Below are 115,343 nucleotides of genomic sequence, written 5' to 3'. Positions count from 1 at the left end.
TATGTGCAGAACTTGGAATATTCTATATATTTAAAAGTAGCTTTGATAAGGCAAATCGTTCTTCCGTGAAATCGTACCGGGGTTGTGGACTGAGCGAGGGAATTAAGAATCTTGAATATATCAAGGCAAAATATAAGGTTCCTGTGCTGACTGATGTGCATGAGACGGCTCAGGTGCAGCCTCTTCAGGATGTATTAGATATTTATCAAATTCCGGCTTTTCTATGCAGACAGACGGACCTGATAGTTGAAGCGGCCCGTACGGGGAAGTGGGTGAATGTGAAAAAGGGGCAGTTTTTAGCCCCGGCAGATGCAAGGCATATTGTGACAAAAATTCAGGAATGTGATTCTGAAAAATATTTAATTACAGAAAGAGGAAGTAGCTTTGGTTATGGAAACCTTGTCTTTGACACAAGAACTATGCCTATATTACATAATATGAATATACCAGTTATCTTTGATGCCACTCATTCCGCACAGCTTCCGGGGGCTGCCGGTAATATAACAGGAGGACAGAGAGAGTTTATTCCTGATTTGATGCGTTCGGCTGTAGCCGCAGGAATAGAAGGAATTTTTATGGAAGTACATCCGGAACCAGAAAAAGCTCTATCCGATTCTACTACACAGTATGAGCTTTCTAAAATAAAGGATTTACTAAAAAAGATAAAGGCACTCGATACTTTTGTAAAGGAAACGTTTGTTGTAGGCTAGAAATGTAGTGAGTAATTCTTGAAAAAGAAGTTCCTTTGTTATAATATATTTGCTTTACTTAGACAAAGGTTTCGAATTATATTGTATCACTTTTCCGTTGTTATTTGGTTCATTTTTTATTCCCGGATGATATTCATACAGCCTTTAATAATTGGTTTAAGCCCCCGTTGCTAAAAGCTGTTCCCATTCATAATTCGTAATATTCTTCTGTTCTTTTGAAAACTCCACTCCAACGAGATAAATTTCCCTGTTTTCTGGGCTTAAGTGTTTTTCGTAGTATTTTTTTTTCTTGATTTGTTCCAGTGCAGATCCTTTTTCTGTGAGTTCAATTACCTTGAACTCAAACACATAAACTTTTTTCTCGATGAAGACTGTCATATCTACCTGACCGTTATTATTCGGTTCTTCGGCACGCACGTCCAAACCGAGGGCGGTGAAATAACAGTAAAAGATGGAGGCATAATAGCCTTCGTAGTTTGCCATCGTATTCTTGCGATACCAGTTATGGGGGATAGATGCAAAGAAGGAGTAGAATAAATCTTTTAATCCGGGTAGATCGGGTATAGTTAAAATCTTATGTAATTCAATCAGGTTCTTGTTTGTTTTATTGCCATCAGATAGATAATTCAGGATCACTTCTGTAAAGCTCATTTTTACTTCGAGGTTTGGATAGGTAAGAGAATAAAATGTTTTTGCACCGACAGTAAATTTTTCTTTGATAGTCAAGTATCCCGTTTGAAAGAGAATAGTTTCCAGGCGGATTTGTTCAACATCAAAAGCTCCCAGTTCCTGTTCGGATAGTTCTACATGCTCGATCTGAATGGGGTTGTATTGGTTTTCCTGTATTAACTTGATCAAAAAGGAAGGGCTTCCTGTTTCGAACCAATAGTTTTTAAATTCCCCTTTATCAAAAAAAAGTAATATATCAAAAGGATTATATACCTTATCACCCAAAAAGTTATAGCCGTTGTACCAAAGTTTTAGTTTTTCTCTGTCTACACCTTCGAGACGATCCTCAAACAAAGGAAGTTCACTTTCTGTGTAACCGCAGATCGTCGCATAACGTCTATCCAGGCTTATATCGGTTAGGTTATTGAGACCGCTGAAGAGATTGACCTTGGAGAATTTAGATACCCCTGTTATAAAAGCAAATTTGATATATCTATCAGAGTCTTTAATCACCGAGTAGAAACCTTTCAGGATTTCTCTTATCTCTAAGGCCGTTTCTTTCTTTACGATATTATCCAGGATTGGTTTGTCATATTCATCAATCAGGATAATTACTCTTTCATTATATTTTTCTGTACTATGAATGATTAGTTCTTTGAGACAACTACCCGGTTCAGGTAAGTTACAGGTAACTCCCAATTTTTGTTGATTAAAATGAAGTAATTCTTTAATTTTATTTTCAACATTCAAGGGAGTTTGCATAATCCCACCACCAAAGCTAATCATAATAACCGGATGTTTTTTTGTCCAATCCCAGTTCTTTTCCAGATACAGTCCCTTGAATAGCTTCTCATTCCCTTCAAAGGCTTCTTTTAGCGTATCTAAAAAGGAACTTTTGCCAAAGCGTCGCGGACGGGATAGAAAATAGTACGTTCCATTATCCACAAGTTGTTTGATGAATTGCGTTTTGTCCACATAATATAGATCATCATGAATCATTTTGGAAAATGTCTGTACGCCGAGCGGAAGCTTTTTCATAAAACCAGATTCGCTTTTATAAAAGGTTTTTGTCAAGAGCTTAAAATGGAATAATTAAGAGAAGTATTATGTCTCTAATCGCAATGGAGAGTGACTCATTTCATTCGCTCAGGAGCCGCGACCGAAGGGAGCCGGAGCCAAGCCTATTTTTGTCATATTTTCCGTGGAGAGTGAAATTTTCCTTGATGTTTATTCTGACATATCTGCAAGATGGCAATACCCCCTTATGGGATTTTTGCCATGTTTATGAGAGTAATCATTAAAATTTTACTGAGACTTCCTCTTTTATCAGTCCTTCTTTTTTCTCAGTGTACGAAAGCTCTCTATGATGTTCTGCAAATGTCTCCCGAAGGTCTGAGTCCCGTGCCCATGGCTCTTTTTGTTACGGCTGAGAACCTGATTTCTACAATAACTATCCAGAACCCGGTTTCTGTGATGCAGGAGGGAACGAAAGTTCAGCTTTTACTGAAAATAGAAAACTCTCATTTACCCACCCGAATGTATCTTGAGTCCGAAGACCCGGCACTCGTATGTCAAAAAGAGAATGGAGAGTATTCTCAAAAACTGGAACTATTAGCCGACGCAAAGGAAGAAAGGATTTCTCTTTTCGCAGTAGAGGATGCGAATTCAGTGAACGAGCGTGTTGTTCTGCATTTTCGCACATCCGAAGGTACAGAAAAAGAGCTATCGGTTCAAATTTGGGATAACGATACGGACATTCGTCTCTCATATAATCTACCCGAATCTTTGTTGGAAGGAAGCGGTGGGAATTTTCGTCTGAAACTGAATACCGAACCCAGAGAAGCTGTAAAACTCAAGTTTTCTCTCTCGCACCCGGAGAGCCTTTCTCTTTCCCCGGAAGAAGTCGAATTCACAAAGGAGAACTATAGCACAGAAAAAGAGATCCAAGTTTTTGCAAAAGAAGATTCTAACTCTGTGTCGGAAAATGTATCGATACGGTTTTCTACAGGAGAAGTAAAAACCCTGCAAATTGTGGATAATGACATTTCTGCTGTATTCTCCGTAAGCTCTCTGACTCTGCTCGAAAACAGTACTGCAAGAATCAAAGTTCGGCTGAGTTCCAATCCAGCGAGCACACAAACTCTTAAACTTACGATTCAGAACAATTTGAACCTGAGTGCTTCACCTTCAGAGCTTCAATTTACTGCTGAGAATTGGAATATAGAGCAGGAGATAAGCCTTACTGCCCCGGCAGATTCGGACTATTTGAACCATTCGGTTACCCTTGTGGCGTCTTCTGCTTCCTTAGTCAGTGCAACTTTACCTGTCTTTGTTCAGGATGCAGAAGCCCAGAATATCTTTATTACAGGCGGAGAAAATGTTCTGGAGGGAGAGACGATTCAGTATAAGGTAAAGCTGAATAAGAAGCCGGTTCTTCCGGCAAAAGTGAGCTTTACATCTTCTAATCTGGTAAAAATTTACCCTGAGTCCATCTACTTCACCGCTGAGGATTATAATACAGAAAAAACTCTGACGATTACCGCTATTTCTAACGATGGAAATGAAACCTCCGAAACAGTGCAAATTCAGGCGAGCTATGAGGGCTTTGCCAGTACTACCAAAGACCTTTTGATTATCGATAAGGACACGAAGATAGTATTTAAAGAAATCGGCCTGCCATTCAAAGAGGGAGAAAACAGCTTTTTTCGACTGACGCTTTCCGGTAATCCGGGAATAGCGAGAACCATAGTTCTGTCTGATAATCAGGAAGATTTAGCATTATCTCCTATGAGTATAACCTTTGATAGTACAAACTGGGAGACTGGCATCAGCATCACCACAACACAGGCAGAAGATGATGATTTCTTAGCAGATGCCTACATGATAAGTGTGAGTAATGATTTTCTCCCGGATATAAGTTATGAAGGATATATACAGGATAATGATAGTATGCTGGATGGTTCGATTGCCTACTACCCCTTCAATGGCAATTCTGACGATGAAAGCGGGAATAATAATCATGGTACACCCAACGGAGCAACTTTAACGACAAATCGGTATAATTATAAAGATAGAGCTTATAGTTTTGATGGTGTGAATGATTTTATATTTGTTCCTAGTTCACCTTCTTTATCAACATTATCTAATGGAATTACTATTTCGAGTTGGGTAAATGTTGCAACAGATTCAGAAATTGGTTCAATTATATCAAAGGGGAATAATAACTTATTTCAATACAGACTTTACTTACACTGGGGAGATATATATTTTTTTCAATTTGTAAATTCAACAGGAGAACTTATAAATTATTATATACCTTATGTTTTAAATTTAGATAAATGGAATATGGTTACTGTATCATATGATAATGAATACATTTCTCTATACTTTAATGGGAGTTTAATTTCTCAATCAATAAAAATTGCAAATATAGGATATGTTGAAGCAAATATAGAAATAGGTAGAGATCCTGTTGTTTCTACAGAATATACTAAGGGGAAAATCGACGATATAATAATATTCAATAAAGCCTTAACTGATTCAGAAGTATTAGCTATTTACAACGACACAACGGAAGTCAGAAAAAGCTGTAAGGCAGTATTGGATGACGGTCTATCTGTAGGTGATGGAGTTTACACTATCGACCCCGATGGAGTGGGAGGTGACGCTCCATTCTGGGCTTACTGTGATATGACAACAGATGGTGGTGGCTGGACACTGGCATTAAAGGCTGATGGTACCCAGCCTACATTTAATTATTATGCAAGCTATTGGACAACAGATGATTTATTTCCTACCAATGCTCTGGATATTATACCTTCTTTAACTAAAGAAGAATACAAAAGTCCTGCTTTTAATAATTTAGATTATTCTGAAATAAGGCTAGTTATGGATACATCAGGAGATGTTCGAGAGCTAAAAATATCATTATCTCAGGATTCACTTAAAACTATGTTTCAGGGAGGATATATTCCAACAAATTTTGGCCGTGCTGCATGGAAAGCAATGGTGCCGGATAGTAGTTTGCAGTATAATTGTAATAGAGAGGGGATTAATAATGTTATTCCGGGTTGGTCTTTATTAGATGGTGTGCGAATTGGTATAATTGGTAATCAAGAAAATGATTGTGCTTCTCCAGATAGTGGAATTGGTATTGGTTTATCTGATTATGTAAATGTAGGAAATTTTGCTATCTGGTGGTGTGATAATTGTTATCCGGATAAAGGTGGGCGGAATACTCCTTCTTTCGCTTATATATGGATAAGATAATGCTTCCCTTTGGCTCATCCGGTTACTGAGCAAGCGAAGCGCGTCGAAGTATCGGCTCAGGGGGCGCAGTAATCAGGAGCATCCGGTCGTTCGCCAGGGTGTGGAATACCCACTTCCTGAGAGTGCGCCGGCTGAGCGAGCAACGCGAGCCGAAGCCAAGCCAAGACATAAGGATATTATAATATGAAAGTAGAGTTGAATTCAGGCATACATATATTAAAGAAAGGCTTTATACTCCTTTGTATTTTACTCTATTCCTGTACTCAGGAAGCTCTCGAACAAATAAAAGCTCCTGAGCCTTCGGGTTGGACAGAAGAAGAAGTTGCTTCTTTATTAGCTTTTAAAGTAGGAAGGTTTGAGTATAATACAAATACAGGAAATAATTTTGACAATACTGCTATTGCTATACTAAATCATATCCCCTCTGATAAATCAACAGATGTAAATGTAGCTGAAAAAGTAACTGTGGAATTCAGTGAAGCTCTTGATGCCAACAGTATCAATGAAAATACAGTTATCCTGAGTCAGAATGGAACTCGTATTTCTGCAAATACTTCTGTAGAGGGCAAAATTTTAAGAATAACACCCACTTCGCCTTTGAGCTACGATACAAACTATACTCTACTCCTTACAACAGGTATTAAAGACGAAAAAGGAAACCAAATACAATCCGACTATTCTTTCCAATTTCATACTGCACAAAAAAAAGACAGCATACCTCCTGAGATTACAGCTACAGACCCTGTAAGTGGGCAAACGGGAATTTTATCCGGCCATACCATTCTTGTGACTTTTTCTGAAGAACTATCTGCTGATAGTGTAAGTGCAGATACAATTCAAATCACAACAGATACAGGAAATATTGACAAAAATTATACGGTATCCGGAAATGTATTACAAATAATAGCCAGTCCATATTTACCCACACAGAAAAAGATAAGCCTGAGTATAAAAAAAGAAATCAGCGATCTTGCCGGAAATCCAATGAGTTCTGATTATGAGTTTTTCTTTTATACCGCTGATGACATCCCACCGACCGTAAAAGCCACTAATCCAACAAACAATGCAAGTATGGTCAGTCCGAATAGTAAAATATCTATTCTCTTTTCTGAGGTTCTGGATTATAACACGGTAAATGCAGCAACTGTTCTTTTTCAAAAAGACGGAGTCCCGGTAGAAGCTACTATCGAATTGAAGGATGATACAATCTGGATAAGCCCGCTGTCAAGCTTAGAACTCACTGCAAACTATACGGTTACTCTGACAGGTGGATTGAAAGACCTTTACGGCAATGCTCTTGCAGAAAACTATACATTTAGCTTCCAGAGCTACAGTTTAAATTTACAGGTAGCAGCCGGCTATACGTCTACCTGTGCGATTATTCCTCCGGGTAATTTGAAATGCTGGGGAATGGGTTCCTTTGGTATTTTAGGAAATGGCGATACAGCTAATATCCTTTCTATTTCTGAGGCAGTGCGACTTAATTTTGGTTTTTTTATAACCGTAGAACAGGTATCGGTTGGAATATCTCATGCCTGTGCAGTTCTTTCCAATAAAAAAGTAAAATGCTGGGGAGATGGTGCTTACGGAAAATTAGGTGATCCAAATATATCTGAAATCATTGATATAAACGAGGCTCTCTATTTACCCTTCCCGGAAGATATTGTCCAGATACAAACCGGTTCCTTTTCCACCTGTGCTCTATCCGTGTCCGGGAAGGTCTATTGTTTCGGAATCAATTTCAACGGCCAATTAGGAAATTCTAATAATCTGGATATAACAGATGCCTCTAAAGCTATTCCTATAAGCTTTAATCCTAAGGCTATAAAAATTAGCTCCGGTAACAACCATACCTGTGCACTTTTAGAAGATAAGACCCTCCGATGCTGGGGAGCCAATTATGCCGGCCAGTTGGGTTATGGGGATAGACTGGATAGGAATGATGCGGCGACTTTATCAGCTGTAGATGTGGGTGGAGATGTGGCTGATATTATTGCGGGTTCGACTCATACCTGTGCTATTCTCAGCGATGAAAGTGCAAAATGTTGGGGGGATGGAGTGAACTACCAAAACGGTGACGGCAGCGGAGAAAGGTGGTTACTTTTGCCTAAAAAATTAAATATCACAGAGTCCGTAACAGAAATAGCAGCTGGAAATGCTCATACCTGTTTATTACTGCAAACCGGAAAACTTCGCTGCTTTGGAAAAGGAACTTTGCAGGCAGGTATACCACTGGGTTATGCTCAAGGCATTATTTATCAAACTCCTGAAACAGCACCGGATATAAGTTTTTCAAATAGTGTCATTCATGTGTACGCACGAGGAGAACATACCTGTGCCCTACTAAGTACCGGGGCTTTGAAATGCTGGGGTTGGGCTGCTTACGGTCAATTGGGTTATGGAAATACGGATAATATTTATCAAGCAACAGGTGCGGGGGATCTATATTTTGAATAAAATAATCTTATTATTACTAATATTCTACAATTGTTATGAAGCTACTTTTACTCACCCGGCAGAAGGAGCCGGTGGAATAATAATTGGGTTTGTTCAAACAGAAAAAATAAATATACTGGTATCCGGAAATCCTGAAAGTATGGATGAGGGAAACACGCAGAAAATCGGTATAAAATTTTCCGGACAGGCGGAAAAATACAGAAAAATAAAAGTTTCATCTAATAGTCCTGCACTGTTAGTCAATAACAGTCAGGAAGTGGAACTTGAGTTTTTATCCGGTACGGGTACTACAGAACAGCAGATCGAACTCTATGCAAAGCCGGATGGTAACTCCAGCTCGGAAGAAGTTTTATTAGAGTTCAGTTCTGAAGGAATCAGTTCCTTATCCATAAAAATTCTAATTCATGATAATCAAAAATATAATATTCTTGTAAGTAGTGATTCGAGTAATAGTTTGGTTGAAGAAGCAACTGGAAAGATCGGTTTTTCTTTGGGAATTAAACCGGAAGCGAATGTAGCTTTAAATCTTGCGAATAGTGATGCAAGTTCGGTGACTATGGATAAATCTGTTTTGAGCTTCACCCCGGAAAACTATAGTACAATTCAGTATATCAATATAAGTATCAATGATGATTATAACGAGACAAAAACCTATACGTTTACAGCTACGGTTGAAACAGAGTCTAAAACACATTCTGTGCAATTAACAGACAATGATTTTTCCTATTACCAGGTAAGTAGTTCACAGAGTAATCAGTACTACAGTCCTACAATTCTCCAGGCAGAAGGAAGTTTGTATATTGCTGCGAGAAATTATTCTTTAAATAATACACTAACTATTTATAAATGTGATAGCAATGGAGAAAATTGCATTTTTAAAAATGATTCTACAGGAGCCGGGAATCATTCAGCTTTACTTCCACAAATCGCTTATGATGCTACAAATCAGAAGATTGTCATAATAACATCAAATCGTTCTTCCGGAAGTATTGCTTTATCTTTATTTCACTGTTCTTTGGACTTGAGTAATTGCTCTCATTCGGTTATAGCAAATTCAAGTGACAGAGGGGGAGACCCAAAACTACTACTCAGTGCTGGCAAACTGTATGCTTCCGGAATCGATGGAAGTCGTTCCTATCTCTTTATATGCAATTTAGACGGAAGCGGATGTTCCACGGTGGAAATGTTTGAACAGGCCAATCCCGGTGCCGGATATCTCGCGAGAGGAATGTTTAGAGTCGGTGATAAAATCCACATCTTTTTTACAGGTGGATATTATACTGCAAATTTAGAGCCTATTTTTTATGTCCCGGTTGTAAAAATTTTTAATACTCTGGATAACAGCTATGAGACAAAGTATTTAAGTAACATACCGAGAACTGGCTTTGGACCTTCGGCTATTTATCGGAACAGTAATAATAAAATATTAGCTGTTAGTAATAATCGTAGTATCGACGGGAGACTCTGGCTTTATTCCTGTGATCCATCTATCTATGCCTGCGATACTTTTGATCTTAGTGCGAATAATCCTTTTGCGAGTTACTATCCTGAAATACTATTTAGTGAAGAAAAAAATTTGTTGTATGTTCTGGCGTATAATTCGGCTGACCTGAATCATTTATATATGAATCAATGTAGCCTGAGTGTTGATAATTGTAAATCAGTCAATATTTCAAAAGGCAAGACGGTTTATGCAGATCAGACTGAATACCATATAAAATCAATTATTGATAGCAGTAAGCGTCGTTTATTAACCGTTTTCACCGAAAAAGATACCGGAAAACTGGGCCTTGTCAGATTTGGCCTCGGAGGGTTTTAGATGCTTCGGCTCATCCGGTTGCTGTCCTTCGACTCATTTCATTCGCTCAGGAGCCGTAAACGAAGTGCATCGAAGCACGCTCAGGATCCGCGACCGAAGGGAGCCGAAGCCAAACCTATTTTTGCCATGTTTGTGAGAGTAATCATTAAAATTTTACTGAGACTTCCTCTTTTATCAGTCCTTCTTTTTTCTCAGTGTACGAAAGCTTTCTATGATGTTCTGCAAATGTCTCCTGAAGGTCTGAGTCCCGTGCCCATGGCTCTTTTTGTTACGGCTGAGAACCTGATTTCTACAATAACTATCCAGAACCCGGTTTCCGAGATGCAGGAGGGAACGAAAGTTCAGCTTTTACTGAAAATAGAAAACTCTCATTTACCCACCCGAATGTATCTTGAGTCCGAAGACCCGGCACTCGTATTTCAAAAAGAGAATGGGGAGTATTCTCAAAAACTGGAACTATTAGCCGACGCAAAGGAAGAAAGAATTTCTCTCTTCGCAGTAGAGGATGCGAATTCAGTGAACGAGCGTGTTGTTCTGCATTTTCGCACATCCGAAGGCACAGAAAAAGAGATGTCGGTTCAAATTTGGGATAACGATACGGACATTCGTCTCTCATATAATCTACCCGAAACTTTGCAGGAAGGGAGTAGTTGTAAATTCCGTCTGAAACTGAATACCGAACCCGGAGAAGCTGTAAAACTCAAGTTTTCTCTCTCGCACCCGGAGAGCCTTTCTCTTTCCCCGGAAGAAGTCGAATTCACAAAGGAGAACTATAGCACAGAAAAAGAGATCCAAGTTTTTGCAAAAGAAGATTCTAACTCTGTGTCGGAAAATGTATCGATACGGTTTTCTTCAGGAGAAGTAGAAACCCTGCAAATTGTGGATAATGACATTTCTGCTGTATTCTCCGTAAGCTCTTTAACTATGTCCGAAAATAGTACTGCAAAACTAAAAGTCCGCCTGAGTTCCAATCCTGCGAGTACGCAAACTCTTAAACTAACGATTCAGAACAATTTGAACCTCGGTGTTTCACCGGCTGAAATCCAATTTACTTCTGAGAATTGGAATATAGAGCAGGAGATAAGCCTTACTGCCCCGGCAGATTCAGACTATCTGAACCATTCGGCTACCCTTGTGGCGTCTTCTGCTTCTTTGGTCAGTGCAACTTTACCTGTCTTTGTTCAGGATGCAGACTCCCAGAATATCCTTATTACAGGCGGAGAAAATGTACTGGAAGGAGAGACGATTCAGTATAAGGTAAAGCTGAATAAGAAGCCGGTTCTTCCGGCAAAAGTGAGCTTTACATCTTCTAATCTGGTAAAAATTTACCCTGAGTCCATCTATTTCACAGCTGAAGATTATAATACAGAAAAAACTCTGACGATTACCGCTATTTCTAACGATGGAAATGAAACCTCCGAAACAGTGCAAATTCAGGCGAATTATGAGGGCTTTGCCACTGCAAGCAAAGACCTATTGATAATAGATAAGGACACGAAGATAGTATTTAAAGAAGTCGGCCTGCCCTTCAAAGAGGGAGAAAATAGCTTTTTTCGGCTTACTCTCTCCGGTAATCCGGGAATAGCGAGAACCATAACTTTATCTGATAATCAGGAAGATTTAGCCCTGTCTCCTGTGAGTATAACCTTTGATAGCACAAACTGGGAGACTGGTATCAGCATCACTACCACACAGGCAGAAGATGATGATTTCTTAGCAGATGCCTACATGATAAGTGTGAGTAATGATTTTCTCCCGGATATAAGTTATGAAGGATATATACAGGATAATGATAGTATGCTGGATGGCTCGATTGCCTACTACCCCTTCAATGGCAATTCTGACGATGAAAGCGGGAATAATAATCATGGAATACCCAACGGAGCAACTCTGACAACAAACCGGTATAATTATAAAGACAGGGCTTATAGTTTTGATGGTGTGGATGATTATATATTTGTAAATAGTACGTTTTCAGAGTTAAATGAGAATTTAACTCTATCATTTTATTTTAATCCCAAACCTTCTCAGTTAATGTTTGCTGGAATAATAGATAAGAGCCATGCTCAGATAGTTAATTCGAATTATGCTTATAACTGGGTCATTCAAAAAAATATTGATAATGATGAAGAATATTATTTTGGTTATGGTAATATTCACTCATATACCAATATCCCTGCATCACAAGCGATACCGGTAAAGCTCAATTTGTGGAATCATATTATGATTGTCAAAAATGGTTTTATTGTTAAAATTTACGTTGATGGTGTATTACTATCGGAAACATTAAATGCAATCAGTGAAATTGCCTATTCTGAACTACCACTATATATTGGAACAGTTAATGGTTTAAATCGTTATTTTAATGGGAAAATCGACGATATAATAATATTCAATAAAGCTTTAACTGATTCAGAAGTGTTAGCTATTTACAACGATACATCAGAAGTCAGAAAAAACTGTAAAGCAATACTTGATGATGGTTTGGCTCACGGTGATGATGTATACATGATCGACCCCGATGGAGTGGGAGGTGACGCTCCATTCTGGGCTTATTGTGATATGACAACAGATGGTGGTGGCTGGACTCTGGCATTGAAGGCAGATGGAAACAACGATACATTCAAATATGATGCTGTCTACTGGGAGAACAATGATTTATTTCCTGCAAATGCACTGGATATAACCCCTTCTTTAACTAAAGAAGAATACAAAAGCCCTGCTTTTAATACATTAGATTATTCTGAAATACGGTTAGTTATGGATACATCAGGAGATGTTCGAGAGCTAAAGATACCATTATCTCAGGACTCACTTAAAACTATGTTTCAGGGAGGATATATTCCAACAAATTTTGGCCGTGCTACTTGGAAGGCGATGGTGCCGGATAGTAGTTTACAGTATAATTGCAATAGGGAGGGGATTAATAATGTTATTATATCATCCTTTGCATATGCGTATAGTGTTCGATTAGGATTTATAACAAATCAAGAAAACGATTGTGGTTCCCCTGATGGAGTAATTGGTGTTGGTATTTTACCTGGATTATGGAATACAGTATATACTGGAAATTTTTCTTCTGGAATTTTTCCTTCCGATAATGGAGTAAAAGTTTTATATTCTTTCGCTTATGTATGGATAAGATAATGCTTCCCTTCGAACTCATCCGGTTACTGTCCTTCGACTCATTTCATTCGCTCAGGAGCCGTAAACGAAGTGCATCGAAGTATCGGCCTTAGGAGGCGCGTCGGCTGTCCTTCGGCTCATTTCATTCGCTCAGGATCCGCGACCGAAGGGAGCCGAAGCCAAGCCAAGCCAATTTTTGTCATATTTTTTATGAAAGATGAAATTTATCTTGCTGTTTTTTCTGACATATCTGCAAGATGGCAATATCCCCTTATGGGATTTTTGCCATGTTTGTGAGATATATCATAGTTATCCTTTTTTTCCTATTACAGTCTTGCACAAAAGAAGCGATTGACCGGATTAAGCCGGGCAAAACAGAGTATTCTCACTTTCTCTGGACGAATACTTCTCCACCTTCGAAACCGGAAGAACAGAAGCTTCCGGTCACTTCTTTTCAAATTTTAAACTTTAAAGACAGAATTAAGGAAGGAGAATCCTTTTCTTTTACGATTAAGCCTCTGTATTTCAAAGATGAGATTAGCTTCTCCCTGAAACCTTCTCATCCTGAGTCGCTTCGTCTCAGTGCTGAAACCATACATTTTACTTCGGAAACGGCTCTTTCGGGTATTTCTATACAGCTAGAAGCCCTCGAAGAGGAAAACTTTCTCTCTGAAAATGCAAATATTTCATTTACATCCGAGAAATACAATTTTTCCCGGTCTATTCTGGTCATAGATAACGATATCCGGATTATCTTTGATAAGTCTTCTCTGAGTATTCAGGAAGAAACTTCGGATAAGGTGTTCGTGTGTTTATCTTCCGACCCGGGAGAAACGAAAACCTTAAACTTTCAATCAAACCATGCTTCTCTGGAAGTCTATCCTTCTTCTTTAAGTTTTGATTCTTCGAATTGGAACCAGAAACAGGAACTCGGTCTGAAAGCCATCAAAGACAGTAATACAGTTTCGGAAACCGTAAGTGTAAGTGCTCGTGGAGATAATTTAATTTCTGCCTCCTTACAGGTTCAGGTGCAGGATAAGGATAGTAAACAGATACTATTTAGCGGGGATACTCAGGTGTTGGAGGGAAATGCAGCTTCTGTGAAGCTTAAACTTTCTCACAGACCCGCTGCACCGGTTACGGTTTCTGTACGAAATGACAACGGGCTTATCGATACTCTTACCTTTACACCGGCGAATTATTTTCAGGAACAAACCATAAATATACGCTATGCCAAAGACGGAGAGAGTTCGATTCGGATGAAACTCCTGGCTTCTGCGGATTCTTATGAGACGGTCGAACATGAGCTTCTCATTATAGATGTCGATACAAGAATTCTCTTATATTGTTCTCCTCCTGATATACACGAGGGAGATAGCATTACCTGCCTTACCAAACTTTCCGGTGACCCGGTAGTTTCGAGACCGGTTTCTTTAAGTCTCAGCAATGGAACAGAGAGAGAACTGCTTTTTGATTCTTCCAATTGGAATGAATTACAGACTTTTAGCTTTACGATTCCTTCGGATGCAGACCATGATTCTCAGCTAATTACTTTTACGGCAACGGGCGACTACCTGAAAACAGCGGAAGGAGATGTGATTGCTTTTGATAGGGATACGACTGTAATCTTTACCGGCCCGAATACGGTAGTTGAAGGTCAGACAGCAAAATTTTACCTGACACTTTCGGGTAAACCGGTTCTGGATAGAACGGTTTTTTTAAGTTCGAGTAAACCGGATATTAGTCTAAATAAAAGCAGTTTTACTTTTAGCGATAGTAATTGGAATGTGCCGCAGGAAGTAGAGTATACCGGAACTTTAGATGATCCCAATACGTTTATGGGTGCAAGTGACGTTACAGCTTCCGGTAATGAACTTCAGAGTTCTACGCTTCGTTTTTTTGTTCTGGATAGTAATGAAATTTATATAAATATGATTTCTAACCCGACTGCTTTTAATCTTGAGGAAGGAAACTCGGTAACCCTTAATTTTTCCATATCCATAATGCCTCCCTATGATGTTACCTTTCCGATTGTGTTGAGTGATACGAGTTCACTCAGCACAAATGTAAGTTCTGTCACGTTTACTCCGACAGATTATAACCAGCCTCACCCGGTAGTGGTAAAGGCTATAGATGATGCAGACAATGATAGCGAGACACCGACTCTCTGTATGTATTCGGGCTCTTCCTGTTCAACGGTCGATGGTATTATTAAATCTTTGCAATTTTCCATAACCGATAAGCATCCGACTATCAGTTCTCTGTCTGTGGATTCCTACACCGGTGCCAATGTGACTATCACCGGCACAAATTTTTATCCAAATCCAACGGATAATCTGGTGAAATTCAATGGATTGTCTGCGACAGTTGTTTCGGCAACGACAACAGAGCTTGTCGTAACACCACCGAATAACTCGACCACCGGCTACGTAACGGTAACAACAGCACGCGGAACCGGCACTTCACCTGCTGAATTTCGCTATGAGCTTTTAGTTATGGGTAGCAATCCATCCAACGGAGCGAGTAATGTGGCCTTAGATACATCTATTAGCCTTAGCTTTAATATAGACATAAACCCGGCAACGGTAAATGCAACTAATGTCCAATTGCTTACAGATGGCACAGCAGTAGCCACAACACTTTCGACTACAGGAAAAACCATCACCCTGATACCCACATCCAACCTGCAAAAGAACTCGGTCTATACCATAAGCCTGACAACAGACCTGCAATCCACAGGAGGACATGCTCTTGCTTCAACAGTCAACCAATACTTCTACACCCTAAGCGATGGCTGTAATACAATAGACCTCACAACCGGACTTGTAGCCCATTATCCCTTCAACGGCAATGCCAACGACGAAAGCGGCAATGGCAACCACGGCACAGCAATGGGCGGGGCGAGCCTTACTACCGACCGTTTCGGGAACGCAAATCGGGCTTATTCTGGATACGGACTCAATAGTCCGGGAAATATTTTTGTAGCTCGGAGTTCTTCCTTAACTTTTAATAATTCTATGAGTATTTCCTTGTTTTTCAAAATTGATGTATCGCGTGGTATGGATGGTTATGGAACTATTGTAGATAATGGTGCTCATAATCTCTTCACTAGAGGTGGGGACTTTTCTGGTTATGCATCAAACACTTCCTTTAACGATGGAATTATATATATAAATTTTTATGGAATCACCCCACCATATGGTTCTACTATTAGTTTAGAAAATTATAATCTATCAGAATGGTTACATATTGCATATGTTGTTTATACTGATAAATTTGATATTTATTTAAATGGTTCTTTTTTTGCTACATTTTTAGGAAATTTTGATTTTAACAAATGGAATTCTCATGATTTGTATTTCGGTATGTTTGGATATGGTGGCTGGTATCCAATCCATGGTGCAATCGACGACATTCGAATCTACAACCGTGCTTTGAATGCTACCGAAGTTCTTGCTCTTTACAAAGAGTCCGATGCCACGAAACGCTCCTGCAAGGAAATTCTTGACGCAGGACTTTCCTATGGTGATGGAGTTTACACCATCGACCCGGATGGCACAGGACCAACGGGGTCATTCCAGGTTTACTGTGATATGACAACAGATGGTGGGGGGTGGACGCTTATCTCAAGAGTGAATACTTCCAGTTTAGCTAATATTCCAGAACCCATGAATTGGTTTATAGCCGGACAAAACTCTAATGCGTTAAAATGCAATAAGATGGTACATAATGATCCTCCTGCGTCACTTGGAATAGATAAAGTATTACCAATGATTACAGATAATGTAACTAAAGCACGATTTAATCTGGTTGCAGAAGCTGATCCGAACCAGACTGCAAAATGGTTTAAAATTATGAATCAAGCGAATGCACAAAAATGGTTTGAAGATTCAGAAGTAAGTCCTACAAACACATGCACTGATTTGAATATGACTCTAAACTGTACAAATTCTGCTTTTATACGATATGTAACAACAGCAACAGCTGATCAGGGAGCATATAGTCTTGCAGGAATGAATTTGGCCTCTTATGGATACACAAGTGGAGGAGATATACACTTGAGGTTGGATGAAAATTTTGGTAGCGGTGCTAGTAGTGTTTGTTCCTGGACTGGTAATGCTAATGGAAATGCATGGAAGGATTCTTTCTATGAACACTGGGGAAATGGGTTGTTGATATGGCTGCGGTAGTGCTGCCCTTCGGCTCAGGCTTCGGCTCATTTCATTCGCTCAGGGGGCGCAGCAATCACATGTGCCGGCTGCCCGGTTACTGAGCAAGCGAAGCGCGTCGAAGTATCGGCTCATTTCATTCGCTCAGGGGGCACAGAATCACATGCGCCGGCTGAGCGAGCAAAGCGAGTCGAAGCCAAGCGAGCCCAAGCCAGGCTCAAGGCGCCCCCTGAGCGAGGCAATGCCGAGTCGAAGGGAAGCCAAATGTAAGGAGATAAAATGGAATTTAATGCAAGTTATATAGTCAATGAAAATGGGGAAAAGAAATATGCGATTATTCCTATAGATAAATGGTTGGAAATTCAAAAACTCATCAGGAAATATGAAATTCTGGAAGGAATTCAGAAAGGTTATCTCGAAGCAAAAGGCTCATTAAAAAATGGGGAAAATCTTTCAACGCTTGACGAGGTTTTAGATGAGTGTTGAGATCAGAGTAACCAGTGAATTCACAAAGAATGCAAAACGTTTAATTAAAAAATTTCCATCTCTAAAAAATGAATTGAAGGAATTACAGGAGGAATTGAAAGAAAATCCTAAAATGGGGATTCGGATAAGAGAAAATGTTTATAAGATTCGTTTAGCAGTGAAGAGTAAAGGCAAAGGAAAGAGTGGTGGGATGAGAGTCATCACCTATGTGGATTTAGAAATAAAAAATGAAAACAATATAACCATAGTGTTTCTCTTGACTATTTACGATAAATCTGAATCTGAAAATATAGATGATCATGAAATTGAAAAAGCAATTGAAGACTTGGATGAATGAAAGACTTTGTCTGCCGGCTGTCCGGTTACTGCCCTTCGGCTCATTTCATTCGCTAATCACATGCGCCGGCTGAGCGACCGAAGGGAGCCGAAGCCAAGTGATTTCGAAGCCAAGCTCAAGGCGCCCCCTGAGCGAGCCAGCGGCGAGCCGAAGGGAAGCCTGGAAAGTATATTATTTGACAAGTGAATGTATAAAAATACTATAAATATATGACATTAGATAGCTTAAAATATCAAAGAATTCTGGACGAGAGGCTAAAAAAGCACTTTTCCCACTACAGGGAAGTGTTAATCCTTTTAGGACCGAGGCAGGCGGGGAAAACAACTCTTCTGCAAAGAGTTTTTCCCGAGGCTCAGTATTACCTTGTCGACAACGAACCGGTTAGAAAGCTCCTCGAATCCTATGATGTGAAAACCTATTCTACCTTTATCCGACCCAATTCAAGTGTAATTATCGATGAAAGTCATCTATTGAATAATCCGGGAAGGATGGCGAAAATCATCCATGACCAAATTCCGGGTGTTAAGCTCATCCTCACAGGTTCTTCTTCTTTTCATTTGAAAAAAGGAACCCAGGAAAGTCTTGCAGGAAGAAAAATTGATTATAACTTATTCCCTCTAACATTGGAAGAATATCTTTTTCAAACAGGGATTGAACCGGAAATACAATTTAATCTATTTCATAATCTTTTCTCAAACGAAAAAGAAACCATTCCAAAACTATATGATCTCAAAGCTATATTAGAAAACCTGCTTATTTATGGACTCTTCCCAAATTCAATCAATCACCCGCAGGACAGGTTATACTTAAAAAACTTTGTCGATAGTATTATCTATAAAGACTTATTGGGAACAGGACTGATTGAAAATCAGAGAGTAGCTTCCGATTTATTAAAGCTATTAGCGTATCAGATAGGAAATCTTGTGAATTATTCTGAACTTGCTACGAAACTCGGGGTTGATCAACGAACAATAAAACGTTATATTCAAATATTTGAAGATAGCTTTTTAATTGTTCGTATTCCACCATTTATACCCAACCCCAGAGATGCTGTAGTCAAATCTGATAAAATCTATTTCTTAGATCTTGGCATACGGAATGCATTATTAGAGGATTATAATGATATTCGACTCAGACCCGATGCAGGAGCTTTATTTGAAAATTTTATTATTATAGAAGTATTGAAAGCTAATCTTTATATGAATGCAAACTATCATTTACACTTCTGGAGAAGCAGACAGGGTTCTGAAGTAGATCTAATTCTAACAAAAGGAAAAGAAATTTATGCTGTTGAAATTAAAATGTCCAAACAAAAAAAGAACCGGGCTTTTATGAATAAATTTCCTGAAGCAAAATTTACTTCTATTACTATGGAGAACTTGCTGTGAAAGTGCTTCCGGTTACTGAGCAAGCGAAGCGCGTCGAGGCACACGATCAGGGATCGCCGGCTGAGCGAAGGCGTGAGCCAGAGCCGAAGCCAAGGAAGCCCGACGAAGGAATAACATGAAAAGACAGGTATTTTATATTATTCTTATGTTCTTTACATTTAGCTGTACAGGTGGAGCTTATGAAGAAATCAGAAAATATTTAGAAGGAGAAAAGAAGACCTTGAGTCACCTTCTAAGTCTTTCTTCTCCTCCTTCTTCTGTAGTCTATAAAGAGCTGACGGTTGTTTTGACGAACCCTTATCATACAGAAACTAAAGTCTCTCTTACAAAAGAAATTTCTGTTTCCTTTTCAGAGAATATACTTTCCGAAACAGTAAGCGAAGAAAGCTTTAGTGTATATGATAATTCTAATACAATAATACAGGGAACGATTAGTGTTTTGGGTGCTAACCTCGGCTTTAAACCGGAAAAAGCATGGAATCCGGAAACACAGTATACAGTAAAACTCAAAACAGGTATAAAAAGTGTTAGCGGACAGGCACTATCCACCGAATATGTATTTAGCTTTACAAGCCTCAGCTCTGATAGGGAAGCTCCAATACTTGTAAGCACCGCACCCGAACACGATGCAGACAACATTCCTATAGATACTGTGATAACCCTTACATATAATGAGGCGATAATAGTTGATCCAGCCTGTTGTATTCTTTCAGTCAACGGAGATGTGATAGCGGGAACAGTAGAAGTGGAAGATAAAGTAATTCGTTTTATTCCTTCCATAAATCTTCTTGCAGAATACGAGCATACCTTTACCATACTTCCCGGTGTCCGGGATTCGGAAGGGAATCAAACAGAGTCTTCCTATAGTTTTACTTTTTTTACAAAAGATACTCTTCCTCCGAAACTTGTAAAGACCTATCCAAAACAAAATATGTACGGAGCTTCTATACGCAGAAAAGTCGAATTAGAGTATGATGAAGGCATAAACGCAAGTTCTGTCACAGGAAAAGTTCGGCTTAAGAAAGGAGATATAGCTATACCTGCGGAATTGGAAGTCAGGGGTTCTGTTATTTATTTAATACCTGCTGATATACTGGAAGAAAAAACCGTTTACAGTATAGAGATAGATGCGGGCATAGCCGATGTGTATGGAAATCAAACAACTGAAGCCATCCAATACTTATTTAAAACCGGAATTCCCATGCAGCTTTCGTCCTATGGGAATCATACCTGTGCACTATTACCGGATGGAAAAATTCGCTGCTGGGGACTTAATAACCACGGACAACTCGGTCATTTTGATTCGATTACGGTAAACGATGCCACGAAGTCCAAAGTCTTAAACCTTGAAGAACCTGCCATACAGATTTCCTGCGGCTATGAGCACACCTGTGCTCTTCTCGAAAGCGGTGGTGTCAAATGCTGGGGCAGAGGCAGTGAAGGACAACTGGGCTATGGAAATTATGATGATATAAAAGATGTAGAAAAGGCTTTATATCTTAATTTAAAAAAAGAAGTAAAAAAAATTGAAGCCGGCTATGATGTTACCTGTGCTCTTTACACCTCCGGAAGTTTTATTTGTTGGGGAAATTCAGAATCAGGTTTATTAGGTTGGGAAGATACATCCAATCTCTTTAATTTACCTGATGATGTAAATGATGTCTATCTTCGCGGAAAAGAAATTATCTTAAATAAAAAAGTGAGAGATATTTCAGTTAGTTATTTACACTCTTGTTTAATACTGGAAGATGGTTCTTTTCGTTGCTGGGGTTTAGATAAGTCTACAATTGGTTTTTTAGGTTATCCCGGCTATCCTCTTTATTTTACTCCGATTGGTTTGGATGATATAGTTTTGAATAAAGAAGTGATTCAGATAGAAACAGGTTATGATTTTAGTTGTTCCTTAAAAGATGATAAGCAAGTGCGATGTTGGGGAAAAAGTGATAAATATCAATCAGGAGTATTTGCCAATGATTTAAACGATGCAACAAATTTAAATGATCTAGAACTTTCTGGAAATATTTTACAAATAGCTACGGGATTTAAGCATTCCTGTGCACTTCTGGAGAATTATAAAATTACATGTTGGGGCTTGAATAACTCACATCAGGTCAGTCCTATGAGTCTTAATAGTATTTATCCTGTTTTATTAGAAAGTGAAAAGACTTGTGTTCAGGTAATTGCTGGAATATACCACTCTTGTGCTGTAATGTTAGATGATTCTATTACATGTTGGGGAAACAACACAGAAGGACAATTGGGGCATGTATATTCAGAAGGAAATGAAAATATTGATATAAATCATTCACAAATTTTTGATTTTAGGGGTATTGAATAATGCACTTCTTTTTACTGAATATACTTCTTATTCTATTTAGTTGTAATGATGGAAAGTTACATAAGGCAGAATATAATCATCCAATAGAAGATCCTGTAAAGGCTTATCTGGTTGGAGTATATAAAAAGGAAATTATACCGGAAAAAAATGAAATTATAATTCATAATTCAACAGAAACTATAGAAGAAAATTCAAGTTTAGATGTTGGAATTAGTTTTAAAAATACAAACGACATCTCAGATGAACAGGTCATTTATATATCATCAAATAATCCTATCATTAGAGTAGAGCCTAACATATTAGTTTTCAATAGAAATTCAGCTACAAACAATCAAATTATAAAAGTTAAAACTGAGTTATTGCCTACAATCGCACCGGAAAAAATTGAATTGAGTTTAAAATCCAGTGGAATTGATGAAAAAATAGTAATATTTTCTGTAGTAGATAGTATCGGGCAAAAAATACTTATAGAAGGAGATGGAGAATCAAACGAAGAGGAAGAAGATAGCATAAGAGTGAAGTTAAGAAAAAAACCAATTTCAGAAAACTACATAATATCTATAACTCCGAATGATAGTTTTGTATCTTTAGTAAATACTAAAGTAGAGTTTACTCAAACTGATTATAACGAATTTAAAACTGTAAAATATACAGTTAATGATAATTATAATGACTATCATTCTTATAAGATTACTCTGAATAATGAAAATATTACAGCTGATTATTTGTTCAATGTAAAAGACAATGACCATCAATATAGGTCATGTTCAGGAGAAAATAGTAATGATGGTTTCACTCCCGCATTAACAATAGTAAATAATGAAGTTATAACTGTATCTAAAAAATATCAACCGGAAACCAACACGGATTACTATCTTAATTTTTATAAGTGTGATTTGAATGGAGATAGTTGCAGTAATACAAGGTATAGGGATATTTCATTTATTGATTTGAATTTATTTTCGGCAATCCCTTTTCAACCAAAAATATCGCATGAGTCTTCGTATGATTATTTTCAGATACCAATTTCTTTAAGTACTGGGGAGTTAAATTTATTTAACTGCAATAATACCCTTACAGATTGTAGATTAGCCTATTCAGTTTCTTCAGGAATATTTCCCAAATATATAACAGCAGATAAAAAACTATATATCATGTCCGGTAACGAGCCGATTGTCTTGCTACATATTGACAACCAAAATAATATAATTGATGGAAACAATTATGGTGAAATTGTTTCAGAGGTATATCATAATTACGGTAGTCGTGGATTTGTATATGATAGTAAAAATGATACGTTTTTATCTGTTTATACAGGTGATACGGTCACTTCCTACTATCTACCGCTTGTTCTTAAAATACCAGGAAATTTATCAGCTAATCCAGAAATGGCAACAGTCTCCACAGAATACCAATCCGGGCTCACGCCCGACATGGTGATTGATACCATCAACAACAAAGTTTTGATAACTGCTATTCACTACGGTAAAGGTGGTAAGCTCTATTTATATCGCTGTGATCTGGATATAACAAACTGTGAAGCGAAAGACGTTTCCGGTGGTAAGCTGGCCACGGCTTTTTTTCCAAAAATCAATCTGGACTTAGAACATAAGAAAATTCTCATTGTCTCCTATGACGACGATGCTAAGTTATATTTGAGTCATTGTGACCTTGACGGTAGTAATTGTAAAGTTAGCGATATATCTTTGGGACACAGGCTGGTAAAAGCCTCTACAGAATACCATTTTGATTCTATAATAGATACACTAAACAATCGACTTATTGTTGTTTTCACCGAAAAAGATACCGGAAAACTGGGCCTTGTCAGATTTGGCCTCGGAGGGTTTTAGCTTATGAGACAACTTGCTTTTCTAATCTTTCTTTTTCTTATATCCTGTTCTTCTTCTAAATTTCAAAACTTGAATACGGAAGAATGGACTCGTGTAAAGTCTGCAAAGACATTTACGGTTTTTGTAAGGGGCATAGAGAAAAAGGACAGAGTCTATTTGAATTCCAGGCAGGCTGCTATCTATCACAAAGAAGAAAAACTTCCCGACCTGCAAACCTTTGAACTGAATGATATCTACGGACAATATTTTCAAAAATATTTTCAGGATAAATATAGGCAAGAGAACCTGCAATTCCGATACGTTTCTCCTTCGAGTCTCGGACTCATCATGCCTGATTCGGGAGAAAAAAAAGATGACTTTCAAAACTGGCTACAGCTTTCCGGGATTGATATGGTGATAACAATAGATCAAGAAAAATTGGAATTGGACTATTCTACGAGGGTTCCGGAACTTTCCTATTTTAATTTCATATACACACTTTTACTCTTAGACCTCTGGTATATAGATCTTGGCTCGCCCTGGTATTTTGAAAATCAATATTCTTATAATATTCTATTTTTATTCGATACACCAAAATATTCAAATCACAAGTCAAATAAAATACGTCTGTATTCTTCTAAATTCCTTTTAAGTCAGTTTACTAAAGCCAATTTGGAGCTATTTATCCGAGAAAGTATTGATACTTCCCTAAAGGAATCCTTTCATGAGATGTAAAATCTGTTTCTTATTCATTTTATTTTCATCCTGTGTATATACCAGGGTTAGTAAAGCTGCCTTAAATTTGAACAATGGGTACGAATATACCTGTCCTTTTCAGGTAGCCGGGCAGGAGTCCGCACATTTAATTTGTAAGAAAAATTATATATTAAAGAAAGTTCACTTACGAAGAATTAAGCTTACAAAACTAAAGGAAAATCTGTTTCCTCTACAAAAAGCTATAGAAAAGGCCGATGCAGAAGGAGACAGGACAAGGCAGGAGGAACTGAGTTCCTGTTATTTACTCTATGCTTTTGAAGAAGAAAAAGTATATGCTGATAATATTTGGTTAAGTCTTTATAAGGACAGAGATAGAGATTCTATCACTAAAAAAAATAAGCCCATTTGTGAAACAAGAGATTATATGCAAAAACGAATTTCTATTTATAAGCAGGAGAATTCGCTTATAAGGCTTGAGGATTATTATACATCTTCATTGTATCAAGAAAAAATAGAAGAGGCAAGGCTAAGAGATGAAAAAATCTATCTTAAAGATAAATAAGATATTTAGCTATATTCTTATATTCCTTATATCTTTACTATTCTCGACTTATCTATTGGCAACAGAAGAATATAAGGTCGGAGTTCTTAATCTTGACTACAATGGCATTGAAGAATTCAAGGCAAAGGACTTTTCTGATAAGTTTAGAAAGGAGTTAGGAAAAGCCAAAATATATGCAGAACTCATACCGGAGAACAAAGTAAATACGGTGATTGACCTGAACAGGGAACGATTAAAAGGTTGTAAAGGAATCTCATGTACGATACTGATAGGCAAACTATTAAAGCTGGACAAAATTGTAGATGGAAATATTAGTAAAAAAGAAGATGGAAGTTTTATTATACGCTTTTTTGTTATTAATATCAAAGAGAAGAGGGTGGAATTTTCTAAAAGCTTTATAGTCAAGGACTTAAAAGAAGTAGATGATAAAATACTCAGTTTTAATAAAGACTTAAAAAATCACAGTCTTGGTATTGATACGAGACAAAAAAGCAATATGAAATACCTCTGGCGTTCGGCTGTTTTCCCGGGCTGGGGACAACACTATGACAATAGGCATACTTCGGGTTATGTATATAATACTTTATTTGTGGGTAGTTTTTTGTATTACTATTTTAAGAGAAAAGATTTTTTAGACAAGAAATCAGCTTATGATAAGACTCCTTTTTTTATGGCCAGTGAAACCTTGAATACATACTACATTAATACAGCTTTATTGGAAAACAATAAAGCACCGTACAGGTTAGCTGAAAAAAATCTTAATAATGCAAGCATACTTTTAGGTCTGGTATATATTACTAACCTTGCAGATGCCTATTATCTTTCCGGGGAAAAGGAACTTAAACTTCCTTTTCAATTTCAATTATTCAGTCATACTTATAAAGTAGATCAAAAAGAACTCTACCGAGAACAGTATGCTATAGCGAAATTCACATTCTCTTTTTGAGGTTTATTATGAAGTTTTTGATTTTATTTATCAGTATTTTTACATATTTCTTATCCATATTTGCAGAAGAAAAGCCTGTAACAACTAGTAAGGGACTATATTTAAAAACAAAACAAGAAATCCAGGAGTGGAAAAACTCAGCCAGATATGCTCTTGTAATCGGGGTGAATGATTATCTGAATATGAATAGACTCAAGTTTGCTGCGGGTGATGCAAAGAAAATGTATCTTTCTTTAAAACAGGTAGGGGAGTTTCAGGAAGTTGTGCTTATGAATGACTTTCAAGAAAAGGACTCTCTGAAACCCTATTACAATAATATAATGAAACAATACAAAAGACTTATAGATAAGAATCCTTCCTTACTGCTCATTTACTTTTCCGGACACGGTTTTATGAATGTTAAAGGGGAAAATGTGGTAGCAACCTTAAATTCAGATGTAAAGCAAAATAAGGAAGTCCTGAACTTAACCAGTCTTATCAAACAGGCAAAAGATAAGGGGATCGGGCAGGTGGTATTCTTTGTAGATGCCTGTAGGGAGCAACTCGAAGAGGGCAAAAAAAATGTAAGGAAATCTCAAAGCTTTAGTAAAATACGGGAAGAAGCTGTGAATGCAAAAGGCTGGGCAATTATGGTAGGAACCAGTCCCGGTGATTATTCATATGAGGATAATGAATTAAATTCAGGAATATTTTCTCATTTTTTGGTAGAGGGTTTAAACGGAGGATTTCAAAAAGAAGGAGGTTTGTATGAGTATCTGACATTTCAGGATTTGAAAAACTATGTAGATAAAAAAATGAGAAAGTATATTAAAAAAAGTAATCGAGAAAAGCAAAAACCTTATATTGTAGGAGATTTTACGGGTGACTTTTTAATTTCTACGAGAGTTCCGGAAAATTCAATACGTTACGAAAAATATTTAATAGGTCAAGATCGAGATAATAAGTATATACGAATACTCTATGATACGAAACAACGGAAAATAGAAGAAGCTTTTTTTACAATAACCGATGCCAGAGAATACATAAAAGCAGATGTAAACGGAATTGCGAGGATCTCTTTTGATTACGGGAAAAGTTATTTCAAAGCTTCTCAATATAATCTGAAAGGAGAGTTTATATTTGAACATGGTCTTAGTATAGAGAAAAATAAAATAATATTAAAATATTCAGGTGGACAAAAGTTCTACAAGGAAGTCTACGATAAAAATCTACTGTTATTAAATAAGACGGAATATAAGGATAAAGCTGATAAAATCGGAACTACAATCTTTATAAAAAGAACTGGATCCTTACTCTATTCTATGGAAGAATCCTTTTATAAAGATGAGAAGTATACGCAAAAGATAGTAAATGAAGAAGGGATTTTTAAAATAAAGTATAAATTTCTAAATGGAAACCTGATTGAAAAATCCTATTACGATGATTCTGAAAACTTCAAAAAAGATAAGTGGGGAATCGCTAAATACGAATATAAATATAAAGGTGCGTACAGAATATTAGAAGCATACTACAATGAAAAAAACAAATTAACTCCCGGTCAGGAAGGTATTGCCAAATATACCTTTACATATCAAGAAGACAAATTATTGGAAACAAGGTTATATAATGAAGAGGATAAACTTCTACAGGATGAAGAAAGGATTGCAATTATAAAAAACACCTATAGAGATAAAAATTTAATAGATACACGGTATTTTAATGGAGATGGGAAACCGCTTGAAAATTCTTATGGTTATGCCCGGATTCGTTATAAATATGATTCAAAATCAAAACGAATCGAAGAAAAATTCTATAATAGGAATGATGAACTTATTAAAGAAGGAATTGCATTTAAGTTGTACAGCTACAGTTCTTCCGGAGAAAAACTCGGTGAAGCCTATTTTGATCATAAGAATAAACTTTATTCCGATAGATTTTTCCGAATCGCAAAGTATACGTATCTATACGATGAAAAAGGAAGAAAAATTAAAGAAGAATACTACGGAAGAGATGGAGCTTTCTTAGAAACAGAGGCCTGTAAAAAGGTATTTAACTATGATAGTGAGGGAAAACTTGTATCAGAAATTTATCTGGATAAGAATAATCAAAAATCTCAGAATGCAGGACAGGTAAGTGAAATTAAATATATGTATTATAAGCAAAAATCTAACAAACGTACACTGCTTAAAGAAAAAGTTTTTATAGATCTTGCCGGTAAACCTCTTTCTTCCGGAGTGTCCAGAATTCGATTTACCTATAATGAAAGAGGAATTTTACTCGGAGAAGAGAAGATATATGGTGATAAGCGAATATATTCAGGTGATTATAGACTTCTGTATACACTACCTAATAATAATCGAATAATTGAGCTAAATTTGGATTCCTATTATAGACCGTATAAATTGTCTTTTTTAGAATTAACCCATCATAATGAACGATAAATTCCAACGAAAGCTTGATGAAACCTCTCGGTTAGGATTTTGATATAGCGCCTGAGTATTATTCATCCGGGATAAAGAAGAAAGGAACCGAGTATAATCTTTCTTATACAAAGAGATTTTGAATTTTTTTAATTAAATGCAAGCAAAAATATACTAAAAATATATTAAGTTGTTGACAAGTGAAACCAGTCCTTGAAAATAGGATTCATGGAACTGCCGATTTTTTCTGTGAATCTTATCGAGGGAATGAATAGCCCGGTTGATGTAAAAACCGAGGAGAATATGGATATAAATTCCTATCTTGTAAAAGATAGACCCCATACTTTTCTGGTAAAAGTAATGGGCAATGCAATGTCCCGGGCAAGTGTATACAGCGGAGATCTCTTATTTGTCAATTGCAGCATTAAACCGCGTAGCAAAGACCTGGTTTTAGCGGTTGCCAATAGAGAGTTTATGTTGAAAAGGTTTATACGCAAGAAAAACCGTGTTTTTCTTGAAAAGCATCCGGAGGACATCTCACCTATAGAAGTTACTTCAGAACCCGGAATTAATATCTGGGGAGTAGTAACGCATATCGTTCATAAATTTCGAGATACCTGATATACTTCTTTTCGGGTACGTTTTTCGTGCCCGATTTCTTATTAAAAGTATTAAAGGAATTATACAAAATCACAGATATATAAAATACTAAAAAAATACTTGCATAAAAATGTATAGTAATAAAAATGTAAGTTATAGGGGGCTTGCATGTTAAAGCGTTTAACGGTTAAAGACTTTGCTCTTATCGAAAGTGCTGAATTGGATTTCTCCTCAGGTCTAATTTCTATCACGGGAGAATCAGGTTCAGGTAAGTCACTTTTCTTAGATTCCATTTCCTCAATTCTCGGTGGAAGGTGTCATACGGGAAATATACGTACAGGTGCTAAAAAATATATACTCGAAGCCATATTTGATGTTAGTAAGAATAATCCAGTCAGAAGCTGGCTCGCCGAAAAAGGTTTTGAGGAAGAAGATGGAGAAATTATTTTAAGAAAAGAGCTGAACTCCGAGGGTCGATCTCGGATACAAATTGGGGGTTCTCTCAGCCCTCTTTCCCTATTAAAAGAATTGGGAAGTATGCTTTCTGAAATCCATAGACAAAATGATCAGCTTGCATTATTTCAAAAAGAAGAGCAGTTAAATCTATTGGATGCATATGCCGATCTGGAGGGCTTAAGGGAAGACTTTAGCCTTTCTTATCGAGCCTATGTTTCTTTAAAACGTCATATTGAGCAATTTGAAAAAGCGGGAGAGGAGAGGCTAAAGCACATAGAAAATTTGCGCTTCCAATTAGAAGAATTATCTTCTGCTAAATTAGAACCGGAAGAAGAGAATACTCTTTCTATAGAAGAAAATAGACTGATTCATGCTGAAAAGCTTTCAGAGAATTACTCATTCCTATCCTATCATTTGCATGATTCAGATGATAATCTCATTCAGCTTATGTCAAAAATCGCAGCGACAGCCTCAAAGATAGAAAGTATCGATCCGGAGTTTGCAGCCTGCTATGAAGAAATACAGGGGATTTATTCTGGTTTAAAAGAAGTCTATGCCCAGGTTCAAGAAAAGAGTGAAGATATTTTTTATTCCCAGGAACAACTGGATGCTATTCAAAAGCGTTTGAATGAGATAAACAGGCTTAAAAAGAAATACAGGATGGATCTCACAGGACTTGTTCAATACCAGGATAAGTTAGAAGAAGATTTAGAAAAATTGAGTACAGAAGATTCTACAAATGGAAATTTGCAAAAGGAATTACAGGTTCAAATCAAAAAACTGGCAGAATTAGCTCTTGAATTGAGTGTAAAGAGAAAGAAAGCCATCACTCAATTAGAGAAAGAAATGAAAGAAGAACTGCTTGCACTCGGAATGAGAGACGCTTCTTTTACTGTCCGATTGCAATGGGAAGCTTCTGAGGAAGGGGAAGTTTCTGAACAGGGGAAAATGTATCGTTTGAAAGATACAGGACTGGATTCCATCGAATTTTTCTTCACTGCCAATAAGGGAGAAAAGCTTCAATCTTTAAAAAAAGTCGCTTCGGGTGGAGAAGCCTCTCGCTTAATGTTGGCTATCAAGTGTATTATGGAGAAGAAGCATAGTGGAAGATTATTAGTTTTTGATGAAATCGACGCGGGTATTGGGGGAGAAACAGCCAGAGTGTTGGCCTCAAGAGTAAAGAAACTGGCAAAGCATAATCAGGTTATTTTAATTACCCATCTTCAGCAGGTAGCAGCTGTTACGGAAGAACAGGTAAGAATTAAAAAAATAACACAGGGAGAGAGAACCATATCTGTATTAAAAAAACTGGATGAAAAGGAGCGCCCTGAAGAATTAGCAAAAATGATTTCTGGAGAGAAGTTTTCAAATAGTGCATTGGAACATGCAAAAGAATTATTATTCAGACCGGCAGTATAGAAGAGCATCGGAGAAAATATCAAAAACTATAAAATGACTTACTTGACATATAATAGTGATTGTAATTGATAGTATATACAATTACTATTATTTAACAGTTTAAATTATGAATATAGCTTTCGTTTATGTTCTAAAAAAAGTATAAACGTTTGAAATTCAAAGTTTGGGAGAATTAAAGTGAAATTTTAACTAAAAAACAGACCGAAAACTGAAAAAAAAATAGTAAATCATAAAAAAGAAATTGTTTTTTTCTCGTCAATATGTTATACTCTTAACATGCAGAAAAATAATGCGAACTGAAAAACAAGGAGAAAGACAATGCGAACAATCAACATGTTTAAAAAATTTAGTTTTTGGGGTTCTTTGATCCTCATTCTGGTTCTTGCTTTTACTTCCGGTTGTAGTAAGAAGAAGCAAGCCATTCCTCTTTTACCTCTGGCCCTAACCGGCTCAGAATCGGTAAGTTCGGGAGGAATCGATGATGGTGCAAAAGACTCCAATGGAATAACCCTTCCATCTTCTAATTCATCTACCGATTCAGGTACTTCTTCCGGTACTGGAACTGGTACAACAACAAATAATGATGGAAATACACAGACAAATACTGTTCCTTCATCAAAACAGGAAGTGGCTACCCATGGCCCGGCAAAAATCACCGGTAAAATTGTTCCTACTATCGGAGGTCTTCCGATTTGTGCAGAAGGACAAACACCCGGAGATCCTCCTCAATGCGTTCTTGAAACAGGAGCCCAACTTGATTTAACAAAGGTTGAAGTGAAACTGATTCAAAATGTGAATGGAGAAGAAGTTGTAGTGGCTACTACAAACTTAAATGCAGATGGTAGTTATACTTTCAATGTTGAAGATTTAAACAATGGTGTCTATCGGGTTTTAACTAATTCCGGTAACGGTTTAAATTTCGTAGAACAGGATTTTCAATTTACTTACGATCCAACTTCTCAAAACCCAACTGAAGTAGCTTTGAATGACATGAATGCAGAAAGACTTTATTATACTTCCGGTCCTGCTGTCATTTCAGGAAAAGTGACTACTCCGGGTTTCAGCGGAGATGGTGTAAATGTTCCTTCCGGAGCTCTTTCTGGTGTTACTGTAGAGTTAAAAAATGGTGAAGGGACTGTAGTTGCAACTACTACAACCGACTCGAATGGAAACTATAAGTTCTGCTTCAATGACACCAACAGCTGTACAAGTGGAGGAACAAATGTAGCTTCTAATCTGGATAATGGTAATTACACAATTACTGTGAAAGGAGACTCTGTTTCTAATCAGGGACAAACCTTTGCCAATCAGGATTCAGAAGTTCAATATTCCTTTTCCGGAAATGATCAGAACGTATCAACCAATGTGTCGGTTTCTGATAGTTCTTTAAGTTGGAATGCAGCAAGCTCTAGCTCGGCTACAGTAAGCCTGAGCATAAATAATGCTGCCATATACGGAGACGATTCAACTGTCTACACCATTAAAATAAAAGATTCAGCTGGTAATGTAATTGCCACTGCTACAAAAACAGGTTCCGGTAATGTAAGTTTATCTGGAAGTAATATGCCTCAGGGTGTTTATACAGTTGAAATAACCAGCAATAATTCTGTTACTCAGACAACTACTTTTAACTTCATTCCTCATCCAAGCGGAGGTAATAAAGAGGTTGCCCTGGGTACTGTTAATGTAGTTCCTAAAAAGTCAAATGTTATCGGTTCTATTCAGGGACCTGGTGGAAGTCCAAACCCGATTCCGGGTGCAGTGGTAAACTTCCGTCCTGCTACTGTTCAGCCCCCTTCCAGCTTAGCTTATTTAACTATGCTTCCAGGAGATGATACAGAAACCGTAAACTTAAGAAACGCAGCAAAAAACTGGATGATTCAGGCCTGTAATAACGTGGCAGCCGATGTCTGTAAAAATGCCTGTGCTGCCGATGGATACCAGGTTTCCTGTATAATCACTAATCAGGGAAATGGTCCGTGGACTTACGATAGCTATGCTAACAAAGTTTACGAAGTTAGTGGAACTAACCTGACTTTTGCAGCCGCTGCGGGTAAATGGGATTACTATATTTCAGCACCCGGTTATGAAAATACAGCTGTAAATACTATGATTCTCAATGGTCAGGATGTTACAGTTCCTGCTATTACCATGGTAACCAGTGATAAGCGTTCTCAGATTCAGGGCTCAGTGACTGTTTTGGATAAGCTTTCTGGAGCCAGCAACTATACTCCAAATGCCTCTGTAAGCGGTCTTTTTGCTGTAATGCTGGGTAATACCGATAGTTCCGGAAATCCTGTAGCTCATGTTGCGGTTACAGTCGGTGGTGCTTTTGCTTATGATGGAAATTCAAAAGTAGTTCCTCTTACTAATGTAACCGATCTGAATGGTGACGGAGTAGTAGATAGTACCGACAGGATTATGTATGCTGTTGGAGCTTATCAATCTGCCCCAAAACTGAGTGCAGCAAGTTTTGTTGCCGGTGCTGGAGTGAGTAACTCAGTGGATACAACCGGTGGAACCTATAACTTTAAACAGAGTTCCTACCAGATCATGATTGTAGACCCTATGGGACATATCCTGACAACTCCTGTTCAGGCAGATAACTCTCTTGTTGCTACCAACACCTATACTGATGGTAACGCGGTTCTTAACCTTTCCGGAATTAACGGAATCAATGTGCTTCACGAGTCCCGTCGTAAGATTTCCGGAACTGTTTCAGATGCGATTAGTACCGGTGCTGTGGATGGTGCTGTTATCACTCTGGGAACTATGGATTCTAATAATCAGTTCCAGGCCAATGTGAGAAGAGACTGTACCTTAGCTTCTGCTCCTTCCGGAGATTCTGCAAGCTGTACTTTACCTTCAAACAGACTGTCTGCAGGAAGCGATCAAATTGTTCCTACAGTGACTACAGATGCAAATGGAAACTACACCTTTACCAACGTGGATCCCGGTTCTTATGTCTTGAAGATTTCTAAAAACGGAATTGATACTTACATTCCGGTTACTGTAACTTCAACCGGTGATGCAGTGGTAAATGCCCAGATTGTAACCAGTAGCGGTAGAGGAAACTTAACCGGTTCTGTGAAAACAACCACCTCCGGTGGAAACCTGGTAAATTTTACAGGAACCTACAATCTGGAAATTATCCATCCTACCTTTGGAACGAGACCAACTGCGGGAGTTCAACCTGCATCTTTAACCTCAGGACCTACTACTTTCACAAATGTTCCAACATACAACGTATTCAGTGTGAATGCCGGAGCCTGGAAAGTTAGATTCGTATCTGCAGGTTATGTAACAGTTGAAGGAAATGTGAACATTCAGGCCAATGCAACTACCACTTTTGATATCATCACAATGGTACCCGGATATCAACCTCCGGCCAACGTGTCAGGAAGGGTGCTGAGTGCTATGACAAATCAGGGAGTAGCCGGCTTAACTGTAAGAATTCGTTCAGGAGTGAATAGCACTTCCGGTGATTATCTTTCCGGTATTTCTTCGGTTACAACATCTTCTGATGGTTCTTATGCTATTCCAAGTGTTCCTGCAGGGAATTATACTATGGAAGTAAGTGGTGCCGGTTATATTACTACTTACAGAACAGTGGTTTCAGCAGGACCGGATACACCTCCTAATCAGAACGTATTAATTTCACCCAGCCTTGGGGATAATGAAGTACGTATCGTTCTTTCCTGGGATGCAAGTCCAAAAGACCTTGACTCTCATATGGAATACGGTTCTGCTAAGCCGGAACAGGTAGTTTGGAACGATAAATCCAAATTAGGTGGTGACCTGACCCTGGATATTGACGTAGTTACCGGTTATGGTCCGGAAACTGTTACAGTGAAAGGATCCGCATGGTCTAAGGCAAGAAGGGGTTATAGTGTTTACAACTGGACTAAAGGTCAGAGAGATTCCAGTGCAACTGCGATTTCAAACTCAGGTGCTACTGTGCGGGTATTTAAGAAACAGGGTCTTGTAAGAACCTATACTGCAGGTTCCGGACAGGCCGGACTCTGGTGGCAAATATTCTGTCTGGATGCCAACAAAAACATTATTGATGTTGGACAAGCAGGATGCTCTGCTTCAGATTTCTTTAATGCTCCTAAAAACTGATAGATAGTTTCAAATTTATTAATTCAAAGGGAATGGGAAACCATTCCCTTTTTTATTTTTATCGAGAGCTAATCCTAAAAGCCGGAAAAGGAAAAAAGGTAGGTTTTAATTTTTCTCTGAGGGAAATGAAATAATTTAGAAACTTTCTAAATTATTTTTAACAAAATACAATTATGGAAGTCTAATTTAATACTAAGAGAATGAATCTGGTTTTATACTTTAGTTGTTCTCCTTACGAATATCTCCTAACTGCACCTCACTTCACTACCTCTGCTGTTTGCAGACAGCAGAGGTTTTTTGTTTACCCTGGTTAATTTATAAAGGTACTATGGACTTCTTGAAGGGCAGTAAGTGCGTCTTCTTCCTTAATTACGCAGGAAATTTTTATTTCAGATGTTGAAATCATTTCAATGTTTATAGACTTCTTTGCCAGAGTCTTAAACATACCGGCAGCAACCCCTACATGAGATTTCATACCTACACCTACTACAGAAAGAATGGCAATTTTTCCATCAATTTCAGGTGAGCCTGTATCGTGCGTATTGGAAAATTTTTCCAAAATCGCTCGAGCTGCTTCGCTGTCTTTTCTGGGAATTGTAAAGGCTATGGTGTTTCTTCCATTATAGGGAGAAGATTGGACAATTACATCTACAATTATATCAGAACTGGCCAGTTCTCCGAAAAGGTCAGCTGCGAGACCTGGTTTGTCCGGTACATTAGGTATGGTTACTCTGGCCTGATCATTTTTTACAGTTACTCCACTTACTCTAAGTTTTTCCACTATTTTATCCTCACTCAAGACTAAGGTTCCCGGCTTGTCGTTAAAGCTGGAACGCACATGTATTACAACATTGTAATTTTTTGCGAATTCTACACTTCTGGAATGTAGTACGCCGGCACCTAAACTGGCTAATTCTAACATTTCATCATAGGTGATCTGTGGATGCATACGGGTTCCCTGCACCTTATTCGGATCGGCAGTGAATACACCATCTACATCAGTGTAAATTTCACACTCATTGGCGTCAAGGGCTGCTGCCAGAGCTACGGCTGAAGTATCACTTCCTCCTCTCCCGAGAGTATTGATGTTGTCATCCTTGTCAACCCCCTGAAAACCAGCTACGACAACAACTTTCTTCTTTGCTATAGCCTCTTCTATCCTGTGACGGGAGATCATCTCGATTTTGGCATTTGAGTAATTTCCATCCGTAATAATCTTTACCTGGAAGCCGGTGAAGGATATAGCCGGTACACCTATAGCTTCAAGAGCCATAGCTAACATGGCTATGGAAACTTGTTCACCTGTGGACAGAAGAACATCCATTTCTCTTTTATTTGGACTTTGATTCACCTGCTTGGAGAGTTCAATTAGCTGATCGGTTGTTTTACCCATTGCAGATACAACAACTACTACGCTGTCGCCTTTTTCGTAATAAGATTTAATCCTTTTTGCGACATTTTGTATTCTCTCCGGGGTTCCTACAGATGTTCCACCGAATTTTTGAACTACTAATCTGGACATAATTTACGGCAGTGTAAAAAAACTGTATAGAAAAATCAAGCATAAATTATTGAGCTTTTTGTACGATAAAAGTTGGGTAATCGTAAGAAAACCAGTGTTTGTTCGTTTACTTAGGACTTACCTGCATGTTTGGTTCGGTTTTCTTCGGTTAAAAACTTTTCCCTTCCACGAACCAGTTCATGTAATTTGTTTGCATGGATTTCAAGAGTATGAGATAGTTCTTTTAATTTGGATGAAATATGCAGGGTTTCTTCGCCCATTTCTGTTTTCTTTTCATTTCTGGTTTTCCATTCTTCCATGGCACCCTTTTGACCTTTGGCAAGAGAAGCAATGTTTTCGGAAATGTCAGTTACATTTCCAATTTCATTTTTAATCTTAAAGTTTGCTTTTTCCTGTTCGGTAATCTTTTGTTGTAAACTACGAATGAAGCTTTCATTCTCGGAAGTGATTTCCCCTACCAGAACTAATTTATCAAATGTAGATTGAATCATCTTTGAGGCATTCTCAATATTTTTTACCGTTGCATTGATAATCGAGCTAATCTCTCTTGAAGAACCAAGACTCTGGTCAGCGAGTTTTTGGACTTCATAGGCTACGACAGAAAATCCTCTTCCGTGTTCTCCGGCTCTTGCTGCTTCAATAGAAGCATTCAGAGAAAGAAGATTTGTTCTATCTGAAATTTCATTGATAGTATTGGAAATATTGATTATCTTTTCAGATTGAGATTTCATCTCGTTAACAACTTGAACCGTTTTTTCTAAGAAATTTTTACTTTCCATTGTGCTACTCCAGGCTTTTTCGGCTTTTTTTAGGGCTTCAAAACTATTCTTTTGTATATCCTGAATAGAAGCTACCGAGTTTTCAACTCTATGGAGTATATTTGTGATAAGCTGTAACTGGGCAGAGGTAATTTCGGTTACTTCTTTTCCATCTTTATGAATTTTAAAAACTTCTACTTCATCCTGCTTGAGGTATTCCTCCTGTTCCAACACATTCATCTGTAGGGAGGCTGTGCTTTGTTCGAGGTTTAGTACCATAGCCCGAAGAGTTCCGGAAATATCTTCAACTTTTTCAAATATATCTTCCATTAATTGATTATTATGGTTGGCTCTGGATTCTGATTCAGAAAGCTTTCCCAGGTAACTTCGAGTATCGTTGGCCAGAATGGAAATAATATACGATCCAAAAAGCAGAAAGATAATTTTTGCAAATTCAGTAGGAAAACGAAGAGTATTATGAGTGAAAAACTCTTTAAAGCTGTTACTAAAATGCATATGTCCGCTTGCCAGGGATAAAGAAAGAAGAGTTATATAAAGTATGGCAGATAGTATCCCTGTGAAAAGGGAAAACTTTTTATCAAGTCTAAGTCCGGCAAGGATAATAAATAAGAAAAAAGCATCAAAAGAGGCCGGCTCTTTAATGGCAGTTCCCCAGCCCAGGAAGGGATCAAAGCTAAATCCGAATTTTGCAAAAAAAACTACCAGTAAATCGAGAGTAGTTGTAACATAACGTATCCAATTCCTGTAGGATATTTTGTTTAAAACGATATGCCAGGTAATTGTGTTTATTAAATATACGATAGCAGTTACGAAAAGCGAAGTGTATACAGCTTTTTGACTTCCGTTTTTATAGGCCGAAAAAGCTGTCACGAGAAAAATACCGCAAAAGAAGTAACGAATCTTATTAATTTTTCTCTCCATATTCATGGAGCGTTCTTCGTAATTTTTTCGAAAGATTTTTTCTGACTCTCTAACTTTAAAACCGGAGGCATGTCTTTCCTTACGGAAAAGCTTCAGGGGAATTTTTTTTTTCATAACTTTAAAAACCTTATTGTAAAGGCTTACAAAATACAAGTTCTTCTTTTCAGTAAGAGGAGATTTTTTATTCTGACCGAAATGAAAAAGCGGGTATTACTGGTAGTAGAATCTCCTTCTAAGGCAAAAACAATCCAATCTTATCTGGGGGAAGACTATCGAGTTTTAGCAACTTACGGTCATACTCAGGATCTTCCCTCCCATGTGATGGGAGTTGATATAAAGAATTCTTTTCATCCTGAATTTGAAATTATTCAGGGGAAGGAAAAGATTTTACGACAACTTCTTAAGGAAGCAAGAATTTCGTCTTCTGTTATTTTGGCTACCGATCCGGATAGGGAAGGAGAAGCTATTGCCTTTCACATAAAGAATTTTTTGCAGGAGAGTGGCGTTGCATTATTCCAGCGAATTACTTTAAAAGAGATCAGTAAGAAAGCATTAAAGAAAGAGTTACAAAATCCTGGAAAGCTAAATTTGGATCTGGTCGAAGCGCAATTAGCGAGAAGAATCATCGATAGACTTATGGGTTATTCAGTAAGTCCTCTGCTCTGGGATATACGTTCAGGTTTATCGGCAGGAAGGGTTCAATCTACTGTATTAAAGTGGATTTGTGATAGACAAAAGGAAATAGAGGAATTTGCTACCGAGGAATACTATGAGGTAAGTGCTGAACTTAGAGAGGGTCTGTTATTTCTATTAGTCGAACCTGTTGATACTTCTTTAAAAACATTACATTTATCTTCTCAGAAACAGGTGGAGGATATTATAAAAGATTTAAACAAATTAGAAAAAAATGAAACAGAAGTAAAATTAAAAGTTGTTGATATCCAATCAGAAAAGAAAACACGGTATCCACCTCCACCTTTTACTACATCTACCCTGCAACAAGAAGCCTATCGCAGGTTAAAATTTCCGGCCAACAAAACTATGTTACTCGCACAGAAACTATATGAAGGAGTTGATATAGCCGGAGAAGGAAGATTGGGTTTTATAACATATATGAGAACGGATTCTGTTCGAATTAGTGAAGAAGCGGCTTTAAAAAGGCGTATTTATATCGAAAAACAATTTGGTAAAGTGTTCATAGGTCTTATGCAAAGAAAATCCAAAAAAGGAAATATTCAGGATGCTCATGAAGCCATCCGTCCGGTAAGCATAAGCCGGGAGCCTAAGAATTATACAAATAAGTTACCTAAAGATTTATTAGATTTATATAAATTAATCTGGGAAAGATTTGTTGTATCAGGGATGGCCGCGGAGCAAAGTGTGGAATATAAATATCTTTCTAAAAGAAAAGATTATTATTTTTTAAATAAGCAAAAGGAAGTTGTTTTTGAGGGTTTCACTGTATTTACAGGAGAAAATAAGAAAAAAGAGAAACCACATCATTTAGAAAAGGGTAAGGAATATGTTGTGGAAAAGTTTTTTTGGGAGAAAAAAAATACTGAGGCCCCAATTCCTTTTACGGAAGCAACAATTATAAGGAAAATGGAATCAAGTGGAGTGGGTCGGCCTTCCACCTATGCTTCGAGTTTAAATGTTTTATTCAAACGTAAGTATATTCGAAAAGAGAAAAATTATCTATTGCCGGAAGAGTTAGGTTTACTTGTAAATACAAGATTATGTGAGAATTTTATAGAATTTATAGATGAAAAGTTTACAGCTTCTATCGAAAAAAAGTTGGATTTAGTTGAAATGAAAAAGCTTGAACGTTTGCAACTGATAAAAGACTTTTATTCATCTCTTCAGAAATGTTTAGTTCAGACAAAAAAAAAGCCATTTACAACAAAAAAGAATAATTTGGAATCAGAACCTGAAAAGAAAAACCTCTGTCCTTTATGTAATAAGGGAGAGATAAAAGTAAAAAACACAGGTCGGGGAAAGAAATATCAACAGTGTTCCCGCTTTCCTCATTGTGAATTTATGGAATATATATAGTTAAGAATTTTCTTCGGATTGTGAAGGTATATTGATAAGGGAAAGAAAATCAATGAATTCAATCACCTGTCTTTGATTTTCCTCCGGCAGCTTTTTTAATTTGTCTATGGCTCTTGTCAGTTCTGAATTAATTTCTTCTTGCATAAAGTAAGACGCTTATCCTCATCTATTACCAGAGCATAAGGATATGGTAAAATTGCAAATCGAAAATTTCAAAAGCTCAGGTTTACAGGGATTGGAATATATTTTGATAGACAAAAAACTTTTCTTGTAAAATCTGAAAGCAATGAGTGGAGTCGATGATAGTAATACAAAAAAAGGAAGCGATCTCAGGACAGTTCGCCTTTCCTCTGTCAGTGATCTTCCTGCCGATTTTAAAGTTCACACGGATGTTCATCGATGGAGTCCTTATAAATGGATTCCGGTATTAAATTTATACATCTTTACTGAAATTATTGGTCCTTTTGTGGTGGCACTTTCTTTTTTCACCATGATCTATATGGCGATGGCTCTCCAGAAGATGGTAGGGCTTATCGTCGGAAAGGGAGTAGATCCCATTCGTCTTTTGGACTACTTTTCTTATGTTGTAATAAATACTCTTCCCAATACGATACCTATGGCCTGCCTGATGAGTGGAATCATGGCTGCCGGTAGGTTATCCGGTGACTCCGAAATAACCGCCATGCGTTCTGCCGGTGTGAGCTTTGGAAAGATTTATTCTAATTTCCTATTTTTTGGGTTTATCATGGCTCTTTTAGTTGCTTATTTAAATTTTGAAGTTGTTCCCCGTAATACTATGAAAATGGATGAGTTTAATAACTGGATTGTAGCCTACAATCCCATGTTGGCCGTGACTCCGGGACAATTTAGTGGAGATAATCACCAGGAGACTTTTCAATCCAGAGCCAGAACTATGTATACAGAAGGTTTAAATCGTGAGACAGGCCAATTACGGGGGGTCCAAATTCGAGAGTGGGAAATTTTTTTAGAAGGAAATGAATATATAAGGCATAATAATCAAATGATTCCCATGGGAGGTTCGAGAATAACCCAGATTATTTCTGCAAAAAAAGGTTATACCATAGAGAAATTAAACTCAAATGGAAAGTATGAAAAATCTATCCGTCTTCAGGAAGGATTTCTTGTGGAATGGGATGAAAAACGAAACGGTTTTTCTATTGTAAATTTTTTAAACGGAGAGATGGATTATAATCTTCCCAGCAAAAGCAATGAAAGCCGTATAATGAATTTGAATGTAAAACCTGAAACCTTTTCTTTTCCTATGCTATTCCATATTCGAAATAGTATTCAGAGTGAGGGTCTGGAAAAAATTCCCGGTCTAGAAATTTTAAAAGAATACGGACTCAGTATTAAGGGCATCAAGGGTCTCAAGGATCTGATTCTCCAGATGAAGCTGGAAATTATCAAGGGTGCAGCTGAAAAAAGTCTCAGCCCGGAAGAGTTATCCAATCGATTTGCTGTCTATACACAACTTACTAAACTATTAAAAGATTCACAAAAAACCATTACCGCTTTCAATATTGAAATAAACCGTCGTGTGGCTATGCCAATTTCCTGTCAAATTTTCTTCTTTCTTTCCTTTCCTCTGGGACTTGTTGTAAAAAGATCCGGAAAAGGAATGAGTTTTACCCTTGCTGTGATTTTTCTGTTTATTTACTATGCACTTTTTATAGCCGGGGAAAATATTTCCTATAATCCCAAAGTTCCGGATTGGATAGGACCCTGGCTGGCCAATATTACCATTGCTATTTTGAGTATTTATATCATGCTCAGTCGAACTGATATAACCCTTAAAGATACCCTTTGGGGAAAAGCCTACCTGGCTTTACTAAAAAAGTTACAACCTGTTTCCCATTTTTTTAGCAAAATATTCTCACCAATTGGGCGAATTTTTACTTTCCTATGGAAATATATCCGACCTGTCTTTTTTCCTCTTATATTTCTTTTTCGCAACCTGTATTTTTACTATTTAAAGCTTCGCCATTTCATCCGGATGTTTTTTCGAAAGGATGAATCCTGAGGACTGAAAGAAAATAATGCTGGAATTATAATAAATTCTTGAAACTATATCCAGTAATTGCAAAACAGGGAAAGAGGTAAGAGTGAAAGTTTCTAACATCTGGCATATTTCCGAAAATAATAGCTTTCCTTTCGAGCTTTGGAGAAATGATAAAGTTGAAATAAGGTTACATGAGTGCAATCATAGTAACTATAAAGATGTTCATTATCCAATAGATGAAATAAACCTTGTTTATTTTGAAATTACACCTGATCAGTGGATACAAAAAAAAACAGAAGTTGTAAATTTCTTTAATTCTCATCCTGCTGTATCCACAACCATCATTATTTCAAGTTCCGAAGAAAATCCTCTGGAAGATGAAAGCATAGGTTACCGCTTTATTGTTCTGGGTTCTCCCTTGCGACCTGTGTTACTCAGAGGCTTGATTGATAGGTGTTTTCTTTTAGAATACTACAGGCAGGTAACCATTGAACTTGCCAATGGAAACCCCGGCTTAGACCAGTTAGAAGGTATATTTGAATTGGCTAAGCGGGAAAATAAGAATTCTGAAGAAACAATACATGCACTGGAGAAACTTTTAAATTATGAGGTAGGTTTAAGGGGTTTTAATCGCAAAATTAGCGATGCAGTAAAAAATTTAAATGACTACCGTGACCACGAAATCATGGAACTTCATAAGCGAATCCAGGCCAATGAGCAATTGGATCGTCTGAGGGAAGCTGAACTAAAAGACGCTTTAACAGATAAAGAAGCTACAGAGAAAGCCCTGCAGTTTTCCCGGCTCGAAGAAATCGAGATGAATAAAATCATCAATGCCCATGAAAAACTTTCCAGATATACTATTGAAGAAATAAAAGCTTTGTATAAAGAAAATATTGAATTAAAGAAACGTCTGGGGATTCCTGTAGAAGAAGAAAACCTGTGACTTCAATCACAGGCGTGGCGAGAAATTAATTACGACTGATTTTCTTTAAAACCCTGTCATACTGACTGGAGTCTTTTCCGTATGCCAGTTCGGTATACCTTAAAAGCTGTTCGTATTTTAAATTTTTATAGTGTTCATAAACAGATTTTTCCTTGTATTTGGCTGCATATTTTTGATTAAATTCATAGCACATGGCCAGCATTTTATGGGGATGAGGTTCTTTTTCATAATCTTCCCCTAATTTCAGATATTTTTCCAGGATTCCGGCTGTTTGCTGATAATTCTTGAGTGCGAATTGATGCTTAATATATTCCCGGTAGATACTGGCTTTCAGATCGAGGTATACATTATTTTTTTCGACACTGGGGTTCTGGATTTTATCCATGGTTTTCATAGCTTTTATCAAACTGGCGATGGCAGCCTTTCGACCCTGAATAATGATTTTTTCCGTTACCCTTTTTTCTTTCTCTTCATCCTCTCTTTTTCGCCATCCACCTTCTTCCGGACGATAGTATTTTTCTTCTTTTTCGAATTCTTCCTGTTTTTTACGAGCTACTTCTCTGGCTTTTTGAAAGCCTGAAAAAGATTCGTTGAAATTCTTAGCAGCATCCTTCAGAAGCTCTTTCGAATACTCTTCGCTGATTTCATCAAAAATCCTTACGTCTTTAAAGGCTTTTTTATCATCAGCTTCTTTGCCCCAGGGACCGCCCTCAGCCTCTTTTGTCCCTGAAATAATAACCTTAACACTGTTTAACTCATCTTCCGGTGCTTCAGAATAGATGGAAACTGATAATAAAACCAATAATAAGTTTAATTTTAGTATAAATTTCATTGAATAATCCTTCGGAGAATCCCCTATTTTTCTTTATGTTATTATTTTAAGGCTGTCAATCAACCATAAAATGCAAAATAGGAAAAATGATGATTTCAAATTTATTCATTTTATTTGGGGCATATTGACCAAGTAAAAAGAAAAAAAAATAAAAAAAATGTTTTATAGAAATTTCCTATAACGTCTTATAGCACAGAAGGTGAAGAAAACATGAAAAGACTCGTTTATATCTCAATAATTCTCATGGTGTTTTCTTCCTGTGTGAAGAAGAAGAAAATTCCCGTTCCTCTATTTTCAGGAATAGCCGGACAGGAAGAAGCTCAAACTTCCTCAGGGGAAGCAAAAGGAAGTGGTAGTACTGCAACAGGTACGGAAAGGAGTTCCGAAGCCCAGCTTGTCAATATAGTGATTGAGCCTGTTGAAGAATCTATTGCTAAAGGTACCAAGTTTAAGTTTAAAGCCACCGGTATTTATAGTGACAATTCAAGAGCTGACTTAAGTTCTCAAGTGACCTGGTCCAGTGATGCTACCGGCATTGCAAATGTAGATGCAAGCGGAATCGCCACAGGTGCTTCAGCGGGTTCATGCAATATTTCTGCAAGCCTGGGAGACCTTTCCGGAAAAGCAAAATTAACCGTTAGTACTGCAACTCTGACTGCTATCCAGGTTTCTCGTTCTGATTCTATTGCTGCGGGAACCTCCGTAGATTATACCGCTGTTGGAGTTTTTTCTGATGGAACCACTCAGGATTTAACCGAATTTGTAGATTGGGGAAGTGCAAATGCTTCAGTAGCCACTGTAAATAATTCTTCGGGTACAAAAGGAACTGTAACCGGTGCCGGTGCAGGAACTACTACTGTAACCGCCAGTTATACTGTAGATGGTAGCACTACTTCAGGTAGTTCCAGTGTCGAAGTTAAAACAGTAACAGTAACCGGAATTACCATTGTTGGTTCTGTAAATGTAGCAAAAGGAAGTATTATCGAGTATAAAGCTATTGCGACTTTCTCGGATGGTTCTACTCAAGATGTAACTTCTCTGGTGAATTGGTCCTCATCGAATGATTCTACTGTTAGCATTGTAAATTCCGGAATTACAAAAGGACAGGCCAGTGCTCTATCAGCAGGTTCAGCCTCTATTTCGGCCAGTTGGAATGGAGTGAATGCTTCAGCCAATTTAACCATCTCTGAAGCCAGCGTAACTTCTCTTATTATTCAGCCTTCTGGATCTTTATCTATTGCAGATGGAACTACTCAGCAATTTAAAGCCATTGCGACTTTCTCAGATGGAACTACCCAGGATGTAACCGACAGGGTAACCTGGACCAGCTCAACCGGTTCTGTTGCTTCTATCAGCAATCAGCTTGGAACTGAAGGTTTAGCTACAGGTTATGCAGTTGGTTCTACTACTATAACAGCTATGCTGGGTTCCAAAACTGCTTCTGCTACTTTGAATGTAAGTGCAGCTACTTTGCAATCTATAGCCATCAGCGGAAATGCAACAGTTGCAAAAGGTGGAAATACCCAGTTAACTGCAACAGGAACTTATTCCGATGGTTCTACTGTTGATATTACAAATCTTGTTACCTGGTCTTCTGACAATACAAATGTAAGTGTTAGTAATGCTTCTTCCGATAGGGGAAAAGCATACGGAGATAATTCAGGAACAAGTAATATTACTGCCAGTCTGGATGGAGTATCAGTCAGTAAGGTGATTACAGTTCCGGTTCCGACTTTGCAAAGTATTAGTATATCCGGAAGTTCTACTATTGCAAAAGGTGGAAGTACCCAGTTAACAGCCATTGGAACCTATTCGGATGGTTCTACAGTGGATTTAACTTCTTCTGTAGCCTGGACTTCTTCTGATACTTCCAAAGCTACTGTGGATGCGGTAACAAAAGGAAAAATAAATGCTGTGGATGCAGGTTCCAGCACAATTACAGCCAGCTTTGGTGGTGTAAGTGGAACTTTGAATATTAATGTTTCTCCTGCTACCTTATCCTCCATTTCTATTGGTAACGATGCTACTATTAATCAGGGTGGAACAAAACAATTTACAGCCATAGGAACTTACTCTGATAATAGCACTGCAGATATTACTTCACTGGTAAGCTGGTCTTCAGCAACAGGTTCAGTAGCAGCCATAACAAGTGATTCTACTTCAGCAGATCACGGTAAAGCTGTTGGTGTAGGAGCCGGAAGTTCTGTAATTACAGCTACTATGGGTTCTGTAAGCGGTTCAGCTACATTGACTGTAAACGCAGTTACACTTAGCTCCATCACTGTTAGTAGCGGTGGAACTATAGCGAAAGATGGAACCAAACAGTTTACAGCTACAGCTACTTACTCAGATGGTTCTACTGCTGATGTTACCTCACAGGTGAGTTGGTCTTCTTCCAATCAGTCTGTTGCCACTATAAGTGATGGTTCTTCGAACAAAGGTCTGGCTACGGGTGTTGCCGGTGGTTCTACTACTATCACGGCTACTATGAATGGAAAAACAGCAAATACAACTCTGAATGTAAATGCTACCGAAACGATTGGTGATTACACTGTAACTATGCCTTCAGGCTTGAATACAGGAAGCACTCCAACAGGTGATTTTACCGGTATCACTTATCAGGGAAATCCGGCTGAAGTATCCGGTTTTATCAGTACTTCAGATGATTCCTCTGTGAGCACCTGTGCACAGTTCGGAACAAAAATCTTGACTGCTATTTCCGGTGATACAAGCTATGTAGCTTCATCAAGTGTTATCTCTTCGAATGTTCCTACAGGAGTGAGCTGTACAGCTACTTATAACCTGGCAGTAACTACAAAAAGTTCTCAAACTGTAACCGAAGTTTCTAACGAGTTTATAAAAATAATCGGAACTTCTATCCCGAATGGTTCTGTAAGTAATTTACCCGTCAGTGGTGCTACTGAAACTGCTGATACATCTTTTCGTGTTGTTATCCAGGCCACTTATAATAGTACAGGAAATGAATTAGTGGGTGTGGGTGTAAGCCGTGCTTCTACTTATTCTTCTAATGAAGGTGTTCTGAATAGTCTTCTGGATGGAACCAACATCAGCACAACAGGAACTACAAGACTGAGTAAAGTAGACAACTTCTCGGGAAGTGCAGATCCTAAAGTTGACTTTGTTTGGGTTGTGGACAACTCCGGTTCTATGAGTCAGGAACAGGCCAGTGTGGTGAATAATTCTGTAACTTTCTTCGACAAACTGGATGGTAAACACCTCGATTTCAGACTCGGAGTGATTACAACAGGTAATAAAACCAGCACAACTGATGGACTTCCTACTTATAACGGTGAAGACCTTCTCGGAACAGGTTGGACTACTTCGTCTGATGGTGCACAGGCCTTCAAAGATAACGTAAATAAAGCCGGTATTAAAGGTAGTGGAACTGAATCCGGAGTTTACTATGCCGTAAAAGCACTGGGTGGATTTGGGGATACTGCAACCGTTTCTCCGAGAACAGGTGCTAAACTTATCTTCGTAATCCTTTCCGATGAAGGAGATCAGTACAGCTCTTATGCAGGCTCTGCTTTTGATACAAGCAGTAACATATTCGTAAGTAACCAGTATAAAGTTTACTCTATTATTGGTATCTATGATGGTTCTGTAACTGTAAGCGGTGCGACTATAGGACAACCGGGTAAATGTGATTCCAATACTTCTGAAAACTCGGTTTATCCTCAGGCTACTGACTCTAATAACTCAACCACAACTTACTTTAACTTAGCTGCAGCAACCGGTGGTTCTTCTTCTACTATATGTGCCACAGATTACTCAGCTATTCTTGACAACATTGCGACTCAAGCTGCTGCGACTTCTTCCAGCTACGTTCTAAGTCAAACTCCTGTTTCCAGCACAATTTCTGTGACTGTGAACGGAGCTACAGTTGCCAATGATGCAAGTAATGGATGGACTTACAATGCCAGCACAAATTCCATCGTGTTTGCCGGAACCGCCTGGCCAGCACAGGGAGCTACTATTGTAGTGACTTATGAATATAATCAATCTACTGCAATGGGATCTCAGTCTGACAATAAGCTTATGGCTTATCTGAAGGCTCATCCGGGACAGGCAGGAATTGCAGGCCTAATGGCTCTTGCAGCTCTTGGCTTACTGACTATCCTGAAACTTCAAAGAAGAAACGCATAAGAAAAATAGAACATACTAAATTTCTAAAACCGGGCTATAAAGGCCCGGTTTTTTTATGTCCAGACTATTCTTTTTGTAAAGCTCCAAAAACATATACACCAGCGAATATTCCGATTACTGTATATATCCCGGATAAGGTTCCAAATCCAATTTGTGCAAGGGCAGGGCCCGGACAGGCTCCGGTTAAAGACCAGCCTAAACCGGCTAACAATCCACCGATGACATGCACCTTTTCCGGTTTTTCTTTTGGAAAAGGAATTTCTTCTTTTGTCAGGAGAGCTTTCCAGCGTATCTTATGTAAGAAATGGGTAAAAACAAAAGAGATTCCAACAGCAGTACCTAAGATACCATATAGGTGAAAGCTTTTAAATAAAAACATATCATAGATTACATTATAATTAGAAACCCCGGATAGAATTAATACATAACCAAATAAGATTCCGGCGAAGAGATAAAAAAGATTCAATATCATAATTTCCCCCTGACTATATATTCTAATATATGGGTCATAATACTCCCGCCGATAACAAAGAAAATACTGGTAACTACACTTGCCTGGGAACCTCTGGATATTCCGGAGATTGAATTTCCCGAAGTGCAGCCTTTTGCCATTCTCGAACCGTATCCCCAGAGAAATCCACCAGTAAGTAAAACAAGAGCTTTTATTACAGGATTATTTCCCCAGATTGTATCGAAAACTCCGAGTGCAAAAGAGGGTTCATAATCGGCATTTATAATAGCTGCAAGAAAACCTCCTATAACAATACCTATAATAAAAAAAGTCCTAAATCCGAATGGACCTCCCATTTCTTTTCTGTGAAAATATGGTTTTTTTGTGAAAATGGAACAAGCACTAACATAACCCCTGGTGACGGCGAGATAATTTCCCCCAATAGACAAAACCAGAATAGCAACTGCTGCAATAGCAGGGCCTCCATACCAGTACGGCCAAAATTTTTCTATCATACATCCTCCGATATAAATTGAGGCTACAATTTTTTTGATCGATTTGTTGCATATTCTTTTCTAAATAAGAAAGTGGAAAAAAACAGGTAGAGGGGTTTATATGGAAATTAACATTCAAAGGAAAAATGATGCAGTCTTATTGGAAGCGACTAATGCCAGCGGGAATTCTATCCAAATAGACGGTGCTGAGAAAATTGGAGGAACCAATGCCGGTCCGAGACCGATGGAACTGGTTCTTATGGGGCTTGGGGGTTGTAGCTCTATGGATGTTTTAAGCATCTTGAAAAAGAAGAGAGTTACTTTAGATGATTTTAAGGTGAATATTCAGGCCGAGAGAAAAGAAAACGAAATTCCTGCTGTCTTTGAGAAAATTCATTTAAATTTCCAATTTAAGGGAGAGAGTATTACTGAAGATTCGGTTAAGCAGGCTGTTGAATTATCGATGAAGAAATACTGTTCGGTAACTAAAATGTTAGAAAAAACGGCTGACATTACTTACTCTATTACCATAGAGAATTAATACAAATTTATTTAAGGAGAACTGATTTGGAGAATTTAAATCATTTTGAAACTCTTGCGATTCGCACAAGAATGAAAGAAAAAGGTAGGGAGCATTGTAGTCCCATTTATATGAGTTCCAGTTTCACTTTTGAAAATGCAGAAGAAGCAAGAGCGATGTTTGCTGATGAAATAGAGGGAAATATATATACACGTTTTTCCAATCCCAATACTTCTGAGCTGATTGAAAAGATATGTTTAATGGAAGGAGCTGATGATGGATTTGCTACAGCTTCCGGTATGTCTGCTATTTTTACGAGTATCGCAGCTTTTTTAAATAAAGGAGATCATTTACTTGTTTCTCGATCTGTATTTGGCTCTACTCATCAAATTGTAACTCAGATTTTACCTCGCTGGGGAATTGAGTTTACATACGTGGATATAGATAAACCTGAAGAATGGGAAAAAGAAATTCGTTCTAATACAAAAATGTGCTTTGTAGAAACTCCCTCTAATCCCTCTCTGGACTTAATCGATTTGGAATGGTTGGGAAAGCTTTGTAAATCAAAAGGTGTTCTATTGAATGTAGACAATTGTTTCTGTACCCCTTATTTGCAGAATCCTATCCAATATGGTGCTGATATAGTTATGCACTCTACTACCAAGTTTATTGACGGACAGGGGAGAACTATAGGAGGAATTATTGTATCCAATAAGAAATTAACAGAGAAAATCCGGTTTTTTGCAAGACATACGGGTCCTGCTATGTCACCCTTCAATGCCTGGATTCTTTCCAAGAGCCTTGAAACTTTACATGTAAGAATGGACAGGCATTGTGAGAACGCTCTTAAACTCGCTGAATATTTAAAACAACATAAGGAAGTTGAAGAAGTTATTTATCCGCATTTATCTTCTCACCCTCAGTATGAACTGGCAAAAAAGCAGATGAGATTGGGGGGAGGGATTGTAACTTTTTTAGTTAAGGGGGGAATGGAGAAAGGAAAGAAGTTTTTAGATTCCAATAAGAACTTGTCCTTTACGGCAAATTTGGGAGATACCAGAACTATCATTACCCATCCGGCATCTACTACTCATTCCAAATTAAGTGATACTGAAAGAGAAAAAGTAGGCATATTACCGGGGACTATTCGGGTGTCGGTGGGGCTGGAGCATATTGAGGATATTATTCAAGAAATTGATAAGATGCTAAATTTGTAGTATCCCTTAAGGAAAAGTTGTGACTATAGGTGGTATAAACCCTCATCTTTTCCGGTTGTTGAGGGTTTGTCGCTTAAAAAATAATTGCCTTGACTTTTTTTAAAAAATATATAATCTACAATGAGCCCTTTAGGGAAAAGGAGTTGGGTGTCATGCGTTTTTCTTTTACGTTTTTTTATATACTTATCATTTCTTTTCTGTTTCTCGATTGTTCTAAAAAAGTTGAGAAAAAAGATGAGATTTTAAAAACAGCTGCTCTTGCCGGTATTTCAAGTGAGAAACTCCCTCGTATAGATACCGAGTCAATTCCCGAATCACCTGCTGTCCCTGTAAATGAACCCACTCCTTCTGAAGGGGATGGTTCTGAATCAACAGCAAAACCTGTTGAAACGACAAATACGGATCCTATTAATGAGGCCGGCAACAGTTCGGAATCGGAACTTTACAGGAACCAATATCTACCGGAGGATTTTTCTTTAAAAATCCCCACCAAACCGGAAACTCTTAAAAACGAAGTAAATATGTCCAGATGCTATATTGATCAGGCTGTTGAAATGGGAGATGTAAGCAGCACCAACTCAAGGCTTTGTGGGCTTGCCTTTGACCAGGTAAAACTGGAACTTCATGCCCTGTTTCTGGATCTTGCTCTTCCTCATATCCGGGCACTGTGTAAAAATAAGCTTCCCAGCTGTGATCTGGAAGGAGAAGTCATTGACATTACTGTCTCCGAACCTGTTGTTCGAAAAGTCCAGAAACTTTATGCTTTCTATGACTATGTAGGTTTAAATCAGTATTTCCAATACAATGGTTATGAAATAAATAATGGAGCCAAGTTTCCTTATAAACTTCGTGTATATGAAGAAATAGACCATCCGGTTTACGAATATAGGGCTGTGATTATCCAGAGAACTATTAGCACCAGGGGAACCGAAGTCGAAGAAAGACCGGATACAGCTGAAATAACCGTATTATGGGATAAAACAAGAAAAAATATCCTTTTTCAATTTCATGGATTTGCAGAGGTCTTTGATTATAAAATTAATGCCAGACGGGTCTATGATTATTCAATGGCAGATAAGCGGATAAATTATACCACTGAACTTGATTACTGGCATACGAAATCTGATCTTGCTTTTCGCCTCGGCCAATCAGGGAGTATCGTGGAATGTGATAAAAGTGAAGATTGTATCCAACACAGTGGAATTGCCGGTTTTTATGTAGGGTCTGATTCCGAAGCCAATGGAATTACCGGACCTGAAACCTATTATCATTCTTTTCGAATTTCTTCCGGTATAGCGAAGCTGGATGGAGGAATCGTTCATAATATTTATCCGGAAACAGGATATTCCGATCAAATGCTTTTATATAAGTCCGGAAATGAGCTGGAGTATACTTTAAATCCGGATACTACTTTCACTAAAAAATGGGGTTTTTCGAACTCTTCTCCCAATCAGGAAGAGGCCGAATTGAAAGAGAACCTGTTCTGGCAGAACTATCTGAGTTTGGAAGGGAAAATTTTAAATCCTCTGATTACAGCGAAAATTACTCGTTCTGAATTAATTCCTGAATTTCCAAATCGAATCTTCTGGCAGTCTACTGAGATACCCACAACCCCGGTTCCTTTAAATGGATACGGTCTAACAGGTAATCAAACATTCATTCAGATTCGGTTTAAAGAATTGGAAGATAAAGCCTATCGTTCTCTATTTCTTCCTGATGGAAGCAGGGAATACACAGTTTCTGGCGGCTTCTGAGTTTGTTTTTTAAGCGGGAAAAAGGTTTACTTACATAAAAAAATAAATTATCCGATGATAAAACTGTGAAGCCAAAGCTTTCAGTAGCCATCATCACTTATAATGAAGAGAAGAATATTAGAGACTGTATCCGTTCCTGTGAAGAACTGGCAGATGAAATCGTGGTTCTGGATTCGTTTAGTACCGATAAAACAGAAGAAATTGTTCGGAGTTTCCCGAAAGTCAGGTTCTCTACACGGGAATTTACCGGGCATATAGAACAAAAAAATCGAGCTATCGAACTCTGTACCGGGGACTGGGTTTTGTCTCTGGACGCAGATGAAAGAGTAAGTCCTGAGTTAAAAGAAAGCATTACGGCTGTTCTGGAGAAAAAGGAAGATTATAATGGTTACAGGATTGCCAGGTTAACCTATCATCTTGGTAGATACATCCGTCATTCAGGCTGGTACCCTCAAATGAGATATCGTCTTTTTAAAAAGGGGCTGGGACGCTGGAAAGGGGAAAATCCACATGATTTTTTGGAAATTGAGGGCAAGGGGGGGAAGTTAAAAGGAGACATCATTCATTTTAGTTTTAAAGACCTTTCTCACCAGGTTGATACCATCAATAAGTTTTCTTCTATTGTATCGTATACCCGTCATAAGAAAGGTCAGAAATTTTCCGTTTTCATGTCCTTACTAAAACCCATCAGTAAATTCTTGGAAATCTATATTTATAAGCTGGGTTTTTTAGATGGTTACCCGGGTTTTGTGATAGCTGTTTCCTCTGCTTTTTCGACGTTTTTAAAATATGCAAAAATCTATGAATATGATAAAGGATATATCCAAAGACCATCCAATATAAGGGAAGATTATGGGAATTCTACTTAAACCATTCAGGTTGTTAAAACGTTTATTTCAATTTTTTAAAAAAAATAAGAAGAAAGAAGTCGTACCTACGGAAGAAAAGCTTTTACCGAAAAGGGCAAAAGGCTTTGAATTAGAATTAGAAAGTCTACAAAAAAAACTTTCCGATTTCTTACTGACGAATCGTGTTCAATCCGGAAAAGTAGTGGAAAGGGAGAGTTATAAACTCCAAAAGAATGGCCCGGGTGTCTATAAGCTGGAAGGAACTGAATCGGATGGTAGAACTTATTCCATTATTATAGCTACCGGAAATTATCTCAGAGAAGCAGGTGGAAAAATAAATGGATTTATTCATCTTGAAGAAGCCGAGTTAAACCGGGCCCTGCAAGTGGAGCATTCTTCCTTACGCTCCTTTTTTTCCGAGATAAAAAATATACAGGTAGAGGATTATAGTGGAATCTTGCAGAATAATCAGGTGATGGAGCTAAGTTGGGAAGAAATTCTGGATTGGGAGCGTTTTTGGAAAGAGCAACTTCTTCTTTTGTTGAATCCAAACCAGGTGGCTCTGCTACTCGTAACGCTCGGTCTTACTTTTAAGCGTTTTTTTTATGAAACTGCTACGGACAAGCAAAAGCAAATCGTTAGCGATGAGCTTTTTTATTTAAACCAGGGAGTCGGTGAGGCTGCCAGTCCCCACACGAGGAACAAAGGAATTATGAATTTCGATTCTGCCAAACGAACCTTTTTAGACTCTTATCTTTCGATTAAAGAAAAAAGAGAAAAAGAGCAGGGTACAGAGAAACCTTCCGGAAATGAAAAGAAGAATCGTTTAAAATCAGCTTTACGGGGAATCTGAGAAGATTTGAACTCTTTATTAAAAATACAGAATTTAAACATAATCCATACTCAATCCGGGAAAACTATTTTAAGGGATTTTCGGATTTCTTTGCAAAGGGGAAGAATACATGCAGTAATTGGAGAATCCGGAAGTGGAAAAACAACCCTGGCACTTTTACTTTTTAAGCTAAGTCATCCGGATTTAAATTATTATTATGATGTATTTACCTTATTAAATCGGGAATATAAGGATATTTCAAAAAAAGAATGGTTGAATTTAAGAGGGAAGAATATTATTCTCATCCCTCAAAATCCGGCCAACGCTTTCCACCCTTACCGGAAAGTTGGAGTACAGATCAAAGAATATTTCTATTTGAAAGACAAAAAACTTGCAAATAAACCCTTTATCCTGCATATTTTGGAAGAGATAGGGATAAAAGAAGCAGAGGAAAAGTTAAATCGTCTTCCGGCAGAGTTGTCCGGTGGTGAAAGACAGAGAATTTTAATTGCTGTTGCCATAGCTTTGAAGCCAGATATTCTGGTGGCAGACGAGCCTACAACAGCTCTTGATTCGATTAACGAGAAAAATACATTGGATTTGCTCTATCGCCTTGTTTCAGAATCCGGGATTGGTTTACTTCTCATTACCCATGATATGAGGATTGTGGAAGGAATTGCCGATGATGTAACTGTACTAAAGAAAGGAGAATTTGTGGAAAACGCAAGGATTCAGGCCGCTCAGGTTTTATTGAATCACCCTTATTCTAAAAGCCTTTTTGAAGGCTCAATGAGATACCGGGTACCAGGAGGTATTATTGAATGATTAATAAGAGATTTTTTATTGTTTTTTTAGCTTTTCCCTCGCTTTTTAGCCTTTGGGCTGGACCGGTTCTGGAAAAAATTGATATTACACGCTTTCCATCTGTAAAATTGCAGGTTCGAGAATCAAGAGATCGTTCAATTCAATCAGAGAAGCTGAAAATTACAGAATCTCTCGGACCGGAAACACAATATGTAGAGAAGGTGAATATAATTCGAGTCAATGGGTTTCGTCCTATACACGCTCTTTTTTCTGTGCATATTTCTAATTTTGATTCTATAAATAAAGAAGCTCTGGGGATCTTGAAGGGCCTTCTGGAATCTCTGGGAGATCGAGATCGAGTTGGTTTACAATTTTTTGCCAATGAAACTGCTTTTATTCGATTGGATCTGGATAAATATAAAGCCCTGGCACAGTTAGAAAATCTGAGTCCGGGATATGGAAATCGACAGAACTATAGTCTTGTAGATTTACTGAAAGACTATCAGAAAACGGAATTGCCGACTATAGCTTTTATTATAAACCCGGAAATGCCAACTATTCTGGATGAGCCGATTGATGAAATAGTAAAAGGCTTTCGCAAACATAAAATTCCGGTACATATTATTGGTTTGGAAGCTACTGCAAATGAAAAATTAGCTGAATCTACAAAGGGAAGATACTATTCCATTAAAGAAAAAATAGCCTATACAGGTTTGAAATCGGATTTATACGCATTTCGAAAAATTCCTCCTATCCTGGAATATTCTTCTGTTTTTCAGAAAAAATTGAACAAGATATTTCCAAATACAATCAGGGTAAATTTTATCGCCGGAAAAGAAGAATATAATCTTCGTTATAAAGCTTCTTATTTAAATATTATTAAAACCCGTTTTGCAAAGGTGGAGTATTTTTACGGAGCCAGCTTTGCTCTTTTATTTTTCTGTTTGTTGGTTCTTTACCTGATAAACAGGAATATTCGTAACGAATTAGAAAAAGAAAGAAAGAAACAGCTTGAGAAAGTAAAAGAAAACGATTTGTATTATCAGGAAAATGTGCGTGAAGAAGCCCTCGAAGCAAAACGCAAAAAGGTAAAAGCTTCCAAACAAGAAAATCGGGAGCCTTCTTTGACCGCTAATTTAAGGGCAGTTGAGCAAAAGGTAACCAAAAAACTGAACTCGATAGAAGAAGCCAAAGCTTCTTCAACTCCCACCGCTATGTTAACTCAGTATGAGATTGAAGGTAGTTTACCCGAAGAAGAAATTAGTCGGGGAGATGATTACGATACAGCTATACTCATCCAGAAAAAAGGTCCGAACCCGGGTAGACAATTTACCATTAATAAAGGGGAGGTGAAAATTGGTAGCAGTCCGGAAAATGACCTGGTTCTTTGGGATAATTATATAAGTTCGGTTCATGCAAGGATTAAGAAAATTGAAAACAAATATGTTTTATTCGATCTTTATTCCAGTAATGGAGTCTATTTGAATGGAAAGAAATTACTCAGGCCCAGAGTTCTTTCTGATTTTGATGAAATTAAACTCGGAAAAACGATACTTATTTTCAGAGGAAAATAATTGATAAATGGAGACTGGAAAATTAACAGAAGAATTGCGTACGGAAAGGGTGTTTACAATTCCCAATATGATTACCTCTTTGAGAATTTTTGTTTTACCTTTCTTCATTTATTATGCAATTCGTTATGTGAAGTTTCCAAGCGATAGAACAAATGTATATGGACTTGTAAGTACTATTTTTATTGCGATTGTTAGCGATTTTTTGGATGGAAAAGTAGCTCGTTTTTTAAAACAGGAAAGTATTATTGGGAAATACCTCGATCCGGTTTGTGATAAGATAGTGAGTATAAGCGGGCTTATTGTCCTGGTTCTGTACTATGAAATGCCTCTCTGGATTTTAATTATATACTTTGTGCGTGAGATTCTGGGTGTTTGGCTCGGAACCTTCCTTTTTTTTAAAAGGGGAATACAGGGGAGTCCTAATATCTGGGGAAAATTAGGAGTTGCTTTGACTGCCATTACGGTTCTCTGGTATGTTTTCATGCCGGGAATCTCTCTATATATGAAAGAAGATAATATCATCAAACATCCGGAATATGCAGCCTATACAATGATCCTGGTGCTTTTTCTGGGTGCGTTTCAATACTCTTATACATATTGGAACATTGTTTTTCATCCGGAAAAAGAGAAAAAAAAGTAAAAATACTATACCTGTATAAGACCGTACAAGTAATTATAGAATTAACCTGCATAAATATTTTACACTGAGGAATAAACATCTATGAAATCCAGGACATTAGCCATTTTTCTCTCCCTTTTTCTTATCAGCCCTCTCCTGTCTCAGGAAAAAGCGAAGATACAGGTAAAAGAAATTAAAGATGTAGAGAAAATTGATTTTATCAATCGTTCGAGAAAAAGAGCGGATATTTCGATCAGACGACAAAACGAAGCGGTTGGAAAAGCTCTGGCAGAAGCGATTACTGAGGATGGTCAATCATCACATACATATAACAATTTCACCATGCAAAGAATTTTTCCGGGCGAAGATAAGAAAATGGGTGCGGATATTTTAAGTATGGGTAAGTCAATACCCTACGGACATGTAAACTCACTGATTCGAATCATTGAAGCCTATATTCGATATGCTTTTTCATATTCTGAGTCTGATGCTGAAACTATAGCCAAGTATATCATCTATTATAACGCTCTGCACCGTGGAGATAAGGATTACTATAGTGAAAAATATACATCTTCTGTAATGAAAAATTTGGATTCAAAGCGAATCGGTATCGCCAGAGATTATAAGAATTGGGCCGGTCGTTCCCTGATTGTAATTCCATTGGAGAATAATATTCTTTCCAAAAGTGGAAAAGATATAACACTCGATGAGTTAGAAAAAGAAGTGAATAAGATCATTGAAAACCGTAAAGGAAAAGATGATGAAAGAAAACGCTTTGATGATCTGAGCAAGAAGAAGTTGGAAGATGAAAAATCAAAATTAAAGAATCGTATTGATGATCTATATAAAAACGAAGAGAGTCTGAACAAAAAAGCAGAAGAATCTTTTGATAAACTGGAAGAGTTAAAAAAGGACCCTGCTAAAAATAAGGCAGAAATCGAAAAAGAAAAGAAGAAAGTTGATGAGTTGAATAAAAACAAGAAGAAATTAGAGAATGAAAAATTAGCTCTTCGGGATAAGGCAAAAGATATTGAAAAGAAAACCGGTGAAAACTTGGATATTAACAAGAGAGAAAAAAATACGAGTTTAAAAAAAGAAACGAAAGAATTAAAAAAACAAAATCAGAACTTAAAGAAAGAAAATAAAGAAGTCAAAAAAGAGAACACAAGTTTAAAAGAAAAGAATAAAGACCTTACGAAAGAGAATAAAAAAGTAACGAAAGAAAATGTAGTTTTAAAAGAAGAGAAGAAAGGCGTTCTGAAAGAGAATAAGGATTTGAAAAAGTCTTTAGAAATAGCGAAGGAAAGGGAAAGTAATGAAGGAAAGTATTCGAAGAATGTAATTGGTGGAAAAATTATTTTCCTGAAAATCATTAAATATACATCCGAGGGTCGTTATAATAATGAAATTTTTCTTTTGGATCCGGCTAAAGATGATGTCGTGATCAAGAGTGATTTTCATAACATCACCAGCAAAACTTTCCGGGAGCTGGGTTCAAATATCGTCGTAGTAGGTTTTGAAGAAAACCATAAAGATGTATATAAACTGGTTATTTTAGATAAATCTAATCTAAAATACCAGGGAAAATCAGAAACTAAAGTTTTCTGGCAAACACCTTTAGTGGTAGATAATCAAACTAAGGAAATATATGCGATTGAAGAGGAAGATGAACATTTTTATCTCACCAGGTTTGATAAGGATTTGAAAAAGATAAAACGTTCCAGTGTAGAAATCAGTCCTTTTTCTGAATTAACTTTTTATGGTTCTAAGATCTACATTACTTCAAAAGTAAAAGAAGGACAGAAACCTTCTATCCTAATTTTTGATAAAAATAAATTGGAATTAATTAAAACAATCAAACCGGAAATCGAATGATGCAATTTCAATATAGTTTGTTTTTCTGTTTTGTCTTATTTTTCTTTCTGAATACAATTCTTTTCTCTTCTCCTAAACTTGGAGAAGAGGAAATTCGTAATAGTGTTAAGATCGATTTTCTAAACCGTAATGCGAAGCGGGCAACAGGAAAGATAAAACAAGAAAATAGAAGAATCGGTTATAAGCTTTATGAGTTAATTTCTGCACCGAATAGTATGGGTTCTGAAGAGGTTTCCGGTTTTCGTATTCAAAGGTTTCAGAATATCGAAAATAAATTTGGAGCAGATGTCCTTTCGGTGCATAAGTCTGTTAAATATGGTCATATCCATTCTCTTGAAAGGGTATTAAGTGCTTATCTTGAAAAAGCTTTTTTGTATAGTGAATATGAAGCTGAAGTTTTATCTCGATACATTTTATATTACAATGCTATTCATCGTAAAGATATAGAGTATATACAAAAAAAGTATTCTAAAGACGTAATACGTAATATTGAGGAAGAAAATATAGGAATTTCTAAAACCTACAAAAATTGGGCCGGTAGGACCAGTCTTGTTATTCCGATAGAAGGCTTTCCCGGTACAAAAGTGAAGAGACGTATTGTACTGGATGAGATTGAAAAAGAAGTAGGGGATCTGATTGAAAAGAGTCGGGAGGGTAAAGAAGATAAGGAGGAACTGGAAAGATTAATACAAAAACAAAAAGAGAAAGATGAATGGTTGAGTAAGCAAAAGAAAAAGGCAAACGAAGATGATCTGACCATAACAGATCCATCTCATAAAAATTCAAACCTTCAAGATAAAGAAACTTCTAAGACTCTGGATGATAAGGAAGAAATAATCCTTAAAAAAGCAGGACCAAAAAAGAAAGAAGAGAAAGATAAGAAAGAACCTTCTGTAATCGAGCTAGAGTTAGAAAATAAACAATTAGAAAAAGAAAAAAAGCGGATTGAGAATGAAAAGGATTCTTTGAAGCAAAATATTAAAAACAAGAAAAATGAGAACGATGCTTTTCTGGATAAAAATAAAGAATTGGAAGAAGATACACAAAGAAAGACTTCGGAAAACCGGGATCTAAAAGAAAATATTCACCGTATAAAAAAGGAGAATCTATCTTTAAAACAAGTTCTTGATGAAAAAGAAAGCAAGTATTATGAAAAGGGAAAATACACAGACAATGTAATTGATGGAAAAATATATTTTATGAAAATTATAAAATATGTTCCGGAGATAGAAAGGTATAATAACGAAATTTATCTTATTGATCCATTGAAAGATGATGTGGTCATAAAAAGTGATTATAATAATATTTGTAGCAAGTCTTTTAAAAAGTTTGGTAAAAATCTAATTATGATTGGCTATACTGACGGACAATTTCGCTTAGTATTACTAAATCGCTACAATTTGCGTTTACAATCTTCTTCTGAAGCCAAACTCTATTTGCACAGTCCTGTTGAAATCTCGGAGAAAAGTATGCAGGTTTATGCTTTTGAAGATGAGGGTGGAAGATTTTTTATTGCAAAATATGATAAAAATCTAAAGCTTTTACATCGTTCTAAGGTGGAAGTTCAGCCGGATTCAGAAATTACTTTTTACGGAGAAAAGATTTATTTGAGTTCCAGGGGAGAAGAAGGGAAAGAGCCGGAAATCCTGATTTTCAAGAAATCCGACCTGACATTATTGAAAAAAATTAAACCCTAACTTTCCTCGTTTATAAACTGTAAGAGCTTGATGTCTACATCGGTGCTGGATGGGTTGCTTCTCAAGAACTCTTGAAGGATGTTGATAGCGTCTTCTTTTTTTCCCATATTATGATACCATAAATCGGATAATTCGATAACCGGTCTCGAATCCTTCGCGTCTTTCCCGATGAGTTGTTGATAAATCTCTTCTGAGTTAGCAAATTCCCCCATTAATTTGAGAGTGGAAGCTTTACCGAGAAGAGCATAGTAGTCTTCTTTGTTTCTATTAAAACATTCGAGTGCTTTTTCAAATTCTCCCATACCTCTTAAACTATCTGCGTATCGGTTTATGATAAGTTTGTTGTTTGGATCAAATTTAAGAATTTTTTCCCAAAATTCTATCGCCTTATCAAACATTTTCTTTCCCCTATAGCATTCGGCTAGACCATATAGGGCAAAAAAGTTATTGGATTCGAGGCTTTCTGCTTTTTCGTAGAATTCAATTGCTCGGTCATAGTCTTTAATTTTACGATAGCTATTCCCTATTTCGGTGAGGATCTTAATATTATTGGGTTGTATATTTACAAGTTTTTCCCACCAGTGGATGGCATCCAGATAACGCTGGCAGGCAAAATATAGATGACCGATTCCAACGATTACATATTGGTCGTTGGGATTGATCTGTAGTGCTGACATATAGTAGATTTCTGATTCTTTAAAATTCTTCAGTTTTCTATGCGCATCAGCTACTCGGCTTAAAATGGAAGCATCTGACATTGTGATATGTCTGTATTCTTCAGCGATATTGATAACCATATTAAGTTGTTTCATATCACGGTAACAATTCATTAAACCCATGATAGAAAATTTATTGGAAGCATCGCTTTCAAGGCATTTCTTATAATAAATTATCGCATCTTCATATTGCCTGGTTTTATACAAAAGATCACCCATTCCAACAAGACCGTAGGTATTTTCGGGATCAATTTTTAGAAGCTCTTCAAACTTGGTTTTGGCTTCATTAAACCTTTTAATCTCAATGTATTTATAGGCTTCTTTCGCAAGGTTTTTTATCTTGTTAAATTCCTGATCTGCACTTTCTTTGGCTTCTTCTATTTCATTCATGCTTTTCTTTCTCTTCTTGTTTATCGTCGGTATTTTTATTGGAATCAACTAATAGAAATTCCAAGAATAAAAATCACCTATGCCTATTGTCATTTGATAAAATTATATGCAAGGATCAAGATAATTTTACTAAAAATCCTTTTCTTATCTATGATAATTATTATTACTGGGACATAGTCATTCGAATTGACTTTTATATCAATTAAATTCTGAAGATTGTCCGAAAATATGCCTGCCGGAGTTTATTCTCTCAGCTTTTTATAAATTGATTTTTTAAAATATTTAAAAAATGATCTACAACTTTATCTTCTGAAGCACTCTTTTTTATTTCGGTAAAAAGCTCATAGGCAGCATTGTATCTGTTATCTGTATAATTATAAACTGCCTGCTGGAATAGCTCAAGAGTATTGAGTTTTTGAAACCTGATTTCTTCGGGGTCTGCATCAAAGACCTCGTAAATCCAGACAGCCGAGGTTTTCCCTTTCATAATTACCTTATCAATAGCACGAATATCGTATCTGGATTTATCCTTGATATTCTTATAACTTTCTTCAGAGATTAAAATTCCTACTCCATATTTTTTTGTCATGCTTTCTACACGAGATGCCAGGTTGACTGCATCAGAAATCACGGTTCCTTCCATCCTGTTCAGGCCGCCAATAGTACCGAGCATTAAGTTCCCGGTATTAATACCTATCCCAATTTCTATTGTCTTGTAGCCGGAATTTATCCTGTGAAAATTATATTCCTGTAAATTTTTTTGCATAGATATAGCTGAAGAAATAGCGTCTTCGGTTTCTTCAGGGTATAAAGCCATAATGGCGTCTCCAATATATTTATCAATAAATCCTCTGTGTTCCTGTATAATTGGAGACATTCTTTTTAGATAAGAGTTTATAAAATTAAAGTTTTCTCTGGGACTCATTGTTTCTGAAAGAGTTGTGAAGGAACGTATATCCGAAAAAAGAACTGACATATATTTTTCTGAGTGATCACCCAATTTTACATCGATAATACTGTCTTTATTGATAAGTTTTATAAATTCCTGAGGAACAAATTTTTCATAGGCTCCTGAGGTTTTTGATAGGTTTAAATGGTTTTTTATCCGGGTTAAAAGCTCATCCTTACTGAAAGGTTTTGTTAGATAGTCATTGGCTCCGTGTATAAAACCCTGAACCAGATCATTAATCTGATTTTTTGCTGTAAGTAAGACAATAGGTAATATATTAGCATTATAGTTTTCTCTAATTTTCTTACATACCTCATAACCAGTCATTTTGGGCATCATAACATCTAAAAGAATTAGGTCGGGAATTACCGGTGATTTGGATAAAATATCAAGTGCTTCCTGTCCATTAGAAGCCTGTAAAATAGAATAGTTATGAAGGCTTAAGTGATTGGATAAAACCTGTAGGTTGATTGGTTCGTCGTCTACAATTAAAATTTTATAGTTAAATTCCCCTTTGTTAAGAGTTATTTGTTCTGCTAATTCTAATGGGTTTTCACTTAACCTTGTTAGAATCGATTCTTCTTGAGGCTCTTTAGAACTGGCTTTTTCCTGGGATACAGGTAAGGAGAATGTGAAAGTAGAGCCTTCGCCCAGAGTAGATTCCAGAGTAATTTTACCATCGTGCAGTTCTACTAATTGACGGGTAACGGTAAGTCCGAGTCCGGTTCCTCCGTATGTTCTATCGGAAGAAGAGTCTATCTGTTCAAAGGATTTAAAAATGGCTTCAAATTTATCTTCCGGAATACCTATTCCTGTATCCGAAATCGAGATATACATAAAACTATCTTCTTTCACTTCGGCTCTAATTTCTACCTCACCACTATCTGTAAACTTGATAGCATTTCCAACTAAATTATATAATATCTGTTGTATCCTGTTTTCATCTCCTATAGCAGATGGAAAATCCTGAGGTATAGAATTTTTTAATGTAATATTTTTCTTTTGTATGAGTGCCTCGGATAAAGTTAAAACAAGATTGGAAATAGAATAGATATCAACCGGTTTTTTACTGACTTTAATTTCGTTACTTCGCATTTTCGAAAAATCTAAAATATCATTTACCAGGTTAGAAAGTCGTTTTCCACTGGTGATAATAAGAGAAAGATTATAAGCTACTTTTTCCGGAAGCTTTCCTGCAGCTCCATCTAAAAGAGATTCACTTAAGCCTATAATTCCGTTTAAAGGGGTTTTTAATTCGTGTGAGGTATTGGCTAAAAAATCATCTTTTAATTTATCCAGTTTTGTCAGAGCCTCATTTTTCTCCTTTAGCTCAATTCCGAGTCTTTCTGTAGTAGAGAAAGCTATCGAAAAGTTTTTTGAAAGAAGGTAGCTCTGTAGAAAGATAAAAGAAATAAATCCAAAAGGAGCCAGATGGATAGAATGGATAATGATTTGGTTGCTGTATAAGAAATCATGAATTATGGTTGTTGAGAAAATAAGCAAACTAAATATAAAAAGCTTACTACCGGGTAAGTTAAATTTAGAACCTTTCAGTAAGGTTGCTAAAATATAAACTATGCAACTCAGAGTTAATAATTGATAGGCCTGTACGCTATGGGTGTAGTAAAAAGAAGTACCAAAAAGAACGAAAAGAGAAAAAAGGGCAGCCATCGCTCCAATAAAGTAAATAAATTTGGGATAATTAATTTGTTTGAATAGATGTAGATAATAGAACATGAATATGGGGAGCCCGAGATAAAAGGATAAATATTCTATTTTTAGAGTGAGCTCCCAGGGCATTCCTTCAAAGTAGGAAGGTAGGAATTTTTCACCCAGTACAAGAGTTCTTAGAGCGAAAATAAGACAAAAGAGTCCGAAGTATAGAGCTTCAAGTGCTTGCCTGCGGTTACTATAAATCCCGATATGATACAATCCCATCATGAACATACTGGCAAATAAACAGAATTCAAGAAAATAGGAATAATGAAGTTTTCGGTTTATGAGTTTTGGAGTTCCAATTTCCAGTGGATACCAGAAACCGGACATTCGATAATGAAAATTAGAGATATGTACTATAAGTTCCAGATCTTTAGTTTTAGGAAAATAGGTGAAGCTAGTCGGTGTGCTATTCGGGATGGATTCGAAGACTGTTTTACCCGGTTTTCCAACCTCGACTGCTAATTCCCCATTAATAAAAAGTCTCAGATTCGTTCCCATACCTTTTGTATAAAAACTAATGGGATTCGTATCATGTAAAAATACACGTAAGCGATATGTGGCAAAGCCCTGTTTATCAAAAAATTGATTATTCAAATTTTGCCAGGTAGAGGGTACTTCCATGTAAATATCCGGTCTGGGTTTTGTTTCTCCGTAGAAATCAGAAGAAAGATAAAACTTTTTCCAATAAAATTCCCAGTAGGTGTCAAGAGGTATGGGTTTGTCCTGTTTAGATAAATCAAAGTCAGAAAGATCTAAAATTCCATTTTTCTTTAGTGTTTCTGAGGATAATTCAGTAAGTAATAATATGGGTAATAAAATTATAAACAATACATGCTTGAATTTTTTCATTGAGTAACCGGTTTTATGGAGAAATACCCTAACAAACAAAACTTTTTTGTCTATAAAAAAAGGTTTTCCTGTTTGAAAATTCAGGATATAATTAGAAATGGATAGAAATCTAACTATAAAAAAATGTATCCTTGCTTGTTTTAACCGTCTATACTTTTGGGAGGGAATATGTATTTTGATTTTTCATATTTTTTGATTGTAGGTCCGGCCATGCTTTTAAGTTTATGGGCGAGTTATAAGGTGAAATCCAGCTTTTCTCATTGGAGTTCTTATAAGTCAAGTACCGGAGCTACCGGTGCAATGGTGGCTAGAGCGATTTTAGATGCAAATGGACTAAATTATGTACGGGTTGAACATGTACCCGGAGATTTAACCGATCATTACGATCCTTCTTCTAAAACTTTACGGCTTTCAGATGCCACGTATTCTTCTAATAGTATTGCTGCTTTTGGTGTAGCAGCTCATGAAGCCGGACATGCTATCCAGGATAAAGTTCAGTATCCTATGCTAGGCTTCCGCTCGGCTATTGTTCCGATTGCCGGTTTTGCATCTTCTATGAGCTGGTTTATTATTATGCTGGGAATGTTTCTCATGTATCTAATGGGAAAAGTTGGTTTTTTTATTGCAATTATTGGAGTTGTCCTGTTCTCTATAGTGGTACTGTTTCAATTAATAACCGTTCCGGTTGAAATAGATGCTTCGAATCGAGCCAAGGAAATTCTTGTGAGGATGGGCTATATCCATGGTAAGGAAGCAGAGGCTGTTAATGAAGTTTTAAACGCGGCTGCCTGGACTTATGTAGCGGCTGCTGTAACAGGAATTGCTACTTTATTATATTATTTGTTTCGTCTCGGCTTTTTTCGTTCGGATGATTAAACTTAAAGGGAGATTACGATGAAAGTTCTCGCTTCGATTCTGTTGTACCTGTTTTCAGTAGGAGTTTATGCTGATAAAAATAAGATCATTGCCCTGGTAACTTTTGTAAATGGAGAAGCCTATTATCAGGAAGAGAGTAAAATGGAGAACCTGAAAGTGCATACTCTTTTGCAGCCCGGTTCCAGTGTGTTTACTAAAAAAGGACAATTAAGGATCCAGCTGGGAAAGAACTCCATCCTGCATCTCCCTTCATATTCAAAACTTTCCCTTGAATACTCCGGTACTGAAGAAAAATTTGATATAACACTTTTGTTGAAGGAAGGTGCTTTGTACACCCGTATTTTAAAAGATCTGGAAAAAAAATCAAATTTTAAGGTTTTAACGAAAACTTATGTGGCAGGTGTAAGAGGGACTGAATTCTTGATCCAGGATTATCCATCTTCCGTAGGTGCTGAGAAAAACGGTGTTTTCGTGCATAGCGGTAAAGTTGAAATTCGAGATGCTTCTTCGGACATTGTAAGAGATACTCTTCAGGCGGGGGAAGAACTAATTCAAGACAAGGACAAAATGGTTAAAAAGCTTTTAGATGATTATATGGTCGAGAAACTCCGGATTTTTGAGGAATTGAAAGTAATGAAGGAAAAAACCTATGAGCTTTTGAAAGAACAAAAACTGAAAAATTTGTCTATCTATAAAAGTTCAAAAGAAAAAATGAAGAAATAAACTCTGACTGAAAATCTGTATCTTTCTCTATACTTTGTCAATAAATTTCCGATAAACTGACAGAGAGGAATGAAGATGCAGGAAAAAAACTATATCCGTATTGCTTATTTTACAGGCCAGCCGAGTTCTCTGGATCCCTTCCATGGTTTTGATCCGGATTCTTATACGCTCATAACGGCCTGTCATGATAGTCTTACCTATATTGGAAAAGATGGAGAAATTAAACCTTTATTAGCTACTTCCTGGAAACGTCTTAGTCCTACCTGTTTTTCTTTCATCCTGAGGGAAGGAGTAAAATTTCATAATTTAGAGGATTTTAATGCTGAGGCGGTGGTACTTACCTTACAAGCCCAGATAAATCCTGAAAATAAATCTCCTACCGGCCTGGGAATTTTATCCTCTATTAAGGAAGTTGAAAAGGTATCGGAATACGAAGTAAATATTTATACACATTTTCCTGATAGTATGTTACCTTATCGAATGGCAATTTTTTCGGCTATTGTTCCTCCTCAGTTATTAAAAGAGAAAGGAGTGGATTATTTTAAAGATAAACCGGTAGGAACCGGTCCTTTCATTTTCGAGTCTATGCAGAAGGGAAAAGAAATTGTTCTTCGGGCCAACGAAAACTATTGGGGAGGCAAGCCTAAAGTTTTCGGACTGCGTTTTCTTTGTCTCCCCTCACAATATTGGACAGAAGGGATTAAGCAGGAAAAGGTAGATTTGATGTATGGAGTTCAGGACCTCCAGATTCCTCTCTTACGTACGGAAAAGAATCTTTATATACAAAGCCAGCTTTCAACTTTTTCTCACTGGTTTCTTTTAGCTTCCAAAGGTCCCTTATTAGATAAGCGGGTTAGATTGGCTATGAATTTGGCTATTGACAATACTATGATTGCACGATTTCACAGTCACGGAAACTCGATTCCACAAAGGTCTATAGCTACAGAGGGTCAATTTGGATATAATCCTTATTTACAAATTTATCAGTATGATCCTGAAAAAGCCCTGGAACTTTTAAAGGAAGCGGGTTTTGAAGAAGGATTTACTCTGAAGGGTATTGTTGCAGATCATTCGGCGAGTCTTGTTCAAATGATTGCTGCTTATCTGGAAGATATTAATATTACATTAGAATATGAGATTATTCCGAGAACTGAGTGGATGGAAAGGGTTCCGAATGCCAGGATGAGGGGAGAAGGTATATATCCGGGTGATTTTGCAGTAGCGCCGATTGATAATCCGATTATGTATTCCGGTTTTCATCATTATATTTTTCTTTCTAAAGAAGGACCTTTTTCTCTTGTTGAGGATGATATATACCAGCAATTATTCCTTGAATCTATGACTGCTGAAAATGAAGTTGTTTCGGAAATGAAATTACAGGACCTCGATTGGTATGTTCATGAAGAAGCAATGCTACTTTTTACCATTCAATCAGAGGTACATGTTGTTCTTGCAAATGGTGTCGAGATGGATATATCTAAAAATGGACATTTCGGTACTTATTCCTGGTTAAGCTTACAGGATAATCGAGAAGAAAAAGAGTATCCTGAATGGGATTTTGAATATTTAAATGAAAATAAAGATGTAGAATATGAAGAGTTTCAAAAGGTGTTTAAAGCTTCCGAACATGCAAACATGTTTTGGTTTACGGGTGAGGCATTACAGGATAAAAGGCTGGATAAGTTAGTCAGCAATTTAAAATATTTAGAATATCTTAAGCAGACACAGGAGAAATTCAGATTTATTCAAATTGTTCATTTCCTTCAAAAAGTCAAAGACATGGAAGCGCTAATGGAAGCATCCCGGTTTTCAGGTATAGCCACGTACAATATAAAGGGGGAACCATTACTATTTAACCATACCTTCTTGAATCTTTTGGGAAAATCAGCGAAAGTAAAAAAGATACATGAACTGTTTACTTCGCTTGAGTCCTGGAAAAATTTTGAAGAGAAATTGAGGGAAGAAGAAGGTTTTCTTGGTTCTATTGATCTTGTAAAAGATGATTCTAATATTTTACCGGCACAGGTCGCCTGTTCTTTACGCCTGGATGATACCGGTCGTTCTGTAGGTTATTTATTGATTATCCGGGATGAAAGTCATGAAAGACGCTTACAAAGAGAATTGGAACTCAGCTACTTAGATCTGGAGAAAAAAGTAATTGAAAGAACAAAAGAATTAAAAGAAACTCTGGATCAGGTGGAAGCCTTAAAAAAAATACAGGATGGAGATTATTTTTTAACCAGCTTATTGATTACTCCTCTCGGACAAAATGTAATTCAGAGTCCTTATGTGCAGGTCGAATCGTTTTTGAAACAAAAAAAGTCTTTCTTGTTTAAAGAAAAATACTATGAAATCGGAGGAGACATTAACATTGCTCATAAGCTTACATTAAAAAATAGAAGCCACATTTTGTTTATGAATGCTGATGCTATGGGAAAATCTATACAGGGTGCAGGAGGAGTTCTGGTATTGGGTTCTGTTTTTCAATCCATTATAGAGAGAACGAAGATGAATCCTTCTGAGTTAAACCATTACCCTGAAAGATGGTTAAAAATTGTTATTAAAGAGTTAAATGGAGTTTTCTTGAGTTTCAATGGTTCTATGTTAATTTCTCTTGTCGTGGGTTTAATTGATGAAGAATCAGGTCTGATGTATTATGTTAATATTGAGCATCCGGAGTTAATTTTATATAGAGATAAAAAAGCTTCTTTTTTAAAATACAATAGTTTTATTCGTAAGCTAGGCACTACTGATCTACCGGATATAATCCATATAGATACATTTAACTTATCTGAGGGTGATATAATTCTTATGGGTTCTGATGGAAAAGATGATGTGGTTGTAGGAGAAGCTGAAGATGGTTCGAGGATTATAAATGAAAATGAAGAAGCATTCCTACTTAAAATAGAAGATGCCGGAGCTGACTTGAGTAAAATTTATCAATATATTGGTTTTTGGGGAGAAATTACAGATGATTTTTCTTTATTAAAGATTACTTATACGGCTTATAATAAACCTAATGTAAGTTCAAAGTTAGATTTAAAAGGGCTTGTAAAAGAAGTGAATCAATATTTGTTAGAGCAGAAATATGATTTAGTTATATCCAAATTAGAAAAAACATACTTTGAAACTTCCAATAAAAAAGTATTCAAGTGGTTTATTGAACTCCTTATACAAAAGGAAGATTATGAAAAAGCATCGAACTATCTCGAAGCCTATATCTATGCCCATCCTGAAGATACAGCTGCTATTTTTGCAAACTCTTATTGTTTAAGAAAAATAAAAAAGTATGAGAAAGCTATAGATTTTGGAGAAAGAATTCGCCTTCGTGGTTCAAAAGAGATAGAAAATACAATTAACCTACTAAAATCATATATAAAAGCAGGGAAAACAGAAAGAGTTAAATACATAGGAACTCAGTTACTTAAAATTTCCATAGAGGACGATAGATTGAAGCGCTGGAAAGCTTATTTGGAAAAAAATATTCGGGAATCTATTTGAAAAACTTCTGGCTTTTTTAATGGGATAGCTGTATAAAGGAATTCTTATGAAGAGAATTATATACATTTTCGTTTTTCTTATCACTTTACCCTTATTTTCCTCAGTCGAAACAGGAAAAATTTCTATATTTATAGCCGGAAAAGCAAAGGGAAGTATTCGTAAGGATATAAAGAGAGCTCTTTCAAAAATGCCAAATACTATTGTCTTAAACAAAAATCAATTACAGGGGGCATTGAAAGATAAGAAAATTGGAGAAGCCGGTATTTCTAATCCGGATTTGCTTAAGAAACTTGCTAAAAGTAAGATGCTTGATTATCTGTTATTGTTAGAAGGTAAGAGTAATACTGGTTTTAAACTCATAGAAATTAAAAATGGGAAAGTAATGGCTAGCTGGAAAAAATATTCAAAAAAAAGTCTTAAAAGCTTATCAGAAATTATAGAGAGAGAAGCTATATTATATGAGTTTGTTAATATATCAGTTTCTGAGTCTGAAGATAAACTTGTAAAATTTGGTGATATTGAATGTATCAATCAAAAAGAAGAGGACGAAGATGACGATGAGGAAATTATAAATACAGATAATACACATTGTAAATTTCATCTAAAAGAAAAAGTTGGATTTAGATATAGAGTAATAAGAGAGGATTTAGACAGGAGTTATATATATTTGACTGTGTTCGCATATACTCAGGATAAAAAAATTATCCAATTATTTCCAAATAAATATTCAAGCAGCAATAAGATTCGTACAGGTAGAGAGAATGTTTTTCCATCATCAAAAGACAAATATATACTTTATGGAGATTATCCTATTGGAAAAGATAAGGTGATTATGATTGCTTCTTTGCAGCCTGTTGGTTTACCCGGAAATAGTCCCCGTGCAGGAATTTATAAATACGCAGATATTGGAAAAGCACAATACGGAGTAATTGGATTAAAAAAAATACCTCAAAATTCTTATGATGTAAAAATTATCACATCTGAAACTATAAAATAACTGGAGAATGGAATGATAAGGACTTTTATAATAATCTTTCATATTTGTAATTTTAGTTTATTAGCAGAAAAAATATTAGGATATAAAAAAGCATTATCCAACTATATTCTAAATTTATCAGAAATGGAGTACAAGAATTACAAAGAAAGTAATACTGTTTTAAACAATTATAAGGATTGGAAAAGTATACTGGATAGAACTTTCTACCGTCTGGCTCAGTCTTCCGGTCTGTCTAATTTTAAAATAGAGTATTCAATAATAAAAAATCCCAGTTTTAATGCTTATGTATATCCGGGTGGACAATTTATTCTTCATACCGGTACATTAGATGCAATCGATAAGGAAATAAAAAAGCAGAAAGAGAATGGACTGGAGCATAATACATATAGAGAGTTTTATATTTCCGGTATTCTGGCTCATGAACTTGCTCATTACTATAACAGGCACACTTTCAAGTTATACATGAAAAAGTATAGCTTTAGTAAAAGCTCAACAAGCAATTCACTTAGTTTAATTAAATTTGGTCAGGATTTAGAACTCGATGCAGATAAAACAGGATATGTTCTTTTAGGAAAAGCGGGTTATGATACGTCTTACTTCTTAAAAATTCTAAAGTTTTTAAACAAGAAATATCAAGAAAATTTAAAAAAAGGAAATCATAACCCCTATTTTTCTTCTCATCCGAGTCCAAACAGGAGGCTGGGTAAATTAAGCGAGAAAGAAAAAAAATTTTATATCTTTGCTGATAAGATGGAAAGTGCTTTTGCAGATATACAAATAGGTACAAATTTAAAAAATGCTCTTAATGAAATAGAGAATGGACTCGTACGTTTCAAGAATAATCCGGATTTACTTCGAGCTAAAGCTGTAGCTCTTCATAAACTATGGCTGGAATCTGCGGAGGTGGAGAAACTCCTTCTTCGATCTATTATCGATTTACCATCTTTTCGAAATGATATGTTACTAAAAAAATTAGGAACAAGAGATATAACTAAAAAGATACCGGGGAATTTGAGGTTTTACTATAAAGCTAAAAAAACCTATAAAAAGGTAATTAGTATAACAAAGGATCCCTTTTTTCTTTCTAACTATGCAACTTTACTATCCTACTCTCCAAATCCACGACAGGAACAAAAAGCAGAAAGCTTAGCCAGGAGAGCCTATGAAGAAAGCAGAGGCAATCTGGTAACGGGTAATAATCTTGGAGTGGTTCTTTATCTCATAGGCAAAAAGCGAGATGCACTGACTATTTTTGAGATTCTTGCAAGTGAAGCTAATAACAAAATAAAAGATTTGTTAAGTAAAACCGATGATAATGCAAAAGAGCAAATTAATAGAATGGCTCGTGATATAAAAAGGATGCAAACTTATAATAAAAGATATGTAAATAGAAGTTTCACATCTATTCTTAATCTTGCACTTTATCATTATTATACAGATCCCAAATCAATGAAAGCCAGAGTAGTCACAGCACTTTATCTTCAATATGATAAGCATTCAGAGTGGGCCAAATTTCTCGCTACCGGGATGAATATGGAAGATCAAGTTGCAGAATCAAAACTTGTTATTAATATGCAAACAAAAATACATGAGGTAGGAATTGGAAATAGCTTTAAGGAGGTATTTGAGAAATGGGGTAACTTTTCCAGGACTAAAAACTTTGGAAAAAAGGTTTATTACTATTATGATAAACATAATGCTAAAATTGAATTTCATGATACTATTGTAACAAATATCGAATTATCTCCCGGCACAGATTATAAACTTAATCAAGCGATTACACCGGATATAAGGGAAAATAAAGTGGATGAGTACTTTAAGAAGCATGCTGAAATAGAAGGAAATTACAAAACTTATTTAACAAATACGGGAAAAGTAACTATCTACTCAGAAAAGGGAATCGTTAAAAAGCTATGGTTACATAAATAAGTCTATTTATTTTGCAAGATTGGGATTTTTCACCTGCATACATTTTTAAAGAGATTTTTTTTTGTAGGCTACTATTTTTTTTTTGACAAAATTTTCCTCTTAGTTCCTACTTGAATAAAGGGAAAAAGATGAAAAAAATACTAATAGCTTTTATGCTCATATTACTATCTTATTGTGGCTCTCCTCTCAAGAAGAACGTATCTAGGGATTGTAAAAAAACAAGTCCGAGTATCTATAACGATGCCGGCAAAGTTGCAATGAATCCCGGTGAGGAAACTGACTCCAACGGTGGTTTTGGGGAAAAAGATGATATGATTCGAGGTAAAACAAATGTAAGTAGAGCTCTTGATGAGGAGGAAAGTGCTACAGAAAGTCAAACAACAGAAACGAAGAATATTAGTAAAGAATCTACAAGTGATTGCAACTAATTCGAATTTCTTTAATTAGTTTTTTACTATTTATTCTATTCTTAAATAGCTGGTTCATCAATTTTGTTCCATATAAGCAGTATATATGTTTCATCATAAGAGAATTATAGGAACTATTATATGGTTTTTTCCTTTTATACTATCCTTTGTTCTACAATTCTTTGGGACTTTAGACCATATAGAAGAACTGATTGTTTACCAGCATTATAAAAACATAAATCCTAACCATAAGTTTTCTGACAAAATTGTCATTGTAGCAATAGATAATGATTCCTTGATGCACTTTGCCCAGCATCCAGATTTCGGAAGATGGCCCTGGAAAAGAAGTGTTTATCTTCCGGTATTACAATTTATAGAAAAATATAATCCGAAAATTATCCTATTTGATTTACTATTTTCGGAACCTTCCAAAGACGATTCAAAGTTAGTTCAATTTAATAAGGAATCATCTGTGATTTCTCATACTCTTTTTCTACAAAAAGGTGAGTTAAACAATACACAAACTATACCGGAAATGTATTTTAAAAAACATTCTATTCGGGTAGAAGAGAAAAGAAACAATTGTAATATAGGATTTAATACCATCATTTTTCCCAGTAATCAAATAGGTCTAACAGCTCCAAGTCTACATGCTGTCGGGGAAAAAGAATTAGGGGGAAGGTTGGATAAGGATGACTTATTAATTTATAAGTATAAAAATTATTATTTTCCTTCTCTTCCAATTGTTGCTTATAATTCTATAAATAAAATTTTGCATTTAAAAATGAGTTCTTCCGAACTGAAAATTAAGACCGGAACCGGACTTACAACGATTCCCTTAAAAGATTGTTATTATAGTTTGCATTATTACTCCTTCGAAGAAACTAAAAATATACCCATTGTTCCATTTTATAAGTTCAATAACCTATTTTTTGATGATAAAACTGTACATCATAATTTTGATGCTACCTTTCGAGATAAAATTGTTTTAATCGGGACAACCGCAACTTCGATTTATGATGAAAAAATTACTCCTTACGGAAACCTTCAAAACCTTCTTTTGAATGCAACTACTATATCGAATTTATTGGAAAATCATTTTCTTACAAGAGTTCCTATCTGGGTTAATATTGTCTTGGGTTTTTTTCTTACTCTGATCGGTTTGTATTCCATGTTTTTTGTTGGGGGAAATTACAGAAGAGCTATAGTATCCTTTTCTGTATTATTAATCTATATGCTATTTGCAATATGGATGTTTAAATATGATATTTCTTTTAATCTTTCTTTTTTTGTTACTTCTTATCCTATCTCTTTTGTATTTTCCCTGTGGTATATTTCTTTTCTTGAAGGCAAGGAAAATGCAAAGTTATTAAAAGAAACTATTGAGTTAAATAAACAATTAAAAGCATTTAATGAAAAAGCAGAAGAACTGGTTAAAAAGCGAACCGCACAGTTGGAAGAAGAAAAGAAGCTTACCGAAAAAATCATGATAGAACTGCAAGAAAGAAATGAAATAATTGAAAGAGAACAAAAAAAAGCAGAAGAACTGTTACAAAATATTTTACCACCTGAAGTAGCAGAAGAATTAAAGTTGAAAGGAGAAGTTCAACCCGTATATTATAATTCTGTAAGTGTATTATTTGCCGATCTAAAAGGATTTACTAAAGCTGCTGAGACTATGACAGTAGAAGAACTGGTCAGAGAATTAGATGTATGTTTTTTCTATTTTGATGAAGTAACAAAAAAACACAATTTAGAAAAAATCAAAACTATAGGAGATGCCTATATGTGTGCGGGAGGTTTACCCAAGGAAAATAAAACCCACGTTATCGATGCCTGCCTGGCTGCATTGGAAATTCAGCATACAATGCAACAGGCAAAAGAAGTTAGAATTATCATGAACCTACCTTATTGGGAGTTACGCCTGGGAATTCATGTAGGGCCTGTAGCTGCCGGTGTAGTAGGAAAGCATAAATTTGCCTATGATATTTGGGGGGATACAGTTAATATAGCATCCAGAATGGAATCAAGTGGAGAAGCTGGAAGAGTAAATATTTCAGGATATACATATAAATTAATGAGATTCTTCTTTGAGTGTGAATATCGAGGAAAGGTGAAAGCTAAGAATAAAGGTGAGATTGATATGTACTTTTTACTTCGCTTGAAAAGTAAGTTTTCAAGAGATGTAGAAGGTCGAGTTCCAAATGAAAATTTCCAACTCATTTATGAAAGAATAAAAAATGGTAAAAATAAGGTTAAGCTATTATAGCATCAGGTGAGAAAGTGTTTTCTCACCTGATATAAACTTATCTCTAAAGAAACTCCATAAAAAAAGAGATTAAGCAATGTTACTTAGACCCGGGTGCGATTTCTTAAACCTATTATATGCAGAAAGGATTGAATTTTGCCTGGCATCTTCTACATCACCCGATATATAAGCTCCCCAGAAAGTATGACGATGATACTCAATTCTCGAAAAGCAAATATATCTATCTCCTTTTAACTCCGAAATAATTTGAATTGGCTTTATATCTATTAAATCCAATTCAGAATCATTTTTTCGAGCATTCATAAAATGTATAGAAAAAAGATTATAAATCTCTTCAGCACCAATTTCTGAAAAATTTTCATCTGCGAATTTCTGAATTTCTTTAGATACTATTGGCTGCATTTCTTTTGGTATCGAGATTCCATATTCTTTTTCTAAAACATAAGCTACTCCTCCTTTTCCTGACTGGCTATTAATTCGGATTATAGAATCATAGGTTCTTCCTATGTCTTCCGGATCGATAGGAATATAAGGCACATCCCAAAAAACCTCCTCAGTTTCCTTTCTGTATCTCATTCCTTTAGATATTGCATCCTGATGGGAACCGGAAAAGGCGGTATAAACTAGCTCTCCAGCGTACGGCTGACGTTCCGGTACTTTTATTTTATTGCATTTTTCAGCAATATGTATGGCCCGATTCAGGTTTGAAAGATCAATTTTAGGGTCGACTCCTTGAGTATACAAGTTCAATGCAAATGTAACTATATCCATGTTTCCGGATCGTTCTCCATTTCCAAAAAGAGTTCCTTCTACCCTGTCGGCCCCTGCAAGAACGGAGAGTTCTGCCGCAGCAACCGCACAACCCCTGTCATTGTGCGTATGAACACTCAGGGTGATTCTATCCCTATTGCTGATATGTTTATGAAACCACTCGATTCTATCTGCAAAAATGTTAGGTGTGGACATTTCTACAGTCGCCGGCAAGTTAAGGATTAAATTATGTCCTCCATAAAAATTCCATTCTTCCCGGACAGCTTCGCACATTTCATAAGCAAAGTCTAATTCTGTAGCTGTGAAACTTTCAGGAGAATACTGTAGTTGAATATTTCCTGTAAAGTTACGAGCCTGTTTTTTTATCTCTTTGACTCCATCTACTGCAATATTGATTATCTCCTGCTTACTTTTCCGAAATACAATATTTCTTTGTATTGTCGAAGTTGAATTGTACAGGTGAATGATCACATTTTCAGCTCCTTTAATGGAGTCCATGGTTTTACTTATTAATTCCTTCCTTGCCTGTGTAATCACCTGTATTTTAGTATCACGAGGAATACATTTATCTTCTATGATTTTGCGAGTAAACTTATATTCCACTTCTGAGGCTGAAGGAAAACCTATTTCAATCTCCTTGAACTGCATATCAATGAGGACTTGAAACATTTCCATTTTTTCTTCCAGATTCATCGGTTGGATAAGGGCCTGATTCCCATCTCGTAAGTCCACCGAGCACAGTATGGGTGCTACCTGTATTGTATTGGATGGCCAGTTTCTGTTTTCTAAAGAAACTACTGGATACGCTTTGTATTTTCCCTGGATTTGGTACATTTTTCTCTCCATTGATTAGTATTGTAGAATATAATAAAAATCTAAATAACTATAAATTTAGCAGGCACAAATTGCCTGAGAAGCTATGTTGAAAAAATTAGACCTGGAGGAGGAGGTACAGAAAGATTGAGGTGGTGATAGAAATAAAATTGAAGTTAAAAGAAAAAAACTTCCGGTTTATTTTAGTTGCTCTTTCCATAGTAACTTTCAATATTGTTATTATATCTGTTTTGTCAAGAATTTTTAAAGGGAATTTTATGGCCGGTCAGAAAAATATTACCATTGAAGGAATTGGGCAGGTAAAGCTGTTAAAAAATAAAAGGGTAAAGAAATTTATCCTCAAGCTTGAACCTGTATCGAATCTGCCGGTACTCACATTTCCTGCCGGAATTTCCTATAAGGATGCTGCTTTTTTTATTATTCACAATAAAACCTGGTTTTTGGAAGCAAAAGAACGTCTGCTTGAAAGATTACAGGGCATAACCGAATATTCAGACAAAAAAACCTTTTATACAGAGCATCATAAACTGGAATTTATAAAGCGAGATAGTTCTATTTTTACCCTTAAATACTCTGGTAATAAGGCAGTGATTTATTGTCCGAAAAATACAAACTTCTCCGATCCGGAGATTCAGAGAAAACTACGAGCTATGGTAGACAGGATCTATAAAAAAGAGGCGGCTGAGCATCTACCGGGAAGAGTTGAAAATTTGGCTAAGAAACACGGATTTTCTTATAAAGATATACAGATAAAAAGTATGAAATCTCGCTGGGGTAGTTGTTCGGGAGAAAATGTGATTCAGTTAAATTCCCATGTTGTGAGACTTCCGGAAAATCTTCAGGATTATGTAATTTTACATGAATTGGCCCACACCGTAGAAAAAAATCATGGAGAAGGTTTTTGGAAACTGCTGGATGAGTCTCACCCGGAAACAAAAGAAAGCGATGATGAACTAAAAGATTATCATCCTTCAATTTATTGAATTACTTCTTTTATAGGAAACCGATAATCAAGATTATGAAGAATGCAATTTGTGTTTTTTGTGGCTCTTCTCCCGGAACTGAAGAGTCCTATTCCCAGGCTGCGGAAGAGCTGGCAAAAGCTCTGGCTAAAAATGGGCTTAGCCTGGTCTACGGAGGAGGGTCTCTGGGACTCATGGGTAAGATGGCCGATGTGGTTTTGGGAAATGGAGGAACTGTAGTGGGGGTTATCCCTGAATTTATGTCTCAAAAAGAAGTCATGCACCGGGGACTTAGTGAAATACACATTGTTTCTTCTATGCACGAAAGAAAGGCTCTAATGGGAAACCTGGCAGATGCCTTTATATGTCTACCGGGTGGAGTGGGCACTCTTGAAGAGATGTTTGAGGTGATTTCCTGGCTGCAATTGGGAATTCATAATAAACCGGTCAGCATTTTAAATATTGATTCCTACTATGATAAACTTTTGGATTTCTTGCAATATTCCGTGGAAAAGGGTTTCATAAGACAGGAAAATTTTGAGAGAATCATAATCGATACGGATCCGGAGCGTTTACTATATTCCATTTATGACAGTTCTAAAAATCGGATTTTTTCATTTGATGATTCGTTTACCTGAGTAAAGCCTGTGGATTTAAAACAAATTGACTCTCCCGAAATTAAGCTTCAGGCTTATTGTCGACTCAGGGACTTTCAGAAACTTATGCAGGAATATGAAGAATACGGAGAAGTGTTTATCAACTATTGATACCTGAATCCACCAGGCCTTTTCATAGCTTCTATAAATTTGACATTGGTTTTAAGACTCCTATTTTCTGCTTTTCTTTTTTCTGTAAAGCGGCATAATTGACGATTATACAGATCGCTAATCCTATCTATGATGTAGTGTTTCGCTATCTAATGGAAGATAAGAAGATAGCCAGGCCAAAGAACAAGCATTACAGGCTGAAGAATTAGCACTACAGGCTAAGGAACAGGCCTTAAAACAGAACGAAGCCCTAATTCAGGAAATTGAACGACTGAAGAAACAAATGGGCAAGGGATAAATGTTAATGAACAGCTTCCTGAAGAATTTTAACAAATCTTTATAATCTACTTTGGCCTGCTCTGACCATCTAACTCTAAAAAAAGGCATTTTAGAGACTCTCAATATATTGATCGATTTCTTTTTCAACTATCTCAATATAAATGAGCCTTCCATTGCGAATATCATCCAAACCTTTTTTTAAAGCTTGAATTTCCCATGTGGAAGGTTTTCTGGACAATATGTGAAAGGCAAATGAGAATGGATATACTTCCTGAAATAAAATTAGAATCATTATAAAAAATGCTTTCCAAAATGCTTCCTCTTTTTAGACTTGATCTAAAAAATAGTATATAGGAGACATTTTATGCCACAGGTTACATCACAGGCACCTGATTTTACTGCAACAGCTGTTGTAGGATCTGAATTCAAAACCATTAAACTTTCTGATTATAAGGGAAAATGGGTAGTTCTTTTCTTTTATCCATTGGATTTTACTTTTGTTTGCCCCACTGAAATTATTGAATACGATGCCAAGCTGGATGAATTTAAAAAGTTAGGCGCAGAGGTTTTAGGTGTTTCGATTGATAGTGAGTTCAGTCACCTTGCCTGGAAAAATACTCCCCGTAAACAGGGTGGAATCGGTGATATCAAGTATCCTTTAATTGCAGATATTACTAAGAAAATTTCTGCTGATTTTGGCGTTCTTACTGAGGGTGGCGTTGCTCTTCGTGGAACTTTCCTGATTGACCCGAAAGGTGTAATTCGTCAGGCTACTGTAAATGACCTTCCGGTAGGAAGAAATATAAATGAAGCCATTCGTTTAATAAAAGCTTTCCAATACGTGGAAAAACACGGTGAAGTTTGCCCTGCAAACTGGGAAGAAGGTGGAAAAACGATGGTGGCTGAACCTGAAAAGTCTAAAGAATATTTTTCAGCTGTTAATAAATAATCAATAAATTGCAACAGTCAGGGTGTATAGCCCTGTTCATGCAGGAGGTGGACGAATGTATTCAATGGAAATGGAAGAAAAGTATTACAGACCGGATAATTTCCCAAGAGGTCTTTCCAGAAAAGTTGTAGAGTCCATCTCCCATATAAAAAATGAGCCTGCCTGGCTCACCGAGTTTCGTTTAAAAGCCTTTGAAATCTATGAATCTAAACCCATGCCTGACTGGGGTTTCTTTCCCGAGTTCAATGTAGATATTAATAGCTACGTTCATTACGTAGGAGCCAATTTTAAGAAGAAAAAGTCCTGGGATGACGTAGACCCGGAAGTGTTGAAAAGCTTTGAAAAGCTTGGCATCCCGGAACATGAGCGAAAATACCTCGCCGGTATCGAAGCCATGAATGATTCCGAGACTGTATATGCCAATGTAAAAAAAGAACTCGAAGAACTGGGAATTATCTTTTGTGATATCGATACAGCTATTCGAGAATACCCGGATCTGGTTCGGAAATACCTCGGAACCGTTGTTACTATCGGTGATAATAAATTCTCTGCCCTCAATAGCTGCGTTTTCAGCGGTGGTTCTTTTGCTTTTGTTCCAAAAGGTGTCAAAACCCCCATGCCACTTCAGGCGTATTTTAAAGTCAGTGCCGCTCAATCCGGCCAATACGAGAGAACTCTTTTGATTGCCGATGAGGGTGCCGATCTGGAATACAGCGAAGGTTGTAGTTCTGTTCAGGATAAGGGAACCAATTTTCATACGGCTGTTGTGGAGCTCATAGCCCATAAAAGTGCAAAGATCCAGTATACGACTATTCAAAACTGGAAAAAGAATATGTATAACTGGACGGTTAAACGCGGACTCTGCCATGAAAAAGCCCATATTACCTGGACAGATGTGAATGTTGGTGCCAATACCATTAAATATCCCGGGATTATTTTAAAAGGGGATGATTCTAAGGGTTCGGTACTTTCTTTAGCTTTTGCCGGCGAAAAGCAAATTCAGGATACCGGAGCAAGGATTATACATATCGGAAAAAATACCCGTAGCAATGTTTTAGCAAAGGGAGTTTCTCTGGATGGAGGAATTAACTCCTACCGTGGCCTGGTTAAATTCGAACCCTCTTCGCAAAATTCTTTTAGCCATGTGAAATGTGATGGCCTGCTTATGGATGATCATTCGAGGTCACATGCCTATCCTTATAATGATATTTCCGGAGAACATGGTTCTTTGAATTATGAAGCGACCGTATCGAAGATTGATGAGGATCAGCTTTTTTATCTCCAAACACGGGGGCTTACGGAAGACGATGCGAAACTTTTGATAGTAAATGGTTTCTGTGAGAGCATTGTAAAAGAGCTAAATGTAGAATATTCTGTAGAAATGACCAAGCTGATTCGTATGATTTTAGAAGATGGAAAAGTTATTCAGGAACAGGATACGAAAACCCAAAAGAAACCTGTTACGAGTAATTGAAATAACTTGACAATCTGTATCGAAAGTACTTTTTAAGACCATGGCAACAAAACAGGTTTTAAAAGGTCTCAGTCCGGAGGAATTGAAATCTTTTTTTCAATCTATAGGAGAGCCTGCCTTTCGAGCCAAACAGCTTTATTCCGGTCTTTATAAAAATCGCTATTCATCTTTTTCTGAGTTTACCTCTTTTTCTTTAGGTTTACGGCAAAAATTAGAGGAAACAGCAGAGCTTCCTTCCTTTCAGGTTCACAAAGATTTACAGTCGAAGCTGGATGGAACCCGAAAATTTAGTTTTATTGTGGGAGAACAAAGAGAAATCGAAGCTGTCTGGATTCCTTCCGAAGATGGAAACAGAAAAACCATTTGCATTTCTTCTCAGGTTGGTTGTACTCTGGCCTGTGAATTTTGTGCCACGGGAAAGCTACCTTTTAAAGGGAACCTGAAGGCCTGGCAAATTTTGGAGCAGGTCCTGATGGTTGAAAAATTAAGCGGAGAAAAGGCCAGTAATATTGTATTTATGGGAATGGGAGAGCCCATGCATAATTATCATTCCGTCATGAAAGCAGCTTCCATTCTTTCCGATCCGGATGCCTTCGGTCTGGGAACCAGACGCATTACTATTTCTACTTCCGGTGATATCAAGGGTATAGAAAGGTTTATCCGTAAAAAAGAACCCTATAACTTTGCAATTTCTTTGAATCATCCGGACCCGGAAAAGAGGGGAGATATCATGGGAATCGATAAAAAGTATCCACTCGAAGATTTGATAGAAGCAGCCAGAAATTTCACCCGAACCTTAAATCGACGCATTACCTTTGAATATATCCTGATTCCGGGAGTTAATATGGGCCAGGAGAACGCAAAAAAATTAAAACGTCTCGTCAGTAGCCTGAACTGTAAGCTGAACCTGATCCCTTTAAATACCGAGTTTAACGGCTGGAGGCGGCCAACAGAATCCGAAATTGAGGAGTTTCGAGAACAAATAAAAGCTTCCGGTGTGCCTGTTATGAACCGTCGTTCTCCCGGTAAGGATATAAATGGAGCCTGCGGAATGTTGGCACTGAAAGGCTAAAGCTTAAACTTTTTGAAAACATTCCGATACTTGAATAGATGAAATATATAGTTAGCCTTTTCCTGTTTTTATTTTTTTCCCAATCTATTTTCTCGGACGAAAAGATTGTATACGCTTTTCGTAGCTCTACAGACCTCGATCATATCCGCATGAGGATAATCGGTGAAACTTTAAGTATGGAAAAAGCTTCCATTTTTGAAGCTAAGCCCAAATACCGTATGACTAAAATGGATACCAGGCTTGATTATGTTACTGTTAAAATTCTCGATAATCCGGGAATCCGGGTGGGGCAAACTCTGTATTTAATTGAAAAGAATCCCGATCATAAGGCGTACAGGCATGGTAATATTGTGGGAGAAATTAAAGTTATCTCGATTTATAATACAACTTTTTTCGGTCAGCGCTTGAGGGGAGAAGGTCATCTGCGTTTAATTGAAAGTAAGCAAATGACAGTAGCTATGCCGATGGAATCGGAAAAACTAAAAGATGCAATTGTTGTAAAAAAACAGGGGGATTATTTTGCAAACCAGGGAATGATTCCGGAAGCAATTCTTTCCTATCGAAAGTCGATTCGCTTGGATTCGTATTACCCGGATGTTCATTATGCTCTCGGACGTCTTCACATGAAAAAAGGAGGAGAAGGGTATGTATCTGCCGGTTTTGAGTTTTTACAGGCCTGGAAGAATCGGGACAAGTTTTCTGTGGATAATGAAAAGTTTGAATTTTACGTGGACTATATAAAATATCTAAATTACCGATTTAAGTTGGAATATCTGGGAAGAGATAGTTCTATTAAACCCCTTAAAAAAGCGATTCGTGTATTTCAAGAAGCAAAGCAAATTCATCCAAAAGATTATGAATTAATTCTGGCAGTAGCTGAATCCTATTACTTATTATTTGAAAATTCTTTAAATTCCAAGCAGGAGGAAAAGAAAAGGGATCTGGAATATGCAGAAAAAGCAGAAGAATATATTAATAATTGCTTAAATGTTCGCTCCAATGATTACAGGTTGCAACGTATAGCCGCTCTTTACTATTACCAGCTCTGGAGAGATCCGAATAGCCGGGCTTTAAAAGGTGACAGCGATAGAGAGAGAGAAGCCTTATACCGAGAGAAAACCAGGTTACATGCGAATCAGTATAGAACTTTTAAACCTTCCAGACTAAAGTTGGACAAGCAGATTATACGGATTCTGGAAGAATTCCGCTAAGCCGGCCTTGATAAATACATCGAAGGCGAATCAGTGCTTGTTCGCTTTCGGAAAATTGTTATATTGCAATTGCTTTTAATAATATTGTCCTAACTCTTTTTGGTTATTGAGCATGGCAAGAATACCTTAAAAATTCCTCCTAAGCAAACACATCTCCCACATTTAATGTGAATCCTTCAATAGCTTTGGATGTGATACTATCTCCTTTTTCTGCTGTTTTTTGGTGAATCATGATTCCGGCCTGGTTGTGATAGACTTCTATGTTTTCTTTTTTCAGGTTTACTATCCAGTATTCATCTACGCCGAATTTGCCGTAGTTGCGCATCTTTTCGTTTCGGTCTTTGCTTTCTGTGGATTTAGAAATGATTTCGAGAACAAAGTCCGGTGCTCCAAAAATAAACTTTTTTATGATCGATGAACGTTTGATAGATACAAAGAGAATATCCGGTTGATAGATATTCTTTTCATCCAGATGCACATCCATAGGTGAATAGGCAACTTTTCCCAGGTTATTCTGTTGAACATAGTTTCCTATTTTTAATATTAAGTTAAAAGAAATTTCCTGATGGTTAAAATAGGGTGAAGCCATAAAAACAAGTTCTCCTTCTATGAGCTGGTAAGGTGCGCGGTAGGGCAGTTTGGCATAATCATCCGCCGTGAATCGTTTATCAGAAGTGATTTGTGTGATGACATATTGCCCGGTTTCTTTATCAAAGAATAGAATCTGTTCACCAATAGTGATGAAGTCCTTATTCCTCAGGAGACTTTCAAGGCTTATCGGCTGTAAAAAATCGCTCATTTGTATAGAATGAGCTTTCTTAAACCCGAAAGGCAAGCACTTTTTAGCAAACATCGGTGATACGATTTTCCACTATCAGGCTAATCTCCTACTGAACTTTCCGTTCATCGAGCGGAGTCGAGATGCACGACTCCTTACAACACCGATGTGCGACTTTAACAATTGCGATGATTTTTATGAAAAAAATATAGAAAGTTTGACAATATTCTTTCATGTTTTTATTATGACTGTATGAAGCATTTTACGTCTTTACGTCTTTACGTCTTTACGCCTTTATGGTTGTATTATTTGCTCTGATGAATTGTCTTGGAACCGGTAAATCCAAACAGGAGGTTCTTGGTTTACTCATAAGTTCTGATTTAAATTCTTTATTACAGAAAAAAGGCACACCTTCGGTGACTATTGACCTACCTATTGATGATAACGATGAATCATCTTCCAAAGATAGTGATGATAAGGATAAAACCGAAGAATCTCCTCTCCCTGCAAAAACACCTCCCGTAATTGATCCCGACCCAAAGAGAGAAGATACCCGCTACCTATTAACTTCAGAAGAAATAGAGTATATTTCTGATTTTGAAGAGAAACTTAGAGAATCAGGTTCTCTGTCAGAAGAGAACTTAAAAGAAAACGAGAAAGATTTGCAGGATCTGGTTCACTTTGAAATCCCAACACAGGATGATTTGGATATGTTTGCAGATGAAGTTGAACTGGGATTACCTCATAAAAAAAGAATCCCAAGTTTAGAAGAGGAAAAAAAGAAGCAAGAATACTTATTTGCTAAGATTGAAGCTTTTTATGCAGATGCAGGAACTAAAGTGATTAAAGCATCTGATGAGGAGCTAAAAACGATTCTCCTTAACGTGTCTTCGAATATACGATTGAACCAGATTCTTGTTGATAGAACTACAAAAGAGGGTCTTGCTGCATCTTGCTTACAGAAAAATTTGGAATTAGTGGTTTATCTCAGACGTAGAATTATTGCAGAAATGATTAAAAGAGACATCCGATGAAAACTAAAATCCTTCTCATCCTGTGTATGATTGTGTTCACTTTGGGTTGTGAAAGTAAGAAAAAGAAAAGTGTTACAATAAAACTACTGGAAAGTCTCGCTATGGTAAAATTCTGGTATACCTGGCAGGGAGTTCATACATGCACTAGCAGAAACTATAGATACGTTCCTTTAGAGATTAATACTTCTGTCGCATCGTATAAATTTGTGCATTATCGAGTTTCTAATGTTGTAAATGGAAGTAAAATAAAACTGACTTACACTGGCACGGATCCTATAGCAGAAATTGTAGGAGGACCATATTTTTGTGATTTTCTTGATTTTGAAAGAGGCAGTTACTCATTTTGCAAAAATGATTCCGGCAGTATTTCTGTATCACTTAAAAATTTTGAAAAAATATGTATAATAGATTACAGTTTATTTCCCGCTATTCCAAATTCACTTATAATTAGTATTGGCGGTTATCAGACAGAATCATCTGAGGTTAGCTATATTCTGGAGGTAATGAATTGAAAGATTTTACTAAATGTTTTTCAATACTCCTTTTTGTTATGAGATTATATGCTTATGAAGGTGGTGCTGATAGTGATTTAATGAATCATTGTGATACCATTAAAATTCGGGATACGAAGAATACTTCATTATACAACTCAGAAAAAACGAAGATTACGTTTTACGGAGACAGTCGTATGGACTTAGTCGATGGAGGAGGTATATGGGCAAGCAGCACAATGGATCAAATATTAAATGTCCCCTACAGTACTATTCCACTCTACGTTCCTCAAAATGATGTTCCGCCCTATGCGGAAGAAGACAAATTTGAAAATGAAGATATTCAAAATTTTGGAGTTAGCGGGGCGACTACCGGTGATATATTAGAACATTTAAATAGATGTTTTGTACCCGATCAGGTTAAATATAAAGTAGGTAGACGATTTGTCTATCATGCCGGCGGAAATAATTTTTTACATGCTATTGCACCATCTTTAGCTTTATCGGAATCTAAAAAAGGACATAAACTCTTACCTGTTGCTCTGGGTTGGATTTTTGAAGAGGCAAAAAAAAGTGTTCGTTCTGAATTAGAACAAATCGTTACTATATTAAAAAATAATTCCAGTGAAACTGTAGATGGAAAAAAGGATGTGCTGGTGGTAGGAGGTTATCCTGCACTATTTTGGTATACTCCGGTACCGCCTGATAATAAGACATATATCATTAATAACCTTGTAAATCCCTTTGCTCAAAATCCGGATAAAATAAACGGTTATCTATTTTTTTTAAATGCCACTCTTTATATTTCTGTAGGTCTTTCTCAAATGGAGGGAGATTATCAAGGTATAGCAGAAAGACACAAAGTTCATTATCTGAAAGTCTGGGATGAGATGTATGATGTTTTGTATATCGCTCCAGATTTAATTCACCCTAATGGCCTGGGCTTTAACAAATGGGGAAGTGTTGTTGGAAAGAAATTACGAGAAATAAAGTTTCATACCGAAAAGAAGAGTATTGAATTTACTTCAACAGGGAATCAATGGTTTGATAAAGAAATACGACTACGTATTGCAAGAGATGATTTGGAAGAAAAACTTTCTGAATTAAAAAAGAAGAAAGCTGAATTGGAACTCAGGGAACGAAATTTGAAGGAAATTCAAGACAAAATTAGGGAAGCAGAATATAAGATATCGTTAGTTAAGAAAAGGATTGAAAAGGTAGATTCACAAATTACCGAAACAAAATCAAAGATAGCAGCTTTGGATTTGCAAATTGAAGAAGCCAGGCAACAGGGTAAATTGGAGGAGGAAAAAATCCTTGCTGAGCAAAAGAAACAGGAAGAAGAACGCTTAATACAATTAGAAATAGAAAAGCAAAAAGCGGAAGCAGCAAGATTAGAGGAAGAGAGACAAAAGCAATTACTCGCAATACAACAGGCGGAAGCAGCACGCAAAGCAGAAGTTGCAAGACAAGAAGCAGAGGCAGCACGTCTTTCTATATTGGCAGCCCAGGAGAGAGAGCGGCAGGCAACGGAAGCTGCAAGAAAGGCAGCGGAAGAAGCTGAAGCGGCGAGGATAGAACAGGAAAGGATTAATCTAATTGCAGCCTGTTTCTTTTTAGGAATATGTCATCTATGAGGAGAATACTAATGAATTTAATGGATCGAAGAAAAAGATTAAAATTTCCTAAAATGCTTTTAGTTTCAACTTTTATATTTATGCTATTACCGGTGACTAATTATTACCTGATGAAAGAGCATTATAGTATCGCGACAACTAATCCAATATGGCTTTTTAAGGTTATGAGTCCCATAGGTTTATTTTTATTCTTTTTACCCTTCATGATAGCAATTGGTTTATTAAGGGTAAAAAAGTGGGCCTGGTGGCTTTTGTTAGTATACTCTATATTTCTAATTTCTTATAATTTTTATAGTTTTTTAAATATTAAAGATAAGTTTCATTTATTCAACTTACTTCAGACTGTTTTTGGTTTAAGTGTGCTGGTCTATTTTTTAAAGAAAGATATTTCTGCCCCTTATTTTAAAATGTATCCGCGCGGTTGGAGAGGTGAAAAACGTTATCCAATACAAATTCCTTTTCACTTAGAGGGGTTTCGTGCTTTAACAAAAGATCTAAGTGTTACTGGTTTTTATGCGACTATACCGAATTCATCTTTTATTATTAATCAGGAGGTTCCTATTAGAATGGAATTTGGAACAGAAGTAATGAATATAAAAACCGGTGTAGTTCGAATAGATCCAGAAGGAACAGGCTTTGCTTTTAGGGATTTAGATAAGGAATCTTCTTGTTTGATAGAAATGTTTGTAAAAAAGTGGGAGTATGAGAAAGCTTTCTTTCGGGAAGGAAGCTTAAAAAGAATGAGTTAAGGCAATTAGGATTATAGGATTGATGAATGCCTGACAGGAGGACGGGGTGTAACAAGTCTCGAACTACCTGAAAAAATGAGAGCTTACAGGGAAACTCATTCTATGCCGGTATTAACTAGGAAAACACATCTCCCACATTTAATGTGAATCCTTCAATAGCTTTGGATGTGATACTATCTCCTTTTTCTGCTGTTTTTTGGTGAATCATGATTCCGGCCTGGTTGTGATAGACTTCTATGTTTTCTTTTTTCAGGTTTACTATCCAGTATTCATCTACGCCGAATTTGCCGTAGTTGCGCATCTTTTCGTTTCGGTCTTTGCTTTCTGTGGATTTAGAAATGATTTCGAGAACAAAGTCCGGTGCTCCAAAAATAAACTTTTTTATGATCGATGAACGTTTGATAGATACAAAGAGAATATCCGGTTGATAGATATTCTTTTCATCCAGATGCACATCCATAGGTGAATAGGCAACTTTTCCCAGGTTATTCTGTTGAACATAGTTTCCTATTTTTAATACTAAGTTAAAAGAAATTTCCTGATGGTTAAAATAGGGTGAAGCCATAAAAACAAGTTCTCCTTCTATGAGCTGGTAAGGTGCGCGGTAGGGCAGTTTGGCATAATCATCCGCCGTGAATCGTTTATCAGAAGTGATTTGTGTGATGACATATTGCCCGGTTTCTTTATCGCTTATGAATTATAAAACTAAATTTCGTCTGCGAGGTCTCTTGCTAAGGAATCTGTTAGTTGTGATAAACCTTTTTGTATCATTCTTTCTTTTAAGGCATTTAGTTCTTGAATAACCAGGTTTTTTTGAATATTTCCTACCCTGTTATAATTTTCGAAGACTTTAGTTTCTTTTTTTGATGCGGCTATAATGATTCCTTTTTCAATGTCTATCATTCGTGCTGTGACTTCTATGTCTCCATCGAGGTTTGCGTTATAAACCTGAATATTTGCTATGTCAGGTATATTATTTTTTACTAAAATATTGATTTTACTTATGGAGCAAAGGATGATATATTTAGCTTTTAGCATTTTTCCTATTTTAATAGCATTCTCGGTTTCCAATAAACCTTTTTGTTCCAGGGCATGTTCCTGTAAGAGTGAATCTAATTTCTTGCGTTCGGTAACTGCGAATTTCTTCGTTTGAACAAGAGAAACTATAAACTCATCACTTATAGAGTGGATAAGATTCGCTTCGATGGGAACTTTGCTTGTATTGGAGAAACTCGGGACGGCTACGACTTTTTGAACTACCTCCCTTGAAATTCCACAATAGAATAGAGGTAGGATACAGGAAAGTAATAGACCTCGTAAGAGCTGTTTATTTAAAGATTTCATTCCTGTCATACTTACCGGGGAAGTACGAAAAATCAAACCAAAAAGCTTTCTGTGGGTTTAGACTGGTAAGGAGCACGGTAGGGCAGTTTGGCATAATCATCTATATCTCCATTATTTATTGCAACAATATCACTGATGTAGTAGAACTGTATCGGCATGAGAGAGAGCCTGCAACGTCGATGCACAGTCTCTACAACGTCGATGCACAGTCTCTACAACGTCGATGCACGAGTCTCTACAACGTCGATGTACGACTCCTACAACGTCGATGTACGAGTCCCTACAACGTCGATGCACGAGTCTCTACAATATTAGGAGTAAGAAAACCAGTTCGGACAGGCGTTTAGGCTGAGAAGTAGCGCGGAAAGGACTGTCAGTTTTAAAAATGGGTTCATAGTATGTAGGAGCCTGTCTGAAAATGAAGCTACAGGCTCTTGCAGCTTGCTTTTCTTTAATAGATAAGCCTATTTTAAGACACGCTGTAAGAGTTCCTTATGGTAATTTTGTCCTTTTAACTCCTTCCCCCCCCACCCACAAGTATGGCAAGTAAAAATTGCTTGCGTTTTCCAAAACTAAATAGACAATAAGTAAAATGGAACTTTTCGAGAAAGATGATAAGTATATTATTAAAGGAAAAGAGCAAGAAGTTCAATTAGAAAAAGCCAGAAACTCCTTCAAAGAATCATATAGGGATATGACTAAAGAAATTCAAAGGGTTTCTATTGAAGAATTCTCATTATATGATAAACTCTGTATATGGCTTTATAAAAGAATTCATGGCTCTAAATTTCATCTAAAAAAAGAACAAACCTTAAAAGAACTCTTTCGCTCAACAAAAGGCTTTAATAAGATTGCACTAATTTTTAAACCTTATCCCGATAATTCGTTTCATGAATCTGAAATTATACCACATTTAGAAGGAAAATTCAAAGATGAATAATGGAGGTCTGGATCCTAAAATCGAGGGATATTTAATTATCACCTTAAAGAAAATCAGGTATATTGACTTTATCGAACTTCTAAATTATACTTCTGAAAACAGATTTGATGAAGACCTCGAATTCTATATTTCCAGATTGGGAACCGGCATTTATGATAAGGAAATAAACATTCACCGGGCAAACCGATTAAGAAGTATCGCATCCAATTTCGTAAAATATAAGATATTTTATACATTCTCACTTGATAATATAGAAGAAGAACTTCGCTCTTATCCAGAGCACGATGACGGTAGACCTTTTGATTATATCCTATCCTCTTTTTGTGAAAATATTATTGAAGAATATTCAAAGGCCTGCCTTGATTTTTATAAAAAAAGCCAAAGAATTCCCGGTGAAGCCTGTTGTAGACTAAAGGATATAAACGAACTTCTGGAAGAACACAAATTCACCGGAAAAGAAATTGTTAATTATCTCTAAAATTAACTGCCAGCCCAAACCAAATACAAAAATTGAAAAAACATCAATCATTGAGCCGGGGAAACTCATTCTATGCCGGTATTAACTAAGCAAACACATCTCCCACATTTAATGTGAATCCTTTAATGGCTCTGGATGTGATACTATCTCCTTTTTCTGCTGTTTTTTGGTGAATCATAATTCCTATCTGGTTGTGATAGACTTCGATGTTTTCTTTTTTCAGGTTTACTATCCAGTATTCATCTACACCGAATTTGCCGTAGTTGCGCATCTTTTCATTTCTGTCTTTGTTTTCTGTGGATTTAGAAATGATTTCGAGAACAAAGTCCGGTGCTCCAAAGATAAATTTACTCAATATAGAAGAACGTTTGATGGAAACAAAGAGTATATCCGGTTGATAGATATTTTCTTCATCCAGATGAACATCCATAGGTGCATGGCATAGTGTACCCAATTTTTCTTTTAAGATATAAATATTTAATAAGGTTACTAGCTTGGAAGAAATAATCTGATGATTCAGGTAGGGTGAAGCCATAAAAACAAGTTCTCCTTCTATGAGCTGGTAAGGTGCGCGGTAGGGTAGTTTGGCATAATCATCTGCTGTGAATCGTTTATCAGAACTGATCTGCGTGATGACATATTGCCCGGTTTCTTTATCAAAGAATAGAATCTGTTCACCAATAATGATAAAGTCCTTATTCCTTAGGAGACTTTCAAGGCTTACCGGCTGTAAAAAATCGCTCATTTGTATAGAATGAGCTTTCTTAAACCCGAAAAGCAAGTATTTTTTGGGAAGAATCGTAAGCTTCCTTATGAAAAGGAAGCTTAAAAAGGCTCAGTTAAGCGCGCCGGTTAGTTCGATAAAAAACCTTGTTACAAACAATTTACCTAATTTTTTAACACGATTTCTCAGTTCGAAACGGTAAGGAACACCTTCCGCAATTTCTGCGGGGCAGAGAAACATGAGTTCTGAAGGATTATTCTTTGAAATCATTTCAACTTTATGATAGCTCAAATCGGACATGTTCTGTAAAAAGAGTCCTTCATCCTCAGTTTCCGGGTCAAGCTTTAGTATCCTACCCTTTAAGGAACCTATAACAAGTGGAAAAATGCGAGAATTGCTTTCACCCGTTTTAAAGTCATTGAAGTCGAATATTTCCGGTGCATTTTTGGGTAAACGGAACTTCTCTACTTTTGCTTTCATTATGGGTTCTTTGAACTCGGAAGATACCTTTACTCCAACATCAAGTTTATGCCTTGAAGGGTCAAAAGTATCATACCTGTCTTCAAAAGTGCCCTGAACGAGGGGATAGAACTGGCAGAAGCCTTCGATGTTGACCCTTTCTCCGTTGGCAATAGTATTTTGAATGGCACGTTTCATGTCATTGAGAACGGCGAAGATGTCGCTTTTGGTCACAGTGGAGCCACCTTCCAGCATACGGTTTACGATTTCTTCCGTTCCATGGCTTTTCAGGGTAAGGGCACGAGAATGGTATTTACCGGATTGATTTCTGAAAGAGGTTTCGTATATATTGTAAAGTATCATAGATACTCTCCTGATTTTTAGTTTAAAGTTTTTAATTTTACTATCTTACGTTTAAATGCAGATTTTCGCTTAAATAGTAATTTAGTTGAAATATTTATCAATATAATTTTCTGCAAGTATTTTTAAGATTATTTGTATTTATTTTATTTAATTATAAATAAATATAAATAAAATTACTTGACTGAGGCTATAAAATGATTCTATACTGAGAATAGAGTCAGTAATATTTGTCAGTAGTATTGACGTATTTTAAGGAGAAAAGGATAAAATGAAAGTTCAAAGTTCAAAGTTCAAAGTTCAAAGTTCAAAGTGTTTTAGCTGTTTTTTTGCTCTTTTTCGGCTTTGCCTGTGTGCCTATTGGGATGAAAGGAGATAAAGCCGATACAGAACTCTTAAGTTTGGCCGGTGCCAGTATGATAATGCCCGGAACTTACGACGTTCCGAGGGACGGGGATGGAAAAGCCCTTATCCCGGACGACAAAACCTACCTGAGGATTAAGTTACAGGATGACCCGATTCCTCCACCTGAAAACAAGGGACTTGTGCATTTTGTTCTCGATTATGAGGACATTTCCCATAATATTTTTGTTTCGGGTAATAGCCATAAAGAAGAAGCGGAGCCATTTGATTACTTTACCCTGACTGTTGAGAACATAGAAGTTAAACCTGCTGGTAAAGAAAAACTTATTCTTCCCGCACCATCATCCGTAATCAAAATATTTGAAAAGGATAAAAAATATGCGGCTATTTTTAATAACCTTCGCCTTGAAGCGGGAGATTATGAATATCTAAGGGTGAATCTCTACGAACTGAATGGTAAAGGAAAGAAAACGGAAAACACTTTCCATCAGATTAAATACAGGGATGTACTTTACCCTTTAAATTTTGTTAAAAAGAGAATACAGTTTATGCACCATTTCAAGGTTGAAAAAGGTAAACTCAGCACACTTCATTCGAGGCCGACTCAAACAAAGGTTGTTCATTATCAGCAAAACAACGCAGAATATCGTTCACAGGTTGAATTTGAAGCAAGAGGCTATAATGTTCATTTCCCTATCGATAAGATCTGGATAAATATGAAGTCTATCTCGGTGACAAAAAATACGGGAGAGGTTTACGTATTGAATCAAAATCCTTTTACTTTTGATTTGCTTTCTTTGAGGGATAGTGCAGTTTTACTTGTGGGCAATGATCTTCTACCGAAGGGAGAATATCTGTATTTTAAAATACAGTTAAATGATGGTAACTCTATAGAACTTGAATATGAATCTAAACCCCTGACGATTACAAACGAGTATACGAGAAGCTTTCAGATTCCAGGGCCTTTTAACCTGCGGGGAGGTCGTGTGACGGAAATCATTCTCGATTTTGACCCGAATCTATCCGTTTATAATACCCTGGATAGTGGTTATGTAATGGAGCCTACACTTAAAGTTGTTTCCATTCTTTCTATGACAGCCGAACAGGATTTGAGGGTTCAAAATGCACTCGGAGAATATGCAAATACTGTAATAAAAGAAGCGGAAATAATATTTGAAGGGAGGGTTAATTCTATAGGATGTGAACTGTCTAATAATGTTCGTGGCAATCAGGTGATTTATAGCATTTTGTCAATCAAAGTAGAAGATACTTTGAGGGGGGACAGTAGCAATATAGAGTATTTTCCATTAAAAATGATTGGAGGAAAATGCCAGGGAAAAGTTTTGCATGTAACCTCTATGCCTGAATTTAAGCTGAATGAGACTTCAATTTATTTCTTAAAGAAATATGGTGAACGGTATAGTACTGTATATGGTGATATGGGTAAAATTAATCTTTGAGGATATTAAAATGAAAACTACTAATAAAAACTACATATTTAAAGTTCTGGCTTTATTTCTACCTTGCCTGTTCTTTTTTAATTTTTCACTTCTTACTGGAGATAAGTTAAAATGGAAAGCAAGTTTCCCTGTAGTGAAGTTCAAAGTTATAAATTCAGATATAGAAAGTAATAAGAACTATTTGGATATTATCCAAGCAGCAGCAAAAAGCTGGTCCATGTTAGAAACGAATTCTCATTTTAACTTTGTTTATGATGGAGGTTCTTCGGTTTCTTATGCGAACTTTTCTTCAGATACGTCATGTACTGAGAGTTTAAAAAAAGCCGACAATTCAATCTACATAAATGAAAGTGTGCTGGATCCAGATTGCACTTCATTCTCCTGTTCCCAGATATGGAGCTGTGAAGAGGAGAATGACATTCTTCATTTTGATATCCAGTTCAACAAAAATTTATTTAAAAATGCTTATGAAAATAATGATTTTATAAAAGCAAAAGTATCCCATGAGTTCGGACATATTGTTGGTCTTGGTCATTGCTCACCCGGAGAAACTGAAGTAGAGTGTCAGAGTCGTTTAACGGGAGGACAAACAGAACCTTTAAAAACAGACGTAATGTATAAAATTCCTTACATTATTTACAAGCCATCAAGTGTAGACATTGCTGGAATTAGCTATTTGTATGGTTTGGCTACTGATAAGGAAATAGCAACTTTTAATAAAATGAAAGATTTTTATGAGGAAATAGAAGAGCAATGTAATGTTAAAAATTGCAACATTCCTGTTTTTAGTTCAGAGGAAATTGTAGCATATAATAATCACCAAAGCTTTTTAATTACAAAAGGATACCATACCGAAGAAGCGAGGCTTGCAAAAAATCGCGGATTTCAGGATTTATATCATTCAGCGTATTCTGAAGGTGCTTATTCTGCCGAGGAACATCTGTTGATTTCTTTGAATGAACTGAAAGTTAAAGTCGAAAAATTAAGTAAAGATTCCCTTGAAGCTTCAGTCCTGATTGTTTCCATTCAAATCAAAGATACGCAAAGAGCTATAGAGTTATATAAAAATGATTTGGATGAAATGTATATGAACTTTATAGAAAGTGAGTTAAAAGCATTAATTATCATACGGGAGGAAATGAAAAATGAATTGGTTCAAAGATGATTTGTTAATGTATATAAGTCTTTTCTTTTTTATCTTTTACGGTTGTTCCGATAAAAAGACATCTTGTTTTGGAACTAAACAGGAAAATGGTGATGCCTGTTATATGCTTCAAAAACAGATAGAATGGATTAACTCTTGTAATCAGGAAGGTAGTGTTAAGGAAGAAGGTCATGGTTCAGGTGGATGCTTAACACAAAAAGTTGATAGTGGATTAATCTATAACTATGATACAAAGCAACCTATCATTACATCATCAATAACAGAAAGAATACGATTAGCATGTAAAACTCCCGAACAAAGTTTTAATGCACTTAATGGAAACTATGAGTGGTATCGAAGTGAAGTTTCAAATCCACCACCAGGTTATGAATTAAAAAGGATTATTTTTGATATAAATCACATGGGAATCTTTGATACCTATTATAATAATGATATATTATATTGTATACAAACATTTCAGTTTCAAAAATTAATAGTAAATATAAGATAGAGGAAAAAACAATGAAAAAGAAGTATTTATTTAATCTAATTTTATATATGATTCCAATAGGTTTTTTACAAGCTCAATTTTCACCACCCAGTTGTTTGATTTCAGCATACGACACTCAAATAACAATTATCGGAGATAGTCGTTCCCAAATAATTGCTACCGATCCTACTTCAAAATATATATTAAATGCCGGAATTAATAATACTCAAATTATTGATAGATCACATTTAAATGCAATACAAAATTTAGGTTGGGGTGGTTCAAGGGCAACGTATAAATCCCATCTTCTGCCGAACAATGGCAAGGATGAAGGCAATTGGGACTATAGGATTGATGAATGTATGGGTACATATCATGCACCTTATCTAACAGCAGAAAAGGCAATTCTTCAATTAGGAGGAAATGATATTCTTACATTTTACCAGGAGTTAGAGAACGTAAGTGCACTATATTTGCTCTGGGAATTTAGAAAAAACCCAGTTGAAGCAATTTATAGTTACCTGACCGGAAAGAAGAATCCAAAGGATGAAGCTTTTTGGCTCTGGCATATGGAAGCTCATGAGAACAAAGTTGTCGCTGGGATGTATAAGGTATCTAATTATTTTCTTTCCAACCAGATTCCTATTGTACAAAAGCCTCATGAGTTACTATTAATGACAGCTGCACCTGCTTTTAATTCTAATATATGGTTTTATGATTCAGGAGCAAATTTCACATGGAAAAAAGCAGTGAGATTAGTAACCTATTTTGGGAGATTACAAATTAAATATGCTACCGAGCTTTATCCTACCTTATTCAAAAGACATGGTTCACGTGTTCATCTACTGGACATGTTTTATCCGTATCTGCACAATGTATTATATAATCAAGCATCCTATTATGTGGAAGCAGGACAATTAGCAGATGGGATTCACTTTTCAGGAGAGGGGAATGCAGCCTGGGGAAAAATGCTTGCCTTCAAAATGGTAAATATAGGCTGGTTTCCAATAAATCCAGAACTGGCAAATTTAACTGTTCCCGGACAGGATGAAAAATATAAAAAGATGGATATGGCAATTAATCTAAGGGCATTAGAAATCGGAGTGAATCCCGAATTGTTTTTCACAGTTCCTTTGGAGATAATAAAAAACCCGGATGGACTTATTCTGGGATACAAGAAAAATTTTAATGGTGTTTATATCTATCTAAAAGAAGGAGGAGATGTTGCTTTTTCTATTGGAGGATATACTCTTACAGGCTATCTTGAGAATGGAGGAGCAGAAGGTTTTCTTGGATTTCCTGTAGAAAATTCTCATGCCTATAATACTTTTGGAGAACGAGCGTTTTTCGAATGTGGATTTATTACCCATGATAATTTAGATTTAATCAATCCGGGGAATTATTACATTCATGGAACTGAAGCTTGCCCGGCTTTAACAGAAGAAGAAAAATCAGCAGAACCTGATTTTACTGGCTGTGCATTTGGAACACCCTGTGGAGTAAGTTGGTTTGAACAGTTTGCAATTCAGCTAAAACCGACAAGCGGGCAAGCACCTTTCAAATTTGAACTTGTAGAAGGAGAAACAGCTCCTGGAATTATTGATAAGCAGGGACGGATTATTGGAGGACCAGTAAATAGAAGTAAATATTTATGGAGTTTTAAAGTGAGGATGACTGATAGAGATTTGCGCACTGTTGAAAAAAATGTGTATGTCTTTAGCTTATAATAAACTAAAAGAGTAAGACAATGAAAGCATTATTAACCCTTTCACTAATTTTGTCTTTGTTTATATTCTGTGATACTAATGAGGATCCTTCCCATGATGCAGTAAACAATAGCATCATATTTTATGGAAGCCTATTACAATGGGAATATGAATACAAAAAAACGGATTACCATTATATTGATAAGAAGGATGGAACGGTGGAGCTTAATATAATCCGAAGAGGAGACAATGCTAGCCTTGGAACAATAGCTATCTTGAAAAAGTGCTTGCAGGGACAGGTCTACCGAAAAGAGGAAAACGACTGTAAGGGTACAGGCTCGGAATCAGATTACTACGGAGCACAGCAACTCCAGTTCTGTGATAAACTGGATTATTCCTGTACCGGGGAAGACTATACTCTCAATGGAAATGGGAATAGCGAAGCCTACAAGAGCTGTGATGCCGAAACTTTACTGGGGCGTAAATGGAAGGTAATAAGAGGGAAAGAGTTAAATCAAGCATATATTTTTAATTATGCCTATAAGCATATAAGAGAGGGAACTAAGATATGGTACAGAATTGATAATAAGTATGATTCGAATGCGATATATTTCTTATGGAAAGAAAATTACTATTATGAATTAAAAACAAACAGGAACTACGTTCTTTGTTCCAGTACAATAGGAGAATAAAATGAAGTATTTGAGTATATTTGTATTTGCGTTATATCTTATGTTTCCTCTCAAAACAGAAGCCAGCTATTTAAGCGAACTACTGGAGAAGGTGGGTGTTTTGAGTATATGCAATTTTCCTTACCTGTCAAATCTGCCCGGAATGGAAGCCAGTTGCGAGACAGGTTCTTTCACCAAGAGTGATTTAGTTACCCTGCTGGCAGGTAGATCGATTATCAACTCGCATGGTTGTTCGGACAAATCCTATAAACCCCCAACGAAAACCGACAACGGAGACAAAAATGATATTTACGTCTCCCTCATAGGCGACAGTCTGACCCACTATGGCGGAGACACCGGTAAAGAAACCCTCTGGAATACCTATCTTTCGAACGGTCAATTTAAGGTTACGAACCTCGGTGCAGCCGGTTCCACTTCCTCTGCCTGGAGAGAACACTTTGATAATTGTGAGAACCAGACTACAGCTCAGGTAAACCAGAGGATGCAGCTTCCACCGAGGAGTATCATGATGATAGGGGGAAATGATTTTCATGTTTTCAAAGGGATTCTGCAACCGCTCTGGTGGGCAGTTCCTTTTCGTCGTAACCAGGTTTTGAACAATATAGAAAGGATAGCGACCCATCACCACAAAGGGAACAACGGTTGCGGTGACTTTGATGCAGATGGTACTGCGGTTGCCCCGGAATCCTGTATTGAAGGGGATAAGGCTTTTCCAACCCAATGCTACCAGTATTCAACACAGAATCAAAGTAGAACCTGTCCGGATAGGAACAATGATGGGGTGATAGACAGGAGTGATTGGGGAAGGGGACGACTTTTTATGCTATTGGGTAACCTGCCGGCTGTTTCTTTAGATCCGACAGTTATACCTGTACTGAACCCGATTTTTAGAAGATTTGGATTTTACGAAAAACCCAATGATAATATGGTAGAGAATGAAGGGAATATACTAAATGCCGAGAATACATTGAAACAGTTGGGGGGAATTCTTCTTCTCTACTATGAGTCTATGATTCCTTTTCTAACAAGAAATGCTCTAATTTCTACTGTTATTAATTATAGAGATTGTGGAAAATTATCTCCATCGAAAGTATGCACAGACCATACCTGGGTCAGTCGACAGATGTTTAAATTACAGTTCTGGGAAAATGTGATGGCATATAAAAGGGGAGGAATCCCTTACATACACATGTATTCGTTTTTTCAGGATCCCGGTTCCAATAGCAGGGGTTGCTGGTGGTGTGCGGATAAAGGCTTATGGATGAGTGGTCATGATGCCGTGGTCTTTAGTCTTGATGATGGAATTCATATAAACCATGTGGCAGGCTATGGAAAATGGGCAAGTGTAATCATCCCGGCAATGGAACATTTAAAAATGAATGAAGCGACAAGAACGGATAGTATAGATCCGCCAGGTTATGAAGCAGATCATGGTCCCGGTTGTAACGATCAGTGTCTTATCATTCTCTGTTACGTCTTTAAAATTTGTAAATAAGAGGATTCAAATGAAAAAGCTATTTCTAATATTTTTGTTCCTGTCATTTTCGCACTTCATGTTTTACTCTTCTGTTTTAAGACCCAGAAGAGTGGGTTTTTTCCCGATTGTTAATTACAGGGTAAATGCAGATACAGGTTATACCGGATATACTCAAAATGAGTTTCTTGAGAAAATCAAAGAATCTGCTGATACCTGGTTCAGTAGCGCGAATGCAAAAGTCAGTTTTTACTATAGAGGTGAAATTGATACGAAAAGGCCAAAGTCTCCAACGAACATGAATTGCTCGGAAGATAGCCTGAAAGAGTTGCAGAGCACGGAAGATACTATATATGTTGGGGAAAATAATGATCCTGACTGTACCTCCCACGCCTGTAGCTTTATCTGGATCTGTGGAGATGAAATCCAGAGAGCAGACACACAACTAAACCCGGATCTTGCCGTTGAATTAGATGCAAAGTTAGAAAACTTGCAGAAGCTTCTTCTACATGAATTTGGTCATACTCTGGGACTAAATCATTGCCTGAAAGGCGACACTGATGCTGCCTGTTTAAATAGACAAAATACAGCTATCCCGACATCGAATCCACAGGAAAACTCAGTGATGTATACACACTTTTTTTCTGGAAATGTAGTTCCTGTTGTAGATGACATAGAAGGTGTAAGAAAGCTCTATGGAGAAGTAGTGAATCATTTTCCTAAAAGTGGAGACTATGTTCTAAAGCCTTACGAAATAGAAGGCATGTCTATATTAGAAAATGAAGAAGTCTTATATGCATTTCTATTACCATCTGAAGCAGATATAAGAAAAAATTTCATGGAGTCTTTGACCTATATTCCTGCAAGCCAGGAAGAGATCGATAAGGAGATGGAAGCGAAAGCAAAGGGAGAAGCATACGAAAGGAAAAAACTAAGTTTGTCAGAAGCTATGAGTCAGGAAAGCATAGATATGAACCTTTATTTTGTAGATATAGAAAGTAGAATTCCATCATTAACAGATAAAGAATTGGAAACATTGAGAATGAATTCGGTATCGGCTATAAATTCTTACTATCGCTTAAAAGCCATCATGGAAACGGAAGCCAACTTTGACGCATTGTATTATGAAAACATACTCAATCGTCATGTTACGATACGCAAGGAGGCATCAGATGAACTTATCCGCCGTGGTTTATAAACCAATCCTTATGCTATTCCTAATCTTTTTTCTCATCTCCTGCCCGGAAAAGAAAACAAGAATTCAGAAATTGGATGATGATATGGGTGGTGTCGGAGCTACTGTTGTTCTAGTTGAGCAGCTACTGCGTGCAATCCAAGAGGGAGATAAGTGTCAAAGTTTTTGGAATTACCCTACATTGGAACATTCAATACCAGTGCTGTATAAAGCAACTATTAAACATCAGGGTAATATTTATAAAATATACCCATCTATAAAACCAGCGAAAGTTAAAATCACTATCTTGAGTGAGAATTGTAGTCTTGCAAGAGGATATAGTTATTGTACAAATAATGTAAGAACATACGGAAATACAGAAAATGGACTTTCACCGATGGATTGTGACTATCGTGTTAAGAACTATATAGCTGGCAATAAAGGTTTTTATGAGGAATGCGAGGTTTCTTTTAATTCTGAATTGTATCTCGTATCTGTATCTTTACATTCAAATGCGCCCTGTGATTTTGAAGTTGAATACGAATAAGGAGAGAAGTATGAACACAATTCTAATATTTTTAGTAAGTTTAATTACTATCATGAATAGTAATGTATTTGCACAGGTACAATTTAAAGGAAGACCTGCTCCTACTTATAATGAAGAGGAGCAAAATGACAAATGCAGCACAGCCGGTCTATACAACGAAAATACGAAGGCGACGATATATGGCGATAGTCGCATGGACTATGCGGGGCTGGTATTTTTACCTATAGATGTGTATCTCGAAGCACTCGGCTGGAATGTGCAGAACTTTGGGGTAAATGGGGAAACGTCGGTTGGTCTACTTAAACATTTAGTAACCTGTCTGACACCCAATAGTCCGAACTATAAAATTCATAAAAACGTGGTTTTTCATATTGGCGGGAATGACTTCCTTGCCCACATAGGCACCCTGTATTACTTGCCCTGGCGGTATTCAAGGGTTGTTAGTATGGTAGCTAACAATAATGAAAGGATAGTGAGTCTCCTTTACAGGAAAGGAAAAAACGTTCTTCTTTCCGGGCATTATCCAGCCATTTCCAACTCCTTTCGGCTTGGAACTTCAAAAAATTATCTTCCTGATTTTAGTCGAAAATATTGGGATTTAATTTATGATAAGCCCATAGCCGTGGACTGGCAATTGGTGGAGGGAAAACTGATACAATGTATCGGAAGTCATGCACTGGATATTACTGCGGCGGAGCAATATAAGTCCGCTATGAGTGCGAGCTGGAAACGCTTTCTTGACATACCTACTGCAGCATCTATAGGATTGATGAATTTGGAACCTATCCTGACTCAGATGCAGCAAAGGCGTACCCCTATGTTTGCAGAAAAGGCCTTAAAGCTGGAACACCAACCTGTGTGGCGATGTTTCCAACTATTAGAATATACAGATGAACCCTATGTAGTAGATCCTCGCCTTATGTCCGATATGATTCATCCGAGTGCAAGTGGCTTTACCGTCTGGGGAAGACTAATAGGAGATAAAATGCGGGGGATGGGCTTTTTTGAAGACAATTATAATATGATGGCTGATGCCAATAATAATTCGGATGTGAATACGGATGGTAGTGGAGAAGTTACACATGAAGGAGGAAGTGGAGATGATGATCTATATCTTTTGTTCTGGTGTTTCTTTTTTAAGAAGTGTAAACTATAAAGGAAGAAGAAAATGATGATGAAAATATTAGGAATTCTGTTTGTATTAATGAGTTTGAGTGCCTTGTTTGCGGAAAATGGGAGTTGTTTTATCAGGAAAGGAGGACAATGTATTGAATTGCAAAACTCTGAAACACAGGAAGAAATTCAAAGGCTGTGCTCACAGTTTAGCGGTCTCAGCTACCAAAAAGAAAAATGTGTTGAAAAGGAAATTGCCGGGAAGTGCAGTGTAGCTTCAGCTGCCGGTAAAATGTTAAGGACTTTTTACTATTACCCGGTATGGACAAGGAATGCTGCAAAAATAAACTGTATAAAAATGAAAGGAAGCTTTACGGACTAAAAGGATAACACAATGAAAAGTATAGTATATATAATGATTTTAATATTTCTTACAGGTGCCTGCACAAACAAAGAAGACAAGAAAAAAGAGCAAAATACTCTTTTAGCTTCTTCGCTTGTTTTACAGCAATTGAATGCAAATACAGTCAAAAAAAACTGTATTTACAGGTATGCAGGGAAGTTTACCTGTATCGATAATTATACGGGAAATGGAACCGGTTTTAATTTTACACCGGAAAGTTTCTGTAACTCTTCCGTTGCTCCACAGGCAAACAGACAGCTCAGTTCAAAAACCTGCAAGGAACTTGGTTTTACGGATACGATGAAAAGTGCATCAGCCGATACAAGCTTTATGCCGGATTTTTATAGCTGTTATGTTCACAAAGCCTATACGAATGTGGGATTATGTTCGACAGAGGTAAACTCACTAATCCCGGTAGATGTAAGTGTATTTACACTGACCGGGGAAAGCACAACTAAAAGTTCTATCATTTTTAGTTCGGTGGACATTCAATCGATCTCCTTATATTTTACACGGGAGATGGATGCAAGTAAGATACAGAGTTCCTGGATAAGCTTAAAAAAAGATACAGGAGAAGACATTTCATTCACAATTAATTTAATTAGCTCCTATGAGAATATTCTAAAACTCAATGTCAATATAGCAAGAAAAACAGGTTTTACGATAAGCATCAGTAAAGATGTAATAGACTATGAGGGACTGAAACTTGATAAGGATTATTCTATCAGCATAAAATCGGATGAGTATTTTTAGACGTATCCGCTGCAATCTTTTCTTGAATTTTTAGAAGCTAAGTATGTTTTAAGTAGATAATCTAATAGACTTACATCACTTTCGTAATTAGAAACGGGGGCATCTACTATCGTGAAAGCAATAATGACTTGTCTTCTGCCTTCTTCTCGATTACCGCACACCTCTCTGCCACTTTGGTAACAACTATATATTGTAAGGCTAATTAAATAAGGAAGTAGTTTACGGAGCATAACCAATACCTTCGATATAATCATAGAGCATAATATTAAACAAGAATTTCATTTTAAGTCCATTTATTTTAGTTGCCTTACCTTGATTTGATAATGTGTCTGAATTTTTAATATTATTTATGGAGCTCGTTTCTTTTTTTCTACCGGTGCCGGAAAGGTATATTCGAGACCGGAAAGTCTCGCGATTTCCTGCATACACTCATACAGAAAGAGATCAGGTGCATCTGATTTAGAATAGTATTTTACTTTACCAAAACGTATGGTTACACTTTTTCGAAAAAGGTTATTCTTGTATTCATAACCTGCAAGTACCACAGGAAGAGCTTCGGACGGTTTGCCGGTAATAAATCGAAAGCCTGCAACAGCAGCCTCCCCCATTGTACCGGGAAACCGATGTTGTTCAGGAAAAAGGACCATTATATTCCCTTCATACATTTTTTTCCTGGCAAAGAGGAGATTATCCTTACTCTTTTCCGGATTATCCCTATCTATCGGAATCCCACCTATTTTTTGAAAAAAATCAAAAAATAAGGGATGAGTAAGACTTTTTTTGATAATACACCAGGCATGCCTTCCAAAAGCATCCACAAGAACCCGGTATCCTATGGGAATATCATGATTACTACTGTGCTTTGACAAAACAAGTACCGGCCCCTCCAGTGTTTTTAATTCTTCAGTAAGCTCATAAACTATCTTGAAACGGGGTTTATAAAGGTATTTACCTATAAAATACAGGGCATTGGATACAAATTGGGATTTGCCCGGGTGCAATTCTTTTTCTTGATTCATTTTATCCTCAGTTATTTCTAACAATGTTTTTTAGCATAGAATGAAAGCAGTAAAAATTCTATCATTTTTTACGAAATTAATAATTTATTAATCCTATCCTCTATATTCCCTGCCCTGAGTCTTGACTATAACTGAAAGTCGGACCAGGCTAATTGCGGTATAGTAGGCACCTTTTTTTAAAAAAACGAGGTGATAAAATGATGAGCAAGAAAAACGGGTTTTACGATAAGCATCAGTAAAGAACTAATCAATTCTTTTATTCGTAAACTTTTTCTTTTATAAACCTCAGCATTCTTTCATAGGCTTCTTTTCCTTCTTCATTGAAGCGAAATAGATGTGGTATCATGTGAGGAAGATCGTAATCATGTCTTTCTAATTTATCACCGAGTTGTTCTTCCAGTCTGTCTACTTTTTCAGGAGGACAGAGAGGATCTGTATGGCAGAAGTGTCCCTGTATTGTATGTTTTACACTCCCCACGCATTCTTCCGGGAAACCGGAACCTGTGAGACCGAAAGAATGATGGAAAACAACCGGTGCTTTAATTTCCGGTCTCAGACTGGCATGTAGTACAAAACCTCCGGTCAGGCAGGAACCCACAAGAGAGAGCCTGTTTGGGTCTACATCCTTAAATTTCTGGAAAGCATCGATAATTTGATGAATTTCTTCTAAAGCCTTATTGCCGGAGAGATTATCCCGTATGAACCGGTCTATGACCTGTCGTACGCAATATTTTACGCCCCAGGAATTTGTGTATAGATCAGGGACAAGGACTCTCAAACCTTCTTCTGAGAGCAGGTATGCGGTTTCAAGAGTGGAGTTTTGTATTCCGGTGATGTCGTGCAAAAATACAAGGCCGGGTCTTTTCCCGCCTTTATTCCCGGTAAAATAATAGGCGTTAATGTCTCTACTTGCAAGCTGTAAAGTTAAAAATGTATAGGGTTTCATTGAGTTTAAAATACAAAATAAAATTATTGAAGCTAAAAGGGAAGAATTTCTTTTTTCTACTGAATGAAAACGGCAAAAAAAAATATAAATTATAATAATTATTCGATAATATAACAAATAATTGTGAGGATTTAAGATGGATGCAAAAGAATTCAATACCGAAGAAAAAAGTTTTTTTAAATATCATGGTAAAGGAGGAGAATTATTTGGTGTATTCCTGGTTAATGCCCTTCTTACCATTATTACATTAGGAGTTTACTATTTCTGGGCAAAGGTTAAGTTAATAAAATATTATTATGAGCAAACAGAATTTATGGGTTATCGGTTCTCATATCATGGAACAGGAAAAGAAAGGTTTGTAGGTTTCTTAAAGGGTATAGGTATTGTAGTCCTTGGGCTTATCGCTCTATTTGCAGTAGCTTATTTACTCATGTCATTAATTTCTTTGAAAGCAGCCAACTTTATCATGAGTGCTTTATTATATCTTGCCCTATTGGCTATTTCACCACTGGTATTAATAGGAAAAGAAAGATATAGGTTAAGTCGTTCCAGCTATAGAAACATTAGATTTCAGTTTACCGGGAAATTTACTGAATTAGCTGAGCTTTTTATTGTGCATGGTTTAATGACTGTCGTAACACTTGGAATTTATTCTCCCTGGTTTTATTGTAAATATGCCGAATTCTTTGCTAAAAATTCTTTTTATGGGAATCAAAATTTTCAATTTCAAGCGGAGCCGAAAGAGTTATTTATCCTGTTTTTGAAAGGTATATTCTTAACTCCTTTAACTTTAGGAGTTTATGTTTTTTGGTTTAGAGCTAATTTATATCGTTTTTACTGGAGTCACGTGACTTTCCAGAATAAACAGTTTAATGCTGATACATATACAGGTGGAGGCTTAATGAAAACTACCGGACTTGCCCTATTAGCTTCCGTATTGAGTTTGGGAGCTGCTCTTCCCTGGGCTTTGAACTGGTTAAATGCCTATCAGATAAATCATCTGACATTTTTAGGTACTGTAGATTTTGCTTCTATAGAGGGAAGCATGGATAAAAAAGCTTCAGCTTTAAGTGATGGAATTTCCGATGCGGCTGACGTGCTGGGGGATATGCTATCTTAAAGAAGATATGAATATAGTTATAGTTGAATATTTTGATGGTAGAAATCCGGTTCCCTTTAAAGGGGAACTGGAAATTTATGAAACTCACCTGGAGTTTCGCTATAAGCCGGATGAAGAAATTGAAACTTATCAAGTCGACTGGAAATTGATACAGAGTATTGAAAATAAAGGAGATAGCTTTGAAATACACATTTTTATAGATAAAGATAGTCCTTTCGCAATATTTGTCTTGCAGGATAAAAACGCCTATGAAATTCTTCAAAGTATTTATAACAAATTGCATCCGGGTTTTTTTAGTACCCGGGTTAAAAAATTATATGAGCTTCCTTTGCGAACGAAGCTTATTTCTATATCCATATTTTTAGCCATTTTTATTTTTTTGTATTTCCAGGGTTTACAACGTGTTCATACATTGATTCCGCAAAGTGTAGATAAAGAGATAGGCTCTTATGTACAAAAACAAATCCTGAAAAACTATAGTACCTGTTCGAAAGAAGAATATAATCAATTTCTACATAAGTTAATCAACTTATTAGCAGATCGTAAAAATACATTTAATATAACAATAGTGAAACAGGATGTTGCAAATGCTATCAGTCTTCCCGGTGGAGAAATACTAATCTTTTCCGGACTTTTTAAAGAGAGCGAATCCCCGGAAGAAATTGCCGGAGTTTTGGCTCATGAAATCGCTCATATTGAACAAAGACATGGTATCAGGCAGTTGATACGCGTACTTGGAATTTCCTTTTTAGTTACCGGTTTAATAGGTATAGGAAGTGATTCTTCTGAGATGATAGAAACGTATTCGGAAATTGTAAATACCCTGATCCTTTTGAAATACTCTCGAAGTTTTGAAGAAGAAGCCGATAGACTTGCTGTTGAAAAATTGAATAGACTAAGTATCAGTACGGAAGGTCTTATCCAGTTTTTTAAAAGAAATGCAGAGAATGATAAAATTTCCAAATGGTTAAATACACATCCTTCCGGCGATAAGCGAATAGAAACTATCCAAAAACTATCTAATATACCGTCTAAAAAAAAGGATTTATTTTTAGAAGAAAGGAGAAACTGGGAAATTTATAGAGAAGGATGTGGTTACTATTAAAGTTTGAAAGGAATTTATAAACTTTTTACGCTGAGACCTAAGCCCTCTTGAATAGAGAACGGAGCTTTCCAGCCGAGGTCTTTTTGAATTTTAGATATATCTAAACAATAAGGTGAGGAAATCTTTTCATATTCTTCACTTTTACCTATAACTTTAAAAAGGGTTTTTAAAATACTCAGCGGCATCGGGAATAAAACTAAGTTTTTATTCAAACTCTCAGACAGAAGATGCAATAGTTCTGAGGTGGAGAGATCCTGTCCGTCACTCAAGAGATAAGTTTTGCCGAAGGATTCTTTATTTTCCAGGCAGGTATGGATAGCTGAAAGCAAGTTTCCGAGGAAAATAAAACTTCGCTTATTCTTTAAATTTTTGAAAGGAAGGGGAAAGCCCATTCCGGCAATTTTTGCAAGTCTTAAAAAGTTTGCTTTGGCATAGGGACCGTAGATCAGGGGAGGGCGAAGGATAGTGTAGGGTAAATTTTCATTTTGCGAAATCTCTTTTATATAATTCTCTCCTTCTATTTTCGATAAGCTATAGCTGTTATAAGGAAGAAGGGGAGAATCTTCCTGAAACGGAGAATCAGAGCCGGTTTTTCCATGAACCAGAGCTGTGCTTAAATAAATGAAATGTTTTATTTGCTGTCGGGCTGCTTCGAGAGCTAATTGTCGGCTTGCTTCTGCGTTTATTTCCAGATAAGGTCGCAGTTCTACATCTTTGAGATTATGTGCTTTACCGGCAAGATGGATAATAAAATGAACATCTCTTAAGGTAGTTTTCCAATCTGTATCGGGTTTTATTTCCAGGATTTCCTGACTCAGGTTCTGCTTCAGGTTCGGTTCTGCTTCGAGGTAAGGGTTCAGGCTTTCGGTTCGAATAATACTTTTTACCCGAAAACCCTCTTTAAGAAAATACCATTCTGCATACCTGCCAACAAAACCACCGGCTCCGGTTAGTAGAATGGTTTCTTTCATCTATTCTCAGGTATATTTCTCAAGGTAATACTCAACATCCTTTTTACTTCCGATAATCAGGGTAACTCTTTGGTGAAGATCATTTGGTTCTATATCCAGAATCCTGCGTCCATCTTCTGTTACAGCCATTCCTCCGGCCTGTTCTGCAAGGAAAGCCATAGGTGCTGCTTCGTAAAGAAGCCTGAGTTTTCCGTCGGGGTAATTATTGGATTTCGTATCTCTCGGATACAGAAAAATTCCTCCTTTCAGAAGGTTCCTGTGGAAGTCAGCCACTAAAGAACCTATATAACGCAGGGTTTTTGGATTTTTATTCAGGCTGATTCCATCGATATTTTTAATATCCTTGATATAGGCTTTGATATTATCAGACCAGAAATTGTAATTACCCTCGTTGATAGAGTAAATATTTCCGGATTCCGGCATTTTTAGACCGGGATGGGAAAGCAGGAATTCTCCGCAGGATGGGTCGAGGGTGAAACCATTGACGCCATTTCCGGTACTTAAAATGAGCATGGTTGAGGAACCATAAACAATATAACCGGCAGTTCTTTGTAAATTACCGGGTTGGAGCAAGTCTTCCAATTTTCCGGGTCTACCGGGGGGGGTTTTTCTGAGGTGAATGGAAAAAATAGAACCTATAGAAACGTTGCTGTCTATATTAGAAGAACCGTCGAGAGGATCGAACACAAAAGTATACTTTCCTATCGCATAGTCTTCCGGAATATCAATAGGACCTTCCTGCTCTTCACTGGCCATAATACAGAGGTGACCGCATTTTTTCATGGAGTCGGTGATGATTCTATCTGCATAACGGTCCAGTTTCATCTGGGTTTCACCCTGTACATTGGTTACACTCGTAGAGCCGAGGATATGATCCAGAAGCCCCGCTTTTCTTACTTCTCGGGTTACGATTTTTGCAGCATAAACAAGATGATTCATGAGGGCTGTAAAGTCTCCCGTAGCATGAGGAATCTTGAGCTGCTCCTCAATTAGAAATTGTGATAAGGTAATAAGCTCTTCATTTAAGTGTTGGGCTGTTTTATCTGGCACTTTTCTTTCCTTTCTATAGAGATTTCATCTGAAGTCCGGTTGTTACTCTATTTATTTTTTCGTAAGTTTTCCTATTGCTCAACGTAAAATTCAGTGACACATTATCAAGTAAAAATACTGTTTCCTAATACCATAAAAAGTCATAAGATTGGGAGCATTTTTCTTCGATTTCATTCATGAAAATAATTTATCTCACAGATATCCACGACGGCCTGAGGAGTATGAAAGAAGTTTTTCAGAGAACCTCGGCTGATCTATATATTCTTGCCGGCGATATTATCTACAAGGCTTTTTTTAGTTCTGAAAGGATAATTGATTTTTGTACCATTCAGGAAGAACTCGTAAATCATGCCAAAGAATCGGGTTACGACAGACTTCCCTATGATTATGCGACAACAATTCTGCGTTTTCCGGATAAATTTGACTATGAAATAGGGGTTAAGGCCGGTTTTTACCGTCTTTTATTTCATAAGGCTTCCAAAACAATGAAGGAGAAATACCTTCTTATCAAGGAAGTAATTAATCAATATGCAAATTCTCCCTGCCTGATACTTCCGGGAAACTATGATATAGATCTTCAATACACAGCTCTTTACGAATGGGATATTCACCGAAAAACCCGTGTTTTTGGAGAGTATGTTTTTTCAGGTTATGGTGGGGCACCAATTATGACTTCCGGAATACCCGAAAAGCTGGCAGTAAAGTTTCATGAGTATAGGAGAAGCGGTATAGAATACTCGGAGCCGGAAGAATTTTTTAAATCAGAGTTACCGGATGTAGCTATTATTCATAACCCGGCTTATGGAATTTTAGATAAGGTTCCGGGTTATGGAAATGTGGGTTCTCAGGGAATACGAAGATATGTGGATGATTGCTCACCTCCTCTTGTTTTATCAGGACATGTTCATGAGGACCAGGGAATTGTAAAAAAAGGAAAAACAGTTTTTTTAAATCCTTCTAATTTCGGATCGGTTGATTCGGTGTACGGTTTTCAACCGGGTGGTTTCCTTGCAGAAATTTATATGGAAAATAAGGAAGTAACGAAAGTCGATTTATTGCAATACCTTGATGGAAACTTGAATGTTTTAATGAAAACGAGAACAGAAGGTAATTCTATTGAATTAGAATATATCGATGATAATTCAAGCGTTCCTGCTGAGCATTTTATTAGAAAAATATGACAATTACAAAGTTTGTAAATAACCCTCTTATTAAAGAGTTTAATGGTTTAAAACGTTTTTTTCGCAAATACGAGACAGATGTTTCAAAGGAAAGAATTTTAGATTTTAAGCATTTTACCAGTATGATTAATTCTTCCGGTGATAAAGTTGCTTTTGACCTTTTAGGTTCTGTAAACTTTGGTCAGGCTGAAAGATATTCTGATGCGGATGTAATTATATACCTCGATTGCGATGAGCCCGGAATAACTGAATGTGGGGCCGAAAGTTGTGAGAAATATAAATTATATAAAAAGCTACTCATGAATACTCTGGTTTATGAATATGCAAATAATACTTATAAAGTAGAGTTTGTAGACTGTATTAATTTAAGACAGTTAGAAAGAGATATTATAGATACAAAAACAGATTCTTTTACCATAGTCAAATTTGCTTTTTATCGTTCTATATGCAGGGGAATAAATCGATCCGTTTTACGATATTATGAAAATTTATTAATGAACAATGAAGAACTTTGTGATGCAATTGAAACTGCATTAGAAGATTGTTTTAGAGGTTTAACAAAAACTTCTCAGCACTCCTATTCGTTTCGAAAGTATATGGAAAGACTTGAGCATAATAAGGGTTTTAAAGTTCCGGAATCTGTTGCCCAAAAAGTAAAATCTTATTTATGGAAGTAACTCATGTTGACTGTATTCTCAATCATATTTACGCTAATCTTTATTTTTTTAATACTCCACCTTCTATATTTTACAGAAGATAAGAAGCTGGATAAAGAAAAAGCAAATCGTATTGAGAAAGAAAAATCCCTAAAAGCCCAAACCTTAGATCCAAGAAAAGTGTATGGAAGGGAATGGGATTCTAAGGTTCCGAGACCTCGTATTTGTCCTGCCTGCGGAAGTTTTTTAGAAAAGCATGAGTATCTATTTGCCTCTATGCAAAAGGGAGATGGAGAAAAAAATATCGTGCATATTTATGGTTGTCGTTACTGTTATCTTGGTGTTGATCGAAGCATTAATAAGCCGGAAGAAAGTATCAAAGAGGAAAAAGTTGAGGAGTTGGATTTCTAAGAAATGAAACTTACACTTTCCGAAAGTGTAGAAATTCTTCCGGGTCTCGGACCAAAACGTGCGACAGCTTTAGCTAATATAGGCATTAAAAATCTGGGAGAGTTATTGTATTATTTTCCCAGACGTTATATTGACAGAAGCATAACTGCGAATGTACTTTTGAGTGAGGGAGAGACAGTTACCTTATTTGTAACAATATTAGATTTTCATTTGGTACATGGTAAAACTTCAAGATTAATTATAGGAACTAAGACCGAATCAAATCATCGCATTTCTCTTGTTTTTTTTAAAGGAATTTCTTATTTTAAAAATGTGTTTAAACCCGGCATGAATCTAATTGTTACCGGAGAGTTGAAGTATTTCCGGGGAATGCAGATCATGCATCCGGATTTTGAAATCTTGAATACTGCTGAGGATCCGGAGGAAGCACAACTAATTCATACAGGCCGTATCATTCCTTTATACCCGGGTTCCGATGCCTTGAAAAAAGAAGGCTTGGATTCAAGGGCCTTTCGAAGATTTAATAAAAAAATTCTGGATCTACTGGAGCAGGGGAAATTAGAAATTCCTGAAATTCTACCCGAAGAAGCACTAAAGAAGAGAAATATACCCGGTATACATCAGGCTTTTAAAGAAATTCATTTTCCGGAATCTGAAGAAACATTACAGAATGCTAAAAATCGATTTATTTATGAAGAGTTTTTCTTTTTTAACCTTTTACTAAATTATAAACGGAAAAAGAGAGAAGAGATAGAGAGGGAACTCTGGCCTCTACCGGAATCTCCATCGGCTATACGGGTTGAAAAGAATCTTCCTTTCAAGTTAACAGATTCTCAAAAAACTTGTATTGCTAAAATTAAGCAATTAAACTCGAAAGATACTCCTATGGCAGCCCTTTTGCAGGGAGATGTGGGTTCCGGAAAAACGGTTACAGCTTTATTAATTGCACTTCATTATATCGATAATGATATTCAGGTTTGTATTTTAGCACCTACTGAAATTTTAGCCAGACAACATTTTCATACCATTCAATCCTTGCTCTCCTTTTCACCTTTCATTGGACTGGAACTTTTTTTAGGAAAAGAGAAGGTCAAAGCCAAAAGGGAGAAACTTGCCCGTTTTAAACAGGGTGAAACGAGACTGGTGATTGGAACGCACAGTCTTTTGCAGGAAGATGTGGAATTTAAGAATCTGGGTCTTGTAATAATTGACGAACAGCATAAATTTGGAGTTGAGCAAAGAGAAACTTTGAGGGCAAAAGGAAGAAATCCTGATATTTTGGCTATGACAGCAACTCCTATACCCCGAACCCTTTCTTTAACTCTGTATGGAGATCTGGAATTAGTCGTATTGAAAGAGAAGCCGGCTGGTAGAGCCGGAATCGAGACCAAATGGTTTTTTGAAGATAAGCGAGAAGCTGTATATAAATCTATTAAAAAATACTTAAATATGGGGAGACAGTGCTATATAGTCTATCCTCTTGTGGAAGAGTCAGAAAAATTAGATTTAAAATCCTGTATTGATGATTATGAGCATTTAAGTAGGTTTGAATTTAAAGAATACAGCCTGGGTTTACTTCATGGTAAAATGAAAAATGAAGAAAAAGATGCTGTAATGACAGGCTTTAAAAAGAAGGAAATCCAAATTCTTGTAACTACAACTGTAGTGGAAGTGGGAATTGATGTACCGAATGCAACGATTCTTGTAATTGAACATGCAGAGCGGTTTGGAATTTCTCAACTGCATCAGTTGAGAGGAAGAGTGGGCAGGGGGGAGCATGATAGCTTTTGTATTCTAATGAGTTCCGGCCACATAAGTGAAGAAGGAAAAACAAGACTTTCTGCCCTGGTGGAAACAACCGATGGTTTTGAGCTGGCCGAATCTGACTTAAAGCTCAGGGGGCCGGGAGAAATCCTGGGTATTCGGCAGAGCGGACTTCCTGATTTTAAACTGGCGAATTTACAAAAAGATGAATTCTGGCTTAAAGTAGCCAGGGAAGATTCAGAAAAGTTTGGAAATATAGGAGCATTAGAAAAAAATGAAATAAGTAATCGCTTTTCTGAAGGAAGAATTTTATTCCCGAATTAAGTATTGAAAAAAATGATATACTCTATAGGTAGGTTTTCTAAACTAGGATCGGATACGTGATGGAAAAGGGGAAAAAACAGGAACCAAATAAGAGAAT

General features: G+C 36.7%; 89 protein-coding genes (2 of these 89 running past the window's edge). 69 read left to right on the top strand and 20 right to left on the bottom strand.

The annotated features are described in order from the left end of the window. Positions 1-710, top strand: the 3' portion of a protein-coding gene (gene kdsA, locus H7A25_23945) for a 3-deoxy-8-phosphooctulonate synthase (GenBank protein MCP5502975.1). It extends 136 nt beyond the left edge of the window; 710 of the gene's 846 nt are visible here — the last part of the coding sequence; its start codon lies off the left edge, out of view; the stop codon is at positions 708-710. 156 nt (positions 711-866) lie between these two features. Here the strand turns inward: kdsA and H7A25_23940 are convergent, their stop codons facing one another. Continuing rightward, the gene (locus H7A25_23940) at positions 867-2,417 is read right to left on the bottom strand and encodes an ATP-binding protein (protein MCP5502974.1); all 1,551 of its coding nucleotides are present in this window, start codon (positions 2,415-2,417) and stop codon (positions 867-869) included. A gap of 2,391 nt (positions 2,418-4,808) precedes the next feature. Here H7A25_23940 and H7A25_23935 point away from each other — a divergent pair. The 17 genes from H7A25_23935 to H7A25_23855 all read left to right on the top strand — a co-directional run bounded on the left by H7A25_23935 (position 4,809) and on the right by H7A25_23855 (position 34,818). Further along, positions 4,809-5,648 carry a hypothetical protein gene (locus H7A25_23935; protein MCP5502973.1) on the top strand — a complete coding sequence of 280 codons (840 nt, stop codon included), beginning with the start codon at positions 4,809-4,811 and terminating at the stop codon, positions 5,646-5,648. A 183-nt stretch (positions 5,649-5,831) separates the two neighbouring features. Then, a complete protein-coding gene (locus tag H7A25_23930; GenBank protein ID MCP5502972.1) occupies positions 5,832-8,105 on the top strand; it encodes an Ig-like domain-containing protein in 2,274 nt (757 codons plus the stop codon). Beyond that, positions 8,098-9,924, top strand: a complete 1,827-nt coding sequence (locus tag H7A25_23925) for a hypothetical protein (protein ID MCP5502971.1) — start codon at positions 8,098-8,100, stop codon at positions 9,922-9,924. Before H7A25_23930 ends, H7A25_23925 begins: the two co-directional genes overlap by 8 nt. 2,304 nt (positions 9,925-12,228) lie before the next feature. Continuing rightward, a complete protein-coding gene (locus tag H7A25_23920) occupies positions 12,229-13,071 on the top strand; it encodes a hypothetical protein (protein ID MCP5502970.1) in 843 nt (280 codons plus the stop codon). Positions 13,072-13,343: 272 nt separating this feature from the next. After that, positions 13,344-17,240 (top strand): Ig-like domain-containing protein, encoded by a 3,897-nt coding sequence (locus H7A25_23915; protein ID MCP5502969.1) that lies wholly within the window; start codon positions 13,344-13,346, stop codon positions 17,238-17,240. A 258-nt stretch (positions 17,241-17,498) separates the two neighbouring features. Then, on the top strand, positions 17,499-17,705 hold the full coding sequence (locus H7A25_23910) for a hypothetical protein (GenBank protein ID MCP5502968.1): 207 nt from the start codon (positions 17,499-17,501) through the stop codon (positions 17,703-17,705). Next, on the top strand, positions 17,695-18,042 hold the full coding sequence (locus tag H7A25_23905) for a hypothetical protein (protein MCP5502967.1): 348 nt from the start codon (positions 17,695-17,697) through the stop codon (positions 18,040-18,042). Before H7A25_23910 ends, H7A25_23905 begins: the two co-directional genes overlap by 11 nt. Before the next feature lie 209 nt (positions 18,043-18,251). Next, positions 18,252-19,430: an ATP-binding protein gene (locus H7A25_23900; protein ID MCP5502966.1), complete on the top strand. Its 1,179-nt coding sequence runs from the start codon at positions 18,252-18,254 to the stop codon at positions 19,428-19,430. Between the two features lie 115 nt (positions 19,431-19,545). Beyond that, a complete protein-coding gene (locus tag H7A25_23895; protein ID MCP5502965.1) occupies positions 19,546-21,768 on the top strand; it encodes an Ig-like domain-containing protein in 2,223 nt (740 codons plus the stop codon). After that, positions 21,768-23,618 (top strand): hypothetical protein, encoded by a 1,851-nt coding sequence (locus tag H7A25_23890; protein MCP5502964.1) that lies wholly within the window; start codon positions 21,768-21,770, stop codon positions 23,616-23,618. Before H7A25_23895 ends, H7A25_23890 begins: the two co-directional genes overlap by 1 nt. 3 nt (positions 23,619-23,621) lie before the next feature. Next, positions 23,622-24,332, top strand: a complete 711-nt coding sequence (locus tag H7A25_23885) for a hypothetical protein (protein ID MCP5502963.1) — start codon at positions 23,622-23,624, stop codon at positions 24,330-24,332. Beyond that, positions 24,322-24,876 carry a hypothetical protein gene (locus H7A25_23880; protein ID MCP5502962.1) on the top strand — a complete coding sequence of 185 codons (555 nt, stop codon included), beginning with the start codon at positions 24,322-24,324 and terminating at the stop codon, positions 24,874-24,876. The genes H7A25_23885 and H7A25_23880 overlap by 11 nt, the downstream gene beginning before the upstream one ends. Further along, positions 24,848-25,822, top strand: a complete 975-nt coding sequence (locus H7A25_23875) for a hypothetical protein (GenBank protein ID MCP5502961.1) — start codon at positions 24,848-24,850, stop codon at positions 25,820-25,822. The genes H7A25_23880 and H7A25_23875 overlap by 29 nt, the downstream gene beginning before the upstream one ends. Before the next feature lie 8 nt (positions 25,823-25,830). Continuing rightward, positions 25,831-28,242 carry a caspase family protein gene (locus H7A25_23870; GenBank protein ID MCP5502960.1) on the top strand — a complete coding sequence of 804 codons (2,412 nt, stop codon included), beginning with the start codon at positions 25,831-25,833 and terminating at the stop codon, positions 28,240-28,242. Between the two features lie 207 nt (positions 28,243-28,449). Beyond that, entirely contained in the window at positions 28,450-28,842 is a 393-nt protein-coding gene (locus tag H7A25_23865) for a hypothetical protein (protein MCP5502959.1), read from the top strand. 147 nt (positions 28,843-28,989) lie between these two features. Then, the gene (gene recN, locus H7A25_23860) at positions 28,990-30,696 is read left to right on the top strand and encodes a DNA repair protein RecN (GenBank protein MCP5502958.1); all 1,707 of its coding nucleotides are present in this window, start codon (positions 28,990-28,992) and stop codon (positions 30,694-30,696) included. Between the two features lie 318 nt (positions 30,697-31,014). Further along, positions 31,015-34,818, top strand: coding sequence for a carboxypeptidase regulatory-like domain-containing protein (locus H7A25_23855; protein ID MCP5502957.1), 3,804 nt, complete (start codon positions 31,015-31,017; stop codon positions 34,816-34,818). Between the two features lie 310 nt (positions 34,819-35,128). On the opposite strand, the gene H7A25_23850 is transcribed toward H7A25_23855, so the two are convergent. Both H7A25_23850 and H7A25_23845 read right to left on the bottom strand, forming a co-directional pair. Beyond that, complete coding sequence (locus H7A25_23850) at positions 35,129-36,340, bottom strand: aspartate kinase (protein MCP5502956.1); 1,212 nt, start codon at positions 36,338-36,340, stop codon at positions 35,129-35,131. A 110-nt stretch (positions 36,341-36,450) separates the two neighbouring features. Next, positions 36,451-38,154, bottom strand: coding sequence for a hypothetical protein (locus tag H7A25_23845; GenBank protein MCP5502955.1), 1,704 nt, complete (start codon positions 38,152-38,154; stop codon positions 36,451-36,453). An 81-nt stretch (positions 38,155-38,235) separates the two neighbouring features. On the opposite strand from H7A25_23845, the gene topA reads away from it, so the two are divergent. Continuing rightward, positions 38,236-40,092: a type I DNA topoisomerase gene (topA, locus tag H7A25_23840; GenBank protein MCP5502954.1), complete on the top strand. Its 1,857-nt coding sequence runs from the start codon at positions 38,236-38,238 to the stop codon at positions 40,090-40,092. Here the strand turns inward: topA and H7A25_23835 are convergent, their stop codons facing one another. Then, on the bottom strand, positions 40,093-40,236 hold the full coding sequence (locus tag H7A25_23835) for a hypothetical protein (GenBank protein MCP5502953.1): 144 nt from the start codon (positions 40,234-40,236) through the stop codon (positions 40,093-40,095). Positions 40,237-40,378: 142 nt separating this feature from the next. Here H7A25_23835 and H7A25_23830 point away from each other — a divergent pair, with 142 nt between their 5' ends. Both H7A25_23830 and H7A25_23825 read left to right on the top strand, forming a co-directional pair. Beyond that, positions 40,379-42,133, top strand: coding sequence for an LptF/LptG family permease (locus H7A25_23830; protein ID MCP5502952.1), 1,755 nt, complete (start codon positions 40,379-40,381; stop codon positions 42,131-42,133). Positions 42,134-42,215: 82 nt separating this feature from the next. After that, positions 42,216-43,058: a hypothetical protein gene (locus tag H7A25_23825; protein ID MCP5502951.1), complete on the top strand. Its 843-nt coding sequence runs from the start codon at positions 42,216-42,218 to the stop codon at positions 43,056-43,058. A gap of 25 nt (positions 43,059-43,083) precedes the next feature. Here the strand turns inward: H7A25_23825 and H7A25_23820 are convergent, their stop codons facing one another. Beyond that, positions 43,084-43,890: a hypothetical protein gene (locus tag H7A25_23820; protein ID MCP5502950.1), complete on the bottom strand. Its 807-nt coding sequence runs from the start codon at positions 43,888-43,890 to the stop codon at positions 43,084-43,086. Between the two features lie 210 nt (positions 43,891-44,100). Here H7A25_23820 and H7A25_23815 point away from each other — a divergent pair, with 210 nt between their 5' ends. Next, positions 44,101-48,057, top strand: a complete 3,957-nt coding sequence (locus H7A25_23815; GenBank protein ID MCP5502949.1) for an Ig-like domain-containing protein — start codon at positions 44,101-44,103, stop codon at positions 48,055-48,057. A gap of 64 nt (positions 48,058-48,121) precedes the next feature. Here the strand turns inward: H7A25_23815 and H7A25_23810 are convergent, their stop codons facing one another. Both H7A25_23810 and H7A25_23805 read right to left on the bottom strand, forming a co-directional pair. Then, positions 48,122-48,529: a YeeE/YedE family protein gene (locus H7A25_23810; GenBank protein ID MCP5502948.1), complete on the bottom strand. Its 408-nt coding sequence runs from the start codon at positions 48,527-48,529 to the stop codon at positions 48,122-48,124. After that, complete coding sequence (locus H7A25_23805) at positions 48,526-49,023, bottom strand: YeeE/YedE family protein (GenBank protein MCP5502947.1); 498 nt, start codon at positions 49,021-49,023, stop codon at positions 48,526-48,528. Before H7A25_23805 ends, H7A25_23810 begins: the two co-directional genes overlap by 4 nt. A 100-nt stretch (positions 49,024-49,123) precedes the next feature. Between H7A25_23805 and H7A25_23800 the strand changes: the two genes are divergently transcribed. The 10 genes from H7A25_23800 (at position 49,124) to H7A25_23755 (ending at position 60,742) form a co-directional block, all read left to right on the top strand. Next, positions 49,124-49,543 carry an OsmC family protein gene (locus tag H7A25_23800; GenBank protein MCP5502946.1) on the top strand — a complete coding sequence of 140 codons (420 nt, stop codon included), beginning with the start codon at positions 49,124-49,126 and terminating at the stop codon, positions 49,541-49,543. Positions 49,544-49,569: 26 nt separating this feature from the next. Further along, positions 49,570-50,739, top strand: coding sequence for an aminotransferase class I/II-fold pyridoxal phosphate-dependent enzyme (locus H7A25_23795; GenBank protein MCP5502945.1), 1,170 nt, complete (start codon positions 49,570-49,572; stop codon positions 50,737-50,739). Positions 50,740-50,891: 152 nt separating this feature from the next. Then, positions 50,892-52,493, top strand: a complete 1,602-nt coding sequence (locus H7A25_23790; protein MCP5502944.1) for a hypothetical protein — start codon at positions 50,892-50,894, stop codon at positions 52,491-52,493. A 65-nt stretch (positions 52,494-52,558) separates the two neighbouring features. Beyond that, positions 52,559-53,362 (top strand): glycosyltransferase family 2 protein, encoded by an 804-nt coding sequence (locus H7A25_23785; GenBank protein ID MCP5502943.1) that lies wholly within the window; start codon positions 52,559-52,561, stop codon positions 53,360-53,362. Then, entirely contained in the window at positions 53,346-54,194 is an 849-nt protein-coding gene (locus H7A25_23780; GenBank protein ID MCP5502942.1) for a hypothetical protein, read from the top strand. The genes H7A25_23785 and H7A25_23780 overlap by 17 nt, the downstream gene beginning before the upstream one ends. Positions 54,195-54,200: 6 nt before the next feature. Beyond that, a complete protein-coding gene (locus H7A25_23775) occupies positions 54,201-54,998 on the top strand; it encodes an ABC transporter ATP-binding protein (GenBank protein MCP5502941.1) in 798 nt (265 codons plus the stop codon). Further along, entirely contained in the window at positions 54,995-56,551 is a 1,557-nt protein-coding gene (locus H7A25_23770) for an FHA domain-containing protein (GenBank protein MCP5502940.1), read from the top strand. The genes H7A25_23775 and H7A25_23770 overlap by 4 nt, the downstream gene beginning before the upstream one ends. A 7-nt stretch (positions 56,552-56,558) precedes the next feature. Next, entirely contained in the window at positions 56,559-57,191 is a 633-nt protein-coding gene (locus H7A25_23765; GenBank protein ID MCP5502939.1) for a CDP-alcohol phosphatidyltransferase family protein, read from the top strand. Positions 57,192-57,272: 81 nt separating this feature from the next. Further along, a complete protein-coding gene (locus tag H7A25_23760) occupies positions 57,273-59,045 on the top strand; it encodes a hypothetical protein (protein ID MCP5502938.1) in 1,773 nt (590 codons plus the stop codon). Continuing rightward, positions 59,042-60,742 (top strand): hypothetical protein, encoded by a 1,701-nt coding sequence (locus H7A25_23755; protein ID MCP5502937.1) that lies wholly within the window; start codon positions 59,042-59,044, stop codon positions 60,740-60,742. The genes H7A25_23760 and H7A25_23755 overlap by 4 nt, the downstream gene beginning before the upstream one ends. On the opposite strand, the gene H7A25_23750 is transcribed toward H7A25_23755, so the two are convergent. Both H7A25_23750 and H7A25_23745 read right to left on the bottom strand, forming a co-directional pair. Continuing rightward, positions 60,739-61,848, bottom strand: coding sequence for a tetratricopeptide repeat protein (locus tag H7A25_23750; protein MCP5502936.1), 1,110 nt, complete (start codon positions 61,846-61,848; stop codon positions 60,739-60,741). The two genes, H7A25_23755 and H7A25_23750, sit on opposite strands and share 4 nt — an antisense overlap. Before the next feature lie 250 nt (positions 61,849-62,098). Continuing rightward, a complete protein-coding gene (locus H7A25_23745) occupies positions 62,099-65,365 on the bottom strand; it encodes a response regulator (GenBank protein ID MCP5502935.1) in 3,267 nt (1,088 codons plus the stop codon). Positions 65,366-65,533: 168 nt separating this feature from the next. Between H7A25_23745 and H7A25_23740 the strand changes: the two genes are divergently transcribed. The 7 genes from H7A25_23740 (at position 65,534) to H7A25_23710 (ending at position 76,067) form a co-directional block, all read left to right on the top strand. Next, positions 65,534-66,241, top strand: a complete 708-nt coding sequence (locus H7A25_23740) for a zinc metallopeptidase (protein MCP5502934.1) — start codon at positions 65,534-65,536, stop codon at positions 66,239-66,241. Between the two features lie 18 nt (positions 66,242-66,259). Next, positions 66,260-66,964: a FecR domain-containing protein gene (locus H7A25_23735; GenBank protein MCP5502933.1), complete on the top strand. Its 705-nt coding sequence runs from the start codon at positions 66,260-66,262 to the stop codon at positions 66,962-66,964. Between the two features lie 75 nt (positions 66,965-67,039). Further along, entirely contained in the window at positions 67,040-70,465 is a 3,426-nt protein-coding gene (locus H7A25_23730; GenBank protein ID MCP5502932.1) for a SpoIIE family protein phosphatase, read from the top strand. A 187-nt stretch (positions 70,466-70,652) separates the two neighbouring features. Next, positions 70,653-71,462, top strand: a complete 810-nt coding sequence (locus H7A25_23725; protein ID MCP5502931.1) for a DUF4384 domain-containing protein — start codon at positions 70,653-70,655, stop codon at positions 71,460-71,462. A gap of 12 nt (positions 71,463-71,474) precedes the next feature. Further along, positions 71,475-73,391 (top strand): M48 family metalloprotease, encoded by a 1,917-nt coding sequence (locus tag H7A25_23720; GenBank protein ID MCP5502930.1) that lies wholly within the window; start codon positions 71,475-71,477, stop codon positions 73,389-73,391. 128 nt (positions 73,392-73,519) lie between these two features. Then, complete coding sequence (locus H7A25_23715) at positions 73,520-73,819, top strand: hypothetical protein (GenBank protein MCP5502929.1); 300 nt, start codon at positions 73,520-73,522, stop codon at positions 73,817-73,819. A gap of 85 nt (positions 73,820-73,904) precedes the next feature. Next, on the top strand, positions 73,905-76,067 hold the full coding sequence (locus tag H7A25_23710) for a CHASE2 domain-containing protein (GenBank protein ID MCP5502928.1): 2,163 nt from the start codon (positions 73,905-73,907) through the stop codon (positions 76,065-76,067). 69 nt (positions 76,068-76,136) lie between these two features. Here H7A25_23710 and H7A25_23705 read toward each other — a convergent pair whose 3' ends face one another. Beyond that, positions 76,137-77,672 (bottom strand): 2-isopropylmalate synthase, encoded by a 1,536-nt coding sequence (locus H7A25_23705; GenBank protein MCP5502927.1) that lies wholly within the window; start codon positions 77,670-77,672, stop codon positions 76,137-76,139. Positions 77,673-77,929: 257 nt separating this feature from the next. Here H7A25_23705 and H7A25_23700 point away from each other — a divergent pair, with 257 nt between their 5' ends. Together H7A25_23700 and H7A25_23695 are read left to right on the top strand one after the other, a co-directional pair. Further along, a complete protein-coding gene (locus tag H7A25_23700; protein MCP5502926.1) occupies positions 77,930-78,655 on the top strand; it encodes a M48 family metallopeptidase in 726 nt (241 codons plus the stop codon). A 35-nt stretch (positions 78,656-78,690) separates the two neighbouring features. Beyond that, positions 78,691-79,272 carry a TIGR00730 family Rossman fold protein gene (locus H7A25_23695; GenBank protein MCP5502925.1) on the top strand — a complete coding sequence of 194 codons (582 nt, stop codon included), beginning with the start codon at positions 78,691-78,693 and terminating at the stop codon, positions 79,270-79,272. Positions 79,273-79,789: 517 nt separating this feature from the next. On the opposite strand, the gene H7A25_23690 is transcribed toward H7A25_23695, so the two are convergent. Further along, positions 79,790-79,972 carry a hypothetical protein gene (locus H7A25_23690; protein MCP5502924.1) on the bottom strand — a complete coding sequence of 61 codons (183 nt, stop codon included), beginning with the start codon at positions 79,970-79,972 and terminating at the stop codon, positions 79,790-79,792. Positions 79,973-80,044: 72 nt separating this feature from the next. On the opposite strand from H7A25_23690, the gene H7A25_23685 reads away from it, so the two are divergent. From H7A25_23685 to H7A25_23670, 4 genes are read left to right on the top strand one after another with little or no spacing between them, the layout of a single operon-like run. Further along, positions 80,045-80,629, top strand: a complete 585-nt coding sequence (locus H7A25_23685; protein ID MCP5502923.1) for a peroxiredoxin — start codon at positions 80,045-80,047, stop codon at positions 80,627-80,629. A 55-nt stretch (positions 80,630-80,684) separates the two neighbouring features. After that, positions 80,685-82,103 carry a Fe-S cluster assembly protein SufB gene (gene sufB / locus H7A25_23680; protein ID MCP5502922.1) on the top strand — a complete coding sequence of 473 codons (1,419 nt, stop codon included), beginning with the start codon at positions 80,685-80,687 and terminating at the stop codon, positions 82,101-82,103. Positions 82,104-82,143: 40 nt separating this feature from the next. After that, on the top strand, positions 82,144-83,175 hold the full coding sequence (gene rlmN / locus H7A25_23675; protein ID MCP5502921.1) for a 23S rRNA (adenine(2503)-C(2))-methyltransferase RlmN: 1,032 nt from the start codon (positions 82,144-82,146) through the stop codon (positions 83,173-83,175). 38 nt (positions 83,176-83,213) lie between these two features. Then, complete coding sequence (locus H7A25_23670) at positions 83,214-84,386, top strand: tetratricopeptide repeat protein (protein ID MCP5502920.1); 1,173 nt, start codon at positions 83,214-83,216, stop codon at positions 84,384-84,386. Between the two features lie 139 nt (positions 84,387-84,525). Here H7A25_23670 and H7A25_23665 read toward each other — a convergent pair whose 3' ends face one another. Then, entirely contained in the window at positions 84,526-85,185 is a 660-nt protein-coding gene (locus H7A25_23665) for a Uma2 family endonuclease (protein MCP5502919.1), read from the bottom strand. A 275-nt stretch (positions 85,186-85,460) separates the two neighbouring features. Here H7A25_23665 and H7A25_23660 point away from each other — a divergent pair, with 275 nt between their 5' ends. The 4 genes from H7A25_23660 to H7A25_23645 are packed head-to-tail and all read left to right on the top strand — an operon-like array spanning position 85,461 to position 89,075. Continuing rightward, complete coding sequence (locus H7A25_23660; protein ID MCP5502918.1) at positions 85,461-86,198, top strand: hypothetical protein; 738 nt, start codon at positions 85,461-85,463, stop codon at positions 86,196-86,198. Then, the gene (locus H7A25_23655) at positions 86,195-86,710 is read left to right on the top strand and encodes a hypothetical protein (protein MCP5502917.1); all 516 of its coding nucleotides are present in this window, start codon (positions 86,195-86,197) and stop codon (positions 86,708-86,710) included. The genes H7A25_23660 and H7A25_23655 overlap by 4 nt, the downstream gene beginning before the upstream one ends. Positions 86,711-86,748: 38 nt before the next feature. Then, a complete protein-coding gene (locus tag H7A25_23650) occupies positions 86,749-88,326 on the top strand; it encodes a hypothetical protein (protein ID MCP5502916.1) in 1,578 nt (525 codons plus the stop codon). An 11-nt stretch (positions 88,327-88,337) separates the two neighbouring features. Then, entirely contained in the window at positions 88,338-89,075 is a 738-nt protein-coding gene (locus tag H7A25_23645; protein ID MCP5502915.1) for a hypothetical protein, read from the top strand. 115 nt (positions 89,076-89,190) lie between these two features. On the opposite strand, the gene H7A25_23640 is transcribed toward H7A25_23645, so the two are convergent. Continuing rightward, positions 89,191-89,769, bottom strand: coding sequence for a Uma2 family endonuclease (locus H7A25_23640; protein ID MCP5502914.1), 579 nt, complete (start codon positions 89,767-89,769; stop codon positions 89,191-89,193). A gap of 11 nt (positions 89,770-89,780) precedes the next feature. Further along, positions 89,781-90,419, bottom strand: coding sequence for a hypothetical protein (locus H7A25_23635; GenBank protein MCP5502913.1), 639 nt, complete (start codon positions 90,417-90,419; stop codon positions 89,781-89,783). A gap of 592 nt (positions 90,420-91,011) precedes the next feature. Between H7A25_23635 and H7A25_23630 the strand changes: the two genes are divergently transcribed. Together H7A25_23630 and H7A25_23625 are read left to right on the top strand one after the other, a co-directional pair. After that, the gene (locus H7A25_23630; protein MCP5502912.1) at positions 91,012-91,359 is read left to right on the top strand and encodes a hypothetical protein; all 348 of its coding nucleotides are present in this window, start codon (positions 91,012-91,014) and stop codon (positions 91,357-91,359) included. Continuing rightward, on the top strand, positions 91,352-91,837 hold the full coding sequence (locus H7A25_23625) for a hypothetical protein (GenBank protein MCP5502911.1): 486 nt from the start codon (positions 91,352-91,354) through the stop codon (positions 91,835-91,837). The genes H7A25_23630 and H7A25_23625 overlap by 8 nt, the downstream gene beginning before the upstream one ends. An 85-nt stretch (positions 91,838-91,922) precedes the next feature. Here the strand turns inward: H7A25_23625 and H7A25_23620 are convergent, their stop codons facing one another. Both H7A25_23620 and H7A25_23615 read right to left on the bottom strand, forming a co-directional pair. Next, positions 91,923-92,582, bottom strand: coding sequence for a Uma2 family endonuclease (locus H7A25_23620; protein MCP5502910.1), 660 nt, complete (start codon positions 92,580-92,582; stop codon positions 91,923-91,925). Positions 92,583-92,672: 90 nt separating this feature from the next. Further along, on the bottom strand, positions 92,673-93,383 hold the full coding sequence (locus H7A25_23615; GenBank protein ID MCP5502909.1) for a DUF4469 domain-containing protein: 711 nt from the start codon (positions 93,381-93,383) through the stop codon (positions 92,673-92,675). Between the two features lie 326 nt (positions 93,384-93,709). On the opposite strand from H7A25_23615, the gene H7A25_23610 reads away from it, so the two are divergent. The 11 genes from H7A25_23610 to H7A25_23560 are packed head-to-tail and all read left to right on the top strand — an operon-like array spanning position 93,710 to position 104,699. Further along, positions 93,710-95,203 carry a DUF4382 domain-containing protein gene (locus H7A25_23610; protein MCP5502908.1) on the top strand — a complete coding sequence of 498 codons (1,494 nt, stop codon included), beginning with the start codon at positions 93,710-93,712 and terminating at the stop codon, positions 95,201-95,203. Between the two features lie 10 nt (positions 95,204-95,213). Beyond that, on the top strand, positions 95,214-96,368 hold the full coding sequence (locus H7A25_23605) for a hypothetical protein (GenBank protein MCP5502907.1): 1,155 nt from the start codon (positions 95,214-95,216) through the stop codon (positions 96,366-96,368). Continuing rightward, a complete protein-coding gene (locus tag H7A25_23600) occupies positions 96,349-96,858 on the top strand; it encodes a hypothetical protein (protein ID MCP5502906.1) in 510 nt (169 codons plus the stop codon). Before H7A25_23605 ends, H7A25_23600 begins: the two co-directional genes overlap by 20 nt. Before the next feature lie 11 nt (positions 96,859-96,869). Continuing rightward, a complete protein-coding gene (locus H7A25_23595; protein ID MCP5502905.1) occupies positions 96,870-98,564 on the top strand; it encodes a hypothetical protein in 1,695 nt (564 codons plus the stop codon). Between the two features lie 20 nt (positions 98,565-98,584). Beyond that, positions 98,585-99,235 (top strand): hypothetical protein, encoded by a 651-nt coding sequence (locus H7A25_23590; GenBank protein ID MCP5502904.1) that lies wholly within the window; start codon positions 98,585-98,587, stop codon positions 99,233-99,235. A gap of 1 nt (position 99,236) precedes the next feature. Continuing rightward, a complete protein-coding gene (locus H7A25_23585) occupies positions 99,237-100,730 on the top strand; it encodes an SGNH/GDSL hydrolase family protein (GenBank protein MCP5502903.1) in 1,494 nt (497 codons plus the stop codon). A gap of 10 nt (positions 100,731-100,740) precedes the next feature. Further along, positions 100,741-101,907 (top strand): hypothetical protein, encoded by a 1,167-nt coding sequence (locus H7A25_23580; GenBank protein MCP5502902.1) that lies wholly within the window; start codon positions 100,741-100,743, stop codon positions 101,905-101,907. After that, the gene (locus H7A25_23575) at positions 101,882-102,430 is read left to right on the top strand and encodes a hypothetical protein (protein ID MCP5502901.1); all 549 of its coding nucleotides are present in this window, start codon (positions 101,882-101,884) and stop codon (positions 102,428-102,430) included. Before H7A25_23580 ends, H7A25_23575 begins: the two co-directional genes overlap by 26 nt. A 10-nt stretch (positions 102,431-102,440) precedes the next feature. Continuing rightward, a complete protein-coding gene (locus tag H7A25_23570) occupies positions 102,441-103,586 on the top strand; it encodes a hypothetical protein (GenBank protein MCP5502900.1) in 1,146 nt (381 codons plus the stop codon). 12 nt (positions 103,587-103,598) lie between these two features. After that, positions 103,599-103,925, top strand: a complete 327-nt coding sequence (locus H7A25_23565; GenBank protein MCP5502899.1) for a hypothetical protein — start codon at positions 103,599-103,601, stop codon at positions 103,923-103,925. A gap of 12 nt (positions 103,926-103,937) precedes the next feature. Then, a complete protein-coding gene (locus H7A25_23560; protein MCP5502898.1) occupies positions 103,938-104,699 on the top strand; it encodes a hypothetical protein in 762 nt (253 codons plus the stop codon). 347 nt (positions 104,700-105,046) lie between these two features. Here H7A25_23560 and H7A25_23555 read toward each other — a convergent pair whose 3' ends face one another. Together H7A25_23555 and H7A25_23550 are read right to left on the bottom strand one after the other, a co-directional pair. Then, positions 105,047-105,718 (bottom strand): 1-acyl-sn-glycerol-3-phosphate acyltransferase, encoded by a 672-nt coding sequence (locus tag H7A25_23555; GenBank protein MCP5502897.1) that lies wholly within the window; start codon positions 105,716-105,718, stop codon positions 105,047-105,049. A gap of 256 nt (positions 105,719-105,974) precedes the next feature. Next, entirely contained in the window at positions 105,975-106,664 is a 690-nt protein-coding gene (locus tag H7A25_23550) for a dienelactone hydrolase family protein (protein MCP5502896.1), read from the bottom strand. Between the two features lie 136 nt (positions 106,665-106,800). Here H7A25_23550 and H7A25_23545 point away from each other — a divergent pair, with 136 nt between their 5' ends. After that, positions 106,801-107,784, top strand: coding sequence for a DUF898 family protein (locus H7A25_23545; GenBank protein MCP5502895.1), 984 nt, complete (start codon positions 106,801-106,803; stop codon positions 107,782-107,784). Between the two features lie 7 nt (positions 107,785-107,791). Beyond that, a complete protein-coding gene (locus tag H7A25_23540; protein MCP5502894.1) occupies positions 107,792-108,889 on the top strand; it encodes a M48 family metallopeptidase in 1,098 nt (365 codons plus the stop codon). Between the two features lie 14 nt (positions 108,890-108,903). On the opposite strand, the gene H7A25_23535 is transcribed toward H7A25_23540, so the two are convergent. Next, on the bottom strand, positions 108,904-109,860 hold the full coding sequence (locus H7A25_23535) for an NAD-dependent epimerase/dehydratase family protein (protein ID MCP5502893.1): 957 nt from the start codon (positions 109,858-109,860) through the stop codon (positions 108,904-108,906). Positions 109,861-109,866: 6 nt separating this feature from the next. After that, positions 109,867-110,871: a class 1 fructose-bisphosphatase gene (fbp, locus tag H7A25_23530; protein MCP5502892.1), complete on the bottom strand. Its 1,005-nt coding sequence runs from the start codon at positions 110,869-110,871 to the stop codon at positions 109,867-109,869. A gap of 215 nt (positions 110,872-111,086) precedes the next feature. Here fbp and H7A25_23525 point away from each other — a divergent pair, with 215 nt between their 5' ends. The 5 genes in view from H7A25_23525 to H7A25_23505 are tightly spaced (at most 59 nt apart) and all read left to right on the top strand, a layout consistent with a single transcriptional unit that may run on beyond the window. Beyond that, positions 111,087-112,091: a metallophosphoesterase family protein gene (locus tag H7A25_23525; protein ID MCP5502891.1), complete on the top strand. Its 1,005-nt coding sequence runs from the start codon at positions 111,087-111,089 to the stop codon at positions 112,089-112,091. Continuing rightward, the gene (locus tag H7A25_23520) at positions 112,088-112,768 is read left to right on the top strand and encodes a hypothetical protein (GenBank protein MCP5502890.1); all 681 of its coding nucleotides are present in this window, start codon (positions 112,088-112,090) and stop codon (positions 112,766-112,768) included. Before H7A25_23525 ends, H7A25_23520 begins: the two co-directional genes overlap by 4 nt. Before the next feature lie 3 nt (positions 112,769-112,771). After that, positions 112,772-113,158: a hypothetical protein gene (locus H7A25_23515; protein ID MCP5502889.1), complete on the top strand. Its 387-nt coding sequence runs from the start codon at positions 112,772-112,774 to the stop codon at positions 113,156-113,158. Positions 113,159-113,161: 3 nt separating this feature from the next. Next, positions 113,162-115,246 (top strand): ATP-dependent DNA helicase RecG, encoded by a 2,085-nt coding sequence (recG, locus tag H7A25_23510; GenBank protein ID MCP5502888.1) that lies wholly within the window; start codon positions 113,162-113,164, stop codon positions 115,244-115,246. Between the two features lie 59 nt (positions 115,247-115,305). After that, on the top strand, positions 115,306-115,343 hold the beginning of the coding sequence (locus tag H7A25_23505) for a hybrid sensor histidine kinase/response regulator (protein ID MCP5502887.1). It continues 1,090 nt past the right edge of the window; the window shows 38 of its 1,128 coding nt (coding positions 1-38); it begins with the start codon at positions 115,306-115,308; the stop codon falls past the right edge of the window.

The organism is Leptospiraceae bacterium (assembly GCA_024233835.1).
Classification (GTDB): domain Bacteria; phylum Spirochaetota; class Leptospiria; order Leptospirales; family Leptospiraceae; genus JACKPC01.
Note: the sequence above shows the minus strand (reverse complement) of the source record. Positions and strands in the feature narration are given on the sequence as shown.

Coding starts and splice junctions, on each gene's coding strand:
- H7A25_23615 (MCP5502909.1), bottom strand. CDS start 93,383: ATGATACTTTACAATATATACGAAACCTCTTTCAGAAATCAATCCGGT.
- H7A25_23555 (MCP5502897.1), bottom strand. CDS start 105,718: ATGAATCAAGAAAAAGAATTGCACCCGGGCAAATCCCAATTTGTATCC.
- H7A25_23890 (MCP5502964.1), top strand. CDS start 21,768: ATGCACTTCTTTTTACTGAATATACTTCTTATTCTATTTAGTTGTAAT.
- H7A25_23580 (MCP5502902.1), top strand. CDS start 100,741: ATGAAAAAGCTATTTCTAATATTTTTGTTCCTGTCATTTTCGCACTTC.
- H7A25_23900 (MCP5502966.1), top strand. CDS start 18,252: ATGACATTAGATAGCTTAAAATATCAAAGAATTCTGGACGAGAGGCTA.
- H7A25_23815 (MCP5502949.1), top strand. CDS start 44,101: ATGAAAAGACTCGTTTATATCTCAATAATTCTCATGGTGTTTTCTTCC.
- H7A25_23940 (MCP5502974.1), bottom strand. CDS start 2,417: ATGAAAAAGCTTCCGCTCGGCGTACAGACATTTTCCAAAATGATTCAT.
- H7A25_23780 (MCP5502942.1), top strand. CDS start 53,346: ATGGGAATTCTACTTAAACCATTCAGGTTGTTAAAACGTTTATTTCAA.
- H7A25_23810 (MCP5502948.1), bottom strand. CDS start 48,529: ATGATATTGAATCTTTTTTATCTCTTCGCCGGAATCTTATTTGGTTAT.
- recG (MCP5502888.1), top strand. CDS start 113,162: ATGAAACTTACACTTTCCGAAAGTGTAGAAATTCTTCCGGGTCTCGGA.
- H7A25_23710 (MCP5502928.1), top strand. CDS start 73,905: ATGTTTCATCATAAGAGAATTATAGGAACTATTATATGGTTTTTTCCT.
- H7A25_23805 (MCP5502947.1), bottom strand. CDS start 49,023: ATGATAGAAAAATTTTGGCCGTACTGGTATGGAGGCCCTGCTATTGCA.
- H7A25_23630 (MCP5502912.1), top strand. CDS start 91,012: ATGGAACTTTTCGAGAAAGATGATAAGTATATTATTAAAGGAAAAGAG.
- H7A25_23645 (MCP5502915.1), top strand. CDS start 88,338: ATGAATTTAATGGATCGAAGAAAAAGATTAAAATTTCCTAAAATGCTT.
- H7A25_23720 (MCP5502930.1), top strand. CDS start 71,475: ATGATAAGGACTTTTATAATAATCTTTCATATTTGTAATTTTAGTTTA.
- H7A25_23870 (MCP5502960.1), top strand. CDS start 25,831: ATGAAGTTTTTGATTTTATTTATCAGTATTTTTACATATTTCTTATCC.
- rlmN (MCP5502921.1), top strand. CDS start 82,144: ATGGCAACAAAACAGGTTTTAAAAGGTCTCAGTCCGGAGGAATTGAAA.
- H7A25_23535 (MCP5502893.1), bottom strand. CDS start 109,860: ATGAAAGAAACCATTCTACTAACCGGAGCCGGTGGTTTTGTTGGCAGG.
- H7A25_23760 (MCP5502938.1), top strand. CDS start 57,273: ATGAAATCCAGGACATTAGCCATTTTTCTCTCCCTTTTTCTTATCAGC.
- H7A25_23865 (MCP5502959.1), top strand. CDS start 28,450: ATGGAACTGCCGATTTTTTCTGTGAATCTTATCGAGGGAATGAATAGC.
- H7A25_23560 (MCP5502898.1), top strand. CDS start 103,938: ATGAAAAGTATAGTATATATAATGATTTTAATATTTCTTACAGGTGCC.
- H7A25_23590 (MCP5502904.1), top strand. CDS start 98,585: ATGAAAGCATTATTAACCCTTTCACTAATTTTGTCTTTGTTTATATTC.
- recN (MCP5502958.1), top strand. CDS start 28,990: ATGTTAAAGCGTTTAACGGTTAAAGACTTTGCTCTTATCGAAAGTGCT.
- H7A25_23595 (MCP5502905.1), top strand. CDS start 96,870: ATGAAAAAGAAGTATTTATTTAATCTAATTTTATATATGATTCCAATA.
- H7A25_23750 (MCP5502936.1), bottom strand. CDS start 61,848: ATGAATGAAATAGAAGAAGCCAAAGAAAGTGCAGATCAGGAATTTAAC.
- H7A25_23585 (MCP5502903.1), top strand. CDS start 99,237: ATGAAGTATTTGAGTATATTTGTATTTGCGTTATATCTTATGTTTCCT.
- H7A25_23605 (MCP5502907.1), top strand. CDS start 95,214: ATGAAAACTACTAATAAAAACTACATATTTAAAGTTCTGGCTTTATTT.
- H7A25_23735 (MCP5502933.1), top strand. CDS start 66,260: ATGAAAGTTCTCGCTTCGATTCTGTTGTACCTGTTTTCAGTAGGAGTT.
- H7A25_23830 (MCP5502952.1), top strand. CDS start 40,379: ATGAGTGGAGTCGATGATAGTAATACAAAAAAAGGAAGCGATCTCAGG.
- H7A25_23700 (MCP5502926.1), top strand. CDS start 77,930: ATGGCCGGTCAGAAAAATATTACCATTGAAGGAATTGGGCAGGTAAAG.
- H7A25_23725 (MCP5502931.1), top strand. CDS start 70,653: ATGCCAAATACTATTGTCTTAAACAAAAATCAATTACAGGGGGCATTG.
- H7A25_23570 (MCP5502900.1), top strand. CDS start 102,441: ATGAACACAATTCTAATATTTTTAGTAAGTTTAATTACTATCATGAAT.
- H7A25_23835 (MCP5502953.1), bottom strand. CDS start 40,236: ATGCAAGAAGAAATTAATTCAGAACTGACAAGAGCCATAGACAAATTA.
- H7A25_23520 (MCP5502890.1), top strand. CDS start 112,088: ATGACAATTACAAAGTTTGTAAATAACCCTCTTATTAAAGAGTTTAAT.
- H7A25_23540 (MCP5502894.1), top strand. CDS start 107,792: ATGAATATAGTTATAGTTGAATATTTTGATGGTAGAAATCCGGTTCCC.
- H7A25_23690 (MCP5502924.1), bottom strand. CDS start 79,972: ATGATTCTAATTTTATTTCAGGAAGTATATCCATTCTCATTTGCCTTT.
- H7A25_23685 (MCP5502923.1), top strand. CDS start 80,045: ATGCCACAGGTTACATCACAGGCACCTGATTTTACTGCAACAGCTGTT.
- topA (MCP5502954.1), top strand. CDS start 38,236: ATGAAAAAGCGGGTATTACTGGTAGTAGAATCTCCTTCTAAGGCAAAA.
- H7A25_23705 (MCP5502927.1), bottom strand. CDS start 77,672: ATGTACCAAATCCAGGGAAAATACAAAGCGTATCCAGTAGTTTCTTTA.
- H7A25_23600 (MCP5502906.1), top strand. CDS start 96,349: ATGAATTGGTTCAAAGATGATTTGTTAATGTATATAAGTCTTTTCTTT.
- H7A25_23670 (MCP5502920.1), top strand. CDS start 83,214: ATGAAATATATAGTTAGCCTTTTCCTGTTTTTATTTTTTTCCCAATCT.
- sufB (MCP5502922.1), top strand. CDS start 80,685: ATGTATTCAATGGAAATGGAAGAAAAGTATTACAGACCGGATAATTTC.
- H7A25_23515 (MCP5502889.1), top strand. CDS start 112,772: ATGTTGACTGTATTCTCAATCATATTTACGCTAATCTTTATTTTTTTA.
- H7A25_23855 (MCP5502957.1), top strand. CDS start 31,015: ATGCGAACAATCAACATGTTTAAAAAATTTAGTTTTTGGGGTTCTTTG.
- H7A25_23875 (MCP5502961.1), top strand. CDS start 24,848: ATGAAAAAATCTATCTTAAAGATAAATAAGATATTTAGCTATATTCTT.
- H7A25_23665 (MCP5502919.1), bottom strand. CDS start 85,185: ATGAGCGATTTTTTACAGCCGATAAGCCTTGAAAGTCTCCTGAGGAAT.
- H7A25_23820 (MCP5502950.1), bottom strand. CDS start 43,890: ATGAAATTTATACTAAAATTAAACTTATTATTGGTTTTATTATCAGTT.
- H7A25_23545 (MCP5502895.1), top strand. CDS start 106,801: ATGGATGCAAAAGAATTCAATACCGAAGAAAAAAGTTTTTTTAAATAT.
- H7A25_23550 (MCP5502896.1), bottom strand. CDS start 106,664: ATGAAACCCTATACATTTTTAACTTTACAGCTTGCAAGTAGAGACATT.
- H7A25_23895 (MCP5502965.1), top strand. CDS start 19,546: ATGAAAAGACAGGTATTTTATATTATTCTTATGTTCTTTACATTTAGC.
- H7A25_23650 (MCP5502916.1), top strand. CDS start 86,749: ATGAGATTATATGCTTATGAAGGTGGTGCTGATAGTGATTTAATGAAT.
- H7A25_23850 (MCP5502956.1), bottom strand. CDS start 36,340: ATGTCCAGATTAGTAGTTCAAAAATTCGGTGGAACATCTGTAGGAACC.
- H7A25_23635 (MCP5502913.1), bottom strand. CDS start 90,419: ATGAAATCTTTAAATAAACAGCTCTTACGAGGTCTATTACTTTCCTGT.
- H7A25_23910 (MCP5502968.1), top strand. CDS start 17,499: ATGGAATTTAATGCAAGTTATATAGTCAATGAAAATGGGGAAAAGAAA.
- H7A25_23525 (MCP5502891.1), top strand. CDS start 111,087: ATGAAAATAATTTATCTCACAGATATCCACGACGGCCTGAGGAGTATG.
- H7A25_23765 (MCP5502939.1), top strand. CDS start 56,559: ATGGAGACTGGAAAATTAACAGAAGAATTGCGTACGGAAAGGGTGTTT.
- H7A25_23800 (MCP5502946.1), top strand. CDS start 49,124: ATGGAAATTAACATTCAAAGGAAAAATGATGCAGTCTTATTGGAAGCG.
- H7A25_23770 (MCP5502940.1), top strand. CDS start 54,995: ATGATTAATAAGAGATTTTTTATTGTTTTTTTAGCTTTTCCCTCGCTT.
- H7A25_23885 (MCP5502963.1), top strand. CDS start 23,622: ATGAGACAACTTGCTTTTCTAATCTTTCTTTTTCTTATATCCTGTTCT.
- H7A25_23880 (MCP5502962.1), top strand. CDS start 24,322: ATGAGATGTAAAATCTGTTTCTTATTCATTTTATTTTCATCCTGTGTA.
- H7A25_23730 (MCP5502932.1), top strand. CDS start 67,040: ATGCAGGAAAAAAACTATATCCGTATTGCTTATTTTACAGGCCAGCCG.
- H7A25_23715 (MCP5502929.1), top strand. CDS start 73,520: ATGAAAAAAATACTAATAGCTTTTATGCTCATATTACTATCTTATTGT.
- H7A25_23655 (MCP5502917.1), top strand. CDS start 86,195: ATGAAAACTAAAATCCTTCTCATCCTGTGTATGATTGTGTTCACTTTG.
- H7A25_23565 (MCP5502899.1), top strand. CDS start 103,599: ATGATGATGAAAATATTAGGAATTCTGTTTGTATTAATGAGTTTGAGT.
- H7A25_23745 (MCP5502935.1), bottom strand. CDS start 65,365: ATGAAAAAATTCAAGCATGTATTGTTTATAATTTTATTACCCATATTA.
- H7A25_23620 (MCP5502910.1), bottom strand. CDS start 92,582: ATGAGCGATTTTTTACAGCCGGTAAGCCTTGAAAGTCTCCTAAGGAAT.
- H7A25_23790 (MCP5502944.1), top strand. CDS start 50,892: ATGCGTTTTTCTTTTACGTTTTTTTATATACTTATCATTTCTTTTCTG.
- H7A25_23845 (MCP5502955.1), bottom strand. CDS start 38,154: ATGAAAAAAAAAATTCCCCTGAAGCTTTTCCGTAAGGAAAGACATGCC.
- H7A25_23660 (MCP5502918.1), top strand. CDS start 85,461: ATGGTTGTATTATTTGCTCTGATGAATTGTCTTGGAACCGGTAAATCC.
- H7A25_23695 (MCP5502925.1), top strand. CDS start 78,691: ATGAAGAATGCAATTTGTGTTTTTTGTGGCTCTTCTCCCGGAACTGAA.
- H7A25_23930 (MCP5502972.1), top strand. CDS start 5,832: ATGAAAGTAGAGTTGAATTCAGGCATACATATATTAAAGAAAGGCTTT.
- H7A25_23625 (MCP5502911.1), top strand. CDS start 91,352: ATGAATAATGGAGGTCTGGATCCTAAAATCGAGGGATATTTAATTATC.
- H7A25_23740 (MCP5502934.1), top strand. CDS start 65,534: ATGTATTTTGATTTTTCATATTTTTTGATTGTAGGTCCGGCCATGCTT.
- H7A25_23905 (MCP5502967.1), top strand. CDS start 17,695: ATGAGTGTTGAGATCAGAGTAACCAGTGAATTCACAAAGAATGCAAAA.
- H7A25_23755 (MCP5502937.1), top strand. CDS start 59,042: ATGATGCAATTTCAATATAGTTTGTTTTTCTGTTTTGTCTTATTTTTC.
- H7A25_23575 (MCP5502901.1), top strand. CDS start 101,882: ATGAACTTATCCGCCGTGGTTTATAAACCAATCCTTATGCTATTCCTA.